Genomic DNA, 101,818 nt, shown 5'->3' on the forward strand with positions numbered 1-101,818 from the left:
GGCCCGGTCTCGCCGCCCACGGGAGACGTCGCCCCGACGCCTCGATCCTGCGCCCCCTCCACCGTGTCCGCCGCGCTCTCTCGTGCGGACCGCGTGAGGATGTCCGCACCGTCCGCGGCGAGCATCCGCCCGGCGTGGGCCGCCAGATGCCGGCGCCACACGTGCCGTTGCAGCGACTCCATCTCGGGCAGGAGCTGAGCGGCGTGCTCCGTCAGTGCCGCTCCGGCTCCGCTGTCACCTTCGCCCGAGTCGTGGCTGAGCCAGGTCCACAGAGTCTGCATCTGCCATTCGGCCAGCCGGGAGAGATGGTGCCCCAGGGCGCGGGCCATCCCCGTCGCGCTCTCCTCGGTGATGAGCCCCGCCTCGACGAGCCGCTCGCCCGAACGCAGCGCGTCGACATCGGCGTCGGTGAACACCCTCGCGTCGTCATCGGCGACCGGAAACCCGAGCGCCCGCCAGATCTGTGCCGAGCGCTCAGGTGCCACCCCGGAACGCTCGGCGATGTCCCGTCGCGTCCAGAGACGGCGGCCGTCGAGCAGCATCTCCTCGATGGCCTGGTGTAGTTCGTCGCTTCCTGCCGAACCGTCCACCGCCTCCCGCCCCGACCCCGGCACGCTCATGTGGTGTGCACGATCAGCACGTCGAGACCGGCCTTCCTCGCGATGTCCGCAGGCACCGAGCCGAGGAGCCGTCCGGCGAGCGAGCGCAGGCCGCGGTTCCCGACGACGATCAGATCCGCCGCGTACTCCTGAGCGATGCGCTCCAGGGCCGCGACGGGTCTGTCCTCCACGGCGACCGATCGAGCGTCCTCCAGGCCCTCGTCCCGGGCTCTGTCTCTCGCCACGCGCAGGGTGTCCTCGGCCGGCGCCGACCCCACCACCTGGTACGCCTCGGCTCCCAACTGGTCCTTCGCCACGTCCAGGTCCGGCCCACGCATCGGGGAGTACGCGCACGCGATCACAAGCTCGGCCCGACAGGCGACAGCGAGGCGTGCCGCACTCGCGACCGCCGCGAACGACGACTCCGATCCATCGGTGCCGACCAGGACGGTCCGGTAGGAAGCCAAGGCCATTCTCCTTACTGGGAAGTAAACTTACTTCAAAGTAAGGTAAGGCGTGGCCGTCACGGCGGGCAAGACGGCGTGCGGCGGGGCCCCGTGAGCGACGAGCGCGTGAGCTCCGGCTGACCACGGCCGCGGGCGTCACGCCGGTCGGCGGTGCGCCGAGGACCGGCGTCAGCGGGCGGCCGCCGCCGTCCCGTCGAGGAGTCCGGTGAGACGCCGGGTGCCGGGCACACAGGCCAGACGTAGCTCCTCCGCCTGCCCGGCGGAGAGCCGCGACGCGGCACCGGCCCGCTTCCGGTCGACCTTTCCCGCGACCCGCGCGGCCCACACCTCCGGCTCGGCGAGACCGGCGAAGTGTCCGAACGTGGTCAGTTGAGGCTCCGGATCGGTCATCACGGCGTCGTAGGAGAGATGCAGCAACCGCTCCGCCGGCAGGCCGGCGAGGTGCCGGAGTGCTCCCGTCGCACGCGACCACATGTCACCGAACCGGACCAGGGGGATGTCGGTCCCGGCGAGTGCCGCGGCGTCCAGGCTGTAGGGGGCGAACGGGCGCAGCCGGGCCGGGAGCAGTTCCGTGTGCCGAGGATCCGGGTTCCGGTACGGGTCCACCCCCAGTTCCGCGCGCATGTCTCCGATCATGACCCCCAGCCGGAACAAGGGATGTCGGCTCATCGACATCGCGGAGTCCGGCCCGTCCCGGTACATGTGGACGAACCGTGCCGCCGGGAACTGTGTCAGCAGCTCCGGAAGGAACCGCAACGACGCTCCGGAACGCTCGACGACGACATCCCGGCCGGACGAGAACGCCCACCAGGAGAAGAGCCGAAGGTACTGATGTGAAACCGGTGCCGGAGGCCATGAGATCACTTCGGCCCGTATTCGGTCGTACAGCCCGTCCGGGTCTCCGGTGAGGGGCGGAAGAGTCATCAGGCTGATGGCGGGCACCTCTCCGGCCGCATAACGTCCCGAGCCGATCGGATACCGGTATTCCGGCACCGTCACCCCATGCGTCATGAGTACGTTCGGTTTGAGGCGCGGGGTTCCAAGAAGTTTCCAGAAGGCCGGGCCGTCCAGTGTGCCGACAGGGAAGACACCCGGATCGAGACAGGCGAAGAACTCGCTCAGACTGAGAGCTCCGGGGTGCTCGTTCACCAGGTCGGACAGCATGGTCGACCCGCAGCGTCCCGTACCCAGCACAATGGTCAGCGGCACCTGTCGGTCTTTTTCACGCATTCCTTCGAATCCTCTTCCGTCGCTCTCCGCCGACTCTCGCGATTCCCCGCGGGAGGGGGTCGTAAGGTGTTTCCGTCAGGAATGTCCGAGTGATGTGACCGTTGGTCGGAACGGCCATTGACCCGGCCTGCGCAACGCGCCTAGTGTGCGTCGGCGACCGGGTTCCGAAGATAATCCGAACGAGCGAGAAAGAGGTCGCCGATGTCGGTTCCGATCCAGCCTTCTCAGAAAAATCAGAAATCCGTCGGATGCTCGCACGTCGGAGACGGAGTTGTTCTCGTGGAGTTTTCCGGGGCTCACGAACAGAATCCGTTCAGTCGTGCCCGGATGCAGGAACTGACCGCGCTGATGCACGACCTCGACCAGGACGCCTCCGTCCGGTCCGTCGTCCTCCACGGCGGGTCCGGCCGTTCCTTCGGCGTGGGCGGTGACTTCAACGAGGTCTCCGCGTTCACCGGAGGGGACGAGGTGAGCGACTGGATCGACGACATCACCGACCTCTACACGGCGATCGCCGGCATCTCCAAGCCGGTGGTGGCCGCCATCGACGGCTACGCCATCGGTATCGGCCTGCAGATCGCCCTCTGCTGCGACTACCGCGTGGCCGCGGACACCGCCCGGCTGGTGATGCCGGAGCTCCGGGTCGGCATCGCCTGCAACTTCGGCGGCTTCATGCTGCGTTACACCGTCGGCACCTCCGTCATGCAGCGCATGCTCTTCACCTGCGAGGAGTGGCCGGCCGACCGGGCGCTCGAGGACGGTCTGCTCCACGAGGTGCGCCCCTCCGAGGACGTACTGGACCGTGCCCTGGAACTGGCCCGTACCATCGCCGGTTACACCCCGGCCGCGGTGCAGGGGACCCGGCCCCGGGTGAACGCGCCGTTCGTGGAGGGACTGGAACGCGTACGGACCGAGGCCAAGGAGTCGCACCGCAGGGCGTTCAGCGCGGGCGAGGCCCAGGCACGCATGCGTCGCATCATCGGAAAGGACTGAACCGGGCGGGGCCGGTCCGGAGGCACCCTCAGTCATGTCCGCCGCGCGGCAGGGTGACGGTGCGCCGGACGTCGTCCCAGCGGGACTCCACCCGCCAGCCGAGCCGCCGGTACAGGGCGCGTGCCCGGACGTTCTCACGGTCCACGGTGAGGACCATTCCGGTCCTGCCCCGGCGTCGTGCCTCGTCCAGCGCCCAGCCCAGCAGCACAGCGCCGAGCCCCCTGCCGCGCACGGACGGATCGATGCCGAGCTGCCGCACGTAGGCCACGCCACGGCTCTCCAGCATCCGGTCGGTGACGTTCACGAACCCCACGACGTCGCCGTCGAGTTCGAGCAGCGCGCACTGCTCGGGGGCGACCCCCGGGTCGGACCGGTACCACCGTGACCAGGCGTCGAAGGAGTCCTCCTCCTTGCCGGCCTCCTCGGCGGCGTACGCCTGGTTCTTCGCGCGGTGGAAGGCACGCAGGTCCGCCTCCTCGCGCAGCGGCCGGACCACCGCTCCGGGGACGGCCGGTACGGGCACAGGCGTGCCGTCCAGTGCGACCGACATCCGGTCGTAGCCCCGGGGCGAACCGAAGCCGTGATCCCGCAGCGCCGCACGGGTGGTGTGCTCGCCCTCCGAGGTGAAGCAGGACAGCGACGCGCGCTCCGAGCCGTCCGGCGCGCCGAGTCCTTCGCGGCAGCGGGCGACGGCGAAGTCGAGCAGCCCTCGCCCGTCCGCCCCGGTGGCACGCGGTCCCAGCACCAGTTCGACGACCCAGCCGGCCACCCCCGAGGTGCGGCCGGCCCAGGCCGCACCGGTCACCTCGCCACCGGACCCCAGGCACAGCCTGGCGTCACGCGCGGGGTCCACACCCGGGGCCGTGAGCCGCCCCGCGATCCACCGGTGTGTCGTCTCCTCATGGCCCAGGGCCGCCAGGTCCCGTGCGCGGGCGAGTTCCCAGACGATGCCCGTGTGGACCGCGGGGTCGAGCGGGCGCAGCTCGGGCATCCGGTGTACCCGTGAGGCCGTGCCGAGGGATTCTCCGGGGGCCGCAGCCGTCACCGCCCGGCTCCCGTGGTGCCGGGGCGGCGTGGCAGCGAGTAGACGTAACTGACGGCACGCCGCTGGTCCTCGGTGACGTTGGCGGAGGAGGTGTGCGCGGTGAACGCACTGAAGATCACGGCCGAACCGGGGCGCCTGGGGAGGGTGACCGGAGTCAGCTCGGGCCACAGCGTCTCGATGTCCAGGGACGGTTCGTGCGGGGAGGCGAAGAGGTCCTCACGGTTGATGCCGCGAGGCTCCTGCAGGACGCTCCCGCGGTGCGATCCCGGCAGGAAGCGGAGACAGCCGTTGTCCTCGCGGGCGTCGTCCACGGCGATCCAGATGGTGAAGACGTCCTCGTAGGCCTCGTAGAACTCCTCCTTGAGGAAGAGCGCGTCCTGGTGCCAGGGCTTCTCCGAACCGACCTCCGACGGCTTGGCCCACAGGTAGCTGTTGTAGAAGTCGCCGCGCAGACCGTGCAGCGGCTCGACCAGGTTCTCGTTCAGGCCGAGCAGTCCGGGCACCTTGGCGATCTCCGGGGAGTGTTCATGGGCATAACCCACCACCCGTACCTTGCCCGGAATTCCTTCCCTGCCCGTCGCGCGGGCCGCCCAGCCGCCGCCGTCCCCCTCGGCCTCCAGCTGCCAGCCCTGACTGCTGTGGCGCATCTGCCGGGTCCGGCCGATCAGGTCGTCGCAGCCGCGGCGCATGACCTCCAGGACCGATTCGGGGACGAGATCGTCGAGCGGGGCGAACCCGTTCTCGTCCAGTTCGCGGACAATGTCTTCCACCGGCCGACCGAGCCGCATCCGTGCCACCTCCGGTACGTGTGAGCCTGCTGCCGCACGATGCCGTACCGGTCGACTATGTGCCGCTCCTCCGGACCACGGCAACGCATCCCCGGGGACGGATCGGCACACGCCTCAAAAGGCATAGGACGGATGGGGCGGTGCGGGCTGCGTCCGCCGGGAGGGACGGGCACCCTGGAGCGGTACCCGCGGGGGCCGGCCGGCCCGTCGTTCGCAGGCGAGGGGGAGAGCGTGGCCGAGATATCGGGGATCGTCGTCGACTGGGGCGGTGTCGTCACCCGGTCCTTCGCCGAGGGCATCGCCGTGTGGGCCGCCGACGAGGGGGTGGACGCCGCGGAGTTCCACGCCGCGCTGGGGCGGCTCCTCGGACCGGCGGCTGTCCCCGGTCCCGTGGCGCGGCAGTTCCACCTGGTGGAGCGGGGCGAGCTGCCGGTGTCCGAGTTCGAGGGGACGCTTGCCGCTCTGGTCCGGCGTTCCGACGGCTCGCACCCCGTCACGGAGGGCCTGGTGGAGCGGATGTTCGCGCCGTTCACCGACGAGCCGGCCATGGTCGGCCTGCTGCGTGCCCTGCGCGACGCGGGGCTGAAGGTCGCCCTGCTGTCCAACTCCTGGGGCCACACCTACGACCGGCGTGGCTGGGAGGGGCTGTTCGACACCGTGGTGATCTCGTGCGAGGTGGGGCTGCGCAAGCCGGAACCGGAGATCTTCCGGCACACGGCCCGGCTGCTGGACCGTCGGCTCGAGGAATGCGTCATGGTGGACGACCTCGGACGGAACGTCCGTGCCGCCCGGGAGCTCGGAATGGCCGGTGTCCACCACCGGACGGCGCGGGAGACGGCCCGGGCCCTGATTCCCCTGCTGCCGCCGGCCGGGCGCCAGGCAGTCCTGGACCATCTCAGCGCGGCGCCTTCCGGGGCCTGACCGGAGAGGGTACCGGTCCGGCCGCCCCCTCGGCAGGAGGCATGCCGGCAGCCGGACCGCTCTGGCGCAGGTGGTTCGCCAGGGCGTCGAGCCGGTGCTCGGCCGGGCCCGTGCACGCCAGCAGCCGACGCGCGGTGGCCGACAGCGAGGTCCCGCGGGCCGTGCTGTGCACCAGCGGCAGGCCGCAACTCGCTTCGAGACGGCGGATACGCCGGGTCAGCGCGGGCTGGGTGACCAGCAGTGCCGACGCCGCCTGATTGAGACTGCCGGTCCGGCCGATCACCCGGAGCAGGTGCAGGTGCTCGGGTTCGAAGCCGCCGCAGCGGCCCGGCGAGGACCAGTGCAACTCGGACAGCAGGACCGGCGGGGGCACCGCGCACCCGGCGTCGGCGGGATCGGCGGGAGTCCCGCGGTCCGGGTCCTGCTGAGTGACAGCCGGGACGGAGCCGTGCGCCGTCGTCCGCAGTACGTACCGCCGCCGCAGCGAGGCACACAGGTCCTCGGCGAGCGGTTCCGGTATCGCCAGCGGGTCGACCGCGAGCCGTAGCCGTCGGACGAACTTCTGCCGCAGCGGGCGCAGCACGACACCCCGTGCGGGGCTTCCGCCGAGTGACGAGGGGGACACCAGCGCGATGCCGTAACCACGGCGCACCAGGTCGAGGGCCGCTCCCTGCGAACGTACGGTGAAACTGACCGACGGGACCGGAGTGAGCCTGGAGAGTGCCCACCCCTGGTCGTCACCGGAGTCGCCCCCCACCACGGCCACCCAGTCCGCGCCGGTGAGTCCGCGCAGGTCGAGGATCCCCTGCTCGGCGAGGGGGTGTCCGGACGGCAGCGCGATCTGCTGGGGCTCCTCGGCAATGGTCCGGATCAGGACGTCGCCGCGACGCGCCATGGGTCTGCGCGCCGTCTCCCACCCGAGGGCCGCGTCGGCGGCGTACCGCTCGAAGCGCTGCCAGATCCGATGGCTGTCGTCCGGCACGATGTCGAACACCACGTCGGGGAACCGGCCGGCCAGATGTCCGTCGAGGCCGTACGCCCACTCCGACCCCACGGCGAACTCCACCACGGGCAGCCGACTCGCCGCGCCGGCACCGTGGTGGGTGGTGGCTATCGCGAAGTCGATCGAGGCCAGCAGCCGCCGTCCTACGTGCAGGAGGGCGTGCCCTGCCTCGGTGGGTTCGGTACCGGTCGCACCACGGCTCACCAGTGCGGTGCGCAGCCGGCGTTCGAGTTTGACGAGGCGACGGCTGGCGGACGACTGGGTCATCCAGCCGTCCCGCTCGACCGCGTGCAGACTCCCGTGGTCCACCACCGCCTGCAGCAGCACCACGTCCGAACGGCGAAGGTCGAACATCCGGCTCTCCTCACTGCCACGGCCGGGGCGCGCGCCGTGACGGGGCCTGCCCATCGATTCCGGTGGAACCTGCCCACGGTAGATCGGCGGCACCCCGCGGAACCCGGCCTTCAGGTGGTTGGCCGAATCGGGCGGGAGGTGTGGCCGGGCGGTACCGGAACATCCTGACGGGGCGCCGGTGACCGCGGGAAGGCAACGGCCGCGCCCACCGCGACGAGAGCCAGGACGGCCGAACCGGTGAACAGCGCGTGATAGGCGGTGGCCGAGGGGTGCGAGGACGCGCCGCCCGCGACCGCCAGCACCATGGAACTGACCTGCACTCCGAAGGCTCCGCCGAGGTTGCGCAGCACGCCGTTCAGGCCGACCGTCACCGCGGTCGCCCCGGTCGGTGACGCCTGCACCAGCAGTTCCGCCATGGCCCCGCCCAAGAGGCCGGTGGCCAGGCCGTTCAGGGCCGTGCCGAGAGCCAGGCCCCCGGCTCCGGACGGCAGGACGGCGAACACGACGGCGCCGGCGGCGAAGAGAGCCGTGCTCGTCCCCATCACCGCGCGGGCGGTCAGCCTCCCCGACTCCCGCAGCCAGCCGGACAGCAGCCCGCCGGACAGCGCGCCGAGCTGCATGGGCAGCATGACCAGGGTCAGGACGGCACCGCCCGCGCCGAGGCCGTACCCCGTGTCGCGGGGAGCGGCCACCAGAGCGGGGGCGAGCACGCCGATCTGGAACATCACCAGCCCGGTCAGCAGGCTGACCAGGTTCAGGCAGAGGAGGGGCCGGCGGGACATGAGGCGCATGTCCAGCACCGGCTCCGGGGACCTGCGCTCCACCCGGAGCAGGAGGGCACAGCCCGCCGCAGCGGCCGCCAGCAGAGCAGCGCCGGTCACCGAGCCGAGCCCCTCCTGGCCGTAACGGGTCAGTGCCAGCAGCAGGCAGGTGCTGACGGTACCGAGGAGCAGCAGCCCGGGGATGTCGATGCGGGTGGCGGGCCGGCGCGGCGTCTCGGGCAGCACGGAGGCGCCCGCCACCAGCAGGACCACCGCGAGGAGCGCGGCCGCCGCGAACAGCCAGCGCACCGCCGGGAGACCGCCGCCGAACATGCCCGCCAGCACGATGCCGACCCCGCCCCCGGTTCCGAAGGAGGCGGAGAGCAGCCCCGACGGACCGGACAGCGACCTCTGGGGGAATCCCTCCCGCAGCAGGCCGACGCACAGAGGGAAGAGGCCGCCGGCCACGCCCTGCACCAGGCGCGCGACGAGCAGCACGGTGAAGGACCCGGTGAGCGCCGACACCACGGATGCCACCGCGACCACGGCCAGGACGCAGAGCATCACCGCGCGCCTGCCGTACAGGTCGCCGAACCGGCTCACGACAGGGGTGGCGACACAGCCGACGAGCAGGTGTCCCGTGACCACCCAGGCGGCCTCCGAGCCGGACACACCGAAGGCTTCCTGGATCTGCGGCAGCAGGGTCGCGACACCGAGCTGGAGCAGTGCGAACAGACCACAGGCCCCGGCGAGCACGGCCAGCGCCGCGCGGTGGGGCGGGGCGGCGGAACCCGCGGCGCCGGGACCCGCGGTCACAGCTGCTCGCTGAACGCGGGTTCCGCCAGGGGAGTCACCTCGGCAGACTCGATACGGTGCCGGTAGTGGCCGATCCGCGAGACCGGATAACTCGGCCCGATCGCCGCAAGAGCGAACGCCTTCAGGTCACCCGGAGCCGGGCGGAAGCGGCCGTTCGCACCGAACTGCTGATCCGTGTACTCCACCCGTACCCGCTGTGTGCGCAGCGGGCCGCCGCCGAAGTAGCCGGGCCAGTCGTGGTCGTACTCGGCGGTCTTGCCGTGCTGCGCGTCGTAGTCCGGGCGCAGCATGACGTCACGCTGGAAGCGCAGGACGTCGCGCAGCCGCGCGTCCTGGTCGGGGTCGAGTCCCAGGGTGCGGAGGTAGTCGACCAGTTCGTCGTGGAAACGGTCGAACTCCGTGGCCACCCGCAGCCAACCCCAGTTGTCGATCGTCCAGCCCCGTCGTCTGCCGTAGGGGGCGAGATGGGTGGCCAGGTCGGGCTGGCTGGCGACCAGGTTGGCCAACGGCAGGGTCGGGATGTCGATGTAGTCCTGGTACAGGCTGCGCATGCGCAGGTAGAGGGAGCCGATGAAGCTCGTGGGCCTGTCCGTGAAGTGGTTCTGCAGCCCCTCGTAGAAGGCCGTGTAGCCGATCCCGTGCTCCTGGCGGAGGTAGACCGACAGGTAGCGGGTGTAACAGCCGTTGTGCAGGAACTGCACCGCCTGCACGAAGGCGAAGGACTCGACCCATTCGTCGCGGGGCATGGCGCTGGTCTCCATCACCATGTCCATCGTCTCGGCCTCGTCGTCCGGGGTGCCGGGACGTTCGACGTAGAGGCGTTTGGGGACCGTACGAAGGCCGTAGCCGGCGATCTTCTCCGGGGTGTTGATCGGCGCGTTGGGCAGGATGCCGAATTCGTAGACCCGGATGTCCTCGTGGTTGCCGGCCTCCAGCAGGGAGCCGATGCCTTCGCGGAAGGTGCGGGCGGTCTCCAGGGGAAGCCCCAGGATCAGCTCGGTGTAGGTGTGGATGTTCTCGACGGCGTACCGCTGCTGCAGCTTGCGGTAGTTGTCGAGGCCGATGTTCTTGCGGTCGATCGCCTCCAGGACGTCCATGTCGGTGCTCTGCATGGACAGCGTGGTCCCCATCAGCAGATCGGCGTCGTGCCAGGCCTTGCTGATGTCGAAGACCCGGTCGTTGGAGTTCTTGGCGAAGTTGACCCGGATCTGTTTCGGCGACCCCGCCTCCGTACGTGCCTCCGCCAGCGCGTGCGCGATCTCCAGGTCGCGCGGCATGATGCCGAAGTTGGCGTCGCAGATGAACAGGTCCTCCACGTCGTTGCGGGCGAACCACTCGATCTCGTGCTGGACGCGCTCCTCCTCGAACATCCGAAGAGCGCTCATCGTCGCCGACCCCCAGTCGCAGAACGCGCAGGAGTACGGGCAGCCACGATTGGTCTCCCACAGCGCGTAGAAACGCAGCCCGCGCTCCCGGCAGGTCTTCACGGCCCCGTCCATCACCCCGTTCAGGTAGGGACTGGGGGTCTCGATACGCCGTGGCAGCCGCTTGGCGGGCGGGCCGGCGACCGGGGTGTTCCGCTCGTTCACCGTGACACCGGGCACGCCGGTGTAGACGGGAGCGTCCTGGAGCCGCGCGGACAGCAGCTCCCGGAAGGCCACCTCTCCTTCGCCGTGGGCCAGTACGTCGACGTAGGGGTGCTGCGTGAAGAAGTCGCCCACCCGGTCGGGCACGTGCGGCCCGCCGGCCACCACGAGCATGTCCGGATAGCGCTCCTTGAGGATCTTCGCCACCTTCATCTGGCGGCGGAAGTTCCACACGTAGCAGGACAGGGCGAGGACGTCCGGCTCTGTGATGCCGTCCGCCATCTCCTGCACGGGGGCGACGAGGAACAGCGGCTCCTGGAAGTCGTAGGACGCCGCGATGCGCTCGTCCTGTTCCGCGTACGTGCGCAGCAGGCCGGCGACCAGAGGGAGGAAGGGCACCGCGTTGAGGCCGATGAAGTACACCTTGCGGCGGCGGGAGGATTCGGTGGACATGCTCGGGTCACGGCTCCTCGGGGTCGGATCTGCTCGGCTGCGGTACGGCACCGGCGTGCCGGGGTCGGTCGGGGGAGGAGAGCGGTGTCATCCGGTGCTCGGGACACGCTCCGGCTCCCGGTCGCGGCCCGGTCCGGCGGCGAGGCGGATGCCGCTGAGCATCTCGTCGAAGGCGCTGTTGTCGGAGTAGTAGAAGACGGACGGATCCTGGCCGGAGGCCACCCCCGGGGCGGGGCGGGCGCTCGCTCCCGCCAGCAGGTCGGCCAGCCGGTGGTAGAAGTCCTCCAGCGGCAGCTTCGTCGGGAACAGCGAGTGGTAGCAGTCGAAGAGTTCGGGGTCGTCGCTGATGTGCTGGTCCCGGCTCTCGTCGTAGAGGTCCGTGCCCGGAAGCGGGGTCAGCACGGAGAAGCTCGGCATGTCGACCTGCAGCTCCTCGATCGTCCTGCCCAGCCGTGCGAAGTCCTCGCCGACCCAGTTGGGCTGGACGATGAAATTCGCCCGCACCTTCACCTGGTTGGTGTGGAAGAGGTCGAGGGCCCGCCGGGTCTGGTCGGCGTCGGTCCCCTTGCGGTAGCCGGACAGTTCGTCGTCGGTCATCGACTCGGCCCCGACCAGTACCGAGTCCAGGCCGATCTCGGCCCAGCGGGCGATGACGTCGGGCCGGCGCAACGCGGTGTCGGTGCGGATGTACATGTGGAACCGCTTGCGGAAGCCGGCCTTGTCGATGGCGTCGGCGAGTTCCAGCATGCGCGCCGGCTGGATGAACGCCTCGTCGTCCACCACGTAGAGGTTCTGGCCCTCGATGTCGTCGATCTCGGCGAGGACCCGGTCGATGTCCTTGACCAGATAGCGCCTGTCCGTCATCCGCCACAGCGAACAGAACTTGCAGGTGTACGGACAACCCGCGGTGAACCGGATCAGGGACACCGGCCGGTAGATCGAGTGGAAGTAGTCCTGCCGGTGGTGCGCGAGCAGCGAACGGTCCGGCATCGGCAGATCGTTGAGGGCCGCGGGGCGCGGCCGCCGGTCGCGCTCCAGGCCGGTGCGGGAGTCGTACGGCGCGAGCCCCACCCCCGTCTGCGGGGTGCGGCCCGCCTCCAGGTCGGCGGCCAGCCGGTTCAGCGGCGCGCCGCCCTCGCCCGCCACCACCCAGTCGGCGGCGAAACCGTCGAGCCACTCCGCCGAGACCGTCGGGTGGTGTCCGCCGAGCACGATCGGCACGTCCGGCCACAGGCGGCGGGCCTCACGGCTCACCTCACGGGACACCCGGACGCTGGTGGTGTAGGGGATGGCCACGCCCACCAGGTCCGGCGGTTCGTGCGTCGCCGCGTAGTCCGCCAGCGGCGCGTCCAGGCGCAGGTCGTGGATCGTCACGTCGTGATGCCCGCGCAGTGCGCCGCCGAGGTATTCGAGCGGCAACGGTTCGCAACAGCTCAGCCGGTCACTGAGCAGAGCGCGTTCGTTGCGGGGCCATATCAGCAGAACCCTCATCCCATGCCTCCCAGACGTCGGTCCTGGCCCGCCTCGCCCGGGCCGGTCCCGGGCCCTCCGCTCCGGAAGACCTCGGTGGCGATCTCGTACAGCCGCCCGGCCTGGACGGAGGGGTCGTCGCTGCCCAGAGCGGCGGCGAACATGTGGCTCATCGCGGTGCCTTCGTGGATGCCGCGCTTGGGGCGCCAGGCGACCTCGGCCGGCAGGACGTCGGCGGCGGCGCTGCGCAGCACCCACTTCGCCTCCCCGTCCCGGACCTTGAGCCGGCCGCGGATGTCCAGGGCGGCGGCCATCACCTCGCGTGTCCAGTACGGATGGCGTACGGCGGTGTGGCGGGCGTCGGCGAACGCGGGGTGGAACTCGTTGCTCCGACCGGTCGCCCTGGTCTGCGCGACGACGGCGCCCTCGACGGCGTCCTCGCCTCCGGTGCCGCCGAGTCCCGCGAACAGCAGGTCCGCTCCGTACCCGGACAGCAGCACCTGGGAGCGGTCGGTGGCGATGTGGCCCTGCAGGAAGCACGCGGGCGCGGCGATCTGCAGGGTGAGCAAGTCCCAGGTCTCCAGTGCGCGGATCATGCCGGGCAGCATCCCGGCGAGCTGCTCCGGACCGAACTGCACCTCCTCGTGCTTGGTGCCCAGCCGGTCCGCCAGCCAGGCCGCCTGGGCGAACTCGTCGCCGTACGGCGTGCCCACGGTGTACGTGCGCACCGCCGACGAGCCCGCCTCCAGCACCGCCAGCGCCGCGACCGTGGAGGAGTCCACACCGCCGCTGAGCGAGACGGCGATCTCGTCCGCACCCGCGGCCAGCCGTGCGACGGACGCGCCCAGCACCGTCCGGACGGTGCGCACCGCCTGGTCCGCGTCCGTCACCGTCGCGAGATCGGGCAGGTGCGCGACTCGGTGCACCGACACGGGGTCCTCGCCGTAGGCGTCCACGACCAGGGTCACCGCGCTGTTGGCGGGGACGGGCGTGACCCCGGCGAAGCGGCCGCCGGGCAGCAGCGACCGTTCGGCGTCACCCAGGACCACCGGGCGGCCGAGGCGCGGGAGCAGGGCACCGGCCGACGTGCCGACCAGCAGCGTCCTGCCGGCACGCGCCCAGTGCAGCGGGCAGGTCGCCCCGACGTCGCTCCACAGGGTGGCCCGGCCCTCGCGGACCAGGACGGCGCAGTAGCGGCTGTGGGCACGCTCGGTCCAGGCGGCCAGGTCGGCGAGTGACGCGTGCTGAGGCGGGTCCTCCCCGGTCAGCCGGTCGCCCTGGACCACGAGGACGTCCGTGCCGTCGCGCCGCACCAGGACGTCCATCGCCCGGCCCTCGCCGAGGAGCCCGACGTCTATGCTGCCGTCCGGACCGCTGGACAGTATGAATCCGGCCATGTCAGTAGACCCCCTCGACGCGGCGTCCCTCGGTGAACTCGGGGCTGTACGGATCTCCCACCCACGGCCATGGATAGCGTTCGGCCGCGACCCCGTAGGGACGGACCCGCCGCGCCCGGTCCCGCTCCCAGAAACCGGGCAGCAGGGCGTCGTCCGTCAGCCGCCAGACCCGCACCCGGCCCTCCTCACCGAAGGGCACGTCGTCGCCCTGTCCGTCGACGACGTCCAGGGAGACGTGCGGCTGGCACGGCACGTACACCACACGGTGCTCGTCCTCCGCCTCGAAGGGCTTCTGCCAGCTGATGCCGGTGGTCGACGTGCCGTACATGCCGACCACCGGGACACCCGGGAAGAAGTCCTCCCGCAGCTGGCGGTGCGTCTCGGGATCCAGGGTGGTCCCGGCGTGGACGATCGCCTCCACCCCGGCCAGCGCCTCGGTGCCGAGCCGTTCCGGCAGCATCTCCAGCAGCCGGGAGGTGCAGAACAGGACGCCGATGTCCTGGGACCGGGCCACTTCCGCGATCTGGGCCCAGATGTGATCCACGTAGCGGTCGTAGGCGGCGGTCATGCCCTCCTCGCCGAAGATCTTCACGATCCGCGGGTCGAGGTCGATGGAGAAGCACATCCCGCCGCGGCGCTCCGCGAAGGCGACCACCAGCCTGCCCGTCGTGTGCGGGCCCATCGGCCCCACGAACAGCCAGTTCTTCCCGCGCGGGACACCGTGCAGGTCCAGGAACTCGTCCGAGAAGGCGAGGATGTCGTCCCAGTAGCGGCTGCCCCAGGTGCCGTGCTTGGCCGGCCCCGTGGTCCCGCCGGTCTGCGCCGCCCACAGCGTGCCGCCCTCGGCGAGCACCGAGCGCGGCACGAAGTTCTCCAGCGGGGTCCGGCGCGCGGCCTCCTCGAAGTGCATCTGGTCGGAGCCGTCGAGCAGCCCGATCAGGGCGACGGCGTCGGCGAGACCGTGCACCTTCCCGAGAGCGTCGGTGCCCTGCCGCCTGTCCCGCTCCAGCCAGTACGGCGTGCCGTGCTGCGGATCGAAGTGCAGGCGGACGAGGCGGCGTACGTCCTCGTCGGTGATCGGACGGAGCCTCGACTCGCTCGGACATCGCATGACGGGTCCCTCTCCTTCGTTGCCGTGCGGGCGGGTCACGCGAGGGCGCCCGGGATGACGGCCTTCTTCTTGAACAGGAAGTCGGCGAGATGGCCCTCGTGCGGGTCGCACGGGTGGTAACCGCGGTCGAACTGGTCACCGGCGAAGACCTTGTCGACGCCCGGTTCCTCGGCGAGCGCCCGCACCAGCCCGTCGGCCTCGCCGACCACGGACACGATCAGGGACCCGGCGCACGCCGCCACCGCCTTCGACCGGGGCACGTGCGCCACCGCGGTGAAGGGGAAGGGGAGCTCCGTGCCGAACAGCGGCGATCCCGGATCCACCAGCAGCACCGTGGGCCTCAGGAACGCCTGGCCGTCGAGTTCCACCCGCAGGGGCACACCGGTCGCGGCCGCGGTGACGTCCACCGCGCCGGCGGCGACCTCCCTCTCGATCCGCAAGGCGAGCGAATCCCGCGCCGCCCGGTCCGGGAACGCGGGCACCGCCGCCCGGGGGTCGTCCAGCGGCAGGACCGGACGCGCCGCGAACTCGTGGGCCAGCGCCTCGGCAGCCTCCCTCGGATCGCCCAGCACGACGAGGGAGCTCATGTTGACGCAGAGCCTGCCGCAGCCCGCGAACGCCTCGCGGGCCAGCCGAGGCCAGGCGTCGTCCGGGAGCCGGTCACCGATCACCGCCCGACTGCGGCCGAAGTGGTACGTCTTCACCTTCCCGGCCGGCAGGTCGGCGGGCACGTCCTCGCCCGGCCACAGCACCTGGTCGGCCAGCCTGCGCAGCGCGGGCGCGTCCCCGTGCACCACGGACACACCGTGCTCGGGCAGCCCCGCCGCGTACAGCTCCTCGGTGAGGACGACCGGTGTGAAGGGGTCGGCCGCCGCGGTGCTCAGCAGCACCGGACGACGCGTGGCCAGCGCCTGGAGCCACTCGATGTTGATGGTCGGGAAATTGCCCGGCTGACGCACCAGCACCGACCGGCCGGCAGGACGCCAGCTCCATCCCAGGCCGCTGCCGCCCGTCCGGTAGGCCGAGACCGTGCCGTCGGGGGCCTGCGCGGCCAGGATCTCCTCCATACGGGCGAGGTCCTGAGCGGCCGTGCGCAGACCGCGGGCGGCACGTCGGCGCGGCAGGCCGCTCACCGCGGACAGCGCACGCAGCCACACGTCGAGGTCCCCGTTGTCCAGCTTGGTGGTGACACGGTCGGCGGCGCGGCGCAGCAGCCCGAACCAGTCCGCGTCGTCGATGCCGCGCAGACGACGGGCGGCTCGCCCGGCCTCCTCGGCCATCCGGAACTGCGTCAGACGTCCGGTGGAGCCGAGCCGCGCCAACGGCCGGCCCTCACCGTCGCGGACGACGTCAGGACGGTGCGACATGACCGCCCGCGCACCGTCGTAGGCCGGGACGTCCAGGACCTCCGTGCCCAGGGCCGCCGTCGGCGCACTCACTGGACCTCCGGAACCAGCGCCGCCGGCTCCTTCGTCTGCGGTGCGCCACCGTCGAGCAGCCCGAGCCGGGTCTGTACGGTGCTCAGGTCGGCCAGGTACGCGATGCGCTTGTACTTGCCGTCGCGACGCGTCGGGGTCATGTCGTCGTACAGCTTCCACAGTTCGTCGATGGACGCGGCGTCGCTGGAGGTCACCGGGATGTGGCCGGTGAAGCAGTCGCTGTCGTCGGTCTCCAGGGTGAAGTCGACCCGCTTGGCCATGTCCTTCTCCACCTCGTGGTGGAAGGGCACGAAGAAGCACGGCGAGACGATGTCGTGCCGGTTGTCACCGAGCCGTGACTGCAGCCAGGTGATGGTCGAGCGCATCGCCTCGTCGGTCTCGCCCGGGATGCCCAGGATCAGGGTGGCCTGCACGCCGATCCCCGCCTTGCTGAGCGAGCTCAGCGCGCGTTCGGTCACGTCGACCTTGACCGGCCGGCCGAGCCGCTTGAGCAGCGACCAGTCGAGGGTCTCGACACCGACCAGCAGCCGGAAGCAGCCGGAGTCGCGCAGCATACGCGCCATGTCGTCGTCGATGAGGTCCGGACGGGCCTTGGCCTCCCACTCGAACTTGCCCTGCAGACCGGACTTCTCGATGCTCCGGCACAGCTCCTGCATGCGCGGGACGTCCTCGACGAAGTCGTCGTCCTCGATGCGGATCCGGTCGAACCCATGGACCTCGACGAGCTCGCGGATCTCCTCGATCACCCGGTCCGCGCTGTGCCGGCGCTGGCCGACTCCCCACTGGTGCTTGGAGTAGCAGTAGGCGCAGGCGTACGAACAGCCGCGGCTGGTGACGAGGTTGCCGGACCTGCCCCGGGAGATCTGGTTGTAGAGCTGCATGTCCGCCAGGTCCCTGGCCGGCTTGGGCAGCTTGTCGAGACGCATCACCTGCGGCGCGGCCGGTGTCTCGACCACCGTGCCGTCGTCGTCGCGGAACACGATGCCGCGGACCTTGCGCAGGTTCTTGCGGCCGTTGTTGCCGTACTCGTGGACCAGATGGGAGAAGGTGACCTCACCCTCACCCTTGACCACCACGTCCGCGGATCCGTCCTCGACGAGCTTGCGTGCCAGCGGGGTGGCGCCGACACCGCCGTAGACGACGAGCGCGTTCGGATGATGGCGACGGCTCTCGGCACCGAGTTTGATGCCGTTCTTCAGGCTGGAGGTGAGGACCTGGATGCCGACGATGTCCGGGTGATGGCCGCGGAGGAACTCGTTGGGTGTGGCCAACGGCCTCTGCAGGACGAACAACTGGTCGTCGATGAACCGGACGTCGGTGCCCTTGGTGTCGTGGAAGGTGCCTTCCCGGAGTGTCGCGGCCAGGGAGAGCAGCCCGAGTTGCGGTGCGGAGATCGATTCCCCGGAGTACGACGACCGGCGAGCGTTCACGAGTAGAACCTGCATGCGTGTCTGGCCTCCTGCGCGTGGACAGTCCCGGGGGCACCGACCGACTGCCCGCACAGCCTGTGCACCCGGCTCCGTGGGTGGCGAACATGGTGATGCCGTGCCTGCCGCCTGCGAGGAGGCGGGAGCGGTTCCCGGAACGGCTCGCATGGACGGGGGGTCACATGGGGCTTTGCAAGCCGCAGTACAGGGGACAACGCACCTCGGAGCCGCGTCCAATGCCAATCGCGGGTCACCGGAACCCGCCGACGGCATGAGTGGCCCCGGCCGGAGGGAGCCATGCCGTGGGCGCATCACCGCGATGACGTCTCGGCCTATGGGCCGGTGACCGGGCCTGTGGCAGCATCGTGCGATGTCCCGCGGAAGCCCTCCGGGCCGGCCAGGCCGGTCCACCCGGTACCCCGTGACTGCCCGGCCCTCATCTGCCCGAGGAGTGTCATGACTGCTTCCCCTTCGTCCTCCGGCGCGGTGGAGCCGGCGACCACGACGGACCCGGCGGCGGACGAGCGCGAGGTCTTCCGGCGCGACGGAGTGGTCCGCTGGGACCACGTGCTGACGCCCGGACAGGTGGCGGACCTCCGGGTGAGCGTGGAGCGGGCCTTCTTCGACGACGGCCGGCCCGCGGAAGGGGTACGCGACCTGTCGGAGCGCAGGGGCAGACCGCTCGACCTTGCTCTGCTGCAGAAGGTGAACCTGTGGCGGTCCGACGAGGCGTGCGAGGCCCAGGTCCGCAGGACCGATTTGTACCGGCGGGTGGAGGCACTGCTCGGCGGACCGGTGCGCCTGTTCCGCGACCACTCCTTCTACAAGCCGGCCGGCAAGGGCGAACGCAGCCGTCTCGTCCTGCACCAGGACAACCGCTACTGGCACCTCAGCCCGCCCGAGGCGGTCACGGTGTGGATGGCGCTGGACGACGCCACACCGGAGAACGGCTGCGTCCAGTACGTACTCGGCAGCCACCGGTGGGGCCGGGTGGAACACACCCGCCCGGAGGAGGGCGCGGTCCTGGTGGAGGCGCGCAGCGAGCGGGAACCCGTGGAGTACCCGGTGCCCGCGGGCAGCGCGCTGGTCCACCACGCCAACACCCTGCACGGCTCCGGGCCGAACCTCACCGACGGACCACGTCGCGCCTACGCCCTCGTCTTCGTCCGGGCGGACGTGTCCGCGCGCGGTGAAGCGATGACCGGGGTCCCGCTCGCGGCGGACCTCGCCCGGTGACGGCCGAGGGGCCAGAACCGGCGTACGAGACGATTCTGCTGCGCCGCGCCGACGGGATCGCCTGGGTCACCCTCAACCGGCCCGAGCGGCTCAACGCCACCACCGAGCAGATGCACCACGAACTGCTGGACGCCTTCGCCCGCGTCGCCGACGACGGTTCGAGTCGTGTGCTCGTGCTCACCGGTGCCGGCGACAGGGCCTTCTGCATAGGCAGCGACCTCGGTTTCCTCACCGAGGTCCTGGACGGCGAGGAGCCCGATTCCGATCTGTTCGCCGCCTACCTGGAACGGCTGAACGGGGTCGTCTTCGCCCTGGAGCGCATGCCGGTCCCGACGATCGCCATGGTTCAGGCCAAGGCGCGCGCCAGCGGCTTCGAGATGGTGGTGGCCTGCGACTTCGTACTGATCGCCGAAGAGGCCCGGATCGGCGACGTACACACCCCGTACGGTCACATGCCGGGAGCCGGGGCCACCCATCGCACCGTCAGGAAGATGGGTCTGCAGCCCGCGATGGAACTGCTGATGACCGGCCGGTGGATGTCGGCCGCCGAGGCCGTCGAGAAGAAACTGGCGCTGCGCGCGGTGCCGCGGGACAGGCTCCGTGAGGAGACCACCGTCTTCGCCCGCACCCTCGCCGACATCCCGGGCGACAGCCTCCGGCACCTGAAGGCTGCGGTGATGGGGGGTCTCGGCCGGACCGTCGAGGAGGCCGTGGCGACGGAGACGTCCGAGTACCTCGCCCTGCTGCGCTCGTCCTCGGGGCCGGTCGACGGCTTTCGCGCGGGTCAGCGGGAACGGGCACTCCGACGGGCCGGCCCCGCCTCCGGCGATGTGACCGCCACCGGCCCGGCTCAGGGGGGCGGGCCGCCTCCGTAGCGGCGCCGGACGTCGGGCAGGTCCTCGATCCGGTCGGTGTCCCAGGGCCGTTCCCAGCCGCCGAGCCGAAGCAGCCAGGCGGTGAGGGCGGCGGTGAGACCCCACACGAACACGTTCCTGACCAGGAACGCGGGGCTGAGATGCCCGTCCGGAAGCCGCACCAACAGCCGCGCCGCGGGATCGGAGAGCTCCGTGAGGGGAACACGGTGGACGGACACGATCTCCTCGCCGTCCCCGGCTATCTCCGAGCCCGACCCCCACCAGCCGAGCACGGGAACGACGGAGAAACCGCTGTGGGCGAGGTGCAGCGGGAACACCGTGCCGGCGATCCGGACCTCCGACGGGTCCAGTCCCGTCTCCTCCCACGTCTCGCGCAGCGCGGTGCGTATGTGGTCGGCGTCAGCGGGAGCGGAGGAGCCACCGGGGAAGCACACCTGGTCCGGGTAGTTCCTCAGAGATCCGGAACGTCGCAGGAAGAGCAGGTCCGGGCCCCGGGCGCCGGTGCCGAAGAGCACCAGGACGGCGGAGCCCAGCGCACCTGCGGGTGCGGGGCCCGCGTACCGTGCCAGCTCCGGCGGGACCTCGCCCTCCGTTCTTCGGACCATGCCGGTCAGCCAGGGCGGCAGGCCGTCGTCCGGTGCGTTGGTCCCGTCGTCAGTCACGGACGACAAGCGTAGGGAACACCGGGCCCGGCCGGGGAGGTTCTGCGGGAACCGGCATCCCCGTCCGGCCCGACCGGAGGATCATGTGCACGGGACGGCGGCGCGAACCGGCGCCGTCGAGGCAGGCGAGAGAACTGGGGACAGCGGATGAGCGGGATGCGGACACCCGGACCGGCACCGCGCGTCGGACCGCGCAACGCGTTGACGGACGTGGCCGGGATCCGGGTCGGGCACGCCACGCGCACCGGGGACGGCTGGCTGACCGGTGTCACCGCGGTCCTCGCCCCGGAGGACGGAATGGTCGCGGCGGTCGACGTGCGCGGCGGCGGGCCGGGAACCCGGGAGACCGACGCCCTGGACCCGCGCAACCTGGTGTCCCGGATCGACGCCGTGGTGCTGACCGGAGGCAGCGCCTTCGGCCTCGACGCGGCGTCCGGCGTGGCCGCCTGGCTGGAGGAGCGGGGCCGGGGTTTCCGCGTGGGTGCCGGCCCGGCCCAGGTGGTGCCGGTCGTGCCCGCCGCAGCCCTTTTCGACCTGGGGCGGGGAGGTGTCTGGACGGCCAGGCCGGGGGCGGAGCTGGGACGGGAGGCCGTCGACAGGGCGGCCGCCGGTGATGAGGGCGCGGCCGTCCCCCAGGGATGCGTGGGGGCCGGCACGGGCGCGGTGGCCGGTGGCATGAAAGGCGGTCTCGGCACCGCGAGCATCGTCCTTCCGTCCGGAGCGACCGTCGCGGCCCTCGCCGCCGTGAACGCCTCCGGCTCGCTCGTGGACCCGGCCACCGGCGCACTCCACGGAGCCTGGACGGAGGTGGGTGACGAATTCCGGGCCTGCGGGCTGCACGCCCCGGTCCCGGAAACCGCCGTGCACACCCGGGCGGCGGAACGTCTGGCGGCCGCGCGTACGGAGAGCCGACGGCGGCAGGCCGACGAGGTACGGCAGCTGAACACGACCCTGGTCGTCGTGGCGACCGACGCCGCCCTCACCCGGCCTCAGGCACAGAAACTGGCGGGCACCGCGCACGACGGCCTGGCCCGCACGATCCGGCCGGTGCACCTGCTGACCGACGGCGACACCGTGTTCGCACTGTCGACCGGCCGGCTGCCTCTGGCCGGCGCGGACGGGGACGGGGACCGTACCGGCTGGGGGGCCCACACCGAGGTCACGGCGGCCAACGAGATCCTCGCGGCGGGTGCCGACGTGGTCTCCCGGGCCGTGGTGCACGCGGCGCTCGCCGCCCGGACCACGGACACTCCCGGCGGCGTCTTCCCTTCCTACCTGGACCTGTACGGCACGCCGGGGGACGGCACCTCCCTCAGGTGAGTGCTGCGACCAGGTCCATGGCCTCGAGGTGACGTGGCGCCACCACACGGGAGCCGGGACCGGCCGCCGACTCCAGGTCACGTACGGACGACTCGGAGACGGAGGCCCTCAGCGGGCCCGCCGGGCCCGTCAGCGGTGTGACCATGTCGTCGTGGTGACACGGAATCAGCATCCGCGGGTTCCCGACGGCCGAGAGGAGCCGCCCGGGGTAGCGGTGCACCGCCGTGGTCGTCGTCATCGGGACCGCCGCCACGTCCGGGCGGATCCCGGTGATCTCCCGCTCGGCGAAGTTGCTCGCCCCCATGAGCAGGATCGAGGGCCCGCCCTCGACGGACACCTGGTAGGCCAGGGTGTTGCCCTCGACGAGTTCACCCAGAACCGAAGGCGGGGGTGGTGGGACGAGCCGGTGGCCGGGAGCGAAGTAGCCGTAGTCGGGACGCCGGCTGTGCAGGCTGCGGAACACCTCGACCGTGTACCCGTCGAACTGCAGGTGTTCCCCGCCCCCGACCACGACGGCGTCCGCGAGACGCCGCCGCGGGGTGCCCATGGCGGCGAGCAGGTTGGACACCGTGGTGTCACACAGCACCCGGACGCGTGACTGCTGCCACTCAGGCCGGGCCAGGAGCTGCGGGACGTCGGCCACATGGTCGAAGTGCCCGTGGCTCACCAGGATCAGTTCCGGGGCACCGGTGAGATGCCGTGACGCGACCGCCTCGACCGCCTCGGGGTCGAGGCGCAGAGGGATGCCGTGCTCCGTGACGCCCTGCGCATCCGTGAAGGGCATGCGGCTCAGGTAGGGATCGAACAGGATGCTGCGCCTGTGGCGCCCTCGGTGGATCACGATCTCCCACCCGCTGACGCCGAGCCAGCGCAACCGCACCCCCACGGAGAAGGGTCCGCGCCGACGGCCCGCGGGCGGCGGTGCGGACGGGACCGCACCGGTGACGGCGGCACTCGGCCCCGTCACCGATTCGACGAGGGTCGTGCGCCTGTCCGACATGGTCTCCCCACGGTTCCGGTTACTAGGAGTGCTGGAGACATTACCTTCCGGCATCATGGTGATTCCGGTGACCCGGGGGCGTGTTGCAAGGCTCGAACGTGTGGAAGGGGCGAGGTCACTGCGAGGTCTTCCCGCCCTCACGACGTGCTGCCGTTCGCGCTGTCACGGCTCTGCGGGTGCGCGGGTGCGCGGGTGCGCGGGTGCGGGGGTATGCGGGTATGCGGGTGTGTGGGGACTCGGGGAGCGCGGGGAGAGCGCCCCGATGCACAGTGACCGAAGGCCGCCTCGACCGCCCCCGGGCGGTCGGTCCGCCCGTTGCCGACAGATCGCCGAGCCCGGAGGAGCTGTCCGACCGTGGAGCGCATCCCCTCGCCAGCGCGTTCCTGCGCGCGGACCCTCACCTTCATGCGGCTGCCGCTCGACCTGGACCCGACGGCCCGTGACCTCGTCGTTCTCGGTGTGCCGTACGACGAGTCGGGCTGGTTCCCCGGGAATCGACTGGGGCCGGGCGCCGTCCGCAGCGCTTCGGCCGTCGCGCACGTTCCCGGTGCGGACCGTGGCCCGGGTACCTTCGATCTTGTCGACTGCGTGGACGGCGGCGACTTGGATCTGACGCCGTGGATCTCCGGTGCGGCCCCCGAGGTCCCGTACAAGCGTCTGTCCCACCTCCTCGCGGGCAACGCCGCCGTGCTGCTCCTCGGCGGTAGCCGGTCGCTGACCCTGGCGGCGCTGCGCGCGGTGGCCGAGATCCACGGTCCTGTCGCCCTTCTCCACCTGGCCGCGGATCCCGCAGGTGCGCACCCCCAAGGCGATTTCCTGGACCAGGCGATCGACGAATGCCTCGTCGACCCTGCGGCGGTGGTCCGGATCGGCCTGCGGGGCGCCGGTGACTCCGGCCATGCCCAGGGCGGACTGATGCTCGACGTCGGTCGGTTCGGCCGACTCGGTGTCCGGGGTGCCGCGGACGTCGTCCGGCACCGGATCGCACGCCGGCCCGTCTACGTGTCGGTGGCGGTCGACGTCGCCGACCCGGCCTTCGCCCCCGGTACCGGTATCCGGGTGCCGGGCGGGCTCACCTCGCGGGAGCTTCTCGGGTTCCTGCGGTGCGTGGGAGACCTGTGCCCGGTCGGATTCGAGGTGACGGGAATGTCACCACCCCAGGACCGGTCCGGGATCACCACCGCACTGGCTTCGGAGATCGGCGGCGAACTGATCCACCAGTACGCCCGGGCGCAGCGCATCCTGATGTGAGAGAGGTGCGCGGTCCTCCTCGGGGCCGTTCGGGTTCGTCGATCGGCAGGCTCGTGACCCACCGGGCCTGCCTGGACGCATCAAGGACCGGAGAACGGGAGTGACGCCCGCCCCCTCGTGCGGGAACTCCACGACCGTGTTCCGCGGATTCTCGAACCACCTGAAGGGCGGTCAGTGATGAATCCAGCAGTGTTCTTCTCGCACCGGTACCACCCATCGGCTGATCTGATGTCAGTGGTGCCCGGTAGTCTGTTTAGTGGACAGGTTCCGATGGGGGAGTTGCAGGTCCGGAGGAACACCTGCGGCCTGCTCCGGAGAGCAAATCCTTGCTGGACGAATAAGCCTGACTGGGTGTAAGATAAGAAGTGAAGTAAGAGAAGTCGCGTCTGCTCGTCGAGCACGATGAGACCTAATTCAATGCACGCGCATGCCCTGCCGGAGGCCCGACCCCCTCCGGCTTCATTATGCCCATTTCCAGACACTCTCTGTAATCAAAGGATGCCTATGGACACCAGTAGTAACAACACGTCACCTCGAAGCCCTCGACCGGAGCCGCAGGATGGAGGCCGGCGGCGGTGGTGCGAACGTCGAGCGGTTCGCCGGACGGTGAAGGCCTTCAAGGTCCTCTATGCATTCCTCAATGCCGTGAGGCTCCTGGACTTCGCGGCGGAGTTCTTCGGTATCTTCTGACGGTGTGACACCCGCTGTGATGCCCTGCGTGATGCGCAAGGGCATTTTTTATTGCCTGAAGTGATTCAGGGATAATCGAATTCTCGCTTCCTGTCATTTTTTTCTACGAAACGCCGAACGGCGGGGGAGGGGTGTGGTGGCGGCACGTCTGCGCTGCGGTCACACCGATGCCCAGCTCGTCGTCGGCCGGCTTCTGTGCTGCGAGTCGGCGACGGGCCGTTCGGAGGGATGAATTCCGAGCTATCGTCAAGACATGCCTGAACGTGCCGGCAAGCAGTCCTCCGCCAGAGAGAGTGCCGTCACCTCAGGGTGTGTCCTGCTACTCGTGCTGGTGGCCGACGTGGCGGCCGCGCTGTTGGTCGTCATCCTGCTCGCCGCCCGGGGGCTGGACCGGATGGATGCCGGCTCGGGGATGACGGCGACCGGCGTACCACCCCTGGACTGGACGCCGGTGGTGGGCTTCGGTGCTCTGGCCCTGGCGGTCGGCGTAACTGCCCTCGTGCTGCTACGGATCGGGCATCGTGTCGTCGGGGCGGTACAGCTGACGCTCTGCGGTCTCCTGACACTCCACACGCTGGGGTCCTGGCCCTGACCCGGATGCACCGAGCAGCTGTTGCCGTAGCGTGTGACAGAGCCGTCGCCGACCCTGTCGGAATCGGCAGGAGCGGGAGCGCCGTGCCGGGCGCCGTGGTGCCCGGATGATCACGCCTGTTCCTCCTGCGGGGTGGCCAGGCTCGCCTCGATGGCCTCCTCGTTCGACATCCCACCCCGTGTCAGGTCGCGCGAGCGCCAAGGATCCTCTTCGCTCGTCCAGGTGCGGTTGATCGTCTTCTGCAGTCGGGACAGGTAGGCCTCGCCGTCACGTTCGTACTGCCGTACCTCGGCGGCCTCCAGGCGGATGAGCCTCGACCCGTCGACGGCGCTGTACCAGCAGCGGGCGTTCATGAAGAGTTGCTCGCCCACCGCGAACAGGATCCAGGAGCTGCCGTCGGTTGCGACTTGTTCAGGGCGCTGTGCTTCCTGTGCGATCCGGTCCGCGTCTCCCCATTGCTCCACGGGCGGGACCGGCTCCGGGGTCCGGCGACGGATGTCGTTGAGCGAGGCGTACCCGAATGTCGGGTCTGCGTCGCGGTGCAGAGCGAAGGCCATGTGCCGGCGGCAGATCGTGCATTCCAGGTGGGCGGCGACGTGCTCCATCAGTCCGGAGTCGTGCAGGGTGAGCATGTCCTGCAGCGCCACCCATCTGTGCGCCTGGCGGAGGCGGCCGGCGGCGACGCCGTGGCGCAACGCTGTGATCGTCGAGCCCACATCGACGCCCCCGGACGCCGAGGCTCTTCTGACCAGCATGCCCGCGCAGCAGGGACACCGCTCGTCGGAGGGATCGGTCCTGGCGTACGTGTCCTCCGCCGTCAGCTGGATGAGCTTCAGATGGTTCGGTGCGTCCTTCTTCGCCCACGTGTCGTAGAAGACCTTCACGAACCCGCCCCCGACGGAGTGGGTCGTGCTCGGGCCCGTCCGTCCGACGACCGGCTTGCCCAGTGCGTCCTCGACCTGGCTTCTCGAAGCGTCCTGTCGCAAACCGGGGATCAGGGTGTTCAGCCCTGTGAAGCCGTGCTGCGCCGCCTCGGTGGGCTGGACGTGGAAGAAGATCGCCTTCACGGCCCCGTCCCGGACCATGATCTCGCCGCCGGATCCGAACGTCAGGTACCGGTCGTGGTGCGCGGGCGCGCCCACCTGGAACTCGCTGATCACCGGGTTCGATCCGAACAGTTCGACGACATGTTGGACGACGCCGTCGCGCTCGGCCATCAGGAGAGCGTCGTTGTACGGCTCGAAGATCTTCCGCACGGCGATCTCCCGGTCTGCTGCCGCACGGTGGGTCTCCTGCGCACGCCGGGCGCGTTCCGCCTTACTCATGATCAACGGCTCGACGCCGAACCACAGCCGCTTCTCGAACGCCTCGCGATCCGAGGAACGGGTCAGTTCGGTCTTGGACAGCAAGGCGAGTGAATCCCGAAGGCCGCCCAGGAAACGCTTGTTCATCCTGGTCAGGTAGTGCTCGACCTCGGAGTCGGTGCCACCGAGGATCGTGTCGATCACCTGTTGGCATGTCGCCGGTGGTCGCGCGGGGGCGGCGTCGGCGTGAAAGACGGCGAGTTCACCGAAGAGCACGGCGAAGACGGCCCACCGCCGAAGGGCACTGCGCTCCGCGACGGCTATGTGGTGTGCGGTCACCACAAAACGGAAATCGTCGTGCCTTCCCTCCCGGGCGACCGACACATGCAGCGTCCCGCGCCCGTCCTTGCCGACGTCGATGAACGGCTCGTCCTCACCCGGGTCGGGCAGCAGCCAGAGCCGCCGTGCACCCTCGCCCTGCCCCTTCGGGGCCCGCCTCCTGCTCATGCCATCCCCTTGTGCCTGTCACACTCGCACTGATCCCTGCCGCCCCTTGCCTAGCGCTTGAGGGCGACCGCACCAGCGATGCATCGCTGGGCTGCGTTGAGCCGCTCCGGTCCGGGTCCCTCCGGCAGCCAGTCGACGCATCGGACCAGGCCTGGCGCGATGAGTTCCAGGCCGTTGAACAACTTCCTGATCTCCGCCGCGGTGGAGAAGGTGCCACTGCCCATCATGCTGTGCAGGAAGACCTCCTCCATCTTTCGGGCCGTTGTGCTGTATTCGTCCTCCGGGTCCAGGAAGTGGCTGATCGCCACGTAGGAACCCGGAGGCAGCGCGTCGATGTAGGAGCGCATGATGTCCTGCCGAGGGCGCGCGTGCTCGTCGTTGCAGTGGTGCAGGGTGCCCATGTGCAGCAGCGCGATCGGCGCGTTCCAGTCCAGCCGCGACCGGACGACATCGTTCCGCAGCAAGGTCTCGGGTTCGAAGATGTTCTCGGAGACGATGACAGTGCTCTCGTCCCGGTCCAGCAACGCCCGGCTGTGGGCCAGCACCAGCGGGTCATTGTCCACGTAGACGACCCGCGAGTCCGGGTTGACGCCTTGCACCACGGTGTGGGTGTTCTCCGCGGTCGGGAGGCCGGATCCGCAGTCGAGGAACTGGGTGATCCCCGCGTGCTCGGCCAGGTACCGGCAGGCGCGGATCAGGAAGCGACGGTTCTCCACCGCCAGATCCGCGGCCTCCGGGGCGGTCCTGAGCACTGAGCTGACGACCTCACGGTCCACCTCGTAGTTGTCGGCACCGCCGAGGAACGCGTCGTACACCCTGGCGATGCTGGGCTTCGTCGCATCGACACAGGAGGGAACGGGCCTGTCGGACATCGGACTGGACACTGCGCCTCACAAGCGGTTTCGGTGGAGGAGACGGGCACCGGCGCCGCGCACCACGGCAGTCTCGCCGGGAGCACGAGGACCGGTCGGTCGACGGACCCTGTTCATACGGAGCCCTCAGTGTCGCAGCCGCCTGCACCGTGGGGCACGCGCCACCCGTGCGCCCGAACGCTGGCGGAGAAGCCGTAGCGCGAGCGAGCGGCAACGGATCGCCGACGCCGGGGAGGGCGGGCTCGGGGAGGGAACATCGTCCGACGGGCCCCTGCGTAGGCGCGAGGGAGCCCTGCGGTCTTCGCGCGGGCGCACCGCCCTCCCCCTGCGCGCGCGCCGAGGCGTGTGGAACGGGAAAGGAGCATCGGAATGCGCCGTCCTCAGACGTCGCGATGATCCTACGAATTAATTGCTCGCACAGATGAACTGACCTCGGGAGTGTGGCTGCTTTCGCATTTCCTTCCGGCGTCAATAAAGCCGGGCGGTTTCTGTGGGTCGGGCGTGATTAAAGCCGTGAGATCGGGAGATACATCATCTGGGCTGGCAGGTCAGGGGCGCCAGTTCACGCCACGGCCAAATTTAATCTGGGTCGTGTGTCCGGAATCCGTCGACGCAGGTCAGGGTCGCACTCCGTGCTCCACGGTGCTCAGAACTGGCCCTGACCTGCTCTGATGCGGTGCATTGATCCTTCTCCCGGCTACCGTCTCCTGTGGGGGTCACGGATGGACGAGTGCGAACACGCCACCGATGGCAAAGACAGTTCGGTCGGATATTCGGTTTCCTGGAAGGGGGTGGCCGATAATTCAGCGGCCCGGATTCTTCGTGTGTCCGTATACCCTGCTCTGCTCCTCTCGGTCGTTCTCGTCGGGGTGTTCGCTGTGCGACATCAGTGGGACCCGGCGAGGGTCAGCCCTCTTTTCCTGCTCGGGGTCATCGGCTATCTCGTCCTCCTGGAACGGCTGATTCCTTACGACCGGAACTGGCACCCCGAAAAGAAGGAGTGGCGCCACTACGGCATCTACTTCCTGCTCACCATGGCCGGGAGCGGGCTGGCGCAATGGCTCGTCGCGCTGGCCGTCGGCCTGATCTCGCCGGCGGATCCGACCTGTCATCTGGGGATCGAGATCCCGGGCGCGCTCCTCACCGGATCGCTCGCCAGCTACCTGGTGCACCGGCTGGGCCACCGCAACCCCTTGCTCTGGCGGCTGCACGGGATCCACCACGTGCCGGAGAAGGTCAACGTGGCCAACAACGGCGTCAACCACGTACTGGACATCGTCCTGGCGCAGGGCCTTGTCCAACTCGCCCTGGCGATCGTCGGATTCTCCCGCCCGGCCGTGCTGGTCGTCGGACTCTTCGTCGCCGCCCAGGGCTACTTCGTCCACGCGAACATCGACGTCCGCATCGGACCGCTCAACCATGTGCTGGCCAGCCCCGAGCAGCACCGGCTCCACCACAGCACCGACCTGGCCGAAGCCGGCCACTACGGCTCCGACCTGTCGTGCTGGGACCACCTCCTCGGCACCTTCACCTGGCGCCCCGGTCGCGAGCCCGCCGCCGTCGGCCTACGCGACCCCGCGGCCTTCCCCGGCACCGGCGAGATTCTCGCCGCCCTCCTGCACCCCTGGCGACGCCGACCCGCTCCGGGCCCCCGACCGGAGTGACCGCCGTCCCCTGCCGTCCCACCACGACGTGAGGAGTTTCGACGTGTCCGATGCGAACAACCGGGCATCCAGGGCCAAGGTGGCGATCGTCGGGATGGGCTGCCGCCTGCCCGGCGGCGCCTCGGACCATCGCGCCTTCTGGCGCAACCTGGTGGCGGGCAAGGACTGCATCACGCCCACCCCGCCCGACCGGTACGACGTGGGGACGCTCGGCAGCCGGCACCGCGACAAACCGGGACGCCTCGTCGGTGGCCGTGGCGGATACATCGACGGCTTCGACGAGTTCGACCCCGCGTTCTTCGGCATCAGCCCCCGCGAGGCCGATCACATGGACCCGCAGCAGCGCAAACTCCTCGAAGTGGCGTGGGAAGCCCTGGAGGACGGCGGCCAGCGGCCCGCCGATCTCGCGGGCGGCAACGTCGCCGTCTACGTCGGGGCGTTCACGCTCGACTACAAGATCCTTCAGTTCGCCGACCTGGGTCTCACCTCGCTGGCCGCCCACACCGCGACCGGCACCATGATGACGATGGTGTCGAACCGCATCTCGTACTGCTTCGACTTCCGCGGCCCGAGCCTGTCCGTCGACACCGCCTGCAGTTCCTCCCTGGTCGCCGTCCACCTCGCGTGCCAGGCGCTGAACAACGGGGAGAGCGACCTCGCCCTGGCCGGCGGAACCCTGCTGCACATGGCCCCGCAGTACACCGTCGCCGAGACGAAGGGCGGGTTCCTGTCGCCCGAGGGCCGTTCCCGTACGTTCGACGCCGCCGCCGACGGTTACGTACGCGCCGAAGGTGTCGGCCTGGTCGCGCTCAAGCGGCTGGACGACGCGGTACGGGACGGCGACCGGATCCACGCGGTGGTGCTCGGCAGCGGGGTCAACCAGGACGGCCGTACCAACGGCATCACCGTGCCCAACGCCGACGCCCAGGTCGACCTGATCCTCCGGGTCTGCGCCCAGGCGGGTATCACCCCCGGGGACCTCCAGTACATGGAGGCGCACGGCACCTCGACCCCGGTCGGCGACCCGATCGAGGCGAACGCCCTGGCCCGCGCGCTGGCTGTCGGACGGGCCCCGGGCGCCCGCGCCTACGTCGGCTCGGTCAAGACGAACATCGGCCACACCGAGTCCGCCGCCGGGATCGCGGGCCTGATCAAGACCGTCCTGAGCCTCAAGAACCGGACCATCCCGCCCCACATCAACCTGGAGAACCTCAACCCCGCCATCGACAAGGCGGCCCTGCCCTACGAGATCCCCACCCGGCCCACCGAATGGCCCGACCACGAAGGGCCCGCCCGCGCCGGTGTGAACTCCTTCGGATTCGGCGGCACCAACGCCCACGTCGTCCTGGAGGAGGCCCCGGCGCCCCCGCCCGGATCCCGCACCGCCCCGCCCGTCGCGCGGCCTTGGAGCATCCTGCCGCTCAGCGCCCGCGACCCGGACGCCCTCAAGGAGATGGCGGCCGGGATCCGAGGTGAACTCGCGGGTGACGAGGGCCCGGCCGTGGCCCTGGACGACCTCGGCCACACCCTGGCCCACCGCCGCCAGCACCTCCCCGAACGGCTGTCCGTCGTCTACTCCACGCGCGACTCCCTCGACGAGGGGCTGGCCGCCCACGAACGCGGCGAGCCCCACCCCCGCGTCGTCCACGGGCGCGCCCGGGAGGCCGCCGACCGCAGACAGGCCTGGGTCTTCACCGGGATGGGCCCGCAGTGGTGGGGCATGGGCCGCCAGCTGCTCGAGAAGGAACCGGTCTTCCGCGACGCCGTCGCCGCCTGCGACCGGGCGATGCGGGAGTTCGCGGACTGGTCCCTCATGGAGGAGATGACCGCCGACGAGTCCGTCTCCCGGATGAGTGAGACCTGGCTCGCCCAGCCCGCGAACTTCGCCGTCCAGGTCGCTCTGGCCGCCCTGTGGCGGTCGCACGGGGTGCGCCCGGACGCCGTGGTCGGCCACAGCACCGGCGAGATCGCCGCCTTCCACGCCGCGGGCGTCTACTCCCTGCGGGACGCGGCCAGGATCGTCGTCCACCGCAGCCGCCTCCAGCAGACCCTGGCCGGCACCGGCACCATGCTCGCGGTGAGCCTGTCCGAGGAGGAGGCCGAGCGCCGCGTCCGCCCCTACCGCGACCGGGTCTCCGTCGCCGCCGTCAACAGCCCCACCGCGATCACCCTCGCCGGTGATGAGGAAGCCCTGACCCTGCTGGCGGAAGAGCTGCGGGCAGAACAGCAGTTCGCGAAGTTCCTCGCCGTGGAAGTGCCCTACCACAGCGTGGGCATGGAACGGATCAGGGACGAACTGCTGGCCACCCTGGACCCGTTGGAACCGCACCCGGCACAGGTCCCGCTGTACCTCACGGGCATGGAGGGAACAGCCCGAGGCACGGAACTCCATGCCGCCTACTGGTGGAGGAACGTCCGCGACCGGGTGCGCTTCCGCTCGGCGGTCGACCGGATCGCCGCCGACGGTCACCACGTGTTCCTGGAGATCGGCCCCCATCCGGTCCTCGGCCACGCGATCCGCGAATGCCTCGGCACCACCGGCACCTCCGGCCTCGTCCTGCCCTCGATCCGCCGCCAGGAGGACGAGAGCGAACGCTTCGCGGCCTCCCTCGGCTCGCTCCACACCCTCGGCGTTCCCGTCGACTGGAAGCTGCTCCAGCCCGCCGGGCGGCCCGTCACCCTGCCCCGTCATCCCTTCCGTCGCGACCGCCACTGGACCGAGCCCCGCACGGTCGCCCAGGTCCGCCTCGGCCACCGCGACCACCCCCTCCTCGGCCGCCGTACCGACGCCACGGAACCCACCTGGCTGGCCCGCCTGGACACCGAGGACCTGCCCTACCTCGCCGACCACCGCATCCAGGACACCGTCGTCTTCCCCGCCGCCGGCTACCTGGAGATGGCGGCCCAGGCCGTGCTGCGGCTCACCGGCGGCACCACGGCCGTCCTCGCCGACATCGAACTGCGCAAGGCGCTCTTCCTGCCCGACGGCGAGGACCGGACCGTCGAGGTGTCGCTCTCCCTGGAGAACGCCGCCTTCACCATCGCCTCCCCGGCCGGGGACGACGGGGAGCGTGCCGTGCACGCCGGCGGGGTCGTCCGCACCGCGCAACGCCGCCGCACCACCCCGCCGCTCGACGCCCCCACGATCCGGTCCCGCGCCCTGCGCCACCTCGACGGCCCCGACTGCTACACCGCGCTGGCCGCTCTCGGCTACCACTACGGCCCGTCCTTCCAGGCCGTCGAGGAGGTCTGGATCGGCCCGGGGGAGGCCCTGTCCCGGATCCGGCCGCCCCGCACCATCGGCGACGACGCAGCGGGCCACCACCTCCACCCCGTCCTCCTCGACGCCTGCTTCCAGACCCTGCTGACCCCTCTCGTCCTCGAAGGTCCCGCCCCGGGGACCGGGATCAGGCTGCCTCTCTCGCTGGACGAGGTCGCCCTCGAACCCATCGGCGACCAGCCCCTCTGGGCCCACGCCACCCTGCTCCCCGGCGACGGGGACACCACCCTGGGCAACATCGCCCTGTACGCCGACGACGGCACACCGCTGGGCCGCGTGGAGGGCTTCCGAGCCGCCGACGTCGAGAAGGCCGCCACCGCCGTCGCCCGCACCACGATCGACTCCTGGCTCACCGAACCCGTCTGGACCGACTGCCCGCCCCTGCCCGCCCACGACACCGCCGCCGAGCCGGCGGCCCCCGGACCCGGCACCGTACGGAACGAACCGCCCGGGGCGGCCGGCCTGCCGCACCCGGGTGACGGCCCCGCCGCAGCCGCGCGGGACCACGGCTGGCTGATTCTCGCCGACACCGGGGGCGTCGCGGACGCCTTCGCCGCCCTGGCCGCCGCCCGCGGCGAACGCTGCCGCCTGGTGCGCCGGGGCCCCGCCTACACCGCCTCCGCCGACGGCTCGACGTACACCGTGGACCCCGCGTCAGACTCCGGTCTGCGCCGCCTCCTCGCCGACCTCGACCGCGACGGCGGACCCTTCCGGGGGACCGTCCTGCACCTGTGGAACCTCGACGCCCCCGCCCTCGCCGCGTGCGACCGGGACACCCTGCGCGACCACACCGGGGCGGGCGCCTACTCCCTGGTCGTGCTCGCCCGCCTGCTGGCGGCACGGGGCGGCGGAGGCCGCCTGCACATCGTCACCCGGGGCGCCCAGCCCGCCCTGCCCGGCGAGGGACCGGAACCCCTCGGGGCGCCCGCCTGGGGTATCGGCCGCGTCCTGCGGCACCAGGAGCTGATCGGACATCCCGGCAAGCTCGTCGACCTCGACCCCCGGCGGCAGCAGGGCCCCGAAGGCGACCGGGCCGACGCCGAAGCGCTCCTCGCCGAGGCCCTGAGCGACGACGAGGAGGAGATCGCCCTGCGCCACGGCGGCCGCCGCACCAGCCGCCTGCGCCCCGCGGAGGCGCTGACCAGGCCGCTGCCGCTGCGGCTACGGGCCGACGGCAGCTATCTGGTCACCGGCGCTTTCGGCGCGCTCGGCCGGCTGCTGTGCCGCACCCTGGTACGCCGCGGGGCCCGCAGGCTCGTCCTGGTCGGGCGCACCCCCGTCCCGCCCCGGGCGGCATGGGCCGCCGTCGACCCCGCCACCGCCGAGGGCCGGGCCGTGCACCTCCTCCGCGAGCTGGAGGCGCTCGGCGCCCGCCCCGTCCTCGCCACCCTCGACATCACCGAGGAGGACGCGCTGGCCGACTGGCTCGACGCCCACCGGCGCAGCGGGGCGCCGCCGGTCCGCGGCGTGTTCCACCTGGCCGGCCAGGTCCGCGACACGCTCGTCGCCGACCTCGACCGGGACACCTTCGACACCGTCCACGACCCCAAGACCGTCGGAGCCCACCTCCTGCACCGGCACCTGCGGGACGAACCCCTCGACCACTTCGTGCTCTTCGCCTCGATCGCCTCCTTGCTGACCACGGCCGGCCAGACCAACTACGCCGCCGGCAACGCCTTCCTCGACGCCCTCGCCCACCACCGCCGGGCCCAGGGGCTGCCCGGGCTCAGCCTCGACTGGGGTCCCTGGGCCACCGGGATGATCGAGGAGCTCGGCCTGGTCGACCACTATCTGCACAGCCGGGGCATGAGCTCGCTGTCACCCGACGCCGGCATGGCCGTCCTGGAACGCGTCATCGGTCAGGACCACGCCCAGCTCGTCGTCGCCACCGTCGTCGACTGGCCCGCCTTCCTCGCCTGGTACCCGTCCCCGCCACCCCTGGTCGCCGACCTCGCGGCAGCCGCGTCCCCGCCCCGCGACGCCGTCTCCGGCAACGGCTTCCTCGACAGCTTCCGCGCCGCGGACCCGCAGACCCGCCGCGCCCTGGTCGCCGAGCGGTTCGCCGCACTCGCCGCCACCGTGCTGCGCACCGGCGCCGACCGCATCGACCCCGCCGCCGGTCTCGGTGAACTGGGCCTGGACTCGCTCCTCGCCATGGAGCTGCGGGCCCGCGTCCACGCCGAACTCGGCGTCGCCCTGCCCCTGGTCGCCCTGCTCAGCGGTTCCCCCGCCGGGGAACTCGCCACCCAGCTCCACGACGGGCTCAGCGCCCTGGCCTGGGCCGACGGTCCCGGAGGGGAGGCCGGAGCGGTCGAACTCCACACGGACGAACGGACCTACCCGCTGACGCAGAACCAGAAGGCGCTCTGGTTCCTCAAGCACCTCAACCCCGACGGTCACGCCTACAACATCGGCGGAGCCGTCCAGGTCGACGTCGCCCTCGAACCGGACCTGATGTTCGAGGCCGTCAGACGCCTCATCGCCCGGCACCCGGCGTTGCGCACCAACTTCAGCCTGGTGGACGGGCAGGCCGTGCAGCGGGTCTTCGAGGACGGTCCGAACGACCTCGCCCTCTTCGACGTCCAGGGCGAGGACTGGGAGAGCATCCACGCGACGATCGTCCAGGAGTACCGCAAGCCCTACGACCTCGCCCGGGACCCGCTGGTCCGGTTCCGCCTCTTCAAGCGGGGCCCCGACCGCTGGATCATCATGAAGGCCGTCCACCACATCGTCTCCGATGCCATCTCCACCTTCACCTTCATCGACGAACTCCTCGCGGTGTACGAGGCGTTGCGCCGCAACCAGGAACCCCGGCTGCCGCCCGTCGAGGCCCGCTACCTCGACTTCCTCAACCAGCAGAACGCGTTCCTGGCCGGGCCGGAGGCGGCGGGCATGCTCGACTACTGGCGCTCCCATCTGCCGGCCGAGGTCCCGCTCCTGGACCTCCCCGTCGACAAGCCCCGTCCGTCGGTCCAGACCCACAACGGGGCCTCCGAGTTCTTCGTCCTCGACGCCGGGCTCAGCGCCCGTGTCCACGCCCTGGCCCGTACCCACGGAGTCACCCCTTTCATGGTGCTGCTCAGCGCCTACTACCTCCTGCTGCACCGCTACTCCGGGCAGGAGCACATCGTCGTCGGCAGTCCGGTGACCGGCCGTACCCGGCAGGACTTCGCCTCCGTCTACGGCTACTTCGTTAACCCGCTGCCGCTCCACGCCGACCTGTCCGAGGACCCGACCGTCGCCGAACTGCTGCAGCAGGTCCGCCGGACCGTGCTGGGCGGCCTGGACAACCAGGAGTACCCCTTCGTCCTCCTCGTCGAGCAGCTGGGCCTCCAGCACGACCCCAGCCGCTCCGCGGTCTTCCAGGCGATGTTCATCCTGCTGACCCACAAGGTGGCCGCCGAGCAGTACGGCTACCGCCTCGAGTACATCGAACTCCCCGAGGAGGAGGGTCAGTTCGACGTGACCTTGTCCGCCTACGAGGACGAGGCGGAGGGCCGCTTCCACTGCGTGCTCAAGTACAACACCGACCTCTTCCTCCCGGAGACCATGCGCCGCATGGCCGCCCACTACACCCGGCTCCTCGACCGGATGACCCGCGCGCCGGGCGAGCGGCCCACCTCGCGGCTGGAGATGCTCGGCGGCCGGGAGAGGGCACAGCTCATCGAGGAGTGGAGCCGCCCGGATCTGCCGCTCACCGGATCCGACGGGGGCGAGCCCTTCACCCCGGTCCAGACACTGATCGGCCGCATCGCCGCCGCGCACCCCACCGCCGTCGCGGTGAGCACGCCGTCCCGGTCGGGTGAGGCGCACCGGCTGACCTACGCGGAGCTGGACCGGCGGGCCGACGACACCGCCGCCCGGCTGCGTACGCTCGGAGTCGGCGAGGGCTCCGTGGTCGTGCTGTGCCTGGAGAAGTCGCCCGAGCTGATCGTCGTCCTGCTGGCCGTGCTCAGGGCCGGGGCCGCCTACCTCCCGCTGAGGCCCGACCATCCCGCCGACCGGCTCGCCCACCTCGTGCCGGCCACCGGCGCGGACCTCGTCGTCGTCGCGGACGACACCGTGCCGGAGCGGACCGGGGCACTCACCGTCCCGGTACTGACCCTCGCCGCCCTCGCCCGCACCGCCCCCCACCCGCACGGACCGGTGGCAGCGACCGGCCCCGACTCGCCCGCCTACGTCATCACCACCTCGGGCTCCACCGGCCGTCCGAAGGCCGTCCGCGTCAGCCACCACAACCTCGCCTCCGCATACGCGGCCTGGCGGCAGGTGTACCGGCTGGATACCGACGTGCGGGTGCACCTCCAGATGGCCGAGCCGTCCTTCGACGTGTTCACCGGCGATCTGGTGCGCGCCCTGTGCTCGGGCGGCACCCTCGTCCTGGTCGACCGTGACCTCCTCTTCGACACCACCCGACTCCACCGCACCATGCGTCAGGAACAGGTCGACTGTGCCGAGTTCGTCCCCGCCGTCGTCCGCGGCCTGATGGACCACTGCGCGCGGGAAGGACTGACACTCGACTTCCTGCGGCTGCTGGTGGTCGGCTCGGACGCATGGAGCGTGGGGGAGTACCGCCGACTGGCCGGGCTGTGCGGACCCGGCACCCGCCTCGTCAACTCCTACGGCCTCACCGAGGCCACCATCGACAGCGCCTGGTTCGAAGGGCCCGTCGACGACCTGGAACCGGGCGCCATGGTCCCCATCGGCCGGCCCCTCCCCGACAGCACCCTCCACGTCCTCGACCTCCACGGCGAGCCGGTCCCGCCCGGAGTGCCCGGCGAGCTCTGGATCGGCGGCCCCGGCGTCGCCCTCGGTTACGCCGGGGACCCCGGGCAGACCGGGGAGCGCTTCGTCACCCGGACCCTTGCCCGCGACACAGGCGCCCGCCCCGAACGCCTCTACCGCACCGGCGACATCGCCCGCTGGGACACCCGCGGCCGGGTCCACCTGCTCGGCCGGACCGACGGCCAGGTCAAACTGCGCGGTCACCGCATCGAGATCGGTGAGGTCGAGGCCCACCTCGCCCAGTGGCCCCCGCTCGCCCGGGCCGTGGTCACCGTACGCACCGACACCGGGGGAGAGGCGGCGCTCTGCGCCTACTGCGTGCCCGAACCCGGCGCCGCCCTGGACGTCCGGGCCCTGCGCCGCCACCTGGCCCGCTCGCTGCCCTCGTACATGATCCCGTCCCACTACGTCGAACTGCCCGCCCTGCCACTGACGGCCAACGGCAAGGTCGACACGGCCGCCCTGCCCGCGCCCCGGGCCGAAGCGGGGGACCGGCCCCACGAGGAACCGGCGACCCTGTACGAAATCGGGGTCGCCCGGCACTGGAAGACCCTCCTGGGGTGCGAAAGGGTCGGTCTGGAGGACGACTTCTTCGAGCTCGGCGGCAGCTCGGTCAAACTCATCGAACTCCTCCACCACCTGCGCACCGAATTCGGCGTCGGCGTCCCCGTCAGCAGGCTCTACCAAGGCACCACCCTGCACGGCATGGCCGCCACCGTCGAGGACGTCCTGCACAGCACCGGCACCGACGAACTGCCCTGCCTCACCTTCAACCCGGGACAGCACTCCGCCCTCTTCTGCTTCCCGCCGGCCGGTGGCCACGGCCTCGTCTACCGGGGCCTGGCCACCCACCTCCCCGACCACACCGTCATCGGCTTCAACTACCTCCCGGGCGACGACAAGACCGCCCGGTACGCCGACCTGATCGAGGCGGCCCAGCCCGAAGGCGCCTGCCTGCTCCTGGGCTACTCCCTCGGCGGCAACCTGGCCTTCGAGACCGCCAAGGAGCTGGAGCGCCGGGGCCGCCGCGTCGCCCACGTCGTCATCCTCGACTCCCGCCGCATCCTCACCGCCTACGAACCGGACGCCACCGGCATCGCCGCGTTCGAGAGCGAACTCGCCGAGCACCTGCGCAGACACACCGGGTCCGAGGCCGTCACCCAGGAGACCCTCGCCCACGCCGCCGAGTACCTCGCCTTCTGCGGACGCACCCCCAACACCGGCACCGTCACCGCGACCGTGACCGTGATCACCGACGAGGACAAGGCCACCCTCTACGCCGCCGGGGAACGGGGCACCTGGCACGGCAGCTCCACCACCGCCACTGCCGCACTCCGCGGTTCCGGCCGCCACGCCGACATGCTCGACGCCAAGCACCTGCGCCGCAACGCAGAGCTGGTGCGCTCCGTCCTGAAGGGAGACGCAGCCCATGGCGGATGACGGCCGGAGCGACTGGACCAGCAGGGAGCGTGCCCCCGGCACACCGCCCCGCGTCATCGTCATCGGCGCGGGCGTGGCCGGCCTCTCCACCGGCTGCTACGCCCAGATGAGCGGCGCCAGGACCCGCATCTTCGAGAAGCACGTGCTGCCCGGCGGCTGCTGCACCGCCTGGTCGCGCGAGGGATACCTCTTCGACTACTGCATCGAGTGGCTCATCGGCACCGCCCCCGGCAACGACGCCCACCAGGTGTGGAGCGAACTCGGCGCACTGGACGGCAAGTCGGTGACCAACTTCGAGCTGTTCAACAAGGTCGAGGACGAACACGGCCGGTCGGTCACCTTCTACAACGACCCCGGCCGGCTGGAGACCCACCTCCTCGAGCTCTCACCCGCCGACGCCCCCCACATCCGGGCCTTCACCCGGGACCTGCGCCGCTTCATCGACATCGAGCTGTACCCGTTCCTGACCGCGCCCGCCCTGCGGACCGTACGCGAGAGGGCCGGGACCCTGCGCACGGTGCTCCCCGCCTTCCGGCTCTTCTGGCGGACCGCCGCCACCCCGATGCACGTCTTCGCCGACCGGTTCGAGGACCCGCTGCTGCGCAAGGCGTTCCGCAACATCTTCTTCCAGGACCCGGGAGGCTTCCCGCTGCTGCCGTACCTCTTCAACATGGCCGCCGCCCACCACGGCAACGCCGGCTTCCCGCAGGGTGGTTCGCTCGGACTCGCCCGCTCCGTCGAGGAGCGCTACCGCAGCCTCGGCGGCACGGTCACCTACCGGGCCCGCACCGAACGGATCCTGGTCGAGAACGACCGGGCGGTCGGCATCGAACTCCGCAACGGCAACCGGTACTTCGCCGAACACGTTGTCTCCGCCTGCGACGGCCACACCACCGTCTACGGTCTCCTCGGCGGCCGGTACACGGGCCCCCGGATCGACAAGCTGTACACCGACCTCCTGCACCGCCCGGGCACCCTCTTCCCGGCCGTCGTCTCCGCCTTCGTCGGTCTGCGCGGCGACCTGGATCCCGACGAGGCGCACAGCACCACCCACCTCCTCGGCCCGGACGACGCGGACCACCTGCCCGGCGCGCTCCAGGACAGCCTCGTCGTCCAGGCGCGCTCCCGCTACAGCGGCGGCTTCGCCCCGCCGGGCCACTCCGTCCTGCACTGCACCTACTTCAGCGACTACGCCCACTGGAAGGACCTGCGCACCCGCAACCGCAAGGAGTACCGCCGACGCAAGCGCGAAGTCGCCGACTTCGTACGGGACTTCCTGGAACGCCGCACCCCCGGCATCGCCGACCGCATCGACGTCATGGAAGTCGCCACCCCCGCCACGACCCACCGCTACACCGGCAACCTGGGCGGCTCCATCCTCGCCTGGAAGGCGTTCTCGGAGGCCGACGACGTCGCGGCCCGGCTCGTCGGCAAGGACCGGATGCGGCTTCCGGGCCTCGACGGCTTCTCCATGGCCGGCCAGTGGATCGGCATGGGAGGTCTCATCCGCGCGGCCTCCACCGGCCGCTTCGCCGTCCAGTACCTCTGCCGCGAACTCGGGCTGGAGTTCCGGGCCTGGGAGAGCAAGGGCGCCGAGCCGTGGCACCCGGGGAAGCTGGGCCACCTGCCCCAGCTCGACCGGTGGTCGGCCCGGGGGAGCGAGGAGTCATGAGCCGTGACACCAGCCGATCCCGGCCGGGCGGCGCCGGGGCCCGGGAGACGATGATCATCATCGGGGCCGGTCTCGGCGGCCTCTCCACCGGCTGCTACGCCCAGATGAACGGCTACCGGACCCGCATCCTGGAGATGCACGAGATGCCCGGCGGCTGCTGCACCGCCTGGGAGCGCGGCGGCTTCACCCTGGACGCCTGTGTGAGCTGGCTCCTCGGCAGCGGCCCCGGCAACGAGATGCACCAGATCTGGCTGGAGCTCGGGGCCCTCCAGGGCAAGGAGATCCGCCATTTCGACGTCTTCAACATCGTGCGCGGCACCGACGGGAGGGCCGTCCACTTCTATTCCGACCCGGACCGGCTCGAAGCCCACCTCATCGCCCTCTCACCCGCCGACGCCCGGCTGGTGCGGACCTTCTGCCGGCAGCTGCGCAGCTTCCGCAAGGCGCTCGCCGTCTACCCGTTCCTCAAGCCCGTCGGGCTGATGGGACGCAGGGAGCGCTGGCGGATGCTGGCCTCGTTCCTGCCCTACTTCAACTCCGTCCGCACCACGATCAGCGTCCTGATGAGCGACTTCTCGGCGAGGTTCGAGGACCCGCTGCTGCGCGAGGCGTTCAACTTCATCCTGTACGAGAAGCACCCGGCCTTCCCCGTCCTCCCGTTCCACTTCCAGCTCGCCTCGCACGCCAACCTCTCCGCCGGCGTCCCCGAAGGCGGCTCCCTCGGGCTCGCCGAGTCGATCGAGGCACGCTACCGGCGGCTCGGCGGCGAGGTCTCCTACAACACGAAGGTCGAGTCGGTGATCGTCGAGGACGACCGGGCGGTGGGTGTCCGGCTCAGCGACGGCGGCGAGCTGCGCGCCGACATCGTCGTGTCGGCCTGCGACGGATACACCACGGCCATGAAGTTCCTCGACGGCGCGTATCTCGGCGAGGACTACCGCCGTCTCTACACCGAGACCATCCACGAACCCGGCATGGTCTTCCCCGGCTACTTCACCCTCTTCCTCGGCCTCTCCCGCCCCTTCCCCGAGGGCGACCCCTGCACCACGTACCTCCTCGACGACGCCATGGCGGCCGAGCTGACCGGCATCCGCCACCCGAGCATCAACGTGCAGTTCCGCAGCCGCCACTACCCCGAGCTGTCCCCGCACGGCACCGCCGTCGTCTACGCGACCTACTTCTGCGACATTGCCCCCTGGCGGGCCCTGGACGAAGGCCCCGAACAGGTCACCCGCACCCGCGGCGGCCAGGAACTGCACACCCTGCCCGTACGGCACGGGCGTGGCTACTACGCCGCGAAACGCCGGGCCCGCGAGGCGCTCGTCGGCTTCCTGGACCGGCGACACCCCGGCCTGCGGGACGCCGTCGTCGTCCGCGACGTCTCCAGCCCTCTCACCCAGGTCCGCTACACCGGCAACCACGACGGCACCGTCCTGGGCTGGCAGCCCTTCGTCGAGAGCGGCGAGACCCTCGAGAAGCTGGTCAAGAAGCACGGCCCGGGGCTCCCCGGACTCCGTGACTTCTACCAGTCCGGGGTCTGGGCCACCACCGGCGGCCTCATCCGGGCCGCCGCCGCCGGCCGCCACGTCATGCAGTTCGTCTGCCGCGACGACGGCAGACCCTTCACCGCGTCCCTCGACCTCACCGCACCCCCGCCGACCCACCGCGTCATCCCCGTGCCCGGCCGCCCCGCCGCACCGACGGAGAGGAAGTCATGAAGATCGCCAAATGGGTGGTCCGTGAACACGTCGAAGGCGTCCCCGACGTGGACCGGATCTACCAGAAGGTCGTCGAGGACGTCGACGTGGCGCTCGCCCCCGACGAGATGCTCCTGCGCACCCGCTACGTCTCCGTCGACCCCTACCTTCAGGGCATCGCCCTCGACACACCCCTGGGCGGGCACATGGGCGCCGACTCCATCATGGAGGTGGTGGAGGCGGGACCGGCCGCCGCCCACCGCGTCGGCGACCTCGTCCAGGGCTTCGGCGGCTGGCGCACCCATGTGATCTCCACCGGGGCGGCCGAACCCTGGCAGACCGGCACCTTCCCCATGGTCTTCCCGGAGTTCCGCAGACTCGACCCCGGATGGTACGACGACGCCCTGCCGCTGCCCACCGCCCTCAGCGTGATGGGCGGCCCCGGCATGACCGCCTGGGGGACCCTCACCAAGTACATGACGATCAGCCCCGGCGCCACCTTCGTCGTCAGCGGGGCCTCCGGTGCGGTCGGTGCCCTCGTCGGCCAGCTCGCCTCGCTCGAGGGCGCCCGGGTCGTGGGCACCACCTCCTCCCCGGAGAAGGCCGATCACCTCACCGCGCTCGGCTTCGACGCGGTGATCGTCCACCGGCACGGGGACGAGGCCGGCACCGTCCGCGACGCCCTGGCGCAGGCAGCCCCCGACGGCGTGGACCGGTACTTCGACAACCTCGGCGGCACCGTCACCGACGCCGTGTTCCCCCTGCTCAACGTCGGTGCCCAGGTGGCGGTCTGCTGGCAGTGGGCGACCCAGGTGGGCAACGAGCACACCGGCCCCCGGCTGCTGCCGTACCTGATGTTCCCGCGCGCCACCGTCCGCGGCATCTTCTCCCCGGAATGGTTCACCGAGGAGAACTGGCGGGACCTGCACGACGAGCTGGGCGGCCGGGTCCGGCGCGGCGAGGTCGTCTGCGACCACACGCTGCACCACGGCTTCGACAGCATCCCCGCCGCCTACGCCAGCCTCTACGCCGGGCATGCGGCCAACCGGGGCAAGGTCCTGATCGAGCTGTGATCCCGCCTCCTCCGCGCCCGCGCCCCGACGACCCGTTCCAGGAGGTACGGTGACCGCCACCGAGCCCGCGCCCCCCGCACAGGTGCCCATGCACCGCCTGCACTTCGACGTACCGGGGCCGCCCCGTCCCGCCGAACTGCCGGGCGGCGCGCCCGCCTGGCTGGTGAGCCGCTACGCGGACGTCCGCCAGGTGCTCTCCGATCCGAGGTTCGGCCGGGCCCTGCTGTACGCCCCCGACGCACCGGCCCTCTCCGACGTACCCGACCTCGTGAACAGCCCCGACCTGATGTTCAACCAGGACGGTCCCGACCACCTGCGCCTGCGCCGCACACTGCGCCGTGCGTTCACCCCGCGCGCCGTCGCCCGCTGGCGGCCGTGGATCGCGGCGATCGTGGAGGACCTCCTCGACCGTCTGGAGGCCTCGCCGCAACCGGTCGACGTGGTGGCGGAGTTCACCCTCCCCCTGCCGGTGGCGGTGATCAGCCGGCTCATGGGACTCGACGAGCCGGCCCGGGACCGGATGCGGTACTGGAGCGAGCACGCCTTCTCCGACGGCACCCACGACAGCCGGCAGGTGGCGGACGCACTCGCGGAGTTCAGAGCCTTCGGCGCGGACCTCCTCACCGAGCGGCGGCGGGCTCCCGGTGACGACCTGATCAGCGGGCTGGTCGCGGCCGCCGACCAGGAAGGAGGCGTCCCCGAGTCCCGATTGGTCGGCCTGGTGTGCGGGCTGGTCGTCGGCGGCCACGACAGCACCATGACCATGCTCGGCAACGCGCTGCTCTACCTCCTGGGCGAACGCCCCGAGACGTGGCCGCGGCTCGGCGCCGACGAGCAGGCCGCCGGACACCTCGTGGACCGGATCATCCACCTCGTCCCGCTGGGTGACGACCGCGGCAGTGCCCGGCACGCCGCCACGGACGTCGAGGTCGGCGGGGTGACGATCCCGGCCGGCGCGATCGTGCTCGCCGACTGCGGTATGGCCAACCGCGACCCGGAGGTCTTCCCGCCCAGCACCCTCCACGACCTGTTCGCCCCGTTGGAGGCCCCCACCCTCTCCTTCGGCGCGGGCCCCCACTACTGTCTCGGCGCCTGGCTCGCACGCACGGAGCTCCAGCTCGCCCTGCACCGGCTGGCCGCCCGCTTCCCCGGCCTACGCCTTGCGGAACCCGTGGACACGGTCTCCTGGCGGGCCGGCACGACCTCCCGCAGCCCCCAGCGGCTCTCCGTCAGCCGGTAGCCGCCGCAGAGGCCGGATCGCTCTCGGCGTGACGGGTGCCCGCCGGGCTGATCGGGCCTCGATCGCCGGTCCGCCGCCCGCGTGCCCGCCGGGAACACCACCCGCGCCCGCCGACCGTTCGCCGAGGGGCCCGCTGCCCGCGACGGCTCATGTGGAGGTCGCCTCCGGCGGCGCACGTACGTGGCGTGTGTACGTGGCGTGTGTACGGGAAACCACGGACGCGCGGGACCCGTTCGCCTGGAAGAGTCTCTGTCGGAACGGGGGGGCCGCACACGGGGGTGCGTGCGTGACCGGGCGCGAGGCCACGGTTCCGGGGGAGAGCAGGGGCCGGCGGGGTGAACGTCCCGCCGGCCTCGCAGCTGCGGCACGCGACCGAAAGCGACAGGACTCTGATGCATGCGACCTCTCTGAGGGCCGGGTCCGATCCGAAGCCGAAACTGTTCACCACACCGTGGTGGTGGCGGTGGGCGCTCGGCACCTGTTTCGCCCGTATCACCGAGCCCATGGCCACGCTGGCCCTCATCAGCCTGGGAACCTTCGTCAGCGGCTACTCCTACGGTGCGTTCCTCGTGAGTGTGTACGCCTTCACCGGTGCGCTGACGGCAACCACGTCCGGAAAGCTGATCGACCGCGCCGCACGGCCACGACGGCTGGTGCTGATCATGACGTCGTCGTCGTTCCTTCTCCATGTCGCACTGGCCGCGTTCGGGACCTTCCGTCTCTCCACGGTCCTGATCACCGTGACCACGGCCCTGTGCGCCGCCCTGCCGGGAGGAATTCCCGGACTCTCGCGCTCGGTTCTCGTCAGGTACGCCGATCCGCGTCTTCGGAACCTGGCGTTCTCCTGGGACTCCATCATGACGGAGGCCGGCTGGATCCTCGGGCCGGTCGTCATCGCGGGGCTGACCCTGACCGGACTCCCCTGGGTGGAGGTCGCGGCCATGGCCGTCACCTTCCTCGGAGTCCAGCTCTTCCTCGGCCCGCTGGTCGGAGGAGACAGGGGGACGCCGTCCGACGCCCCCACGACCGCACCAGGATCCCTGTGGTCGTACCGCACCGCATGGCCCGGCCTCGTCGACTCCGTCTCGATCGGCATGGCGGTCACGGGTGTCGTCTCGGCGCTTCCCGTCCTCCTGCCGAGAGCCGGGGCCTCCCCGGCGTGGTCCGGAATCCTCGTCAGTCTTCTGGCCGCCACCGGCATCGCCGGAACCCTCGTCTACGGAAAGACGGCGGGGAGGATCCCGCTGCACATCACCGTCCAGTCGCTCCTCACGCTCATCGGTGTGCTCACCACCGTGGTCGCGCTGGCGTTCAGTGACAGCGCGCTGTCGGTGGCCGTGTGGGTCGGGGTCTCCGGCTTCTTCATCACTCCTTTCAACACCCAGCGGTCGATAAGTCTGGAAGCCAGCATCCCGCCCGCGCTGCACACCCAGGGATTCTCGGCACAGTTCGCGCTCTTCGGACTCGGATCCGCGATCAGCGCCGGAATGCTCGCGCTGATCAGCGGCGTCACGGCGGCCCTGCTCGCCATCGCCGGATTCGCGCTCCTGATCTCGGCGGTGACCCATGGCGCCGTGCGGAAGGAAATCCTCACGGCGTGAACGGGCACGGGGATCCGACTCTCCGCGGGGCCCGCTGAACCCCGCGCCCGGCCCTGGCACAACCCGGTGTGACCGGCGGTTCGTGCACGCGCGACGCCCGGCCCGGCGATGACCTCAGACAACTCATGCGAGGAAACAGTGCACACATACGGTACGCAGACCGTGAACAGCCGCGGACATCTGGAGATAGGGGGGTGCGATGTCCTGGACCTGGCCAAGACGTACGGAACACCGGTCTATGTGATCGATGAATCCGCGGTCCGTGACAGGTGCCGTTCCTATCTCCGGGCCTTCCGGTCGAAATGGCCTCACGTGGACGTGGCTTACGCGTCCAAGGCCTTTCTGGTGGGTGAGATGGTGCGTCTCGCCACGGAGGAGGGCCTCAGTCTCGACGTCGTGTCGGCGGGCGAACTGCGCCTCGCGCTCTGGGCCGGTGCGTCACCTTCGAAGATCACGTTCCACGGCAACTACAAGACGCGGGAGGACATCGAGCTCGCGGTGTGCAGCCGGGTCCGGTCCCTCGTGATCGACTGCCTGGACGAGATCGACCTCATCGACCGTCAGGCCCGGGAACACGGCCGGGTGCAGGACGTCGACATCCGCCTCAACCTGGGGATCGACATCCACACGGACCCCAAGTACACGACGGGAGACGAGGCGTCGAAGTTCGGGCTGCCGGTCCGGAGGGGCGACGCGGCATCAGCAGTCGCGAGAGTCCTCACGCGCGACCACCTCCGGCTCCGCGGCCTGCACTTCCACCTCGGCGCCCAGGTACTGGACACGAAGTACCACCGGCAGGCCCTGAACGAGGTCGGTGAATTCGTCCGGACGGTCACCGCCCGGACGCCGTGGAAGCCGCAGAGCATCACCGTGGGCGGTGGGATGGGCGTGAACTACGACGGCGTCTCGTCTCCGCCCCCGCCCTCGGAATGGGCCCGGGACCTCCTGTCCGTGTTCGGAGAACAGGTCGCCCCCTACTGTGCCCCGGACGTGGTCTTCGGGGTCGAGCCGGGGAGATCGGTGATCGCCGAGGCGGGAAGCACGCTCTACACGGTCGGTCCGACGAAGCGGAGTGGTGACCGTCGGCTGGTCGCCGTCGACGGCGGGCTCTCGGACAACCCGCGGCCGCTCATGTACCGGTCGGTGCACAACGTCGTCCTCGCGTCGAACCCCGAGCTGAGGGACACGGAACTGCACGAGGCGACGATCTTCGGCCGGCACTGCGAGACCGACAGACTGATCGACGGTGTGCGGCTTCCCGACCTGCCGCCCGGTGAGGTGCTCGCCGTGCAGTGCACGGGCGCGTACACCCACTCGATGTTCAACCAGCACAACAGGTTCGACAAGCCGCCCGTCGTCTTCGTCCGCGACGGCCGGTCCAGGCTCGTCGTACGCAGGGAACGGTTCTCCGACACCATCCTGACCGAGATACGCAGCGCGGCCGCCGACTCGTCCGACCGACCTGGGGAGAAGCAGTGCGCTTTCTAGTCATCGTCCCGGTGTCCCCCTCCGCAGCCGGGTCCCTGACCGGGAGCGGGATCTCGTACCGTCCGGATCTGCACACCGCGCAGGACAGCACCCTCGCGGGCGCGCTGAGTGAGATGTGCCCGCAGGTGCTCGTCACCGATCGCCCGGTCGCGCGTGAGGTCCTGCGCCTCTGGCGCGAAGCGATGCCCGAGAGACCGATCGCCGTCGTCCGCCTCACGGAGTCCCACGGTCCTCTCCGCCGCCTCCCGACCATGCACGGGCGGGCGACCTCGGCGATTCTGCCGTTCAGCATCCCGATGTACACCGTCCCCCGCCAGCCCGGCTCCGACGGCGGTGTCGACGAGGACGCGAGCGTGTTCGAGGCGCTTGCCGTCGCCGAACGGTTCGCGCAGGACCGCGAGCAGACCACGGAACCCTTCCCGGTGACGGCGACGCCGTCGGGCGCGGCCTCCGGGAGGACGTCGGTCCTCATGATCGGCGGCGGGGTCGTGAACCTGGTCACCGCGCGGCTCCTGCAAGCCGAAGGCTACGAGGTGGCGATGGTCGACGCGGCTCCCGACCCGAGGGCCGGAAGACCCTGGGCGGCGTACGGCGCCTCGCGCGGCGGTGGCAACGCACGCATGTTCACCTACACCGAGATGGACGACTACCACGCGAAGTCGGCCGACGAGTCCGCCTGCATGACCGTCTTCGACCGGCCCCCCTCCGAGTCCGGCTGGGACGTCCGCGGCCACGAGGGCGAGGAGGACCAGCAGTGGGTGCAGGACTTCCGGAGCGTCCCGCCCTGGCTGGCCAGGGCGTACAACGGGGACATCCTCGGGCTGAACCGGCGGGGCGGCGAACTGTGGCAGACCTGGATGCACACCCGGCCGCATCTGTTCGACGACGTGGAACTGCGGCACGACATCCTGCGCCTCTACCAGGACGGACCGCATCTGGAGGCCGCCCGCCACCGGCAGAACGCGGTGGGAGCCACCGTCGCCTCCTACGGAGCGGCCGAGGTGCGGGAGAGGTTTCCCGCACTGGCGCACGCCGCTCCTCAGGCCTTCGCCGGCGGCATCGTCGTCGAGGGGTTCACGGTGAACGTGCACGACCTCATGGGCCGCCTGCTCGACGACCTGGAGGCCGGCGGAGCGCGGATGCGCTTCGACCTGCGGGTCGAGGAGATCATGAGGGACGGGACGTCCGCGGTGACCGGAGTACTGACCGCCGACGGCCCCTTGGTCTACGACCACTACGTGGTGTCGCCCGGCGCCGGGAACGAGGCGTTGCGGCGTCAGATTCCCTCCCTGCGGCAGGTGCACGGAGTCCTCGGCTGCTGGGCCACCGTCCCGAACGTCACCCCGGCCCTCGGGCACTCGCTGAAGGTGGCGCGGCGCGGCCATGTGGCGGAGGACGCGAACATCACCGTGGGCCGTGACGATTCCGGAGAGAGCGTGCTGATGATCGGATCCGGCTACGGGTGGACGGGAGGCGATCCCCGCAACGTCGACGAGCGGAAGATCGAGGACATCCACGCCGCCGTCGCGGACACGGTCGAGACACTGTTCCCCGACGCCTACGAGAAGATCGGCGGCCGCGACGGACTGCGCCGGACTCAGCGGCACTGTGTACGTCCGTGGACCGCTTCCAACCTCGGCATCTTCGAGGCGAGCGCTGCCGCCGGCGGGGCCTTCGTCGTCACCGCCGGGCACAACACGGGCGGCTTCGCCCAGGCGCCCGTCATCGCCGAGGCGGTCTCCCACGCCCTGCGCGGCGTCGGCCACCCCATGCACACCCTCTACCACCCGCTCCGGACCTCCCGCGTTCTCCACGCGATGGCCGGACTCGGCGGGACCACCCACTGAGCCGGAGCCAGGAGGGGAGGTGTTCCGTCGCCCGGACCACCTGTCCTCCTGGCGCCGTCCCCGGGCATCGGACGGTGGTGGACCGGCTGCGCGACGGACCTCCGTGTTCCCGAGGGGGCGCGGCGCGCTCGGGGAGTGTGCCGCCGCGGACGATCCCCGCACGCGTCAGGCGTAGGCGTACGTACCTGACGCGTACTCGGAGTACTCGCCGCCCCCGCACTTCAGCGCGCCCAACAAGGTGTTGCCGCAGTTGGCGCACACGACCGGTCGGCCGCCGTCCTGGCCGCGGACCGTGACCCACGCCGCCTCGTCGTCGGTGAGGACGGACCGCAGCGTGTCACGGCTGTGCAGCCGGGCATCGACCGCAGTCTTGACGAAGTCGAGGAACGTGGTGGTGCGCGCGCAGGAAGAACACGTGTGGTCGACCACGTGGAAGGGGCCGTGCAGAAGGGAGGGCGCGATCCGCAAGTAGTCCGCCAGTTCCCGCACCTCGTCCTCGTCCATCGGACGCAGGCACGCCGGCGTGTCCGAGGGGAGTCGCTCGATGACACCGGATTCGACTTCGTAGGTTCGCGTCCGCTCGGGTCTGTCGCGCAGCATCTGCACGATCTCGTCATAGCTGAGCTTCACGGGACACCTCCTCCGGCCGATCGCGAACTCCGCTGTGGGAAGCGCTCTGTCGTGAGCCGTGACCCGGAGCAGGTCCGCTCAACCGGTCATCGCTGTGGCGTGTGAGTCGCCACGGCCATTGATGCACATCCAGGAACGCTGTGCGAACGCATGTGCCGGGCGATCGCGCCGAGAAGGAGCGTCTGCGCCAGGCCGCGCACCGGTGTCTCGCCGTTCCTCCGACAAGGCGAGTGAACCGGGGGGCGGATCACCGACGTGCACAGCAGAATGCCGGCGCGACCGATGCGTGTGGATTTCGGAACCGCTGAGCAACCCACGTCTCTGCCCACATGTATTCCGGCTGCGGATCCTGTCCTTCCGATGTGCACGGGGAGAGGGCGCGTGGGACCCTTGCAGGGCGGGGAGTCAACAAGGAGTGGCCTCATGGGAACATACGTTGACCAGGCGAAAGGCGATGGCGAACTGCTTGCGGACGTGCCCGTCGACACGTTCCGCAGCCACATCCGTTTCATCGAGAAGCACAACCTCTGGGACGAGGTGAGAGGGGCTCTCGCCGAAGCCGGTGTCGATACGGTGGCCATGGATATCCGACCGGTTCGTGTGATCAGTGAACTGGTCGCCGCGAAGGGGGATGCCCTTCCGGAAGAGGCCGATCACTCGGGCGCGGTGGTCACCCCTGAATGCGGGTGCGACTCGATCAGCGGTCGTCCTCCCGTGACCCCTGTCGGTGGTGGCGACGCGGGTGCGGGGGACGCGGGCGCGCGCCCGCAGTGACCCGTGCGGGTGGACGGCATGGGGAACGACGACCTGCGCATCGCCCGGGAGGCGAAGGCGCGCTTCGGCCCTCAGCTGCTGGCCCATCCCGACGTGGACGGTGTGGGCGTGGGCCGGCGTCGGCGGGCCGGAGACAAGACGGACGAGTACGCCGTCGTCGTGCATCTGCGTGAAAAACAGCCGGAGAGCAAGATTCCTCCCGCTCGGCTGCTGCCCGCAGAACTGCGTTTCACCGAGAGGAGCGGGCGGGATGTCTCGGTGCGCGTGGACGTGCAGCAACACCCCAAACCCACTCCGCAGACGGACAGGGTCCGCCCGGTTCCCGGTGGGGTGAGCGTCGGGACCGTGGGGGCGCATGTCGGATCCGGCACGCTGGGAGGATGGGTGTGGGACACCGTGACCCGGCAGGTGGTCGCGCTGTCCAACGCCCATGTATTCGGCTCACGCCCTGGGGTGAGCATCATTCAGCCGTCGAGCGACGACGGCGGCGTGACACCGGACGACCGCATCGCCTCCGTCATGCGTACAGGTTCACTCGACGCGGCGATAGCCGAGCCTGCCGATCCCTCGTTCGTCAGCGCGTCCATCGTCCAGGGAGGTCCCGCGGTATTCGAGATCGCTGAGGCGACCCTGGACATGCGGGTCCAGAAGACCGGGCGTGCGACGGGACTCACGTTCGGCACCGTCGACCTGATCGACTTCGACTCCGACTACCGCGGCTCGCACTCCGATCTCTGGATCGATGCCGAGGGTGCCGACTTCTCACTGGGCGGGGACTCGGGAGCGCTGTACCTGCTCGCACCCGGCAGTGCAGCCTTCGCCACTGGGAGGCGACAGGCCGTGGGGCTGCACTGGGGCGGGTCGGGACAGGACGGCGTCGGGCATCACATCCGGGCCGTGTTCGACGATCTGAAGCTGAGCACACTGCCGAGCGGTACCGGAGTTCCTGCCGTCGACGGGATCACCGAGCCCGACAGGAGCATGCGGCCAGGCTGACGAAGCCGCGACGGCAGGCTCGGGTGAGTGGGATCGTGGGCGGCTGACACACTTCCCCTCATGGACACCACTCCTGAGGCCGTACATCGGCGCATCGCGGCGGCACTGGCCGCATTCGTCGCCGTCGGCGCCGCCGTGTCCGGCTTTCTGCTGAACGGGTCGCCGACGGCTGCTGTCTGGGCGGTGGCCGGTGGGAGCGGCACTGCGCTGGGCATGTTCATGGTGCGCCGACGGGTCCTTGCCACCCTCGAAGAAAGCCGCGGGACGGCCATGGAGCTCGGGTACGCGGAGGGCATCGGCGACATGGTGGTCGTCGGGCTCCACGCATACGCCGCCGCCGTGTTCCCGATGACCGGTCCCGGCGGGGTCTCCATGGCCGAACGCCTGAAACGCCGTGACCTCGCGTATCAGCTCACAGCCACAGAGGGCCTGCCCCATCACGTTGCGGAACGAGCGGCTGCGGCCCTCGAAGCGATCGATGCCGGTCGGGACCACGAGCGGGTCCAGAGCGCGTTGAACGACCTCATGCGCGCCGTTCACGAGCAACGCCGCCGCGTCTGAAAAGCGCGTGCCCGGGACGGTCGGGCGACCCCGTTGCCGCTGCTGCGTGCCACCGCGTGGCTGCCGACCGCGGCGACGATGGCTTTCGCCGGCGGCGCGACGGGCCGGCCCGACCTTCTCCGGGCGACCGTTACGTGCGCACGCGGAAGCGCAGCATGGTCACTCCGCCCGACTGGACGTTGCCGAGCGGCTCCAGGTCGATCCGGTGGAGGCCAGGCGGTGCGAAGCGGACGCCGTCGCCGAGCAGCACCGGCAGCACGTACACCAGGATCTCGTCGACGAGGCCGCGCTGAAGGCACTGGGCGGCCACGTCGGCGCCGAGGATCTCCAGGTTCTTGTCCCCGGCGGCACGATGTGCCCTGGCCACCGCTTCCTCGATGTCGCAGGTGAGGAAGGTGACTTCGGGGTCCGGTTCGTCGGGTGGGCGATGGGTGAGGACGAACCGTGCCCCGCCGTCGTATCCGGTGTTCTCGGCAGACATGCGCTTGCCGACCTCGTACGTGCCCCTGCCGATGAGCATGGCACCCGTGGCCGCCATGACCTCAGGGAACGTCGCCGACGTCATGTGCTCGAAGATCCAGTCCATCGTGTGGCCGGGACCGGCGATGAACCCGTCCAGGGACATCACTCTGTTCACGACGACTTTGCCGGTGCTCGTATCGCTCATGCGTCTTCTCCAGGCGGGTGGAGGGCCGGGTGCGCGGCATAGGCCGGTGAGAGACATCTTCCCCCCGACGGCAGCCGCGACCTGGATCTGCCCCAGGGCGCCACCGCGGTGTTCACCTGTGTGCCGATGATCGCCGTCAGGCCGGGGCGGTCCCGCTGCCGGCGCGTACATCGCCGGGAAGTGAAGGCGACCGGGCCCGGGACAGAGTTCGTCGCGGGCCCGGCCGCACGGCGCGCCGTCGGATCTAGTTGAACGGGTCCAGCGTGATGTACGCCTGCTGCGGGTCGCCTTCATGCACCAGCGACTCGTGCGCGCCCACGTCGTCGAAGGCGAAGCCGTACGCCTTGCCGTCGGCCATCTGGGCATGCACCTTGGCGGAGTAGTGATTGGTGACCGCGTCCTTGTAGAAGTTCGCGTTGTTCGCGTCGGGCTGGTTGGGGTTGCTGAGCAGCGTCGACCGGTTGTAGCCGGCACACAGTGTTCGGGAGATGGGCCCGCGGACCAGGTCGTTGGGCGCGTCGAGGAGTTTGTAGCAGCCGAAGATGCTGTCGGAATCGGGCTTCTGGAAGCTCGTCACGACCGCTCCCGAACTGTTCGTGAAGTTCATGGTGTTGCCCTGGACCCGGCCGAAGTACTTCGTGTTCGGCTGGTCCTTGAACGGCTGGACGGTCAGCGTCTGGGAGGAGTACTTGCTCCACACCCGGTTGACGTAGTCGTTCATGACGGAGGCCGGCAGTGCTCCGGCTTCGATGCCGTGGCCGGGGGCGAGCGCCCGCAGGATCGTACCGTCGGAGCGTGTCTTGATGAGGCCGCCCCAGCCGCCCGGCTGGCTGCGCAGGGAGTCGAAGAACGCCTTGTAGCCGCCGGGCTTGAGGTGGCCGGTGGCGATCGTGGTGCCGTTCGGGCGCTTGACTCCGACCGCGTAGGGTGCGGAGAACATGTCGACCTGTGTGCTGTTGATCCACAGGCCGGCGTCGTTGAGCGTGTACTCGGTCCAGTTGAAGAGGATGTTCGCGTTCGGGTCGCTCGGGTTCTGGACTGCGGGCTGTACCAGACCGCCGGTGGTGAGCTTGAAGACGAGCTTCTGCCCGTAGGAGAAGTAGACGCGGCCGGAGAATTTGGGCATCCGGATCGTCTTCGACTGTCCGTTGGCCGGGCCCGCTATGGACGCGTCCGGAGCGGGCGTCGGCGGGTTGCCGCCGGCGGGCCACGGGTGGAAGGCGCCGCTCGCGTCCGCCCAGCCCTGGCGCCCTGACGAGAGTTCGGTGCCGATCACATAGACGTGCACCTGCTCGCCGCGCCCCGAGTTGTTGGTCAGGGTGAGCGGGATGGTCGTGGGGACGGCGGCCGCCTCGGTGGCGGCGGTGACCTGGGTGACGACGAGACTTCCGCCGGCCAGCGCGAGCGCGGCAACCAGGGCGGCGGGCCTGACGCGGGCGCGGCGGGCCCGGCGTGTACGTGGGGCGGAAAGAAGGTTGGCAGACAAGCTGTACTCCTCGTCCGGAAGGCCGTGCTGTGGAGGTAGCCACTGCGAGGACACCCGCAGCTCTTCTGAGAGCGCTCTCAGGGGGCTTCCTGGAGCGTATCGACTGGTCAGGGACGCGTCAATGACCTGGTCTGGACCACGACAGGTTTTGTGGGCGGGTTCCCCGGGTGGCCGCGACGGGAGCGTCGATCGCCCGCATCCGGGTCGCGTGCCGATGCCGTCGACGACCCGGACGAGCCGCCCTCGCTCCGGACTGGTGAAGCCGAAAGGGCTCGGTGATCAGAATCGGATCTGGCCGAGTTTCGTGACACATGGGTGTTTCGTTCACCCCCCGCTTTGATGCCAGGGAACTTGGTGAATGGTTCCGCCTGTGGATTACGGGGCGGGCGCCCGTCATTCTGGAACTTGGGAAAGGGCGGCCGGAAAACGTCGGCCGAAACCTTTCGAGTATTTCTCGCTCTGGGGTCTGGGAGAATTCATGAAGTCTGCCCGTGCGTGCGTGGTCGCTGTTCTCCGTGCACCGATGATCGGCACCCTCGCCGGTACCGCTGCCGCCGAGACCGGCGGTGCCGGCACCATGGCGTCCTGCTCCCTCGTGCCCGGCGACGACAACGGCTGGGGTCGTGACCCGCGATGACCTGTGCGTACGCGGGGACACCTCGGTCCTCGGGGAGTTCCGGAGGTGGTGGTCCGGTGGATTCCGGAATGCAGGATTCATGCGGAGAGAGAACGCCCGACTGCTTGATCGACAGGCTGCGGGAAGTCGTGCGTGTCCTCAGCGGTCGGGAAAGGGAAGTGCTCGCACATATCGCGCGCGGAGCCACCTACAGGGAGATCGCCCGCCGCATGGACGTCAGTCTGCACACCATCGACACCTACATACGGCGGATACGCGCGAAAACCGGATCCCGGAACCGCATGCACCTGTTGCTGCTGGCTCTGTCGGTCGAGGGCTCCCTCGTGAGCGCCATCGAAGACCTGGGGCTGTCGGTCACACCGAAGCCTCCCGGCCGGTCCCAGGTCTGACCCGACTCGCGCTCGACTTCCCGATCGTGGCCGGCGGCCGAATGACACGTGAACACGTGACTGTCGGGACCGATCTCCGTGCGGCAGTATTCCGGGGCGGCCACGGCGCCGCCCGGATATCGCCTCTCCCTTTCCCGCAGTGTGTCCGGGCATCGTGGTGCCCTGGCACACCTCACCTCTATGCATCGCCCGGACGTGCGGCGAGATCGGAGAACTGTGCCCGAACGGCGAGTTCTGGGACAGCCGCTGCGGTCCTTCGTCGACGAGCTGGCCCTGTGCGTGGCGGCCAACGGAGGCCGGGGGCCCGCCCTGTCGTGGCCCGAGGATCCGATGACCTTGCCGGCCCTGCTGGAGCTTCCTCGTCCGGCACGTCCGGCACCCGGGGTCAACTCGACCGTGCCCGGCGGACCGGGCGCGGAGGAACTGGCGGCCGAGCTGGGCCGCAGGCTGCAACTCCGGGTGCGCCCCTCCTTCCGCTTCCTGTCGCCGGACTCTCCCGTCGTGGACAACGTCCCGAACGGTGCCGAGTCCACGGTCACGGTCCTGGAGGGAGCCTGCCGCTGCGTCCTGTCACGTGTCGGTGAGGACCCGGCACCAGGCCCCTCCCATCCGCTGGGCATGCGGCTTCGTTCCGGCGGCACTCTCTTCGTGCCCCAGGTCCACACCTACCGGCTTTCGGAGATCCACGTCCCGACCACACTGCTCAGGCTCGACCTGGAAAGTCCAGGCTGACGGCCTACGCCCCGGAGGGCGTACGCCGGATCAGGCAAGGGCTGTCGTGGGTGCCCCGTCCGGCTCTCCGTCGTCGTTCAGCAGCCCCCTCGCGGACACCGCGACGCCGGCCTGGAAGCGGCTCTCGGCGCCGAGGGCCTGCATCATGTCGGCTATGTGTTTGCGGGTGGTACGCAAGGACATCCCGAGCCGCCGCGCGATCGTCTCGTCCTTCAGCCCTGACGCCAGCAGCCGCAGGATGGTGCGGTCCAGATCCTTGGCCACCGCTTCCAGGCCGTCGGTGGCCGCGTCGGAGAACGGCTGTGCCTGCGACCACAGTTGCTCGAACAGCTCGTACAGGAAGTGCACGACCGACGGCTCCCGTACCACCACCGCGCCCAGCCGGTCGTTGCGTCTGGTCATGAACGCGAGCTCCCGATCGAAGATGATCATCCGGCCGACGAGCTGGTGGGCCGTCCGGTACTCGCCGCCCAACGCGCTCGCCGTGGCGACGTACGCCTGGCTGGGGCTGTTGAACCGGGCGGTGTGGTGGTACACGGTCCGCATCCGCACCCCCCGGGCGAGCATCTGGCTGTCCCGGCGCAGCGCGTCCTGGAGCACCTCGGGCGGGCGGGTGCCGCCGGGCTGCACGGTGACCATGTCCTCGCGGCACTGCTCGGCCGCCCGGTTCAGTGCGGCCCGCACATGGGTGAGCCCGGGAATGGTCTCCAGGTCCTTGGAGGCGCTGCGTCTCCCCTCGTCGTAGTCGACGGCCAGCTGGGCGAACTGGTCCTGGAAGAGGCGCAGTCGCGTCTGTTGTTCCGCGATGGCCCGCTCCACCGGTGCGGTCGTCACGGCCGCGACGAGGTGAGGGTCGACAGCCCAGAGGCGGTCGTCGCCCTCCTCGCCCCTGTGCACCAGGCCGATCCGGACGAGGCGTTCCACCGCGCCGCTCACAGCGGTCGCGTCCACCCCTGTCTCCTCGGCCATCGAAGCAGGGTCTAACCGACCGTGCAGAGCCAGCCAACGGTAGACGGCCGCTTCCTCGGCGCGGAGTGTGTCCCCCACGGCAAAAACGTTGTCATCGGTCTGCTGTTCCACCATCAGTCCTTCGCTCTTGACACCCGTATGGGCACGCGCCCCGCCCTCATCGCACTCAAACATCTCCCGTACGGGCCGCGTCGACCCGCAGAAGCTGCGGATCGTATCGATTAGGACGGGCAACCGTGGGAGCGGGTTCATCGCCCGAAATCTAGTGGCTGGAAGACGCCAGGTCGACCAGATCCTCCGGCATGGCGAGTCGGTCCCTGTCCTGCTCGGCAGGTCCGAGGGCGGAAGGGGTGGCCGGTTCTGCTCATGGTGGTGATCGAGTCCCCGTCGGGCTCATGGAGCGGCCAGGGATCGGTGCCCGGCGAGCGACGTGCCGGTCGAGCGCGGTGGGGCGGGTGGTGGCCGTCCGGAAGACGAAACCCCGTCCGAATTGCCACTCATTGAGGCAGGGTGGAGGGTTCGTCCACCCCCCGCTTTGGTGCCGGAGAACTTGGTGAATGGTTCCGTCTGTGGCTTCCAGGGCGGGTGCCAGCCAGTCTGGAAGAGCGGAAGGGGAACGGTCGTAAAACGTCGGCCGGGACTTTTCGAGCATTCCTCACTCTGATTCCTGGGAGAAGTCATGAAGTCTGTCGTCGTGTTCGTGGTCACCGCTTTCTGCGCGTTGACGATCGGTGCCTTCGCGGGTACCGCTGCCGCTGAGGACGGCAGCGCCGGCGTCCCGGTCGTGTCCTCCACCGGGCCCGGCGGCGACAGCGGTTGGGGCCGTTGAGCCGGATGACCTGGGAGTGAACACGGGGAGGCCGACCCGCTGTCGGTTCCGGAGCCTGTGGTCCAACAGTCACGGAACGCGGGAATCAGAGAGAGAAAGGCACCCGAATCTGTGAACAACAGGCTACGGAATACTGTCCGGGGGATCGGTGACCGCGAAAGAGAAGTACTCGGACGTACGGGCGGCGACACCCTCGGCGAGATCGACCGGCGCATGAACACCGGTCCGCATGCCGTCGTGAAAAATGTGGCAACCGGACTTCTCCTGAGCGAACGCGCGGTCGCCGGCCCGCGCCAGCGATTGCTGTCGACACGGTCGGAGGGGCCGCGCGAATCCGCCTCCTTCGCCGATCTGCTGAAGAGGCACAGGGGCCGCAGCGGGCTGACCCAGCAACAACTCGCGGACTTCGCGACGCTGAGCGTCCGGGCGATCCGGGATCTGGAGAGCGGACGGGTCCGACGGCCCCGGCGGGAGAGCGTGGGGCTGCTGGCCGACGCGTTGCGGCTGCGCGATGCCGAGCGACAGCAACTGCACGCCGCCGGTGGGAGCCCGGCGCATCTGCGGGACGCACTGCTCGGACTGCCCGCCTCGTCCGCTCCGCCCGCCCTGCCCGAACCGCCCGCTCCGCCAGGCACACTCGTGGGCCGTGAAGCGGAGCTGCAGGTGTTGCTCGATCAGGTGACCGTCTACGGTCACCGCCTCGTGAGCGTGGTCGGCATCAGCGGCATCGGGAAGACACATCTGGTGCTCGAGGCGGCCCGAGTGCTGCGGGCCAAGGGCTGGCGGGTCGGGTGGCATGCGTCGGCCGGAGGTACCCGTTGCTGCGGTGCGCATCCTGCGGCCGGCCCCGATCCCGGCGGACCGTCGCCGAGAACCGCCGACCCCACAGCCGACCTCGTCGCGGCGATCGGGGAGAGACATGACCTGGTGGTGATCGACAGCGGTGACGCTTCGGGCCCCGGAGGGGTGGACGTGGGCGAGTTGCTTCGGCGCTGTCCGGGGCTGCACGTCGTGGTGACCGGTCTGACGCCGCGATACCTGCCCGGTGAGCGCGTACTGCCGCTCACCGCGATGGCCGTGCCGGAGGAGGCACCCGACCACGACCACGTCCGGTTGGCCGAGGTCGAGTCCGTGGCGTTGTTCCTGTCCCACATGCGTCGCTCACAGCCGGGGTTCCGGCTTCGGGAGGACAACGCGCACGCGGTGGTGCGGTTGTGCCGTTGGCTCGACGGTGTACCCAGGGCACTGGAGTACGCGGCGGGCTGGTGCCTGGTGTATCCGCCCGAGCTCCTGCTCGCGCGAGCCGGTCGGGATTTCTCCCTCCTTTCCTCCCCGGCCGGCTGCGGCTGCCAGGACCTGCTGAGTTCCGTGGCGCGCAGCGTCGACATCGTGGCCCAGTCCTGCCGCTCGGTGCTGGCCGAGGTCGCCGACCGTCCGCACTGGACGGTCGGCGACCTCGACCACCTGGTGCCGGATCCGGCTGCCGCCCTGCACGCCCTGCTGGTCCACGGCCTGGTGCGGCCGGCGGGCGCGCACCTGCCGGGGCGGTTCACGGCGCTGCAGCTGGTGCGGCTCCTGCATCTGCGGGACCGGCCTCCGGCGGCGGCCCGGGCCTGCTGAGACTGCCGCTGATTCTGCCTACCGGTGCGCACAGCGGCCAATACGTTTACCCGTGCCTCGTAACGGTCAACGAAAGGGCCTGACCATGGTTACCTGTCCTGAATGTGAGAGCTCGGTGGTTCCCGCCGGAACACCGGTGATCGGTGAGATCGTGGAATGCGGTGAATGCGCCAGCGAACTGGAAATCCTTACGCTCGATCCGATACGGGCAGCGCTCGCGCCGGAGATCGAAGAGGACTGGGGCGAGTGAGCCCCGCAGAGCCGTTCGTGGTTCTCGCGTCCCGCGTGGGGGCCAGCGAGAAGAGAATTCTCGAAGCCCTCTCCCGCAGAGGGATCGCCCACCGGCACATCGACAGCCGTACGTGGTGGCACCCCCTGGGTGACCGCGGCGCGCACCCGATCGTGCTGAACCGGGAGATCGGGCTCGCCAGGGCCACGTACGCGGCCGAAGCCCTGGAGGCGGCGGGTTCGATCGTGGTCAACTCCGCGCGGGCCACCGCGCTGTGCGGGGACAAGTGGCGTACGTCCGCGGCGCTCGTCGAAGCGGGACTCCCCACACCGCGGACGGCCCTGGGGCTGACCCCGGAAGCGGCGCTGACGGCTCTGGAGAGCATCGGCTATCCGGCCGTGGTGAAGCCCCTGCAGGGCTCGTGGGGCCGCCTGGTCTCCGCGCTGCCGGACCGGCAGACCGCGGAGACCGTCCTTGAGTACGTCGCCGCGTTGCCGTCACCACAGGCGCGGATCGTCTACCTGCAGGAATGGATAGCCAAACCGGGCCGGGACATCCGGGTGATCGTGGTGGGCGGCGAGGCCCTCGCCGCCACCTACCGGCGCAGCGAGCACTGGCGGACCAACGTGGCGCGGGGCGCGGTGAGTGAACTGTGCCCCATGACACCGGACATCGCGAAACTCGCGGTCAGGGCCGCACAGGCCGTGGAGGCAGAGATCGCCGGCGTCGACCTGATCGAGGACGGCACGGGGGAGTTGCTGGTCCTGGAGGTCAACCACGGTGTCGAGTTCTCCGGCCTCCAACAGGCACTCGGCGACGCGGTCTCCGTCGCCGACCGAATCGTCGAGTTCCTCCTGGAGAAGTCACGCTCATGCTCCGAGTAGCCATTGTCGGGGCGTCCGGCTACATCGGCGGCGAACTGCTTCGCCTCCTGCTCGGTCATCCACGGGTCACGGTCGTGGCCGCGACCTCCGACCGACTCGCCGGGCGCCGGATCGACGGTCCCCATCCCAACCTGCGCGGCCACACCGACCTGTGCTTCGTCGGCCACGACATTTTGGAGAACACCGACTTCGACGTGCTCTTCCTGGCCGCTCCGCATAGGGAGACCATGGGAAGGATGGCCGCATTCCTCGAACTGGCCAGGACCGTCATCGACCTGTCAGGCGATTTCCGCCTGAGGGATCCTGAGGTCTACGCGTCCTACTACGGGGTCGCGCACGCCGCCCCGCAGCTGATACCCGAATTCACCACCGGGCTGCCCGAATGGCACCGTGCGCGACTGACCACGAGCGACCGGATCGCGGTTCCCGGGTGTATGGCCACGGCGGGCATTCTCGCGGTCCGGCCGCTCGCTCTGGAGGGTCTGATCGAGGGCACGGTCCGGGTGGACGCCCGAACGGGTTCCAGCGGATCGGGTGTTTCCGCTGGAGCCGCCGGTGCCCACGCCGAACGCAGCGGTGCCCTCCGTGTGTTCGCTCCCTCCGGGCACCGGCACGAGGCCGAGATCGCACAGGCCACGGACCGGACGGTGCGGATGACCGCCACCGGCGTGGAGGCGGTCCGTGGTGTGCAGGTGCTGTGCCAGGTGGAGCTGGCGTCCGGGGTGTCGGAGAAGGAGATCCGGTCCGTGTTCCGCGCGGCCTACGCGAACGAGCCGTTCGTCCGGGTCATCGCCCAGCGGCAGGGCCTGTACCGGCTCCCGGAACCGAAGATCCTCACCGGGTCGAACTTCTGCGACGTCGGGTTCGCGGTGTCCGCGGACGACGGGACCGCGCTCCTCGTCGGCGCACTGGACAACCTGGTCAAGGGCGGCGCGGGCGGCGCCGTGCAATGCATGAACGTCCGCTTCGGCTGGCCGGAGCGGACAGGGCTCGAATTCTTCGGACTGCACCCGAACTGACGTGAGGCTGATGAAGCGAATGCGGGACATACTTGTGGTCAAATGCGGCGGGAACGCCGCGGTGCGGTCGCAGGCGATCTGTGCGGACGTCGCCGCCGTGCACCGCGGCGGCAGGCCGGTGATCCTCGCCCACGGCGGCTCGGCCGACATCGACGGGCTCGCCGAACGGCTCGGAGTGCCTTCCCGACGGCTCGTCGCCCCGGACGGGGTGTCGACCCGGTACACCGACGAGCGAACGCTCGAAGTGGTGCAGCTGGCGCTGGCCGGCTCCGCCAAACCCCGTCTGCTGGCCGAGCTGCGCGCCTGCGGGGTGGATGCGGTCGGGCTGACCGGCCTGGACGCCGGACTTCTCGTGGCCGCTCGCAAGTCGGCGCACCGGGCTGTCGTCGACGGACGCCGGGTCGTGGTCAGGGACGACCACAGCGGACGGATCACCGCGGTCAACGGCGACCTGGTCTCCACGCTGCTTGCGTCGGGGCTGCTCCCCGTGGTGTCGCCGCCGGCCGTGGCCGAGGACGGCCGGGTGGTCAACACGGACGCGGATCGCGCCGCCGCGGCCGTCGCGGGCGCCGTGGGTGCGGACACCCTGCTGCTGCTCACCGGGGCGAGGGGGGTGCTGGCCGACCGGCACGACGAACGTTCGGTGCTTCCTGTCTGCCGGGTTCCCCGCCGGGGGACGCCTCCCGTGGTCACCGGCGGCATGGGGATCAAGCTGGTCGCGGCCCGGGAGGCACTGCTGTCCGGTGTGCGGCGCGTCCTGATCGCGGACGGCCGTCGGCCGCGTCCGGTCCAGGAGGCCCTGGCCGGTTCGTGCACCGAAGTGCTGCTGGAGGAGGAGTGACGATCTTTTCGGACACGGCCGCGATCGACCTGCTCCACGGCATGCTGAAGATCCCCTCGCCGTCCTTCGCGGAGGCGGAGCTCGCCGCCCACGTGGTGGCCGCCATGCGCGGAGCCGGTCTCACCGCGCGCGTCGACGGCGTGGGCAACGCGGTCGGAGAGATCCGGCGCGGACCGGGACCGACGGTGATGCTGCTCGGGCACATGGACACCGTGCCGGGGGACGTCCCCGTGCGGTTGGACGGCGACCGCCTGTACGGCAGGGGCTCGGTCGACGCCAAGGGGCCGCTCGCCACGATGATCTGCGCGGCCGCCAACAGTACGGGGTTCCGCGGCCGGATCGTGGTGGTCGGCGCGGTGGAGGAGGAGACCACGATGTCGCGGGGCGCGGTGGAGATCCGCCGTACGCACGAGCCGCCGGACGCGCTGATCATCGGCGAGCCCAGTGGCTGCGACACGGTCGTCCTCGGGTACAAGGGAAAGCTCGACCTCCGCTACGACGTACGGTGCGAGGCGACCCATCCCAGCAACGTCGTGCCCAAGGCGTCCGAACTCGCGGCGCGGGCCTGGACGGAGCTGCTGGACCTGCTCGGCCCGGAGGCGAGCCACGCCCGATTCGACAGTCCTGGACCGACCTTGACGTCGATCAGCGGTGGACTGGATTCCGCCACCGCGGAGTTCAGTGTCCGGATCCCCCCGGGCTTCGACGCCGGGGGACTGGTGGCCGCGCTGTCCGAGCGGCTGGGCCCGGACACGCTGCAGGTCGTCAACACGGTGCGCGCCTGCCGTGTCGGCCGCAACGACCCGGTGGTGCGTGCGCTGTCGGTCGCGATCCGCGCCGAGGGCGGCAGCCCGAGGGCGAAGGTGAAGACCGGCACCTCCGACATGAACACCCTGGCGGAGCGGTGGACCGTGCCGATGGCCACGTACGGGCCGGGGGACAGCAGCCTGGACCACTCCGACCGGGAACACATCAAACTGTCCGAGTACCTGTTCGGCGTCGGGGTGCTGACCCGTGCCCTGACCGGACTGGGCGAGCACCTCACCGGAGAGAACCGATGAGCGACGACCACGCGCGTACGGCACGGGAACTCATCGTGCGGATGTGCGCGAACCCGGAAGGCGGGCACCTCGGCGGATCGATGTCCATGGTCGAGATCCTGGTGACGCTCTACCGCCACGTGCTGAGGATCGACCCGGACAGGCCGCAGGCGCCGGACCGGGACATCCTGCTGCTGAGCAAGGGACACGGCGCGATCGGACTGTACGCGGTCCTCGCGGAGCGAGGCTTCTTCCCCGCGGAGCTGCTGGCGAGCTACGGCACTCCGGACAGCATGTTCACCGCACACCCGAACCCGGCCGTCCCCGGGGTCGAGATGCCGACAGGGTCGCTCGGACACGGACTGTCGCTCGGTGTCGGCTTCGCGCTCGCCGCCCGGCTGGACGGGAGCGACCGGCGCTGCTTCGTCGTACTCGGCGACGGGGAACTGCAGGAGGGCTCGGTCTGGGAGGCAGCGATGGCGGCCGGCTCCCAGAAACTGGACCGGCTGGTGGCGATCGTGGACCGCAACGGGCTGCAGATCAGCGGTGACACGGAAGAGACCATGGGTCTCGAGCCGCTCGGGGACCGCTGGCGCAGTTTCGGGTGGACGGTCCTGGAGGTCGACGGGCACGATCCGGAGCAGTTGCGGACGGCTCTGTCGCGTATCCCCTGCACCCCCGGCACACCGACCGTGCTGCTGGCCCGCACGGTCAAGGGCAAGGGACTGCCCTACATCGAGGGCCAGGCCCGCAGCCACTACGTCCGGCTCACCGAACGCGGGTACCGGCGTGCCCGTGCCGCGGTGACGCGCGGCGAACGAACGGAGACGACATGCCCGTCGTGACAGCCGAACCCACGGTGCCGGACGAGGCCCGCGCGGCCCGGGAGGTGTACCGGGACGTCCTGGTCGAGTTGTTCGGCGAGGACGAACGCTACGTCTGCCTGGACAGCGACACCGGTCTGTTCTCCGCCACCTCATGGGGCGAAGGGGCGCGGCGCTACCTCAACCTCGGGATCGCGGAGCAGAACCTGATGGGCGTGGCGGCAGGACTGGCCAGATCCGGGAGGATCCCCTTCGTCAACACCATGGCGACCTTCGCCGCCACCCGTGCACTGGAAGCGGTGAAGCTCGACATCGCCTGGAACGACCTCCCGGTGCGTATCGTCGCCACCCACGGCGGGCTCTCCGCCGGCCACCTCGGTTCCACCCACCACGCGCTGGAAGACCTCGCCGTCATGCGGATGCTGCCGAACATGACCGTGCTGGTGCCGGCGGACGGCCCCGCCACCGAGAGCCTGGTCCGAGCCGGCGCCGAGCTGCCGGGACCGGTGTACCTGCGCCTCGGACGCGGCGCGACGCCCAGCATCGCGCCGGGGGCCGAACCGCTGCGGATCGGGGTCGCGCAGTCCCTGCGGCGCGGATCCGACGTGACGCTGATCGCCACCGGACCGCATCCCGTGCTCACCGCGGTCGAGACCGCAGAGGAACTGGCCCGCGACGGGATCGACGTGGCCGTGCTCAACATGCACACCGTGAAGCCGCTCGACCGGGAGGCGATCGTCGCGGCCGCCACCGGCACGCGGGGAATCGTCACCGTCGAGGAGCACTGGGCCGCCGGGGGCCTCGGGTCAGCCGTCGCCGAGGTGGTGGCCGACCTCGGTGCCGCCTGCCCCGTACGGCGGGTGGCGGTCGCCGACCGGTTCGCCGCCGGTACCGGGGGACACCGGCATCTGCTGGCGCGCAACGGGATCTCCCGCGCGACGGTCACCGAGCACGTGCGGCGGCTGCTGGCCTGAACCCAGGCGCTGAAGCCACCGCGGCGATCCCCGCCCCTCGCACCGACTCCGCCCCATGACCCTGGACCAGGATCATGGGGCGGAGTCGGTGCGGCGGGCGGAGGTCATCGGGCGTCGAACGCCCCCGCCCATTCGGTGTCGGCGATCTCCGAGGCACGTTCCCAGTGCGGGGTGTAGTCCGTCGTCGCGGCGATGGCGGCCAGCGCCTCGCGGTTCAGCCAGACCTTCTCGAACGCGTCGGCGTACCGGTCGAGCAGCGGTCCCGAGTCCGGGTGCAGATGCGCCTTCTGGATGGTGAAGGAGTCGTCGAGGACCCGCAGGGTCGCCGGGAAGTCGCCGGGACGGTAAGGGCGGTCCACGACGCCGGGCAGCGCCCACGGGTAGCCGCCGAAGCCGCGCCGGCCGGTGAAGACCCGTTGCGCGGGAAGCGGCTGCAGCTGGTAGGGCACGGCGGGCACCCCCTCGGCACGCAGGGCCCGCTGCAGGACCGAGCGCAGCGGGCCGGCCAACTCGTCGGCCAGCCCGAAGGCCGCGGGCTCCACCCGGATGCGCAGGATGTGCCAGGCATGGGTGCGGTCCTGCGGGACCTGGGGCACCAGGAAGCCGGGATACGCGGCCAGTCGCCCCAGCAGCCGGCCGACGTTCTCCTCACGGACGGCCATCTCGGCGGGGAGCTGCGTCAACCGACTACGGGTGAAGGCCGCCTGTATCGCGTTCGGCTTGCAGTTCCAGCCCAGCAGATGCGCCACGTAGCTGCGCTCGCCGCGTGCCGGAATGAGTTCACCGAACTGCCGCAGCATGAGTGCTCTCGTCGCCACGTCCGCGTCATCCGTGGTGATCAGGCCGCCTTCACCGCAGGTGGCGAGATTCTTGCTGACGTTGAGGCTGAACGTGTTCACCGCACCGATGGAGCCCACGGACCGGCCCCGGTAACGGGCGCCGTGCGCCTGCGCGGCGTCCTCCACCACGGTGATCCCGTGTCGGGCGGCGATCTCGGTGATCCGGTCCATGTCGGCGGGCAGGCCGTGCAGGTGGACCACGACGATCGCCTTGGTCCGGCTGCTGATCGCGGCCTCCAGCGCCGCGGGGTCCAGGTTGAACGTGACCGGGTCGATGTCCACGAACACCGGTACGGCCATGAGATGGAGCGGAGCGGTGGCGCTGCCGATGAAACTCAGGGCAGGCACGATGACCTCGTCGCCGGGCTCCACACCCGCGGCGCCCAGCGCGACCGACAGCGCCGCGGTTCCGTTGCTCACCGCGACACAGTGCTCCGTGCCCACGAACCGCGCCCACTCCCGCTCCAGGCCGGCGATCTCCTGCTCTCCCGACGAGGCGGAGGTGAATCGGCCGGACCTCAGTACCCGGTGGACCGCCTGCTCGTCCTGACCGGTCACCATCGGCCAGGGCCTGATCCCGAGTTCCCTGGGAACGGCCCGGTCGCCACCGAACATCGCCAGGTCGGTCGTCTGCCGGGCCGGCTGCTGGATTGTCACCGCTGAACCTCTTCTCCGCGTGATTCCGTCCGAACGTCGCGCAAGTCATCGTCCGCGCGCACCGCCGCGACCGGCGGCAATCACACCGGCAATTGCTGTGTGCCCCCTCGCGGCTCTCCCCTGAAGTGCCGCTTCGACTGCCGCCGACGACGAGCGCGGCTGACTAACTTCGTTCCTGATTCCAGACCGGAACCGGAATGAGGGAATACGTGGACAGCCCTATTGATGATGCGAGTTCGCGTGTGGTCGGAGGAACTCCGGTCACCCGACACCAGCGTGTCCTCTGCCAACTCGTCGCCGACGTACTCGGAGTGAGCGGCGTCGGGATCGGCGACGGGTTCGTGGCGCTCGGCGGAGACAGCATCATCGCCATGCAACTCGTCGGCCGGGCACGGAAAGCCGGTCTGCGGATCACCGTCGGAGACGTGCTGACGCGGCGGGACATGGAAGCACTGGCACAGACGGCCACGCCGCTGGACCAGGAGCCGGCGCCCGTCGCGGACAACGGCGTGGGACCGGTCGTCACCACCCCGATCATGCACTGGTTCCGGGAACGCGGCGGCGCGGTCGACACCTACAACCAGTTCGCGGTCCTGCGCACGCCTTCAGGACTGACGGAACCCCGCCTGGTGTCGATGGTCCAAGCCCTGCTCGACCACCACGACATCCTGCGCCTGCGGCTGTCCGTGCCGGGCGACGGGGCGGACTGGTCGCTGGAGACCCTGCCGGCAGGCGCCGTGGACGCGGCCTCGGCCGTCCGGCGCATCGACGTGGCGGGGCGCCCCGAACAGGACTGGGCCGGTCTGGTGCGACAGGAGTCGGACGTGGCGCGCGACAGGCTGCGCCCCGGGGAGGGCAACGTCCTCCAGGCCGTGTGGTTCGACGCCGGACCGGATCGCCGCGGCGTGCTCGCCCTGGTCGTCCACCACCTGGCCGTCGACTCGCTCTCCTGGCGCATCCTGGCCGCCGATCTCGCGAGCGCCTGGCAGGCGGTCGAACAGGGTGCGGCGATCACTCTCGATCCGGTGCCGACCTCGTTCCGCCGCTGGTCCCACATCCTCGCCGAGCAGGCGCACACGCAGACCGCCATCGCCGAACTGCCCGGCTGGCTGGATCGGTTGCGTCCCGGATCCGGCCGGTTCGGCGACCCGGTGAGGGTGCCGGGACAGGACGTGGAAAGCCGGGACCGTAGCTTCACCGAGTCCCTGCCGGCCGAGTTCACGGAGGCGTTGCTGACCACGGTGCCGTCGCTGTTCAACGCCGGCATCAACGACGTACTCCTGGCCGGGCTCGCACTGGCGCTGGGCGACTGGCACCGCGGACGCGGCACGGTCGGCGACGGCACCGCAATGCTGCACCTGGAGGGACACGGAAGGGAGGAGGCACTCGCGGAGGTCGATCTCTCCCGGACCGTCGGCTGGTTCACCAGCCTGTTCCCGATCAGGCTCGACCTGGGTGAAGCGGACCGCACGGACGCGCACGCCGTCGGGGCGGAGGTGGGGAACGCGGTCAAGCGCGTCAAGGAGCAGGTGCGCGGCGTCCCCGACAAGGGGGTCCGTTACGGCCTCCTTCGCTATCTGAATCCCGAGACGGGTGAACTGCTGGAGAAGGCGGCCCAGCCGGAATTCGTCTTCAACTACCTGGGCCGTTTCGAGGCATCGGACGACGCCGACTGGTCGGTCGTGGCGGAGTACGGGACCGGTCTGGACGACACGGGATCAGGGATGCCCATGGCCCACAGCATCGAGGTCAACGCGGCCACCGTGGACCGGACGGACGGACCGGTACTGCGGGCCACCTGGACCTGGGCCGACAGTGTCGTGTCCGAGGCGGACACCCGCGAGCTCGCGGACGGGTGGTTCCGGATGCTCCGGGCCCTGGTCGCGCACGCCCGCGAACCCGGAGCGGGCGGGCTCACCCCGTCCGACCTGACCCTGAGCTCGCTCAGCCAGCACGAAATCGAAGAGATCGAATCCGATCTGCGGGCCTTCTGAGGAAGTTGACACTGAAGATGAACCAATCGGCGGTCGAGGACATCCTTCCCCTGTCACCCTTGCAGGAAGGCCTTCTCTTTCACGCGCTGTTCGACCGGCAGAAGCACAGCCCCTACCTCGCACAATTCGCCGTGGATCTCGACGGGCCGGTGGATTCCGCGCTCCTGAGGGCCGCCGCGGAGACCGTGATGCGGCGCCATGCGACCCTGCGGTCCGGATTCCGGTACCGGAAGACGGGCGAACCGATACGGGTGGTCCGCCGCGATGTCCAGCTGGACTGGCGGGAGATCGAGACCGGGCAGGACGACACACCGGAACGGATCGCCGAACTGACCGAGCAGGACTGGGCCCGGGGCATCGACGTCGGCGGATCGTCGCTGATCAGGTTCACCCTCGTCCGGCGCACCGACCGCCGCCACCGGCTGCTCGTGACGGCCCACCACCTCCTCCTGGACGGCTGGTCATTCGCCCTGCTGTTCCAGGAGCTGTTCGCGGTGTACTCCCGAGCGGGCGGCACCGCCGGCCTGCCGCCGGTGCGCCCGTACCGGGACTACCTGGCATGGGTGGCGCGACAGGACCGGGTCGGCGCGGAGCGGCACTGGGCGATGGCCCTGGAAGGGGTCAGCGAGCCCACGTTCGTCGCCTCCGCCGATTCCCCGAGCGGTCCGCCGCCCGAGGAGGTCGCGGTGCTGCTCCCGTCGGAGACCACCGCGCTGCTGACCGCGTACGCCCGCAGCAACCACGTCCTGCTCAACACGGTGTGCCAGGGGATCTGGGCCATCCTGGTCGGCTCGCTCACCGGACGCGACGACGTGGTGTTCGGCTCGACGGTCAGCGGCCGTCCGGCCGAGCTGGCCGGCGCGGACTCGATGATCGGCATGCTCATCAACACCGTGCCGGTACGGGTACGGCTGGACCCGGCGGCCTCGCTGAGCGCGCTGTTCGAGCAGATCCAGGCGGGGCGCGCCGCGTCGCTCGACCACGACCACCTCGGTCTGACCGAGATCCAGCGTGTGACCGGGCTCCCCACCGCGCTCTTCGACACCAATGTGGTCTTCGACAACTTCCCCATGCACGACTACAAGGTCGACTCACCCGACGGTGAACTGGAGGTGGGCGTCACCTTCCGGGACAGCGCGCACTATCCGCTGACCCTCGCCGTCGAACCGGGCGAGCGGCTCGCGCTGCGCCTGCACTACCGCCCGGACCTCTTCACCGCGGACCGGGCGGCCGAGCTCGCCGACCGGCTGGTGCTGCTCCTCGAGCAGGTGGCGGAGAACCCGGACCGACCGCTCTCCGCGCTCACCCTGCTGTCGCCCGAGCAGCACGACTGGGTCGTGCGCACGTGGAACGCCACCGCGGTCGAACTGCCCGAGGTCACGCTCGCCGACCTGTGGTCGGAACAGGTCCGGCGCACACCGGAGGCAACGGCCCTGGTGGCGTCCGACGAGCGACTGAGCTACGCCGAGCTGGACCGGCGTGTGGAGCTGCTGGCGGCCCAGCTCGCCCACCGAGGCGCCGGCCCCGACCGGGTCGTGGCCGTGGCGCTGCCCCGCTCGGTCGAGTTGGTGGTCGCGATCCTCGCCGTCGTCAGAGCGGGCGCGGCCTACCTTCCGGTGGATCTGGACCACCCCGCCGGGCGGATCGCCGCCATGGTCGCGGACGCCGGGCCGATCCTCGCGCTCACGGACTCCGAGAACGCCGGAGCCCTTCCCGGCCCCACGCCGAAGCTGTTGCTCGACGAGCCGATCGCCCCGGTCTCCGCCCGGCCGGTGCCACCGCTCCCGGCGCACTCCGCCTACGTCATCTTCACCTCCGGATCGACCGGACGGCCCAAGGGGGTCGTCGTCCCGCACGCCGCCATCGTCAACCGGCTGCTGTGGATGCAGGCGGAATACCGGCTCACCGGTGCCGACCGGGTCCTGCAGAAGACCCCGGCCGGTTTCGACGTATCGGTGTGGGAGTTCTTCTGGCCCCTGATCTCCGGGGCGACCCTGGTACTGGCGAAGCCCGGCGGACACCGCGATCCCGCCTACCTGGCCGAGCTCATCCAGCGCGAATCGGTGACCGTCACGCACTTCGTGCCCTCGATGCTGCAGGCGTTCCTCCGGGAGCCCGGCGCGGCCGGCTGCACGGGCCTGCGCCGGATCATCTCCAGCGGAGAGGCCCTGGCCGCGGAGACACGGCGCGAACTCTTCGACACACTCGGCTCCTGCGAACTGCACAACCTCTACGGACCGACCGAGGCCGCGGTCGACGTGACCTCCTGGCAGTGCCACCGCGGCGACGAGGGAAGTACGGTGCCGATCGGCCGGCCGCTGGCCAACGTGTCGGCATACGTGCTGGACGGCGGGCTGCGACCGGTGCCGCCGGGAGTGGTGGGCGAGCTGTACCTGGGCGGGGTCCAGCTCGCCCGGGGATACACCGGGCGCCCCGCCTTGACCGCCGAGAGGTTCGTGGCCTGCCCGTTCGCGGCGGGGGAGCGCATGTACCGGACGGGTGACCTGGCCCGGTGGACCCCGGGCGGGGAACTGGAGTACGTCGGCCGCGCGGACGCACAGGTGAAGATCCGCGGCTTCCGTGTGGAGCCCGGCGAGATCGAGGCGGTGCTGGCCGGCCACCCCGCGGTGGTGCAGGCGGCGGTCGTCCTCAGGGAGGACCGGCCGGGCGACCAGCGCCTGGTGGCGTATGCCGTGCCGCGGGCGCCGGGCCTCACGGACCGGGAACTGCGCCGGTTCATGGCGGACAGCCTGCCCGACTACATGGTCCCCGCCGCGGTGGTCCTGGTCGGGGCCATGCCGACCACGACGAACGGGAAACTCGACCGGGCCGCGCTGCCGGAGCCTGACCGGGCCGCGCACACCGTGCGGGAGCCGCGGAGTCCGCGTGAGGAGATCCTGTGCGAACTCTTCGCGGAAGTGCTCGGGGTGCCCCGCGTGGGAATCGACGACCACTTCTTCGACCTGGGAGGACACTCCCTCCTGGCGCTGCGCTTGCTCTCCCGCATCCGGTCGGTCCTGGGTGAGGGGTTCGAGATCCGGGATCTGTTCGCCGAACCCACGGTGGCCGGACTGGCCAGGCTGACCGGAGCCGCACGCCCCGCGCTGACCGCCCGGACGGGGGCGGAGCCCGTACCGCTGTCCTACGCCCAGCGGCGTCTGTGGTTCCTGAACCGGATGGAGCGCGACCAAGGAACCTACAACGTCCCCGTCGCCGTCCGTCTCACCGGCGTCCTGGACAGGGACGCCCTGGCCGAGGCGCTCGCCGACGTGGCGCGGCGGCACGAGAGCCTGCGCACGGTCTTCCCCGAGGAAGGCGGTGAACCGCACCCGGTCGGCCTGGACTCGGTTCCCGCGATCGAGGTCGTCGAGGTGGCGCCGCCGGACCTCGCCGACGCCATGGCGGAGCGGGTGCGCCACCGGTTCGACCTCACCGCGCATGCGCCCGTCCGGGTCACACTCTTCGCGTCGGCCCCGCAGGAGCACGTGCTGCTGCTGGTCGTCCAGCACATCGCGGCCGACGGCTGGTCCCTGCGTCCACTGCTGAGGGACCTCGGTCTTGCGTACACCGCCCGACGCGCCGGGAGCGCGCCGGAATGGCCGCCCCAGCCCGTGCGCTACGCCGACTACACACTGTGGCAACGAGAGCTCCTCGGTGACGCCGAGGACACCACCAGCCTGATGGCACGACAGATCGACTACTGGCGTGACCATCTGGCCGATCTGCCGGCAGAGCTGACCTTGCCGGCCGACAGGCCGCGCCCCGCGGTGCCGACGCAGTCCGGCGGGACCGTCGCCGTCCACTGGGAGCCCGAGCTGCACAGCAGGCTGCTCGAACTCGCCCGGTCCGCGGGCTGCACGCTGTTCATGGTGCTGCAGGCGGGGTTCGCGGCGCTGCTGACCCGGATGGGCGCGGGCACCGACATCCCCTTCGGCACCCCGGTGGCCGGCCGGTCGGACAGCGCGCTCGACGACATGGTCGGGTTCTTCGTCAACACGCTGGTGCTGCGCACCGACACCGCCGGCGATCCCGGGTTCGCCGAACTGCTGCGACGGGTCCGGGACACCGATCTGGAGGCGTTCGCCCACCAGGACGTCCCCTTCGAGCGGATCGTCGAAGTTCTGCGGCCCGAGCGGTCGCTGTCCCAGAACCCCCTGTTCCAGGTCATGATCCAGGTACAGCCGGCCGACACCACCACCCCGGACTTCGCCGGGCTCGAGGCCGAGCCGGCCCCGGTGAGCTGGGACGTCGCCAAGTTCGACCTCAGTCTTGAACTCGTGGACGGACGCGACGACCGAGGCGCGCCGGCCGGGCTGACCGGCTATCTGGAGTACGCCGAGGAACTCTTCGACCGGACCACCGCCGAACAGCTCGTGACGCGGTTGCGACGACTGCTGGAACAGGTGCTCGCCGAGCCGGAACGGCCTGTCGGCGCCGTCGACGTGCTCTCGGACGGGGAACGCCGCCGCTTCCTCGCCGCGGGTCCCGTGCCCGCGCTCGCCCCGCGGCCCGTGTTCCTGCCCGAAGCGTTCCGGCAGCAGGTGGCCCGCACGCCGGACGCGAGGGCGCTGGTCTTCGAGGACACCGTGCTGACCTACGCCGAGGTCGACGCCCGCGCCACCCGGCTCGCCCGCCACCTCGTGCGCCGGGGGGCCGGCCCGGACCGAGTGGTGGCCGTGGCCCTGCCCAGGTCCACGGACCTGGTGGTCGCGCTCCTTGCGGTGCTGAAGGCGGGCGCCGCGTTCCTCTTCGTCGACCTGGCGTACCCGGCGCGGCGGATCGCCCACCTCCTGGAGGACTCCGCCGCCGCGCTGGTCGTCACCGACGGAGAGTCCGCCGCATCGCTGCCCGTGCGCGAACCGGTGCTCGTCGACAGCCCCGCCCTCGACGGCGAATCGGCCGAGGACCTCGAGATCGCGCTCGCCGCGGACCATCCGGCATACGTCGTGTACACCTCGGGATCGACCGGCGTGCCCAAGGGGGTGATGGTGACGCACGGCGGGCTGGCCAACCTGCTGGCCTTCTACCGCGAAGAGGTCATCGCCACCGCCGAGCGCACCCGCGGCCCGCGGCGCTGCCGGATGGCGCTGACCGCGTCCCTCTCCTTCGACACCTCGGTCGTCGGTCTGCTGTGGCAGGCGTCCGGCCACGAACTCCACCTGATCGGCGACGACACCCGCCGTGACCCCGCCGCCATGGCCCGGTACATGGAGCGTTGCGGCATCGACGCTCTCGACGTGATGCCCAGCTACGCCGAGGAGCTGATCCAGCAGGGCATGCTCGACCCGGCCGGAACGCCGCCCGCGGTGCTGATGACCGGTGCGGAAACGGTGGGGGAGAAGCTGTGGACACGGATCCGGGAGGCCGAGGGGATCACCGTCTACAACATCTACGGACAGACGGAGACCACGGTGGACTCCCTCTTCTGGACGTCGGAGGAGAGCGACCGGCCCCTTGTCGGCCGCCCGATCCCCGGGGTGGACGTCTTCGTCCTCGACCAGGACCTGCGTCTCGTCCCCCCGAAGGTGATCGGTGAACTGTACGTCGCGGGAGCCCAGTTGGCCCGGGGCTACATGAACCGTCCCGCCCTGACCGCGGAACGGTTCGTCGCGAACCCGTTCAGGGCGGGACAGCGCATGTACCGCACGGGCGACCTGGTCCGGTGGACCGACGAAGGCGCGCTGGAGTTCCTCGGCCGGGCCGACGACCAGGTGAAGATCCGGGGTTTCCGTGTCGAGCTCGGCGAGGTCGAGGCGGCACTGGCCCGCCACGAGGGCGTCGCGCACGCGGTGGCGGTCCTGCGCGAGGACCGGCCGGGCGACAGCCGGCTCGTCGGATACGTGCTCGCCCGGGACACCGCACTCGACGCGCGACGACTGCGCGAGTTCGCCCGGCAGAACCTGCCGGACTACATGGTGCCCGCCGCGATCGTGGTGATCGACGAACTGCCGCTCACCCCGAACGGAAAACTCGACAGCGCCGCGCTGCCCGCACCGGTCTACCCGACCGAGGCCCGGCGCGCACCCCGCAACCTCCGCGAGGAGCTTCTGTGCGGGCTGTTCGCGGCAGTGCTCGGCCGTGACACGGTGGGCATCGACGACAGCTTCTTCGATCTCGGCGGCCACTCCCTGCTGGCCGTGCGGCTGAGCAGCAGGGCACGCTCCGTGCTGGGCGTGGAACTGCCCGCCCGTCTGCTGTTCAGCACACCGACCGTGGCCGGGCTGGCGGACAGCCTCGGCGACGTGCTCCCCGGCAGGCCGGTGCTCCGCGCGGGAACGCGCCCGGACGTCCTGCCGCTGTCCTACGCCCAGCAGCGGCTCTGGTTCCTCGACCAGTGGGAGGAAACAGGCACCAGCTACAACCTCCCTGTCGCTCTGCGCCTGACCGGCCCGCTGGACCGGGAGGCGCTCGGACAGGCGTGGTCCGATGTCACGGACCGGCACGAGAGCCTGCGGACGCTCTTCGCCGACCGGGACGGCCGGCCGGTGCAGTCGGTGTCGGCGCCCGGCGGGGTCCCGCCGGAACTGGTCCACCGCGAGGTGCCCGAGGCCGAGGTCGAGGAGGCGATCCGCGCGGCCGCGGACCACCCCTTCGATCTGGCCGCACAACCTCCGGCTGCCGCCCACCTGTTCACGACGGGCCAGGAGGACCACGTCCTGCTGCTGGTGTTCCACCACATCATCTGCGACGGCTGGTCGCTCGGACCGCTCATGCGCGACCTTTCCGCCGCCTACGCCGCCCGCGTGCTGGGCGACGCCCCGCAGTGGGACGAGCTGCCGGTGCAGTACGCCGACTACGCGTTGTGGCAGCGGGACCTGCTGGGTACCGAGGACGACGCGGACAGCCTGCTGTCCCGGCAGTTGAACCATTGGCGGGCCCAGCTGGCCGATCTGCCGGTGGAACTGGCCCTGCCGACGGATCGGCCCCGGCCCGGGACCAGCGACTACGCGGGCGGATCGGCGGAGGTCGCGTGGGGTCCCGAACTCCATCGACACCTGCTCGCGCTCGCCAAGGAGCACGGCTGCACGTTGTTCATGGTGCTCCAGGCCGGATTCGCCGCCCTGCTCAGCAGGCTGGGCGCGGGCACGGACATCCCGATCGGCACCCCGGTCGCCGGCCGGACGGACGACGCGCTCGACGAGGTCGTCGGTTTCTTCGTCAACACGGTGGTCCTGCGGACCGACGTCTCGGCGAACCCGAGTTTCGCGGAGCTGCTCCGTCGGGTCCGGGCCACCGACCTCGGGGCCTACGAGCACCAGGACGTCCCGTTCGAGCGGCTGGTCGAAGAGGTGAATCCACCGCGCTCGCTCGGCCGCCACCCCCTCTTCCAGGTCATGGTGCAGCTCCAGCACGCGGCTGCCGGTCCGCGATTCCCCGGCCTGCGGGCCGCCGAACACCACATCCCGTCGGCCACCGCGAAGTTCGACCTGGTCCTCGACGTGGAGGAGCGGCTCGACAAGGACGGAGCACCGGCCGGACTGGACGGGGCTCTGACGTACGCGACCGTGCTGTTCGACGCCTCGACGGGCGAGCGGCTCGCCGACGGCCTGCGCCACGTACTGACGCAGGTGGCCCGGGACCCCGAACGGACGGTCGCCGACCTCGACGTACCACCCGTCCAGGACCGGCGGTCCGGCGACGTCGCCGTGGGCCCGGCTTCGGCGCCCGGCGCGGCGCCGGCCGCCACTGTCCCGCGTACGGCGCACGAGGAGGTGCTCGGCGAGCTGTTCGCCCAGGTGCTCGGCCGGGATTCGGTCGGCCTCGACGACAACTTCTTCGCCCTGGGCGGCCACTCGCTGCTGGCGATCCAGTTGATCTCCCGGGTGCGTTCGGCCCTGGGGCTGGAGCTGCCGGTCCGCGAACTCTTCCGGGCCCCGACCGCCGCCGGGGTCGCCGCCTATCTGGCGGAGGCCCGGCCCGCCAGGCCGGCGCTGCGTCCCGCCGATGCCCACTGACCGTGGAACGTTCACCGACATACCTGGGAGACGGACCTGATGCTCACCACGTTCGGACTGGAACTGATGGAGGAAGCGGTGTACCGGGAGCTGAGCGCGTCGCCGCCGCCGGCCGCCGAGGAGATCGCCGACCGGCTCGCGGCCGCCCCCGGTCTGGTCCGTGAATGCCTCGACCGGCTGCTCGAACTCGGCCTGGTCCGTCCTTCCTTCGAGGTGCCCGACGGATTCACGGCGGTGGACCCGATCCTGAGCCTCCAGGAGTCGCTGGCCGGCCAGCACGAGGAGCTCGTGCGTCGGCAGAGGCGCCTGGCCGAGACCCATGCCGAGGTCGTCCGGCTGCTCATGTCCGACGCCTCCGGCCGGCCGGGCAGAGGTGAGCAGGTCGAGCGGCTCCTGGGGATGGACGAGGTGCAGCGCAGGGTCGACCGGCTGGCGGGAGAGGCCGTCCGCGAGGTGCTGGCGTTCGTTCCCGGTGGCGCGCGGTCGACTCCGGAACTCTCCGCGGCGCGCCGCAACGACGCGGCGCTGCTGAGCCGCGCGGTGTCGATCCGGGCCGTCGGCACGGACACCGACTCCTACGACGCCGCGACCCTGGCGCACGTGCGGTGGCTGACCGGCAACGGAGGCCGGTTCCGCGGCTGCGCGACGCCGCTGCCCGAGATGATCGTGTTCGACGGATCGGTCGCCCTGGTACCCCTCGATCCGCGGAACACCGCGGCGGGCGCGCTCCAGGTCGCCGACCCCGGCCTCGTCGCCCCGCTGGTCGTGCTCTTCGAACAGACCTGGTCGTCGGCCGCACCGCTGGACCCCGGGCGGCTGCCGGCGGACGACATCCCGAACGGCAAGGAACGGGCGCTGCTCAGACTGGTCGCCGAGGGGTGCACCGACGCGGCCGCCGCGGGTCAGCTGCATGTCTCGCACCGGACCGCGCGACGCATGATGGCGGTCCTGATGGAGCGCCTCGGTGCCCGCAGCCGCTTCGAGGCCGGGGTCAAGGCCGCCCGGCGCGGCTGGCTCTGACCATCGGCGGGCCCGCTCCGCACCCGTCTCCGACACCACGTCACCCCGAGCCCGGCCGATCTCCGCGGCCCGGCGCGATCACCCCTGACCTGACCACCTCGAAAGGACAATTCCGTGAACAATCCGTTCGACGCCGAAGACGGCTCCTACCTCGTCCTGGCCAACGCGGAGCGGCAGCACTCCCTGTGGCCCGCGGCCATCGACGTGCCCGTCGGCTGGTCCACCGTCTTCGGAGCCGACACGCGGACCGCGTGCCTGGCCCATGTCGAGAGGAACTGGACGGACATGCGGCCGGCCGGTCTCGCGGCCGCGATGGACGAGGGCCCGCAGCCGGCCGCGAAAGGGACCGCCGACCGCGGGCCGACGTCCACCGGGACGTCGCGGTGAGCGGCCCACAGGACACCACGCTGGTGCCCCTCCACCGGACGCCGAACGCCCGGCGGACCCTGGTCGGCCTGAGCTTCTTCGGCGGCGGTACGGCCGCCTACCAGCCGTGGACCGGACACATGCCCGCGGACACGGACCTGGTCGTGGTCTGCTACCCCGGCAGGGAGGGACGGTTCGCCGAGGACTTCGCCCGTGACTGGGACGAACTGGCCACCGACGTCGCACGATCCCTGCGCGAAGCCGATCTCGGCCCGTACATCCTCTTCGGGCACAGCATGAGCGGCTGGATGGCCTTCGACGTGGCCTCCCGGCTCGACGGCGACGAGGCGCGGAGGCCCCGAGCACTGGTCCTGTCCTCCTGCAACGCCCCGGACCGCGGCCTGACCGAGAGCGAGCTCCTTCCCACACCCCAGGACCCGGACGAGCGACTCCTGGAGTGGCTCGAGACCCACGGCCTGCTGCCCCGGCACGTGCGTGAACACGCCGGCCTGACCGAGGTGGCACTGGAGCTGATGCGGGCCGACGTCGACGTCCGCAACACCTTCGTCTACCGCGGCGCCGAGGTCAGCGTGCCGCTCCAGGTGTTCCTCGGTGCCGACGATCCGCTGATCAGCAGCGACGCGGCCGTCCGATGGAACGCCCTGACGTCCGGCGCCTACCGGTACGACGTGCTCGGCGGCGGCCACTTCTACACCCCCGAGATCTGGCAGTCCCTACCGAGCCGGATCGCTGAGACCACTTTCGCCCCGACCGGCCCTGTTTCCTGAGGAGTTTCCGTGGCCCCCGTGTCCTACGCCCAGCGAAGGCTGTGGTTCCTGAACCGCGTGAACGGCGGTTCGGGGGTCTACAACTGCCCGCTCGTCGTCCGGATGAGAGGCGACCTGGACCGCGCCGCCCTGGCCGCGGCGCTCGTCGACCTGGCAGACCGGCACGAAGTGCTGCGCACGGTGTACCCCGCTGTCCAGGGCGAACCCGTGCAGCATGTGTCCGCCCGGCCACCCGAGCTCGAGGTGGTCACGTGCCAGGAGGACGGGCTCGCCGCCATGCTGTCCGCCGCCGTCGACCGCGGCTTCGACCTCACGGCCGACCTCCCGGTCCGGGCCACGCTGTTCGCGCCGGCCCCGCGGGAACACGTGCTGGCGCTGGTGCTCCATCACATCGCCTGCGACGAGGGGTCCTGGCAGCCCCTGCTCACCGACCTGGCCACGGCGTACCGCGCCAGGGCCGCGGGCGGGCCACCGCGGTGGGAGCCGATTCCGGTGACCTACCGGGACTACGCCGTATGGCAGCGTGACCTGCTGGGGGAGGAGGACGATCCGGCGAGCCTGCTCTCCGCACAGCTGTCCTTCTGGAGGGAGCAGCTGGCCGGGCTGCCTGCCGAGCTGGACCTGCCGTTCGACCGGTCGCGCCCCGCGACGGCCGACCACCGCGGCGACTGCGTACCGATGAAGCTCGACGGCGATCTGCACCGTCGCCTGCTCGCGGTCGCCGCCGACCACGGATGCACCACCTTCATGGTGCTCCAGGCCGGGATCGCGGTGCTGTTGTCCCGGCTGGGGGCCGGCACGGACATTCCCCTCGGCACCGCGGTGGCGGGGCGTCTGGACGACGCGCTGGAAGGCGTCGTCGGATTCTTCGTGAACACCCTGGTCCTGCGCAGCGACGTGTCCGGCGATCCGACCTTCGGCGAGCTGCTCCACCGGGTGCGGGACGCCGATGTCGCCGCCCTGGACCACCAGGACGTACCTTTCGAGCGGCTGGTCGAGGATCTGAACCCGGAACGGTCACTGGCACGGCATCCGCTCTTCCAGGTCATGCTCACCCTGTCCGCGGGAGAGGCTGAGACCTTCTCGTTGCCGGGCCTGACCTGTGCCGAGGAGCCACTGGACTGGGAAGTCGCGAAGTTCGACCTGTCCTTCGACTTCCGGGAGCACCGCACGGCAGACGGGGAAGCAGCCGGCATCGACGGTTCCCTCGAATACGCGACCGCCCTGTTCGACCGGGCCACGGTCGACCACATCGCCGATGCCCTGCCCCGGCTGATGCGGCAACTCGTGTCCGCCCCCCGACGCCCCGTCGGCGATGCCGACCCTCTCTCCGCCGAGCACCGGCACCAGGCCCTCGTCGCGTGGAACGACACCGCCCTGCCCGTGTCCCGGACCTCCGTGCCGGAGCTGTTCGAGGCGCAGGCCGCGCGCACACCGCGGGCGACCGCGGTGGTCTGCGGGAACACGAGGCTCACGTTCGCCGAACTCAACTCCCGCGCCAACGTGCTCGCACGCCGTCTGCGGGATCTGGGGGCCGGGGCGGAGCGGCTGGTCGCCCTGGCCCTGCCCCGGTCGGCCGAGTCCGTCGTCGCGATGCTGGCGGTACTGAAGACGGGTGCGGCCTACCTGCACGTCGACCTCGAATACCCGCCGGACCGCATCGAGCACATGCTGCGCGACGCCGCACCGCTCGCCGTCGTCACGGACACCGCGACGGCGGCGGCGCACGGGTTCGGGCAGCTGCCCGCGGTGTTCGCCGACCGGATCGGCACCCCGTCCGGCCCCGTGGCCGACCTGAACTGCCGCGTACGGCCGGACAGCGCCGCGTACGTCATCTACACCTCCGGATCCACCGGCCGGCCCAAGGGGGTGGTGACGCCGCACGCGGCCCTGAGCAACCTGTACGCCTTCCACCGCGCTGGCCTGATCGCGCGCACCGAGGCCGCGGCAGGCCGGCCGCTGAGGTCCGCCGTCACCGCCTCGCTGTCGTTCGACACCTCGTGGGAGGCGCTGTTCTGGATGCTGGCGGGTCATGAACTCCATGTCGTCCGCGACGACGTCCGGCGCGACGCCGTCGCGCTGACCGACTACGTCCGGGCCGTCGGGATCGACGTCCTCGACGTCACCCCCACCTACGCGGAGCATCTGCTCGACGAGGGCCTGCTGTCCGGGACAGGGGCGCCGCTGGTCCTGCTGCTCGGCGGGGAAGCCGCCGGGCAGTCGCTGTGGACGCGCATTCGGGAGGCGTCCGGCACGCTCTGCCTCAACCTCTACGGCCCCACGGAGTGCACCCTGGACGCGCTGTGGTGGGACGCCGCGGACAGCCCTCACCCGCTGATCGGCAGGCCGATCGGGAACACCAGGGTCTTCGTGCTCGACGAGCGGTTGCGACCCGTCGCGCCGGGTGTGCCGGGCGAGCTGTACGTGACCGGCCCCGGTGTCGCCCGCGGCTATCTGAATCGCCCGGCCGCGACCGCCGAACGGTTCGTTGCGTGCCCTTACGCGGCGGAGGGGGAGACGGGCACCCGTATGTACCGCACCGGTGACCTCGTCCGCTGGGACCGCCAGGGCAGGCTGGACTATCTGGGCCGCGTCGACGACCAGGTCAAGGTGAGGGGCTTCCGGATCGAGCTCGGCGAGGTGGAGACCGCGCTGGCCGGCTGCCCCGGGGTGGCGCAGGCCGCCGCGGCGGTGCGCGAGGACACGGTGGGCGGCAAACGGCTCGTGGGCTACGTACAGTCGGCCGCGGACCACGGGTTCGACCCCCGCGAGCTGCGCAACCGGCTGGCCTCGGTCCTGCCCGACCACATGATCCCGTCGTTCTTCCAGCCGATCGACCGGCTGCCGATGACGCCCAACGGGAAGCTCGACCGGAGCGCGCTGCCGCCCCCGGACTTCGCGCGCCGTCCGGCCTCACGTGGTCCGCGCGGACCCTACGAGGAGGTGCTCTGCGATCTGTTCGCGCAGGTCCTGGGGCTCAGCCGGGTCGGAGCCGAGGAGAACTTCTTCGAACTGGGCGGACACTCACTGCTGGCCGTCAGGCTGCTCTCGCGAGTACGGGCGGTGCTGGGCGGCCGGCTCACCCTCGTGGACCTGTTCCAGGCGCCCACCGCCGCCGACCTGGCGGACCGGCTGGGTGCGGGCGCACGGCACGATCCGCTGGCGCCCCTGCTGCCCCTGCGGACAGGAGGCGACCGTCCCGCGCTGTTCTGTCTGCACCCGGCCGCCGGGATCAGCTGGGGCTACGCGGGCCTGCTCGGCCACATCGACGCCGGCTATCCGGTGTACGGCCTCCAGGCCAGGGGCCTCACCGAAGCGAAGGCATACGGCGGAGCCTGGCGCGGGATGGTCGAGGACTACGTCAAGCAAATCCGGTCCGTCCAGCCCCGAGGGCCCTACCGGCTGATCGGATGGTCCTTCGGCGCCGTACTCGCCCACCTCGTGGCCACCGACCTCCAGGCCGACGGGGACGAGGTCGACCTGCTCGTACTGCTGGACGGCTATCCGCCCGACTCGGTGCCCGGCTACCGGCCGCTCGAGGACGGCAGTCCCGAGACGTTCACCGAACTCCTCGACTCCCTGGGGTACGACCTTCCCGAAGGCGGCGGGGAACCGCTCGGCTTCGACGCATACGAACGGACGGTCCGCCGGCCCGGCAGCACGCTCGAATGGCTGACGCGTGAGGAAGCCGCCGCGCTGTCCCGGGTGTTCGTGGACAACGACCGCATCTACCAGGAACTCCGCCCCCGGACGTACCGGGGGGACATGGTGTTCGTGTCCGCCACGGAGGGGAGGCCCGCGGACGCCCCCGCACCGGAATCATGGCGCGGTCACGTGACCGGAACGCTCGAGGTGCACGACGTCGACTGCGCCCACGGTGAGATCGCCCAGGCGGAGCCGATGTCGCGCATCGGCGCCGTCGTCGCTCAAAAGCTCGCCCTGCTGGACACCCCTCGGGCCTCGGCGGTGGAGCGGTGAGCGGCACGGCCGGCCACGGCACGGTGAAGGGGCGGGACTTCCGGTTGTTCTGGTTCGGGGAGACCGTGAGTCTGCTCGGCAACGGGATCGCCGTGGTGGCACTGCCGTTCGTCGCCGTCCTCACCCTGCACGCGGGCACCTTCGTCGTCGGGCTGCTGACATCCGTCGCCTATCTGCCGTGGCTGCTGCTCGGTCTGCCCGCGGGCGCCTGGGTGGACCGCCTTCCCCGCCGACCGGTGATGCTGGTCTCCGACGCCGTTTCCTTCGTCGCCTTCGTCAGCGTTCCGATAGCGGCCTGGGCACACGTACTCACCATTCCGCATCTGCTCGCGGCCGCTTTCATCTGCGGCTGCGCGAGCGTCTTCTTCACCACCGCACAACGTGCCTATCTGCCCACGCTGCTCTCCGACGCGGAACTGCTGTCCGGGAACGCGCGGTTGCAGGGCAGTGAGTCGACGGCCGAGGTCATCGGACCCGGTCTGGCCGGAATGCTGGTCCAGGCGTTCGGCGCCGTCGCCGGACTGCTGGCCAACGCGCTCAGTTTCCTGGTGTCCTGGATCAGCCTGCGGGCGATCCGGGTCACCGAACCGCCCCCGTCGCCGCCCCCCGAGGTCCGTCGGCGCCGATTGCGCACCGAAGTCCGCGACGGCCTGAGATTCCTTTTCCGGGATCGCATTCTGCGCACACTCGCGGTATTCAGCGCGGTGTCCAACATCGCGTTGACCGGCATGAGCTCGATCGAAGTGGCCTTCCTGGTACGGACGGTCGGGGCCGGCGAGGCCGTGGTCGGCGCGGTGCTGACGCTGTGCGGCCTCGGCGGCGTCCTCGGTGTGCTGGTGTCCCACCAGGTGTCCCGGCGGTACGGCAGCGCGCGGGCCGTGGTGATCTGCCTGTGCGGTGCCGCCCCCTTCACCTTGCTCTTCCCGCTCACCGGTCCGGGGGCCGGCCTTGCGTTCTTCGTCGTCGGCGGCGTCGGCGTCGGCGCGGGAGTGGTCGCGGCGAACATCATCACCGACACCTTCCGCCAGCGGTACTGCCCACCCGACCTGATCGGACGCGTCAGCGCCAGCGCGGCCGTGATCAGCTTCGGCGCGATCGCCGTCGGAGGACTGCTCGGCGGCGTCCTGGGCGAGTTGTCCGGGGTCCGGGAAACGATGTGGATGATGACCGGAATGTACACACTGGCGACGGTCGCTCTTGTGTGCAGCCCGATACGGAAACTGCGTGATTTTCCCGAATCCGATGGATCCCTTCGTGCGGCCGAGACGGAAAAGGCAGTGCCCTAAAGCGTCCTGGCCGCTCCTGACCCTCCGCAGGCACTTTTTCTGAGGCGATGGAGAAGTACGATTTCCATGGCAAGGAAAGCGAAGCAAAGCTCATCCAAGCTCATCCAAGCGAGGAATTCATGCAAGAGATAAGCTCCTTGAAAAACCTTCCGGCCGCGGTGATGCTACGGGACGACCTCGATATCGAACGGTTGGAGGCGGATCTCGCGGCGCTCAGTGGTTCCGAATTCTGGGCGTTGCAGAGGTCTTTCGAGGACGGCGCCGTCGGAGAGGAATCCGACGTGGACTGGAAGGTGCTCCCCCTGCGTGCGCCGGCCGGAGACCTCCAGCGGACCGACCCCGGTGGCCCGGGACGTGACGGATTCGCCGACACGCCCCTCATGGCGAAGGCGCCCTACCTCAGTCGGATCCTGTCCGAACTGGGCACCGAACTGCGCAGCGTCCGCCTGATGGCCCTGGCCCCCGGCGTCTCCGTCGAGGAGCACTCGGACACCCCGCTGGGGCTCCCCTACGGCTACGTACGGCTGCACATCCCGCTGGTCACCAACCCCGGGGCAGTCATGGTGCTGGACGGGGTCGAGCAGCGCTGGCAGCCGGGCACGCTCTGGTACGCCGACTTCGAACGACCGCACGCCCTGCGGAACTCGGGGGACCGCGCCCGGATCCACCTCGTCGCGGACGTCGCCACCAACGACAAGCTGCTGGCCCTGTTCCCGGACAGCTTCCGGGCGGACCTGCCCGCCAGCGACATCGCCTACTACCGCCCCGTGCTGCCGCTCACATCCCGTGAACTCGAGGAGTTCGGATGCAGCTTCGCGGTGCCGTTCTCCTTCATGGAGTGGGGAGAACCCGTGGTCGACGACCACGAGAGCGATCTTCCGGCCGAAGTGACCGCCGAAGGGGACGTCCTGGTCCTGCGCGCCGAAGGGCACGCGCCCGTGGAACTGCTGCACCTGGGCGCCGGCGAATTCCGGCTGCTCGGCTGGAGCGAGGAACGACTGCTCCGCCTCGACCTCTTCGACGACGACCCGCGTGTGGAGCTCTCCACCCGGCGCGGGCGCCGGCGCCAGGTGGTCCGCCGCCCGGCGCTCCGGCCCGCCACGGTCTGACGGTCCGAACCGTCGGACACCACCACCCTCCCATCACGACCACCGCTTGGGGACAGCCATGCAGACACTGACCGAGACGCCCGCCCTCGTCGAGAACGGATTCGCCCGCTGGGACCTGGCCGAGGAGTTCGGGATAGCCGAGACCGACGCGTCCTTCCAGAGCCTCCGCGCAGAGTTCGTCGACCTGCCACCGGACCCCTACGCGACGGAGGAAGGGCGCAACCGCCGCTACGCCCGTGGAATCTTCCTCCCCTGGTCGCGGGAGTTCAGCTGGATCCCCGACACGCACCTCGGCGAGAGCGGCTGGATGAACGGCTACTGGCAGGCCGACCACAACCCCGACTACGTCGGCGTGCTCCGCAAGCTGCCCGCCATGAGCGAGGCGGCCCGGAACAACCCGATCATCCACGAGATCCTGTCCTTCGACTTCGCCCAGACACGATGGTCGCAGAGCGACGCGGCCTTCCCGCTGCACGTCGGTGTGCATCTGATCAAGCTGGCCGTGGACGACTCCGGGAGCGAGGCCATCTCCTCGCCCAACGAGCTCCATCAGGACGGCGAACCTTTCGTCTTCGCGCACCTGGTCTACCGCACCAACGTCGTCGGCGGTTCGAACGTGATCGCGCCGCCGAAGTACCGGGGCAAGCTGCCCGAGGACGTCCCCGAGGGGGAGGCGCTGGCCGAGTTCGAACTGACCAAGCCTCTGGAGTCCTACGGCGTGACCGACGAGAAGGTCAGCCACTACGTCTCCCCCATCAGGCGGGGGGAAGGCCCGGAGACCGGCGAGCGCGCGGTGGTCCTGGTCGACTTCACCCCGATGCGGCAGCACATCTGAGTCCGTCGGGTGCCTGGAGCACGTCGGGCCCGACCGGACCGATCCGCGCCACGGAGCGTGCACGAGGCCGTGCGGCGGACCGACCGCCGCTCCCGCACCGGCCTGACGTCCTGTCAGGCCGGGCGGGGCCCGCATCGGCCGCCGCGGTGCCCGCCCGCCCTCACCGGCCGACCGCTCCCGGCGGACACGAGTGACCCGGACGGCCCGGTCCGGATCGACGCCGCGGTCACCGACCGGCTCCTCGGCGCGCTGCGGTCCGGAAGCCGGGGCTTCCCTTCACGCAGGGGCTCCACCGGGGAGAGGAACAGACCTGAGTCCGGTGTGCCCGGGGCGACCTCTCCACCCCGCGGCCGCCAGGGTCCTGACCCACCCAACCCTTCTACAACGGGACAACTGATGATCCTTCAGGGAAAGCGAGTGCCCCTTCCGCCCTCGCCTGTCGTCCACCGCCGCTTCGAGGAGCACGTGCGGGCCACTCCCGACGCCGTCGCCGTCGTGTGGTCCGGGGAGCAGGTGACGTACGCCGAGCTCGACGTGCGGGCCAACCGGTTCGCGCACCTGCTCACCGCACGCGGCCACGGCCCGGGAGCGAAGGTCGGCGTCTGCCTCGACTACTCGATCGACATGGTCGTCGCCATCCTCGGCACACTGAAGGCCGGCGCGGCCTACGTGCCCCTGGATCCCGCCTACCCCGCCGCCCGCCTGCGGCTGTTGCTCGGGCAGGTGCCGGGCCTCGCCCTGATCGTGGCCTCCTCGACGACGGCCGCGATGGTCGAGTCCGGGGGAGTCGAGGTCATCGACCTCGAACAGCTGGCGGACCACCTCGCCACCCTCCCGGCGACCGTCCCCGACGTCCACGTCACCGGGGACGACCTCTGCTACGCGGTGTTCACCTCGGGCTCGACCGGCACCCCCAAGCTGACCGCGGTGCGCCACGAGGGCTGGTTCAACCTGATGAACTGGATGCAGCTGGAGTACGGCCTGCACCGCGGTTCCCATCACCTGGTCGTCTCCGCCTTCGGCTTCGACCTGTCCCAGCGTGCCCTGATGACACCGCTGTTCTGCGGTGCCACGCAGCACCTGATGGCCAGCCGCAACTTCGACGTCATGCTGGCCCACCGCATGCTCACCCGGTACGACATCCGCGTCGTGCACTGCGCCTCCAGCACCCTGTACCTCCTGGTCGACTGGGAGAGCGCACGCGGGGGAGACGCCCTCGCCCGGCTCGACTACATCCTGTTCGGCGGGGAGGCACTGAAGAGCGAACGCCTCGCCCGCTTCGCCCGCCGCCCGGGCACCACCTGCACCCTGCTGCACCAGTACGGTGTCGCCGAGTGCACGGACGTCGCCACCTCCTACGACCTGGCCCACTACCGGCCCGGCGAGCACGACATCGCCCCGGTCGGCCGGCCCGTCCACAACACCGCCATCCACGTCCTGGACGCCGACATGCACGAGGTCGAGGCCGGCCTGTACGGCGAGATCTGCATCTCCGGGGCGGGCGTCGGCGCGGGCTACCTCGGCGCGGGCGGCCCCGAGAACGCCAAGTTCACCACCCTCGACGTGGACGGGAAGCCGGTGCGCCTGTACCGCACGGGGGACCGCGGCCGGATCGACGACAGCGGTGAACTCGTCGTCGCCGGCCGGATGGACGACCAGGTCAAGGTGCGGGGCACGCGGATCGATCCCACGGACGTCGAACGTGCTCTGGGCAGGCTGGTCGGCATCCGCGAGGCGGCGGTGGTGGCCGTCCGCGACGACGGAGGCGAAGTCGAACTGAACGCGTTCGTCGTCCCCTCGGGCAACGACCTCGCCGAGGACGACCTGCGCGCCCGTCTGCTGTGGACGCTGCCGCGGAACATGCTGCCGTCCCGGTTCACCAACATCCCGCGCATTCCGCTGAGCCCGCACGGAAAAGTCGACCGCGCCGCCTTGGCGGAGATCTGCCGGCCCCGGGGCGCCGACAGCGGCTCCGCGGCATGAACAGGCCCTTGGCCGTGACGACGAACGAGAGGAATGCGATGACCGCCGACCGTGTCCGCGCCATCTGGCACCGGGAGCTCCAGCGCGACGACATCATGCCGGACGACGATTTCTTCGCCCTGGGCGGCGATTCCCTGGTCATGGTCCGGATTCAGGCTGCATTCATCGACGAGCTGGACGCCGAGGTCCCCATGGACCAGCTGTTCCTCAATCCGACCGTGAGGTCGATCGCCGCCTACATGGATTCCCGGGCCGCCCTCGCCCCGTAACACCGCAGCAGGCTGAGGCCGAAAGGGTTCCGTCCGGGCGGGGAACCTTCTTCCGGTCAGGTCTGCGCAGCGATTTGCATCGTCCCGAAGAATCAAGGAGAAAGGTAATCGCATAATGCTCACCGAAAGCCAGATAACGGAATACCGCTCCGAGGGATTCCTGCTCCTCGAAGACGTCTTCGACACCGGCGACATCGCCGCTCTGCGACGTGAGGTGACCGATCTCTACGGAACCGAACACCCCGGGCGGATCTTCGAGGAGGACGGGACCACGGTGCGGGGCATCCACGGCTGCCACACCACGGGCGCGCTGTTCTCCAGGCTCGTGCGGCTGCCCGAGCTGCTGACCGCGGCGGAGCAGCTGCTGGAGAGCAAGGTGCATGTGTTCCAGTGCAAGGTCAACGCCAAGAAGGCGCTTCGCGGAGAAGTGTGGCAATGGCACCAGGACTACAGCGTCTGGGGGCCCAAGGACGGCATGCCGGAGCCGCGGGCGGTCAACGTCGCCCTGCTGCTGGATGACGCGACCGAGCACAACGGCCCGCTGCTGGTCGTTCCCGGCTCACACCGCAACGGTGCGATCGCCCCGTGGCGCCCCGAGCCCGAAGGCACCTCCCGGTGGGAGGCCGACCTTTCGGCGAAGCTGAAGTTCGCGCTGGACGCCGAACAGATGGCCAAGGTGACCGCGGAGTCGGAGATCCGGTCCGTCGTCGGACGCGCCGGAAGCCTCCTGTTCTTCCACCCCTGCATCGCGCACGGCTCCGGTGCGAACATGGCGCCGACGGACCGGACCATGGCATTCGTCAGCTACAACAGCGTCGACAACGAGTTGCGCGAAGTGCCACGTCCACGTCCGGAGTTCGTCGCGTCGCGTGACTACCGGCCGCTGGAACTCGTCGACGGAGGTCTGATCGCATGAGCGACCTCGATGCCTCACTGATCCGGATGCTCGTCGACTCCCTCGCCCGGCACCGGGACGCTGTCGCGGTCATCGACGAGGGCGTCGCCCATACCTACGCCGAACTCGACGAGGTGTCGGCCGAGATCGCCGGCGGCCTCGCCGCACACGGCATCGGCCCCGGGGACGTCGTCGACGTGCACGCCACTCGTTCGTGGTCCCGGTGCGCGGCGGTGCTGGGAGTGTGGCGCGTCGGAGCCGGCGTCCTGTCCATCGACCCGGCCATGCCGCCCGCCTGGACCGGCAAGCTGGTGAGCAGCGCCGGCTGCGCCATGGTCCTCCGGGCCGAGGAGTGCGCACCGGTCGGGGCGGGTGTCGCGGAGCACACCTTCCGATCGATTCGGGGGACGCGCCGGGACGAGGTCGCGACCGGACCGCTCTGCTATGTCATTCCCACCTCCGGGTCGACGGGCGACCCCAAAGCCGTCGCGGTGCCGCCGGTCGTTCTCGCGGACCTGGGCAACTGGCATGTCCGGCGGTGGAGCCACGACCGGCCGCCGAACACCCTGCACATGTCGTCCATCGGGTTCGACATGGTGTACGAGGACACGGTGGCGACCTGGCTGGCCGGGGCGAGCCTGGTCGTGGTGAACGATCGGGACAGGCTCGATCCCTTCACGCTGATCGACATCATTCGCGAGCACGAGGTCGCCCGGCTCTTCCAGCCGGTGGTCGGACTGCACGGACTGGCCGCCGCCGCGTGCGTCGCCGGCGTGGGAACTCCGAGCCTGCGGGAGATCTCGGTTGCCGGTGAACAGCTCGTGATCAACGAGGAGGTGCGGAAGTTCTGTGCCGACGGTGACCTGACGCTGGTGAACCAGTACGGGCCGAGCGAGACGCATGTGGTCACCCAGTACCGCCTGACGGGCGACGTCGCCGAGTGGCCCGACCGGCCGCCCATCGGCACCGCCGTCGTCGACGCGGAGCTGCTCTGCCTCGTGGACGGACGGCTGCGCCCGTTCACGGTCGGTGAGACCCGGGAGCTGGTCATCGCCGGGAACTGCGTCGGGGTCGGGTATGCCGGTGACGACGTGCTCACCGCGAAGAAGTTCAGGGACGTCCCACACCGGGACGGCCGTGTGCGGCGCTGCTACTTCAGCGGAGACCTGGTCACGTTCGACGGCGCCGACTTCCACTTCGTCTCCCGGCTCGACGACCAGCTCAAGGTGAACGGCTACCGGGTCGAGCCGGGGGAGGTGGAGTCCGTGATCGCCCAGGTCGCCGGTGTCCGCCGCGCCGCGGTCGTCGGGGTCAAGGTCGGCGCCTCCACGCAGCTGGCGGCGTACTACACGCCCGCGTCCGGCGCGGAGGTCTGCCGGGACGACCTGATCCGCTCCTGCGACTTCGGTCTGCCCCGGTTCATGGTCCCCCGGCACTTCGTCGAACTGGAGGAGCTCCCGTCGACGCGTAACGGGAAGATCGACCGGGCGAAACTCCGGGAGATGTTCCAGGAGCGCTCGATGAGCCGGGGCTGACACGTGCCCGTCGGGGCTGTCGGTGCGTCTTCGGCCCCGCCGCCGGCCACCGCGGGGCGGGGCCCCCGACAGCCCTGACCGTCCGTATGGTGATCTTTGGGCCCCCGTGGCCGTTTCGTTCACCCCCCGCTTTCGTGCCGGGGAACTTGGTGAATGGTTCCGTCCGTGGATACCGGGCCGGGCGCTCGCCATCCTGGAGCAGCGGAAAGGAAACCCGGACCATGCCGGTCCGAACCTCTCCGGCATTCCTCACTCCGAGTCCTGGGAGAATTGATGAAGTCTGCGGGCGTGTTCGTGGCCACTGTCCTCTTCGCGCTGATGATCGGCGCGGTCGGCGGTACCGCCACCGCTGCCGGCGAGACCGGCCGCACCGGCGTCCTGGTGACCTCCTCCGCCACGAACGACGGTGACAGCGGTTGGGGTCGTTTCGCGGGATGAACGGCCGGGGAGTACAGGCCGGTCCGTGGTATGCCGCCGAATCCCTGGTCCCACCGTCCTCGGAATGCGGGGGTCATGCACGTAAAGCCTGTGCGACTCCGTGAACAATGAACCATGGGAAGCTGTCCGGAAAGCGATGGCCGGGAAAGAGGAGTACGGCAAAACCTGCCACTCGGACCTCTCCGACAACACCGAGACCCGCGGCGGGTGCGCCGGGGCCGGTGGTGAAAGGCCGGCCGGCCATCGCACCGAGTGCCGCGTCGTCGCTGCGGGACCGGCCTCCCGGCGGATGCCGGACGACGCGCGAGTGCCCGCCGCGGGCGTGCTCCGTTGCGGGCGGTGGGCCGTGGGCCGGGAGCGGCAGCGCGCTCGGCCACACCACACATGACGTTCCCTCACATCCGTTGCACCGAACCGAGCGGAGACTCCCGTTCGGTGGCGAAAGGAAGTACTGACCATGGAACCGGCGCCGCAGGTGATCCACCCGCCAGGTGGACAGGACGAGACCGAACGACACCATGACGCGTCATCGGGCGGCCCGGTGCCGCTGGAGGACGAGATCGCCGCGCTGTGGGGGGAACTCCTCGACCGCCCCGAGGCCGGGGCGGAGGATGAGTTCTTCGCCCTCGGCGGCAACTCCCTGACCGGCATCCAGATCATCGAACGCCTGGCGCGCGACTACGGCGTCCTGCTCTCCGTCCGCGACTTCTACCTGGCGCAGACCCCGGCGCGCGTCGCCGGGCTGATCGAGCGGGGGAGGTCCAGCACATGAGACTGACGCCGGGCCCGTCGCGCGACATCGACCTCGACACCGTCGACCTCTTCGACCTCGACCTCTACGGCACGGGCGACCCGCACGCCGTCTGGGACGTGATGCGTGCTCAGGCGCCCTTGCACCATCAGACCCTGGCCGACGGACGCGAGTTCTGGTCGGTCACCCGCTACGAGGACGTGTGCCGCGTCCTGGGCGACCACCGTGAGTTCACCTCCGAACGCGGCACCGTGCCCACCCACCTCGGCCAGGACGACGTCGCCGCCGGTGTGCTGCTCACCTCCACCGACCCGCCCCGGCACACCGAGGTCCGCAGGCCGCTGGGCTCCAGGCTCACCGCCCGCGCGGTCAGGTCCTGGGAGGACTCCATCCGCCGGTCGGTGACCCGCTTCCTGGAGCCGGCCCTCGACGGTGAGGTGTTCGACCTGGCCGAGAAGGCCCTGCTCCTCCCGGCGATCGTCACCGGCCCGCTGCTGGGCATCCCCGAGAAGGACTGGGAAGAGCTCGTCCAGCTCACCGCCATGGTGGCCGCCCCCTCCGACCCGCACTTCCAGCTCGGCAGCGAAGCCGCCACCCTGGCGATCTCCCACCATGAACTCGTCGGATACGTCACCGAGTGGGTCAAGGACCGCCGCCGCTCCGGAGCCGAGGACGACAGTCTGCTCCATCACCTGATGAGTGTGCGCCCCGGAGGGGCGCCGCTGAGCGACCAGGAGATCGCCCTCGACGGCTACAGCATCCTGCTGGGCGCCAACGTGACGACGCCGCACACCGTCTCCGGTACCGTGCAGGCGCTCATCGAGCGGCCCGAGCAATACGACAAGGCCCAGGCCGACCCGGGCCTGATCCCCGACCTGGTCGAGGAGGGGCTGCGCTGGACCTCGGCCGCCTGCAACTTCATGCGCTACGCCACGACCGACGTCCCCGTCGCGGGCGGCGTCATCCCGGCCGGTGCGGCGGTCGTGGCGTGGATCGGCTCGGCGAACCGGGACGCCGCCCTGTTCACCGCCCCGCACACCTTCGACATCAACCGTCCCAACGCCAAGCGGCAGATCGCCTTCGGCTACGGCCCGCACTTCTGCATCGGCGCCCCACTGGCCCGCCTGACCCTGCGCGTCTTCTTCGAGGAACTCCTCCACCGGTTCGACTCCCTCGAGCTGGCCGGCGAACCGGACCACCTGCGCTCCTATTTCATCGCCGGCATGACCCACCTGCCCGTCACCGCCCAGAAACGGCACACCCCATGACGTCCGGATCCGCCCTCGCCTCGCCGTGGTTCGTCCGGCCACCGTCGGCCGATGCGTCCGCCCGCCTGTTCTGCTTCCCCTTCTCCGGTTCCGGCGCCGCCTCCGCGTTCGGAGCCTGGCCCGCCATGGCGGGCGACGCCGAGATCTGCCCGGTGCAGTTCCCCGGCCGCGAGAACCGCCTCGCCCACCCCCACTACGCCAGTTACGAGAACCTTGCCGAGCAACTCGTCGAGGCCCTCACCCCGCTGCTGGACACACCGTTCGCGTTCTTCGGGCACTGCGCCGGCGCCCTGCCCGCCTACGAGAGCGTGCTGAGGCTGGCCGCCGCCGGCCTGCCCGTCCCCCGGCACCTCTACGTGTCCGGCCAACCCGCCCCGCACGAGGCCGCCCGGGACCGGATGCTCACCCTGGGCGAGGACGAACTGCGCGCCGAGCTGGTCACGTTCCTGCGCGGCCGGGGCATCGACCCCCGCCCCGACATGATCGACATGGGCATGTTCGTGCTTCTCCGCGACCACGCCGCCGCCGGAGCCTACCGGCGCGCCGAGCCCGCCCGTATCGACTGCCCCATCACCGTCCTGCACTGGAGCGAGGACACCGATGTGAGCCTGGCGGACCTCCAGGGGTGGCGCCGCTACGCCGACTCGGTCGAGATCCACGTCGTCGAGGGCGGCCACTACGACTTCATGGACGCGCCCGCCCAGCTCCTCGCGATCCTCGCCGACGGTCGGTGAGCCGGCCACCCGTGCACCCGACCGAATCACGTCAGCGGCAACCGGGAGTACTCGACCTGCAAGCGGAGGGATGAAGTCGAGCGAACGGTCGACGCTCTCAAGGGCTTCCGTGGCACAGCCCTCGATTCGATACGAGGCAGCCCGCCCTTCACCACCTCGAGCGCCCGCCTGCCGGCGGCCAGTGTCTATGCTATGAGCTGCGGCTACCGCATGATCTTCGGTCTTCACACACCGATGATCAGCCGGGGCCGCGCCCGTCTTCACCACCCCCTCGGGCACGACGTGCGAAGACGGGGCCGCGTCCGGTGTCCCGTTCGTGCGTGCGGCGTCCGCCCGTCGACACGGACCAGGAGGACACATGCAACGCGGCGAAGTGTGGTGGGTCGACTTCGACGAGCGGCGTCCGGTCGTGCTGCTGTCGGACGACGAGCCGTCCGGGTTCCAGGTGATGCAGGTCGTCGCGCCGGCGGGCGTCGACATCAGCGGCCTGGGCGTCGAAGTGCCGATAGGCGCTCAGGAAGGGCTGCCCCTCGAAGGCGTGCTGCGGTTCGCGTTCCCGCGTCCAGGCTTCACTCCTTGCACCTGGCTGACCACTGTTGCCCGGGAAGACCTTGTCGAGCGAGCGGGCGTGTTGTCCTCCGCGAAGCTCAGCGAGGTCGGAGCCGCCCTCCACGCAGCCCGACAAGGGAGGGAGTGGACCCCGATGGCGGCTGCCAGGCTCCGCGAGATCGGAGAGGCCCGCCGTATCGGAGGACTCGAGTAGGGGACGCCCCTGCTGCCCGGCGGGCCGTTGTCCCGCTCATGGCCGTCACGCGCGCACGCGGAAGCGCGGCGCCGTCACTCCGCCCGACCGGACGTCCGCCGAGCGGCTCTCCCGGCTGATCCGGCCGAGGCCGCGCCCCAGGTACGGGGCGGCGACATGCGCGCCGGGGATCTCCAGGTTCGGTCCCGTATCCGGTCGAGGTCTCCGTCGCCTTCAAGTGCGGGATCCGCTGCTCGCGGCTGATGTGCGCCGGAAGCGGCTGACAGGAGATCGTCGACGGCGGCTCGCGGCGCAAGGGAGTCATGGACAGGACTGGGCCGCCGACGAGGCTGCCGGAATCTCTCTGGGCGGCAGGCGGGGCGCCACGGAGACTCGCAGATGTCCGGAGCCGCTCGGAGGAGCCGGGCGTGTCTGCTTCCATGGAGGTGACCGGTGGACAGCGCTGATGCCCAGGAGACGGGTTCCGGCCGGCCGATGTCGTTCGCACAGCGGCGGCTGTGGTTTCTGGACAGTCTGCGCCCCGGTACGCCGGCCGATCTGCTGCCGCTGGCGTTGCGTATCCGCGGCGACCTCGACGACAAGGCGCTGACCGGGGCGTTCGCGGCGATACTCGCCCGGCACGAGGTGCTGCGGACACGCTACCCGGCCGTCGACGGTGAGCCGGTCGCGGTGGTGGAGCTCACCGCGGAGGCGCCCTGGAGCCGTCGGGATCTGCGGCATCTGCCGTCCGGGCAGCGCGAGTCGCTGCTCGCGGAGCTCGTCGCTGCCGAACTGGTCAGGCCGCTGTCGCTGGAGTCCGCGCCCCCACTGCGGCTGACCCTGGTGCGACTCGCCGAGCGCGAACATGTCCTGCTGATCGTGGTCCACCACATCGCCTTCGACTTCTTCTCCTGGCCCGTCCTCACCCAGGAACTGGCGGCCGGGTACCGGGCCCGCACCATCGGTCCCGAGCCGGAGTCCGAGCCGCTGACCTTCCAGTACGCCGATGCCGCCGCTCAACAGGCCGCACGGCTGGCGGGACCGCGGGCCGAACGCCAACTCGCCTACTGGCGCGAGCGGCTGGCCGGCCTGGAACCCCTGGAGCTGCCCGCCGACCGGCCGCGTCCGGCGGTCTGGGACGGCGCCGCCGACATCGCACGCTTCACGATCCCGAGCGAGCTGACCGAGAAGATCGACCGCGTCGCCAGGGAGCACCGGGCCACGCGGTTCATGGTGCTGCTCGCCGCCTTCCAAGCCGTCCTGGCACGGCTGACGGGCCGGAACGACGTGGCGGTGGGCACCCCGGTCAGCGGCCGGGGACGGCCCCCGCTCGACAAGCTGATCGGGCTGTTCGTCAACTCCGTGGTCCTCCGCGCCCACCTGGGCGGCGCACCGTCCTTCACCGAACTGCTGGGCCGGGTGAGGAAGGACACCCTCGACGCGCTCACCCATGCCGAGCTGCCGTTCGAGCGGATCGTCACCGAGCTGGCCCAGCAGCGTGACCTGTCCCGCAACCCCCTCTTCCAGATATCCTTCCAGCTGCTCTCCCTGCCGGAGGAACCGGACCATCTGCCCGGCCTGGACACGGAGATGATCTCCACGCCGGCTTCCGGCAGTGCCTTCGACGTGTCGTTGGACCTCCTCTCCCATCCGGACGGCCGGATCTCCGGCCGGATGCAGTACGCCACCGCGCTCTTCGACCCGGACACCGCCGAACGGATCGGCGCCGCCTTCACCACGCTGCTCACCGCGGCCGTGGCCGAGCCGGACGCCCCGGTCGCCCGTCTCGCGGCCCGGCTCCCCAGCCTCCCGGGGCGGGAGCGCCGCAGGCTGCTGGCCCAGGGCAACGACACCGCGATGGAGGTGCCGGACGTCCCCTGGACCGAGCTGTTCGCCCAGCAGGTGTCCCGAACCCCCGGCGCCGTTGCGGTCAGCGGCCCCGGCGGCACTCTCACGTACGCCGAACTGGACTCCCGGGCGAACCAGTTGGCGCACCGGCTGGCCGCGAAGGGCGCCGGTCCGGGTATCCCCGTCGGGGTCCTGCTGGAACGCGGTCCCACGCTGCTGGCCGCCCTCCTGGCGGTCCACAAGGCGGGCGCCGTCTACCTCCCGCTCGACCCGGGCTATCCGGCGGGGCGGATCGGCTATCTGCTCCAGGACGCCGGAGCCGGGGCGCTGATCAGCGAACGGGAGCTCGTCAAACGGCTCGACCGCACGGGGACCCTGTCCCGGCCTGCGGAGGAGCACACCCTCCTGCTGGACGATCCCGCCGAGGCAGCCCGGACGGCCGCCGCACCGTGCTCGGCGCCCCGTCACCACCCCGGTCCGGACGAGCTGGCCTACATCTTCTACACCTCCGGCTCGACCGGCCACCCCAAGGGCGTCATGGTCGAGCACCGCGCGCTGACGCACTTCCTGGTGGCGATGGCCGGCCGTCTCCCGCTGCGCCCCGGCGGCACGTTCCTGGGCATCACCACGGTCTCCTTCGATCCGTCCCTGATGGAGCTGTGCCTTCCGCTGACGACGGGTGCCCGGCTGCTCCTCGCCGACCGCGAACAGGCCCGCGACCCGGAGCGGATGGCCGCGCTGATCGCCACCGCCGGGACCGCCCTGGTGCAGGCCACCCCGGTGACCCTGCGGATGCTGCTGGACACCGGCTGGCGGCCGGGCGCCGGACTCACCGTCCTCAGCGGCGGCGAGAAGCTGCACACCGAACTGGCGGTCCGGCTGGCCGCCGACGGTGCTCGGGTATGGGATCTGTACGGCCCCACCGAGACCACCGTCTGGGCCACCACCGCCCGCCTCGACCCCCACGGACGGAATGTGGACTGGCAGCTCCGTGGCAACACGCGGCTCGTGCTGCTCGACGCCCGGATGCAGCCCGTCGGCGAAGGCGCCGTCGGGGAGATCCACATCGGCGGCAGCGGCCTGGGCTGGGGTTACCACGCACGGCCCGCCCAGACGGCCGGGGCCTTCGTCCCGGACCCCTTCGCCGACCGCCCCGGTGCGAGGCTGTACCGCACCGGCGACCTGGCACGCCGGCGCCCTGACGGATCCCTGGAGATCCTGGGCCGCGCCGACCACCAGGTGAAGATCCGGGGCCACCGGATCGAGCCGGGCGAGATCGAGACCGCGCTGCTCGCCACGGGAGCCTTCCGAGCCGTGCTGGTCCGTGCGGTACCCCACCCGGACGGCGACCAGCGGCTGGCCGGCTATCTGGTGCCGAAGGGTGGGACCGCCCCCGGCCACGAGGAACTGCGGACGGTGCTACTGGCCACCCTGCCCGACTACATGGTGCCTGAGGCATTCGTGACGCTGGACGCTCTGCCGCGTACGCCGAACGGCAAAGTCGACCGGGCGGCGCTGCCCCCGGTGGCCAGCTGGGGCCGGACCGGCACCACCACCGGCGCGCCGCCGCGCACGGACCGGGAACGCACCGTGGCCGGGGTCTGGGAAGAGGTCCTGGGCGTCCAGGCCATCGGTGTCGACCACGACTTCTTCCAGCTCGGCGGGCACTCCTTGCTCGCCACCCGGGTCGCGGTGCGACTGCGGGCCGCGCTCGGGATCGACGTCCCGGTCCGGGCGCTCTTCGAGCACCCCACCGTGGCCGCGCTCTCCGCCGCCCTCCCCGGTTTCCCGACCGTCGCGGCGGGACCGCCCGCACCCGTCCTGGGAGCCCGGCGCCGGGCACGGCGCCCCGCAGCCGCCCGATCCACGGACGGCCGCCGGTAGAGGACCGGCCCGGAACGGCAGCCGGTCCCCACCACCACGTCATCGACAGTCACGTCACGTCACCACCCCACGACGGCATGCCCCGCCGGCTCAGGGCCGCCACCTCCCGGCCGGTCGGCACGGCGGGCGAGAACCGAAAGGACCCGATCACCATGACCCTCGCGTTCACTCCACCCACCACCGCGCCGCCCGAGGGCCCGGACGTCGCCGTCTTCGAGCGGTACGAATCCCATGTCCGCAGCTACTGCCGCAAGTTCCCGGTGGTCTTCGAGCGCGCCAAGGGCGCCCGGCTGTACGCCGAGGACGGCAGGGTCTTCACCGACTTCTTCTGCGGGGCCGGATCACTCAACTACGGCCACAACCCCGGGCCGATCAAGGAGCGGATCGCCGACTACCTCGCCTCCGACGGGATGATGCACGGCCTCGACATGTACACCGTGGCCAAGCGTTCCTTCCTGGTCGCGCTCACCGAGCACATTCTGCGGCCCCGCGGCCTGGAGTACACCGCGCAGTTCTCCGGGCCCACCGGCGCCGACGCGGTCGAGGCCGCGCTGAAGCTGGCCCGCAAGGCCACCGGACGCCGGGGGATCTTCGCCTTCAGCGGCGGCTACCACGGCATGACCCGAGGCTCACTGGCCGTCACCGGTAACGGCCGGGCCCGCCGGGCCGGCGGGGTGCACGGCCAGGACGAGGTCACCTTCATCCCCTACGAGGACGGACCGCAGGGCCCGTTCGACTCCGTCGCGTTCATCGAACGGCTGCTGGCCGACTCGTCATCCGGTGTGGAGCTGCCCGCCGCGGTGATCGTCGAGCCGCTGCAGATGGAGGGTGGCGTCTACCAGGCGTCCGCCGACTGGCTGCGCCGGCTGCGTGTCGTCACCGAGCGCCACGGCATTCTGCTCATCTGCGACGAGATCCAGTCCGGGTGCGGCCGTACCGGCACCTTCTTCGCCTTCGAGGAGTCCGGCATCGTCCCGGACATCGTCACCGTCTCCAAGTCCATCAGCGGCTACGGCCTCCCCCTGGCTCTCACCCTGTTCCGCCCCGGCCTGGACGTCTGGGAACCGGGGGAGCACACCGGCACCTTCCGTGGCAACCAGCTGGCCTTCGTCGCCGCGACTGCCGCTGCCGAACTCTGGAGCGACCCGGACTTCCTGGACCGGCTTCCGGTACCGGCCCGCAGGCTGGCCGAGTTCGGCGCCGAACTCGTCGCCGCCGAACCGGAGATCGTCATCCGGGGCCGCGGCATGGTGCTCGGCATCGACCTGGGCCGCAAGGGCGGTGGCAAGCGCGCCGAAGAGGTCCAGCGGTATGCCTTCGACCACGGGCTGATCGTCGAACTCTCCGGCCGGGACGACGAGGTGATCAAGGTGCTGCCGCCGCTGACCGTCACCCCCGAGGAGCTCGACCACGGCATCGGCGTGCTTCGCGCCGCACTGCTCAGCAGCTGACCCCCGAACCGCTCCACCCAGGAGGAAGCACCATGCCTCAGGCCGAACGCCGCCATCTGATCTCCATCGACGACCTCTCCGACGAGGAACTGCGGCACATCGCCCTGCGCGGCGCCGAGTTCTCCGCGGGCTCCGCCGACGACGCCCGCCCCCTGGCGGACACCGTCGTCGGCGTGCTGTTCCGCAAGACCTCCACCCGCACCCGTACCGCCTTCTCCGCCGGTGCGCTGAGGCTGGGCGCCCGGCTGATCACCTACGGCCCGGGGGACCTCCAGGAGAACACCGGGGAGACCGTGGAGGACAGCGCCGCGGTGCTCTCCCGCATGATCGATGTGCTGGTGGCGCGCACCGCCGGGCCCGAGCACGAACTGCGCGCCTATGCCGCCCAGCGGCGGATGGCCGTCGTCAACGCGATGAGCCAGGGGGAGCACCCCACCCAGGCGCTGGCCGATCTCACCACGCTGCTGCGCAGGTTCGGCCGGATCGAGGACCTGCACGTGATCTACGTGGGTGAGGGCAACAACACCGCGTCCGCCCTGGCCCTGGCGCTCTCCCGCTTCCCGGGGACCCGGCTCACGCTGCGCACCCCGCCCGGGTACGGAGTGGCACCCGAGTACCTGGAGCGGGCGGCGGTCAGCGCGAAGCGGAGCGGTGCCCGGATCGAGGAGCGTCACGACATGGCGGACCTGCCGGCCGCCGACGTGGTCTACACCACCCGCTGGCAGACCACGGGGACGGTCAAACCGACCGCCGACTGGCGCGAGGTGTTCGCGCCGTTCCAGGTCACCGAGAAAACCATGGCAAGCAGCCCTGACGCGGTCTTCATGCACGACCTCCCCGCACACCGGGGTGAAGAGGTCACCGCGGACGTGCTGGACGGCCCGGCGAGCATCGCCTTCGACCAGGCCGAGAACAAATACCACAGTGCGCGCGCCGTCCTCGAATGGTGCGCGGCCGACCGGAGCTCCGAGAGGTAGAGCGGCATGGACGCGGAAAAGCAGGCGGAAGACAGGGAAGCCGTGTATCTGCCCGGTGGGCGTTGGCGGTTGTGGGAGCAGTTCTCGTTGCGTGGGCCGGGTTTTCCGGTGGGGGGTGTGCTGGATCTGGCTCCGGTGGATCTGTCGGTGTATGCGGAC

General features: G+C 70.7%; 74 protein-coding genes (1 of these 74 cut by a window edge). 52 read left to right on the forward strand and 22 right to left on the reverse strand.

What is annotated here, in order from left to right; all coding sequences use genetic code 11:
• From IA22_RS0126710 to IA22_RS0126720, 3 genes are all read right to left on the reverse strand, one after another.
• Nucleotides 1–620, reverse strand: partial view of an adenylate/guanylate cyclase domain-containing protein gene (locus IA22_RS0126710; protein ID WP_030125091.1) — the 5' portion only. 547 nt of this gene lie to the left of the window's left edge; 620 of the gene's 1,167 nt are visible here — the first part of the coding sequence; its start codon is at nucleotides 618–620; its stop codon lies off the left edge, out of view.
• Complete coding sequence (locus tag IA22_RS0126715) at nucleotides 617–1,066, reverse strand: universal stress protein (RefSeq protein WP_015580174.1); 450 nt, start codon at nucleotides 1,064–1,066, stop codon at nucleotides 617–619. Before IA22_RS0126715 ends, IA22_RS0126710 begins: the two co-directional genes overlap by 4 nt.
• Before the next feature lie 168 nt (nucleotides 1,067–1,234).
• Nucleotides 1,235–2,296 (reverse strand): sulfotransferase family protein, encoded by a 1,062-nt coding sequence (locus IA22_RS0126720; protein ID WP_014152308.1) that lies wholly within the window; start codon nucleotides 2,294–2,296, stop codon nucleotides 1,235–1,237.
• Nucleotides 2,297–2,497: 201 nt separating this feature from the next.
• Here IA22_RS0126720 and IA22_RS0126725 point away from each other — a divergent pair, with 201 nt between their 5' ends.
• Nucleotides 2,498–3,289 carry an enoyl-CoA hydratase/isomerase family protein gene (locus IA22_RS0126725; protein WP_014152307.1) on the forward strand — a complete coding sequence of 264 codons (792 nt, stop codon included), beginning with the start codon at nucleotides 2,498–2,500 and terminating at the stop codon, nucleotides 3,287–3,289.
• Nucleotides 3,290–3,317: 28 nt separating this feature from the next.
• Here the strand turns inward: IA22_RS0126725 and IA22_RS0126730 are convergent, their stop codons facing one another.
• A complete protein-coding gene (locus IA22_RS0126730) occupies nucleotides 3,318–4,280 on the reverse strand; it encodes a GNAT family N-acetyltransferase (protein ID WP_245229604.1) in 963 nt (320 codons plus the stop codon).
• A gap of 50 nt (nucleotides 4,281–4,330) precedes the next feature.
• The gene (locus IA22_RS0126735; protein WP_234318769.1) at nucleotides 4,331–5,104 is read right to left on the reverse strand and encodes a phytanoyl-CoA dioxygenase family protein; all 774 of its coding nucleotides are present in this window, start codon (nucleotides 5,102–5,104) and stop codon (nucleotides 4,331–4,333) included.
• A 249-nt stretch (nucleotides 5,105–5,353) separates the two neighbouring features.
• On the opposite strand from IA22_RS0126735, the gene IA22_RS0126740 reads away from it, so the two are divergent.
• Nucleotides 5,354–6,043, forward strand: coding sequence for an HAD family hydrolase (locus IA22_RS0126740; protein WP_037815530.1), 690 nt, complete (start codon nucleotides 5,354–5,356; stop codon nucleotides 6,041–6,043).
• Here the strand turns inward: IA22_RS0126740 and IA22_RS0126745 are convergent.
• From IA22_RS0126745 to IA22_RS0126780, 8 genes are all read right to left on the reverse strand, one after another.
• Nucleotides 6,018–7,400, reverse strand: a complete 1,383-nt coding sequence (locus tag IA22_RS0126745) for a LysR family transcriptional regulator (RefSeq protein WP_014152303.1) — start codon at nucleotides 7,398–7,400, stop codon at nucleotides 6,018–6,020. The genes IA22_RS0126740 and IA22_RS0126745 overlap by 26 nt on opposite strands.
• A 110-nt stretch (nucleotides 7,401–7,510) precedes the next feature.
• Nucleotides 7,511–8,977 carry an MFS transporter gene (locus IA22_RS0126750; RefSeq protein ID WP_014152302.1) on the reverse strand — a complete coding sequence of 489 codons (1,467 nt, stop codon included), beginning with the start codon at nucleotides 8,975–8,977 and terminating at the stop codon, nucleotides 7,511–7,513.
• Nucleotides 8,974–11,016: a B12-binding domain-containing radical SAM protein gene (locus IA22_RS0126755; RefSeq protein WP_030125093.1), complete on the reverse strand. Its 2,043-nt coding sequence runs from the start codon at nucleotides 11,014–11,016 to the stop codon at nucleotides 8,974–8,976. Before IA22_RS0126755 ends, IA22_RS0126750 begins: the two co-directional genes overlap by 4 nt.
• Before the next feature lie 87 nt (nucleotides 11,017–11,103).
• Entirely contained in the window at nucleotides 11,104–12,507 is a 1,404-nt protein-coding gene (locus IA22_RS0126760; RefSeq protein ID WP_014152300.1) for a B12-binding domain-containing radical SAM protein, read from the reverse strand.
• On the reverse strand, nucleotides 12,504–13,883 hold the full coding sequence (locus IA22_RS0126765; protein WP_030125094.1) for an asparagine synthase C-terminal domain-containing protein: 1,380 nt from the start codon (nucleotides 13,881–13,883) through the stop codon (nucleotides 12,504–12,506). The genes IA22_RS0126760 and IA22_RS0126765 overlap by 4 nt, the downstream gene beginning before the upstream one ends.
• A gap of 1 nt (nucleotide 13,884) precedes the next feature.
• Entirely contained in the window at nucleotides 13,885–14,994 is a 1,110-nt protein-coding gene (locus tag IA22_RS0126770; RefSeq protein WP_014152298.1) for an AMP-binding protein, read from the reverse strand.
• A gap of 35 nt (nucleotides 14,995–15,029) precedes the next feature.
• Complete coding sequence (locus IA22_RS0126775) at nucleotides 15,030–16,433, reverse strand: aldehyde dehydrogenase family protein (RefSeq protein WP_015580180.1); 1,404 nt, start codon at nucleotides 16,431–16,433, stop codon at nucleotides 15,030–15,032.
• Nucleotides 16,430–17,878, reverse strand: a complete 1,449-nt coding sequence (locus IA22_RS0126780; RefSeq protein WP_014152296.1) for a B12-binding domain-containing radical SAM protein — start codon at nucleotides 17,876–17,878, stop codon at nucleotides 16,430–16,432. The genes IA22_RS0126775 and IA22_RS0126780 overlap by 4 nt, the downstream gene beginning before the upstream one ends.
• 438 nt (nucleotides 17,879–18,316) lie before the next feature.
• Between IA22_RS0126780 and IA22_RS0126785 the strand changes: the two genes are divergently transcribed.
• Together IA22_RS0126785 and IA22_RS0126790 are read left to right on the forward strand one after the other, a co-directional pair.
• On the forward strand, nucleotides 18,317–19,096 hold the full coding sequence (locus IA22_RS0126785; RefSeq protein ID WP_015580182.1) for a phytanoyl-CoA dioxygenase family protein: 780 nt from the start codon (nucleotides 18,317–18,319) through the stop codon (nucleotides 19,094–19,096).
• Nucleotides 19,093–19,971, forward strand: coding sequence for an enoyl-CoA hydratase/isomerase family protein (locus tag IA22_RS0126790; protein ID WP_015580183.1), 879 nt, complete (start codon nucleotides 19,093–19,095; stop codon nucleotides 19,969–19,971). Before IA22_RS0126785 ends, IA22_RS0126790 begins: the two co-directional genes overlap by 4 nt.
• Here IA22_RS0126790 and IA22_RS0126795 read toward each other — a convergent pair.
• Nucleotides 19,947–20,633 carry an NUDIX hydrolase gene (locus IA22_RS0126795; protein WP_030125095.1) on the reverse strand — a complete coding sequence of 229 codons (687 nt, stop codon included), beginning with the start codon at nucleotides 20,631–20,633 and terminating at the stop codon, nucleotides 19,947–19,949. The genes IA22_RS0126790 and IA22_RS0126795 overlap by 25 nt on opposite strands.
• 147 nt (nucleotides 20,634–20,780) lie before the next feature.
• On the opposite strand from IA22_RS0126795, the gene IA22_RS0126800 reads away from it, so the two are divergent.
• The gene (locus tag IA22_RS0126800) at nucleotides 20,781–21,953 is read left to right on the forward strand and encodes a P1 family peptidase (RefSeq protein WP_030125096.1); all 1,173 of its coding nucleotides are present in this window, start codon (nucleotides 20,781–20,783) and stop codon (nucleotides 21,951–21,953) included.
• Here the strand turns inward: IA22_RS0126800 and IA22_RS0126805 are convergent.
• A complete protein-coding gene (locus IA22_RS0126805) occupies nucleotides 21,946–22,953 on the reverse strand; it encodes an MBL fold metallo-hydrolase (RefSeq protein WP_030125097.1) in 1,008 nt (335 codons plus the stop codon). The two genes, IA22_RS0126800 and IA22_RS0126805, sit on opposite strands and share 8 nt — an antisense overlap.
• A 354-nt stretch (nucleotides 22,954–23,307) precedes the next feature.
• On the opposite strand from IA22_RS0126805, the gene IA22_RS0126810 reads away from it, so the two are divergent.
• Together IA22_RS0126810 and IA22_RS0126820 are read left to right on the forward strand one after the other, a co-directional pair.
• Nucleotides 23,308–24,204: an arginase family protein gene (locus IA22_RS0126810; protein WP_030125098.1), complete on the forward strand. Its 897-nt coding sequence runs from the start codon at nucleotides 23,308–23,310 to the stop codon at nucleotides 24,202–24,204.
• Nucleotides 24,205–25,147: 943 nt separating this feature from the next.
• Nucleotides 25,148–25,486, forward strand: coding sequence for a hypothetical protein (locus IA22_RS0126820; RefSeq protein ID WP_030125099.1), 339 nt, complete (start codon nucleotides 25,148–25,150; stop codon nucleotides 25,484–25,486).
• A 110-nt stretch (nucleotides 25,487–25,596) separates the two neighbouring features.
• On the opposite strand, the gene IA22_RS0126825 is transcribed toward IA22_RS0126820, so the two are convergent.
• Both IA22_RS0126825 and IA22_RS0126830 read right to left on the reverse strand, forming a co-directional pair.
• Nucleotides 25,597–27,297 carry a hypothetical protein gene (locus IA22_RS0126825; protein WP_030125100.1) on the reverse strand — a complete coding sequence of 567 codons (1,701 nt, stop codon included), beginning with the start codon at nucleotides 27,295–27,297 and terminating at the stop codon, nucleotides 25,597–25,599.
• Nucleotides 27,298–27,347: 50 nt separating this feature from the next.
• On the reverse strand, nucleotides 27,348–28,169 hold the full coding sequence (locus IA22_RS0126830; RefSeq protein ID WP_030125101.1) for an SAM-dependent methyltransferase: 822 nt from the start codon (nucleotides 28,167–28,169) through the stop codon (nucleotides 27,348–27,350).
• Between the two features lie 722 nt (nucleotides 28,170–28,891).
• Between IA22_RS0126830 and IA22_RS0126835 the strand changes: the two genes are divergently transcribed.
• The 9 genes from IA22_RS0126835 (at nucleotide 28,892) to IA22_RS0126875 (ending at nucleotide 49,956) form a co-directional block, all read left to right on the forward strand.
• Nucleotides 28,892–29,833, forward strand: a complete 942-nt coding sequence (locus tag IA22_RS0126835; RefSeq protein WP_030125102.1) for a sterol desaturase family protein — start codon at nucleotides 28,892–28,894, stop codon at nucleotides 29,831–29,833.
• A gap of 43 nt (nucleotides 29,834–29,876) precedes the next feature.
• Complete coding sequence (locus IA22_RS0126840; protein WP_030125103.1) at nucleotides 29,877–39,338, forward strand: non-ribosomal peptide synthetase/type I polyketide synthase; 9,462 nt, start codon at nucleotides 29,877–29,879, stop codon at nucleotides 39,336–39,338.
• Entirely contained in the window at nucleotides 39,328–41,010 is a 1,683-nt protein-coding gene (locus IA22_RS0126845; RefSeq protein WP_030125104.1) for a phytoene desaturase family protein, read from the forward strand. Before IA22_RS0126840 ends, IA22_RS0126845 begins: the two co-directional genes overlap by 11 nt.
• Nucleotides 41,007–42,728 (forward strand): phytoene desaturase family protein, encoded by a 1,722-nt coding sequence (locus IA22_RS0126850; protein WP_030125105.1) that lies wholly within the window; start codon nucleotides 41,007–41,009, stop codon nucleotides 42,726–42,728. Before IA22_RS0126845 ends, IA22_RS0126850 begins: the two co-directional genes overlap by 4 nt.
• Complete coding sequence (locus tag IA22_RS0126855; protein WP_030125106.1) at nucleotides 42,725–43,780, forward strand: MDR family NADP-dependent oxidoreductase; 1,056 nt, start codon at nucleotides 42,725–42,727, stop codon at nucleotides 43,778–43,780. Before IA22_RS0126850 ends, IA22_RS0126855 begins: the two co-directional genes overlap by 4 nt.
• A gap of 88 nt (nucleotides 43,781–43,868) precedes the next feature.
• Nucleotides 43,869–45,020 (forward strand): cytochrome P450, encoded by a 1,152-nt coding sequence (locus IA22_RS0126860; protein ID WP_386299475.1) that lies wholly within the window; start codon nucleotides 43,869–43,871, stop codon nucleotides 45,018–45,020.
• A 392-nt stretch (nucleotides 45,021–45,412) separates the two neighbouring features.
• Entirely contained in the window at nucleotides 45,413–46,621 is a 1,209-nt protein-coding gene (locus IA22_RS0126865; protein ID WP_051087231.1) for an MFS transporter, read from the forward strand.
• 108 nt (nucleotides 46,622–46,729) lie between these two features.
• A complete protein-coding gene (lysA, locus tag IA22_RS0126870; protein WP_063828353.1) occupies nucleotides 46,730–48,109 on the forward strand; it encodes a diaminopimelate decarboxylase in 1,380 nt (459 codons plus the stop codon).
• On the forward strand, nucleotides 48,097–49,956 hold the full coding sequence (locus tag IA22_RS0126875; protein WP_030125109.1) for an NAD(P)/FAD-dependent oxidoreductase: 1,860 nt from the start codon (nucleotides 48,097–48,099) through the stop codon (nucleotides 49,954–49,956). The genes lysA and IA22_RS0126875 overlap by 13 nt, the downstream gene beginning before the upstream one ends.
• 165 nt (nucleotides 49,957–50,121) lie before the next feature.
• Here the strand turns inward: IA22_RS0126875 and IA22_RS0126880 are convergent, their stop codons facing one another.
• A complete protein-coding gene (locus tag IA22_RS0126880; protein WP_030125110.1) occupies nucleotides 50,122–50,586 on the reverse strand; it encodes a hypothetical protein in 465 nt (154 codons plus the stop codon).
• A 423-nt stretch (nucleotides 50,587–51,009) separates the two neighbouring features.
• Between IA22_RS0126880 and IA22_RS0126885 the strand changes: the two genes are divergently transcribed.
• Genes IA22_RS0126885 through IA22_RS0126895 form a run of 3 tightly spaced genes read left to right on the forward strand, consistent with a single transcriptional unit; the run spans nucleotide 51,010 to nucleotide 52,917 of the window.
• Complete coding sequence (locus IA22_RS0126885) at nucleotides 51,010–51,360, forward strand: hypothetical protein (protein ID WP_030125111.1); 351 nt, start codon at nucleotides 51,010–51,012, stop codon at nucleotides 51,358–51,360.
• An 18-nt stretch (nucleotides 51,361–51,378) separates the two neighbouring features.
• A complete protein-coding gene (locus IA22_RS0126890) occupies nucleotides 51,379–52,356 on the forward strand; it encodes a hypothetical protein (protein WP_014152275.1) in 978 nt (325 codons plus the stop codon).
• Between the two features lie 60 nt (nucleotides 52,357–52,416).
• Complete coding sequence (locus IA22_RS0126895; protein ID WP_014152274.1) at nucleotides 52,417–52,917, forward strand: hypothetical protein; 501 nt, start codon at nucleotides 52,417–52,419, stop codon at nucleotides 52,915–52,917.
• Between the two features lie 130 nt (nucleotides 52,918–53,047).
• Here IA22_RS0126895 and IA22_RS0126900 read toward each other — a convergent pair whose 3' ends face one another.
• Nucleotides 53,048–53,584 (reverse strand): dihydrofolate reductase family protein, encoded by a 537-nt coding sequence (locus IA22_RS0126900; RefSeq protein ID WP_030125112.1) that lies wholly within the window; start codon nucleotides 53,582–53,584, stop codon nucleotides 53,048–53,050.
• Nucleotides 53,585–53,828: 244 nt separating this feature from the next.
• Nucleotides 53,829–55,070, reverse strand: coding sequence for a glycoside hydrolase family 64 protein (locus tag IA22_RS0126905; protein WP_030125113.1), 1,242 nt, complete (start codon nucleotides 55,068–55,070; stop codon nucleotides 53,829–53,831).
• Nucleotides 55,071–55,548: 478 nt separating this feature from the next.
• On the opposite strand from IA22_RS0126905, the gene IA22_RS37210 reads away from it, so the two are divergent.
• From IA22_RS37210 to IA22_RS0126920, 3 genes are all read left to right on the forward strand, one after another.
• The gene (locus tag IA22_RS37210; RefSeq protein WP_167337640.1) at nucleotides 55,549–55,707 is read left to right on the forward strand and encodes a hypothetical protein; all 159 of its coding nucleotides are present in this window, start codon (nucleotides 55,549–55,551) and stop codon (nucleotides 55,705–55,707) included.
• A gap of 68 nt (nucleotides 55,708–55,775) precedes the next feature.
• Entirely contained in the window at nucleotides 55,776–56,096 is a 321-nt protein-coding gene (locus IA22_RS0126915; RefSeq protein WP_258395880.1) for a response regulator transcription factor, read from the forward strand.
• A 216-nt stretch (nucleotides 56,097–56,312) separates the two neighbouring features.
• Nucleotides 56,313–56,828, forward strand: coding sequence for a hypothetical protein (locus IA22_RS0126920; RefSeq protein ID WP_030125115.1), 516 nt, complete (start codon nucleotides 56,313–56,315; stop codon nucleotides 56,826–56,828).
• A gap of 30 nt (nucleotides 56,829–56,858) precedes the next feature.
• On the opposite strand, the gene IA22_RS0126925 is transcribed toward IA22_RS0126920, so the two are convergent.
• Nucleotides 56,859–57,971: a helix-turn-helix transcriptional regulator gene (locus IA22_RS0126925; protein WP_318260169.1), complete on the reverse strand. Its 1,113-nt coding sequence runs from the start codon at nucleotides 57,969–57,971 to the stop codon at nucleotides 56,859–56,861.
• A gap of 505 nt (nucleotides 57,972–58,476) precedes the next feature.
• On the opposite strand from IA22_RS0126925, the gene IA22_RS37215 reads away from it, so the two are divergent.
• The 9 genes from IA22_RS37215 (at nucleotide 58,477) to IA22_RS0126970 (ending at nucleotide 66,057) form a co-directional block, all read left to right on the forward strand.
• Complete coding sequence (locus IA22_RS37215) at nucleotides 58,477–58,626, forward strand: hypothetical protein (protein WP_014152267.1); 150 nt, start codon at nucleotides 58,477–58,479, stop codon at nucleotides 58,624–58,626.
• Between the two features lie 237 nt (nucleotides 58,627–58,863).
• Nucleotides 58,864–60,246, forward strand: coding sequence for a helix-turn-helix domain-containing protein (locus tag IA22_RS0126935; protein WP_234434607.1), 1,383 nt, complete (start codon nucleotides 58,864–58,866; stop codon nucleotides 60,244–60,246).
• An 85-nt stretch (nucleotides 60,247–60,331) separates the two neighbouring features.
• A complete protein-coding gene (locus IA22_RS0126940; RefSeq protein ID WP_014152265.1) occupies nucleotides 60,332–60,496 on the forward strand; it encodes a lysine biosynthesis protein LysW in 165 nt (54 codons plus the stop codon).
• The gene (locus IA22_RS0126945; protein ID WP_014152264.1) at nucleotides 60,493–61,359 is read left to right on the forward strand and encodes a RimK family alpha-L-glutamate ligase; all 867 of its coding nucleotides are present in this window, start codon (nucleotides 60,493–60,495) and stop codon (nucleotides 61,357–61,359) included. Before IA22_RS0126940 ends, IA22_RS0126945 begins: the two co-directional genes overlap by 4 nt.
• On the forward strand, nucleotides 61,347–62,378 hold the full coding sequence (gene argC / locus IA22_RS0126950) for an N-acetyl-gamma-glutamyl-phosphate reductase (RefSeq protein WP_015580212.1): 1,032 nt from the start codon (nucleotides 61,347–61,349) through the stop codon (nucleotides 62,376–62,378). The genes IA22_RS0126945 and argC overlap by 13 nt, the downstream gene beginning before the upstream one ends.
• Before the next feature lie 19 nt (nucleotides 62,379–62,397).
• Nucleotides 62,398–63,219, forward strand: coding sequence for a [LysW]-aminoadipate kinase (locus IA22_RS0126955; RefSeq protein WP_014152262.1), 822 nt, complete (start codon nucleotides 62,398–62,400; stop codon nucleotides 63,217–63,219).
• Complete coding sequence (locus IA22_RS0126960) at nucleotides 63,216–64,280, forward strand: M20/M25/M40 family metallo-hydrolase (RefSeq protein WP_015580214.1); 1,065 nt, start codon at nucleotides 63,216–63,218, stop codon at nucleotides 64,278–64,280. Before IA22_RS0126955 ends, IA22_RS0126960 begins: the two co-directional genes overlap by 4 nt.
• Complete coding sequence (locus tag IA22_RS0126965; RefSeq protein ID WP_014152260.1) at nucleotides 64,277–65,104, forward strand: transketolase; 828 nt, start codon at nucleotides 64,277–64,279, stop codon at nucleotides 65,102–65,104. The genes IA22_RS0126960 and IA22_RS0126965 overlap by 4 nt, the downstream gene beginning before the upstream one ends.
• Entirely contained in the window at nucleotides 65,092–66,057 is a 966-nt protein-coding gene (locus IA22_RS0126970) for a transketolase family protein (RefSeq protein WP_030125117.1), read from the forward strand. Before IA22_RS0126965 ends, IA22_RS0126970 begins: the two co-directional genes overlap by 13 nt.
• A 104-nt stretch (nucleotides 66,058–66,161) precedes the next feature.
• Here the strand turns inward: IA22_RS0126970 and IA22_RS0126975 are convergent, their stop codons facing one another.
• On the reverse strand, nucleotides 66,162–67,553 hold the full coding sequence (locus IA22_RS0126975; protein WP_015580215.1) for a DegT/DnrJ/EryC1/StrS family aminotransferase: 1,392 nt from the start codon (nucleotides 67,551–67,553) through the stop codon (nucleotides 66,162–66,164).
• 197 nt (nucleotides 67,554–67,750) lie between these two features.
• On the opposite strand from IA22_RS0126975, the gene IA22_RS0126980 reads away from it, so the two are divergent.
• From IA22_RS0126980 to IA22_RS0127080, 21 genes are all read left to right on the forward strand, one after another.
• A complete protein-coding gene (locus IA22_RS0126980) occupies nucleotides 67,751–69,547 on the forward strand; it encodes a condensation domain-containing protein (protein ID WP_078640228.1) in 1,797 nt (598 codons plus the stop codon).
• A 17-nt stretch (nucleotides 69,548–69,564) separates the two neighbouring features.
• Nucleotides 69,565–77,502 carry an amino acid adenylation domain-containing protein gene (locus tag IA22_RS0126985; protein WP_030125119.1) on the forward strand — a complete coding sequence of 2,646 codons (7,938 nt, stop codon included), beginning with the start codon at nucleotides 69,565–69,567 and terminating at the stop codon, nucleotides 77,500–77,502.
• A 39-nt stretch (nucleotides 77,503–77,541) separates the two neighbouring features.
• Nucleotides 77,542–78,522, forward strand: a complete 981-nt coding sequence (locus tag IA22_RS0126990; RefSeq protein ID WP_030125120.1) for a helix-turn-helix transcriptional regulator — start codon at nucleotides 77,542–77,544, stop codon at nucleotides 78,520–78,522.
• A 114-nt stretch (nucleotides 78,523–78,636) separates the two neighbouring features.
• Entirely contained in the window at nucleotides 78,637–78,909 is a 273-nt protein-coding gene (locus IA22_RS0126995) for an MbtH family protein (RefSeq protein WP_030125121.1), read from the forward strand.
• Nucleotides 78,906–79,676 carry a thioesterase II family protein gene (locus tag IA22_RS0127000; RefSeq protein ID WP_030125122.1) on the forward strand — a complete coding sequence of 257 codons (771 nt, stop codon included), beginning with the start codon at nucleotides 78,906–78,908 and terminating at the stop codon, nucleotides 79,674–79,676. Before IA22_RS0126995 ends, IA22_RS0127000 begins: the two co-directional genes overlap by 4 nt.
• Before the next feature lie 9 nt (nucleotides 79,677–79,685).
• A complete protein-coding gene (locus IA22_RS0127005; protein WP_030125123.1) occupies nucleotides 79,686–83,654 on the forward strand; it encodes a non-ribosomal peptide synthetase in 3,969 nt (1,322 codons plus the stop codon).
• On the forward strand, nucleotides 83,651–84,940 hold the full coding sequence (locus IA22_RS0127010) for an MFS transporter (RefSeq protein WP_081889894.1): 1,290 nt from the start codon (nucleotides 83,651–83,653) through the stop codon (nucleotides 84,938–84,940). The genes IA22_RS0127005 and IA22_RS0127010 overlap by 4 nt, the downstream gene beginning before the upstream one ends.
• A 161-nt stretch (nucleotides 84,941–85,101) precedes the next feature.
• Nucleotides 85,102–86,049 carry an aspartyl/asparaginyl beta-hydroxylase domain-containing protein gene (locus IA22_RS0127015; protein ID WP_037829384.1) on the forward strand — a complete coding sequence of 316 codons (948 nt, stop codon included), beginning with the start codon at nucleotides 85,102–85,104 and terminating at the stop codon, nucleotides 86,047–86,049.
• A 58-nt stretch (nucleotides 86,050–86,107) separates the two neighbouring features.
• On the forward strand, nucleotides 86,108–86,884 hold the full coding sequence (locus IA22_RS0127020) for a 2OG-Fe dioxygenase family protein (protein ID WP_030125126.1): 777 nt from the start codon (nucleotides 86,108–86,110) through the stop codon (nucleotides 86,882–86,884).
• Between the two features lie 417 nt (nucleotides 86,885–87,301).
• Nucleotides 87,302–88,867 carry an amino acid adenylation domain-containing protein gene (locus IA22_RS0127025; RefSeq protein ID WP_319714248.1) on the forward strand — a complete coding sequence of 522 codons (1,566 nt, stop codon included), beginning with the start codon at nucleotides 87,302–87,304 and terminating at the stop codon, nucleotides 88,865–88,867.
• 38 nt (nucleotides 88,868–88,905) lie between these two features.
• On the forward strand, nucleotides 88,906–89,136 hold the full coding sequence (locus tag IA22_RS0127030) for an acyl carrier protein (RefSeq protein WP_033249772.1): 231 nt from the start codon (nucleotides 88,906–88,908) through the stop codon (nucleotides 89,134–89,136).
• 115 nt (nucleotides 89,137–89,251) lie between these two features.
• Nucleotides 89,252–90,052, forward strand: a complete 801-nt coding sequence (locus IA22_RS0127035; RefSeq protein WP_014152246.1) for a phytanoyl-CoA dioxygenase family protein — start codon at nucleotides 89,252–89,254, stop codon at nucleotides 90,050–90,052.
• Complete coding sequence (locus IA22_RS0127040; protein ID WP_030125129.1) at nucleotides 90,049–91,566, forward strand: AMP-binding protein; 1,518 nt, start codon at nucleotides 90,049–90,051, stop codon at nucleotides 91,564–91,566. Before IA22_RS0127035 ends, IA22_RS0127040 begins: the two co-directional genes overlap by 4 nt.
• 273 nt (nucleotides 91,567–91,839) lie before the next feature.
• Nucleotides 91,840–92,004, forward strand: coding sequence for a hypothetical protein (locus IA22_RS37220; RefSeq protein WP_014152244.1), 165 nt, complete (start codon nucleotides 91,840–91,842; stop codon nucleotides 92,002–92,004).
• Nucleotides 92,005–92,461: 457 nt separating this feature from the next.
• Entirely contained in the window at nucleotides 92,462–92,776 is a 315-nt protein-coding gene (locus IA22_RS0127050; RefSeq protein ID WP_015580230.1) for a phosphopantetheine-binding protein, read from the forward strand.
• Nucleotides 92,773–94,023 carry a cytochrome P450 gene (locus IA22_RS38035; RefSeq protein ID WP_030125130.1) on the forward strand — a complete coding sequence of 417 codons (1,251 nt, stop codon included), beginning with the start codon at nucleotides 92,773–92,775 and terminating at the stop codon, nucleotides 94,021–94,023. The genes IA22_RS0127050 and IA22_RS38035 overlap by 4 nt, the downstream gene beginning before the upstream one ends.
• Nucleotides 94,020–94,757 (forward strand): thioesterase II family protein, encoded by a 738-nt coding sequence (locus IA22_RS0127060; protein ID WP_030125131.1) that lies wholly within the window; start codon nucleotides 94,020–94,022, stop codon nucleotides 94,755–94,757. Before IA22_RS38035 ends, IA22_RS0127060 begins: the two co-directional genes overlap by 4 nt.
• A gap of 358 nt (nucleotides 94,758–95,115) precedes the next feature.
• On the forward strand, nucleotides 95,116–95,520 hold the full coding sequence (locus tag IA22_RS0127065) for a type II toxin-antitoxin system PemK/MazF family toxin (RefSeq protein ID WP_014152239.1): 405 nt from the start codon (nucleotides 95,116–95,118) through the stop codon (nucleotides 95,518–95,520).
• A gap of 432 nt (nucleotides 95,521–95,952) precedes the next feature.
• The gene (locus IA22_RS0127070) at nucleotides 95,953–99,231 is read left to right on the forward strand and encodes a non-ribosomal peptide synthetase (protein ID WP_030125132.1); all 3,279 of its coding nucleotides are present in this window, start codon (nucleotides 95,953–95,955) and stop codon (nucleotides 99,229–99,231) included.
• A 152-nt stretch (nucleotides 99,232–99,383) separates the two neighbouring features.
• Nucleotides 99,384–100,682: a diaminobutyrate--2-oxoglutarate transaminase gene (locus IA22_RS0127075; protein ID WP_030125133.1), complete on the forward strand. Its 1,299-nt coding sequence runs from the start codon at nucleotides 99,384–99,386 to the stop codon at nucleotides 100,680–100,682.
• A 32-nt stretch (nucleotides 100,683–100,714) separates the two neighbouring features.
• Nucleotides 100,715–101,659 carry an ornithine carbamoyltransferase gene (locus tag IA22_RS0127080; protein ID WP_014152236.1) on the forward strand — a complete coding sequence of 315 codons (945 nt, stop codon included), beginning with the start codon at nucleotides 100,715–100,717 and terminating at the stop codon, nucleotides 101,657–101,659.
• Nucleotides 101,660–101,818: the final 159 nt, after the last annotated feature.

Origin of the sequence: Kitasatospora papulosa (assembly GCF_000717245.1) — a bacterium.
GTDB lineage: Bacteria > Actinomycetota > Actinomycetes > Streptomycetales > Streptomycetaceae > Streptomyces > Streptomyces papulosus.

What these genes read in the sequence shown, in the direction of transcription:
- IA22_RS0126720 (WP_014152308.1), bottom strand. Translation starts at nt 2,296, where the DNA reads ATGCGTGAAAAAGACCGACAGGTGCCGCTGACCATTGTGCTGGGTACG.
- IA22_RS0126725 (WP_014152307.1), top strand. Translation starts at nt 2,498, where the DNA reads ATGTCGGTTCCGATCCAGCCTTCTCAGAAAAATCAGAAATCCGTCGGA.
- IA22_RS0126730 (WP_245229604.1), bottom strand. Translation starts at nt 4,280, where the DNA reads ATGCCCGAGCTGCGCCCGCTCGACCCCGCGGTCCACACGGGCATCGTC.
- IA22_RS0126745 (WP_014152303.1), bottom strand. Translation starts at nt 7,400, where the DNA reads ATGTTCGACCTTCGCCGTTCGGACGTGGTGCTGCTGCAGGCGGTGGTG.
- IA22_RS0126755 (WP_030125093.1), bottom strand. Translation starts at nt 11,016, where the DNA reads ATGTCCACCGAATCCTCCCGCCGCCGCAAGGTGTACTTCATCGGCCTC.
- IA22_RS0126760 (WP_014152300.1), bottom strand. Translation starts at nt 12,507, where the DNA reads ATGAGGGTTCTGCTGATATGGCCCCGCAACGAACGCGCTCTGCTCAGT.
- IA22_RS0126765 (WP_030125094.1), bottom strand. Translation starts at nt 13,883, where the DNA reads ATGGCCGGATTCATACTGTCCAGCGGTCCGGACGGCAGCATAGACGTC.
- IA22_RS0126770 (WP_014152298.1), bottom strand. Translation starts at nt 14,994, where the DNA reads ATGCGATGTCCGAGCGAGTCGAGGCTCCGTCCGATCACCGACGAGGAC.
- IA22_RS0126780 (WP_014152296.1), bottom strand. Translation starts at nt 17,878, where the DNA reads ATGCAGGTTCTACTCGTGAACGCTCGCCGGTCGTCGTACTCCGGGGAA.
- IA22_RS0126785 (WP_015580182.1), top strand. Translation starts at nt 18,317, where the DNA reads ATGACTGCTTCCCCTTCGTCCTCCGGCGCGGTGGAGCCGGCGACCACG.
- IA22_RS0126800 (WP_030125096.1), top strand. Translation starts at nt 20,781, where the DNA reads ATGAGCGGGATGCGGACACCCGGACCGGCACCGCGCGTCGGACCGCGC.
- IA22_RS0126805 (WP_030125097.1), bottom strand. Translation starts at nt 22,953, where the DNA reads ATGTCGGACAGGCGCACGACCCTCGTCGAATCGGTGACGGGGCCGAGT.
- IA22_RS0126820 (WP_030125099.1), top strand. Translation starts at nt 25,148, where the DNA reads ATGCCTGAACGTGCCGGCAAGCAGTCCTCCGCCAGAGAGAGTGCCGTC.
- IA22_RS0126825 (WP_030125100.1), bottom strand. Translation starts at nt 27,297, where the DNA reads ATGAGCAGGAGGCGGGCCCCGAAGGGGCAGGGCGAGGGTGCACGGCGG.
- IA22_RS0126830 (WP_030125101.1), bottom strand. Translation starts at nt 28,169, where the DNA reads ATGTCCGACAGGCCCGTTCCCTCCTGTGTCGATGCGACGAAGCCCAGC.
- IA22_RS0126835 (WP_030125102.1), top strand. Translation starts at nt 28,892, where the DNA reads ATGGACGAGTGCGAACACGCCACCGATGGCAAAGACAGTTCGGTCGGA.
- IA22_RS0126845 (WP_030125104.1), top strand. Translation starts at nt 39,328, where the DNA reads ATGGCGGATGACGGCCGGAGCGACTGGACCAGCAGGGAGCGTGCCCCC.
- IA22_RS0126850 (WP_030125105.1), top strand. Translation starts at nt 41,007, where the DNA reads ATGAGCCGTGACACCAGCCGATCCCGGCCGGGCGGCGCCGGGGCCCGG.
- IA22_RS0126855 (WP_030125106.1), top strand. Translation starts at nt 42,725, where the DNA reads ATGAAGATCGCCAAATGGGTGGTCCGTGAACACGTCGAAGGCGTCCCC.
- IA22_RS0126860 (WP_386299475.1), top strand. Translation starts at nt 43,869, where the DNA reads ATGCACCGCCTGCACTTCGACGTACCGGGGCCGCCCCGTCCCGCCGAA.
- IA22_RS0126865 (WP_051087231.1), top strand. Translation starts at nt 45,413, where the DNA reads ATGCATGCGACCTCTCTGAGGGCCGGGTCCGATCCGAAGCCGAAACTG.
- lysA (WP_063828353.1), top strand. Translation starts at nt 46,730, where the DNA reads ATGACCTCAGACAACTCATGCGAGGAAACAGTGCACACATACGGTACG.
- IA22_RS0126885 (WP_030125111.1), top strand. Translation starts at nt 51,010, where the DNA reads ATGGGAACATACGTTGACCAGGCGAAAGGCGATGGCGAACTGCTTGCG.
- IA22_RS0126890 (WP_014152275.1), top strand. Translation starts at nt 51,379, where the DNA reads ATGGGGAACGACGACCTGCGCATCGCCCGGGAGGCGAAGGCGCGCTTC.
- IA22_RS0126895 (WP_014152274.1), top strand. Translation starts at nt 52,417, where the DNA reads ATGGACACCACTCCTGAGGCCGTACATCGGCGCATCGCGGCGGCACTG.
- IA22_RS0126900 (WP_030125112.1), bottom strand. Translation starts at nt 53,584, where the DNA reads ATGAGCGATACGAGCACCGGCAAAGTCGTCGTGAACAGAGTGATGTCC.
- IA22_RS37210 (WP_167337640.1), top strand. Translation starts at nt 55,549, where the DNA reads ATGAAGTCTGCCCGTGCGTGCGTGGTCGCTGTTCTCCGTGCACCGATG.
- IA22_RS0126915 (WP_258395880.1), top strand. Translation starts at nt 55,776, where the DNA reads ATGCAGGATTCATGCGGAGAGAGAACGCCCGACTGCTTGATCGACAGG.
- IA22_RS0126925 (WP_318260169.1), bottom strand. Translation starts at nt 57,971, where the DNA reads ATGTTTGAGTGCGATGAGGGCGGGGCGCGTGCCCATACGGGTGTCAAG.
- IA22_RS37215 (WP_014152267.1), top strand. Translation starts at nt 58,477, where the DNA reads ATGAAGTCTGTCGTCGTGTTCGTGGTCACCGCTTTCTGCGCGTTGACG.
- IA22_RS0126940 (WP_014152265.1), top strand. Translation starts at nt 60,332, where the DNA reads ATGGTTACCTGTCCTGAATGTGAGAGCTCGGTGGTTCCCGCCGGAACA.
- argC (WP_015580212.1), top strand. Translation starts at nt 61,347, where the DNA reads ATGCTCCGAGTAGCCATTGTCGGGGCGTCCGGCTACATCGGCGGCGAA.
- IA22_RS0126955 (WP_014152262.1), top strand. Translation starts at nt 62,398, where the DNA reads ATGCGGGACATACTTGTGGTCAAATGCGGCGGGAACGCCGCGGTGCGG.
- IA22_RS0126965 (WP_014152260.1), top strand. Translation starts at nt 64,277, where the DNA reads ATGAGCGACGACCACGCGCGTACGGCACGGGAACTCATCGTGCGGATG.
- IA22_RS0126970 (WP_030125117.1), top strand. Translation starts at nt 65,092, where the DNA reads ATGCCCGTCGTGACAGCCGAACCCACGGTGCCGGACGAGGCCCGCGCG.
- IA22_RS0126980 (WP_078640228.1), top strand. Translation starts at nt 67,751, where the DNA reads ATGAGGGAATACGTGGACAGCCCTATTGATGATGCGAGTTCGCGTGTG.
- IA22_RS0126985 (WP_030125119.1), top strand. Translation starts at nt 69,565, where the DNA reads ATGAACCAATCGGCGGTCGAGGACATCCTTCCCCTGTCACCCTTGCAG.
- IA22_RS0126990 (WP_030125120.1), top strand. Translation starts at nt 77,542, where the DNA reads ATGCTCACCACGTTCGGACTGGAACTGATGGAGGAAGCGGTGTACCGG.
- IA22_RS0127015 (WP_037829384.1), top strand. Translation starts at nt 85,102, where the DNA reads ATGCTACGGGACGACCTCGATATCGAACGGTTGGAGGCGGATCTCGCG.
- IA22_RS0127020 (WP_030125126.1), top strand. Translation starts at nt 86,108, where the DNA reads ATGCAGACACTGACCGAGACGCCCGCCCTCGTCGAGAACGGATTCGCC.
- IA22_RS0127030 (WP_033249772.1), top strand. Translation starts at nt 88,906, where the DNA reads ATGACCGCCGACCGTGTCCGCGCCATCTGGCACCGGGAGCTCCAGCGC.
- IA22_RS0127035 (WP_014152246.1), top strand. Translation starts at nt 89,252, where the DNA reads ATGCTCACCGAAAGCCAGATAACGGAATACCGCTCCGAGGGATTCCTG.
- IA22_RS0127040 (WP_030125129.1), top strand. Translation starts at nt 90,049, where the DNA reads ATGAGCGACCTCGATGCCTCACTGATCCGGATGCTCGTCGACTCCCTC.
- IA22_RS37220 (WP_014152244.1), top strand. Translation starts at nt 91,840, where the DNA reads ATGAAGTCTGCGGGCGTGTTCGTGGCCACTGTCCTCTTCGCGCTGATG.
- IA22_RS0127050 (WP_015580230.1), top strand. Translation starts at nt 92,462, where the DNA reads ATGGAACCGGCGCCGCAGGTGATCCACCCGCCAGGTGGACAGGACGAG.
- IA22_RS38035 (WP_030125130.1), top strand. Translation starts at nt 92,773, where the DNA reads ATGAGACTGACGCCGGGCCCGTCGCGCGACATCGACCTCGACACCGTC.
- IA22_RS0127060 (WP_030125131.1), top strand. Translation starts at nt 94,020, where the DNA reads ATGACGTCCGGATCCGCCCTCGCCTCGCCGTGGTTCGTCCGGCCACCG.
- IA22_RS0127065 (WP_014152239.1), top strand. Translation starts at nt 95,116, where the DNA reads ATGCAACGCGGCGAAGTGTGGTGGGTCGACTTCGACGAGCGGCGTCCG.
- IA22_RS0127075 (WP_030125133.1), top strand. Translation starts at nt 99,384, where the DNA reads ATGACCCTCGCGTTCACTCCACCCACCACCGCGCCGCCCGAGGGCCCG.
- IA22_RS0127080 (WP_014152236.1), top strand. Translation starts at nt 100,715, where the DNA reads ATGCCTCAGGCCGAACGCCGCCATCTGATCTCCATCGACGACCTCTCC.